This is a genomic window from Marinobacter sp. JSM 1782161 (assembly GCF_011421605.1).
Classification (GTDB): domain Bacteria; phylum Pseudomonadota; class Gammaproteobacteria; order Pseudomonadales; family Oleiphilaceae; genus Marinobacter_A; species Marinobacter_A bohaiensis.
Window position 1 is genome coordinate 1 of sequence record NZ_WSSA01000003.1, and the last position, 114,865, is coordinate 114,865.

Genomic DNA, 114,865 nt, shown 5'->3' on the forward strand with positions numbered 1-114,865 from the left:
ATGCTTCCGAAACCGCCGAATCGTTGCCGGCTGACCCGTTCAAGGTGGCGCGCATTTTACGCTGTTTCGCCACCCTGTCAACCGTTGATTTCGAGAAAATTTAAATCAAATTCTTCAAGCAAATCAGTCGGTTGCCTTTCGATTTCTGGCCCGCCTCAGTGGCGTGCCCCTCGAAAGAGATGCGCATTCTACAGACTTCTCCGAACCCGTCAACGCCTTTTTCAAAAAAATCTGAAGAAACTTAAAACTCGACCTTAACCGCCCCGGCCGACACCCGCGCCTGTGCACGAGCGCTCTCCACATCCTCTCCCCGAGCCAGGGCAACACCCATGCGCCGACGCCCCGCAATTTCAGGCTTACCGAACAGACGAATTTGGGTATCCGGGTTTACCAGCGCTTCTTCTATATGAGTAAAGGTCGGTGACCGCGACTCACCGGTAGGCAATATAACCGCAGACGCACAGGCACCCTGCTGACGAATCGCCGGCACCGGCAGCCCCAAGATTGCTCTCGCATGCAGGGCGAACTCGGACAGGTCCTGGGACACCAGTGTAACCAGGCCCGTGTCATGGGGACGCGGAGACACTTCGGAGAAATAGACGTCGTCTCCTTTTATGAACAGCTCTACGCCGAACACTCCGTAGCCACCAAGATCAGCCGTTACTTTATCGGCGATCTCCCGGGAGCGCGCAAGCGCGAGCTCGCTCATTGGGTGCGGCTGCCAGGACTCACGGTAGTCGCCATCTTCCTGGATATGGCCGATGGGATCACAGAAAGACACACCCGCCGCGTGACGAACAGTCAGTAGCGTAATCTCGTAATCGAAATCCACGAAGCCCTCGACGATCACCCGCCCCTGTCCGGCGCGACCACCCTGTTGCGCATAGTCCCAGGCGGCGTCGATGTCCGCTTCGGTTTTTACCGTGCTCTGACCTTTGCCGCTCGAACTCATAACCGGCTTAACGACCAGCGGTAAACCAACCTCAGCGACGGCGGCACGGTAATCTTCCAATGTTTCGGCAAAGCGATAGGGCGATGTCGGCAAACCAAGCGTCTCGGCCGCCAGGCGACGAATGCCTTCCCGGTCCATGGTCAGATTCACCGCACGAGCGGTCGGCACCACACGGACACCTTCCTGCTCCAACCGGACCAGCTCTGGCGTGGCGATCGCCTCGATTTCAGGCACCACCAGATGAGGCTTCTCCAGTTCGACCACCCGACGCAACTCATCCGCATCCAGCATATTGATCACATGGCTGCGGTGGGCCACCTGCATGGCCGGCGCATTTTCGTAGCGATCAACGGCAATCACCTCAACGCCCAGACGCTGAAGCTCAATCACTACCTCCTTACCCAATTCACCCGCGCCACAAAAGAGCACCCTGAATGCCGTTTCCGTCAACGGTGTCCCGATACTGACCATTCGTCTTTCCTCATTTCATCCATTCAAGTAAACCCGCCGACTGGGGACCACCAGAAACTAGAGAGCCACCCGCTCCTCGCGCACGGCCACTTTCTTCATCACCTCGCGGCGCTCGTCATTGGTCATATCAAACCAGCGCGTGATCTCGTCACCAGTACGCTGGCAACCAACGCACATATCGTCTGCATCCAGGGCACACACCCCAACACAAGGGGAGCGCACCAGCGCCGCATGCCTATCCGCCATCAATCAGTCCACCACTTTAAAGTCATTCCGGTAGCGCCGGGCATTGTCGACATAATGCGCGGCGCTCAGCTCCAGCATCTTGCGCTGACTGTCATTCAATTCCCGCTTCACCTTTCCCGGCGAGCCAACAACCAGAGAGCCGTCCGGCACGATCATCCCTTCAGGGATCAGGGTATTGGCACCAATCAGGCAATGCTTGCCGATCTTCGCTCCATTAAGGACGACCGCGTTAATGCCGATCAGGGAATAATCGCCAACTTCACAGCCGTGCAACATGGCTTTGTGCCCAACGGTCACCCCCCGCCCCAACGTCAAGGGTATACCGGCATCGGTATGCATCACCGTGCCATCCTGGACGTTGGACTCCGGGCCCACGGTAATCAGGTCGTTGTCACCGCGAATCACCACGTTGAACCAGACACTGGCCTTATCCTGCAGGCAGACCCGGCCAATCACCGTGGCATTGTGCGCGATAAAATGATCACCGCCCTCCAGTGTTGGTTGCTGATCTCCCAATGCGTATCTCATGACCACCTCAGCTCGGCGCTTCCAGTAAATCGATCCCGGCATCGTACACCGCGTTCAGGAAGTCAACCAGCACGACCGCGGACAACCCCCAGATGTGATACCCCTCCCATTCATAGCAGGGGACGTAAAGGGTATGCCCCTGAAATCCCAGCGCATCGGTTCGCAGGCGCCTGTCCTCCATAAAGAAAGACACCGGCACCTTGAAGATCGCATCGATTTCTTCCGGGCTGGCCGTCAATGTCGCGTCATGAGGCACGATGCCAACAAAGGGCGTCACCAGGATACGGTGACGGGAGACCACCTGACCCAACGGGCCCGCGACCATCACTTCCGATGGCGGCAAGCCGATTTCCTCATGGGTTTCTCGCAGCGCGGTCTCTTCCAGCGACCGATCCGACAGGTCCCGCTTGCCTCCGGGAAAGGCAACCTGCCCTCGATGCGTCTTGAGATGGGCGGCACGCTGGGTCAGGATCAGCTCGGGGTTATCCGGCACATTGGTCACGGGCACCAGAACCCCTGCTTCGGGATAGTCCAGCGCAATCAATTTTGGCGTATGACGATCAAGACGCTCTTTGAAATGCTTAAACAAGCCGGGCGTTCCTTTTGTTCGATAACATCGATTGCTCGCTATCCGTCGATCACATCCGGAAAATCGGTCGCACACCACCGAACCGACAATTGATTGGTCAATCGGGTCGACGAGCGGGCAAGCCTCGGTATACTGGGATGATACAGAATTGAGGTGGCTAATGAATTATTGCAGTCATTGCGGCAAACCGGTAACCCATCGCATCCCGGAAGGCGACAATCGACATCGCTATGTTTGCGATCATTGCGACCGAATCCATTACGAAAACCCGCGCATCGTGGCCGGCACGGTTCCCATCTGGAATGGACAGGTCCTGCTGTGTCGCCGGGCCATCGAACCCCGCAAGGGGTACTGGACGCTGCCAGCCGGTTTTATGGAAAACTCGGAAACCACCGTCGAAGCAGCCGTTCGCGAGACCCAGGAAGAAGCGCTGGCCGCGGTGAATGTCGATGGCCTCTACACCATTCTCCACGTCCCCCACATCGACCAGGTGCACATGTTCTTCCGGGCGAGCCTCACAGACGGTTCCTTCGGCGCCGGCGAGGAATCCCTGGATGCCCAGCTTTTCCCGCTGGCAGACATCCCCTGGGAGGAGCTTGCGTTTCCCACAATCCGGGAAACGCTGGAGTATTTCGTCGAGGATATCGAGCGCGACGACTTCCCGCTGCACATCGGCGATATCCGCCGTCGGCTGGGGCAATAGCGGCTCAGTCGAAAACCTCGACGCGCAACACCTCGTATGCGGGCTCCTCATAAGGGTGGGCCTGCTTGAGCGCTTGGATGGCATTTCGGATCAAATCCGCTTCGCAGACCAGCTCCACCTTGTATTCATCAACCCGTTCCACCTCTCCCTGCTGCCCCAGGTATGGCTGACTCCCGTCCAGCGGCCGAAACTGGCCCCGCCCCAAACACTGCCAGGCGCAGCTGTCGTAGTCGCCGATACGCCCTGCCCCAGCCTCAAACAGCGCTGACTTGGTTTGTTCCAGGTGACTCTCAGGCACGAAATAGCAAAGCTTGAACATCACATCCTCCCACGAGCTTCGGCGCAAAACATGGATTGAATCGCGCTCAAGAATTATCCACAACAGTCCCAATGCCTTCAAAAAAGCCCGCCCTCAAACGCTTGTACGACTTACCCACAGATTCTGTGGATAACCTTGGGGATATATTCGGGGAACAGGCGCTGAAGCCCCATGGTTAAGCATCTGACCTCAAATTGGCGACAATTTCACCGCCTTCATTTTTTACTTTATTATCAATACTTTAAAGATATCGGTCAGTTTCTGCCCCGAGTGTTCGCGTTTTAGGCAGATGAAAAACACAAGCTCGGAACAAGTGTGCATAAATGAGCAAAGTCAAGCGAGGAAATCCCCGATTTCATCGCTTGACCGCCAAACCAGTGACGAAATACTGACCAGGATACGCCAACAAACCGGCAATCATGACCAGTACGTCACGTTTGTGGGCAAGACTGTCACCGATAGTAACCATTCTCGTTACCATTGGAACCAGCTCCCCGCTTCTCCGGCGTTTTTGGCTGACAAAATTTGGCAGACACAAAAAAGCCGGCCCGGAAATATCCGGGCCGGCTTCTCTAGTAACCGACGTGGTCGATGCCGGATCAGCCGAGGGTCTTTCTCGCGTTCCGGAACATCCGCAACCACGGGCCATCTTCCTGCCAATCCGACGGATGCCAGGAGTGCTGCACCGTGCGGAATACCCGCTCCGGATGCGGCATCATGATGGTCACGCGACCATCCGCGGACGTCAGCCCCGTAATGCCGCCCTGGGAGCCGTTCGGGTTAAACGGGTAACGCTCCGTTGGATGCCCCTCGTTGGTGATGTAACGTAGAGACACCAGACCCTCTTCATGCAGACGAGACGCCGCGTCGATCCGGGAGAACTCAACCCGGCCTTCGCCATGGGCCACGGCGATCGGCATCCGCGATCCTTCCATACCCTGCAGGAACAGCGATGGTGACTGCTGCACCTCAACCATGACCAGACGCGCCTCGAACTGTTCCGACTCGTTGCGCACGAAGCGCGGCCAGTGCTCGGTGCCGGGTATCAGCTCATGCAGGCTCGACAGCATCTGACAGCCGTTGCACACCCCCAGCGCCAGAGTGTCGTTGCGAGCGAAGAAGCCCTCGAACTGGTCGCGAACCCGCTCGTTGAACAGGATGGACTTGGCCCACCCCTCACCGGCACCCAGCACATCGCCGTAAGAGAAGCCGCCGCAGGCGACCATCGCCCGGAAGCTTTCCAGGGTGACGCGACCGGACACCAGGTCGCTCATGTGTACGTCGACCGCATCGAAACCGGCCCGATCAAACGCCGCCGCCATTTCCACCTGGCCATTGACGCCCTGCTCCCGGAGAACAGCAATCTTCGGGCGCGCGCCGCTGTTGATGTAGGGCGCCGCGATGTCATCGTTCAGGTCAAAGGTCAGATCGGCACGCAACCCCGGATCCGCCGGCGCCAGCAGGTTGTCGAACTCCTGCTTGGCGCAGTCCGCGTTGTCGCGCAGGGACTGGATTCGGTAGCTGGTCTCGGACCAGAGGCGCTGGTACGCCTCCCGGCTGCTTTCGATGACAGCCTCATCACCAAAGGTGAAGCGAATCCGGTCTTCGTCGTTCAGGGTGCCAATGACGGCCGTGTGGTCGCCGAGTCCGGCCCCGGTGAACTGCTGCAGCACGAACGGGGTATCCTCGCGACGTACCTGGATGATGGCGCCGAGCTCCTCGTTGAACAGCTCGCGGGCCAACTGACTCGACTCTTCCGCCAGACCATCGAGCTTGACGTCGATCCCGGTGTGCCCGGCAAACGCCATTTCCACCAGTGTCGTGAACACACCGCCATCGGAACGGTCGTGGTAGGCCAGCAGTTTGTCGTCGCCATTGAGTCCCTGGATAACAGCAAAGAAAGCCTTGATATCCTCCGGGTCGTCCAGATCCGGAGCCACAGCGCCCACCTGGCTGTAAACCTGCGCGAGGGCGGAACCGCCCAGACGATTCTGGCCCGCCGCCAGGTCGATCAAAATCAGATCCGTCTCACCGGCATCGCGACGCAACTCCGGCGTCAAGGTGCGGCGGACGTTGGTCACCGGCGCGAAACCGCTGACAATCAGGGACAGGGGCGAGGTCACACTCTTCTGCTCGCCGTTGTCCTCTTCCCACACGGTCTTCATGGACATGGAGTCTTTACCGACCGGGATGGTGATGCCCAGTGCCGGGCAAAGCTCCATACCCACGGCACGCACCGTCTCGTAGAGATTCTCGTCCTCGCCCGGATGGCCAGCCGCCGCCATCCAGTTGGCCGACAGGCGGATGTCGGAAAGCTGGTCGATGGACGCCGCGGCCATATTGGTAATCACCTCGCCCACCGCCATGCGGCCGGAGGCCGGGGCGTCAATGGCCGCCACCGGCGTGCGCTCGCCCATCGCCATGGCCTCGCCCGACAGGGTATCGAAGGAGGCCGCAGTGACCGCCACGTCGGCCACCGGCACCTGCCAGGGCCCGACCATCTGGTCGCGGGCCACCAGACCGGTGATGGTGCGGTCGCCGATCGTGATCAGGAAGCTTTTGCTGCCAACCGAAGGCAGTCGCAGAATCCGCTGGGCCGCTTCGTTGACGTCAATCTTGCGGGAATCGAAGATCGCCTTGGTGAAGGACGCCCGCTCGATGCTGCGGTGCATGCGCGGCGGCTTGCCGAACAGCACGTCCATCGGCAGATCCACCGGGCTATCGTCGAAGTAGGCGTCGGACAGATTCAGGTGACGCTCTTCGGTGGCCTCGCCGATCACCGCGTACGGGCAGCGCTCGCGACGACAGATCGCATCAAAGCGTTCCAGCTCATCGGGGCCGACCGCCAGCACGTATCGCTCCTGGGACTCGTTGCACCAGATTTCCAGCGGCGACATGCCCGGCTCGTCGCTGGGAATATCGCGCAGCTCGAAGCGACCACCCCGGCCACCGTCCTTGACCAGCTCGGGCATGGCGTTGGAGAGACCGCCGGCACCGACGTCGTGGATGAAGCTGATCGGGTTCTCATCCGCCATCTGCCAGCAGCGATCGATCACTTCCTGACAGCGACGTTCCATCTCGGGGTTGCCGCGTTGCACCGAGGCAAAATCCAGATCTTCGTGGCTGCTGCCGGAATCCATGGAGGACGCCGCCCCGCCGCCGAGGCCAATCAACATCGCCGGGCCGCCCAGTACGATCAGCTTGGCGCCCACCGGAATCTCGCCCTTCTCGACGTGATCCTCACGGATATTGCCCATGCCACCGGCGATCATGATCGGCTTGTGGTAACCACGCACCTCGTCACCGGCCGGGCTCGGCACCGCCTGCTCGAATGTGCGGAAGTAGCCCGCCAGATTGGGGCGACCGAACTCGTTATTAAAGGAAGCCCCACCGATGGGGCCTTCGATCATGATGTCCAGCGGCGAAGCGATGCGGTCCGGCTTGCCATACTCGCTTTCCCACGGCTGCAGGTCGCCCGGCAGGTTCAGGTTGGAAACGGTAAAACCGCTCAGCCCCGCCTTGGGCTTGGAACCGCGACCGGTAGCACCCTCGTCACGGATCTCTCCGCCGGCGCCGGTGGCCGATCCCGGATCGGGCGAAATGGCGGTCGGGTGGTTGTGGGTCTCCACCTTCATAAGGATGTGGATGTCTTCCTCATGGTAGCCGTACTGACCGTTTTCCGGATCCGGATAGAAGCGGCCGGCACGGGCACCGCGGATCACCGACGCATTGTCCTTATAGGCCGACAGCACGCCTTCGCTGTTCATTTCGAAGGTGTTGCGGATCATGGCGAACAGGGACTTTTCCTGGCCTTCGCCATCGATGTCCCAGGACGCGTTGAAAATCTTGTGGCGGCAGTGCTCGGAGTTGGCCTGGGCGAACATCATCAGCTCAACGTCCACCGGATCACGCTCCAGCCGGGTAAAAGCGTCCACCAGGTAATCGATCTCGTCGTCCGCCAGGGCGAGCCCCAAGATCCGGTTCGCGTCCACCAGCGCCGGGCGACCGCCACTGAGCACGGGAATACGATCGGCCGTGCGCGGCTCTTCGCGATGGAACAACAGCTCAGCGCCGCCCATCTCGTGGAACACCCGCTGGGTCATGCGATCGTGCAGCAACGCGGCAATCGCCTCACGCTGCTCCAACTTGAGTTTACAGTCGGCATGAACATAGAACGCCGTGCCGCGCTCGATGCGGCGAATCATGCGCAGGCCGCAAATACGGGCAATGTCCGTAGCCTTGGTCGACCACGGAGAAATCGTGCCCGGGCGCGGAACCACCAGGAAAAGCACGCCCTCGGCGGCCTGGGATTCAGTCGCCGGTCCATAGCTCAGCAGGCGATCCAGAACCTGCTGATCATCGTCCGAGAGCGCTTCGGGGACGTCCACAAAGTGCATGAACTCCGCATAGATCCGTGAGACTTCCGGAACCACGGCCTGGACCTGGGACAGAAGCTTCTGGGAGCGGAAGGATGAAAGTGCGGGGGCACCGCGGAGTTCCAGCATGGCAAAAACCTGTATCGCGCTGATCTGGGAGACAATGGGGCAATCGCCGCAAAAGCGGGCCACCCCCGTTCAAGACGGCCGCAATGATACTGGAATCCGGTCGCCGGATACAGGTTTGCCGGCCCCGGATGAATGTCGATTCTGCAAGTGACTGAATTCGCGTTCGAGCACGCTCCGACGCCCCTGAAGCCCGGATCCTGGCCGTCCGATCATCCGCCCGGGCCAACCGAAGCAACTGTATAAAAAGTTACCACATCATTAAAATTTACACCCTTTTGCAGACTTCGACCGGCATCCGATTGACCCTCCCGAAGCTTTTGGCCATGATCCAGCTATATCGAACGACACCGGTACGTCCTTTGCGCGTCGCACCGGAGCGCCAACCGCCCGTAGAATGCGGAAAGCACAGCCTCAGTGCATCAGGGTGCCGGTCACAGAGCCCGGCCCAACGCCGCTAAACAGAGTCTTCTGCAAAGCAAGAAGGAACCCATCCCAGCGTGGATACGGTGAGGGAGAGCAGATACTTGCCCGTTATTTCCATCCTGAAATCAGCACGCCGCGGCCCGATGGGCCTGGCTCTCGTGCTGGGCATCGCCGGTGCCCTGACGGCCTGTTCGCGCCCGTCGACACTGGAAGAGCTGCGTCAGGAAGGCGTACTGCACGTCATCGCCCGCCCCTCGCCATCCGTTTATTACGACGGCCGAGACGGTCCAACGGGGTATGAATACGAACTGGCCAAACGCTTCGCCGACGAGCTGGGCGTGGAACTGAGAGTCCGCGAAGCCGAAGGCAACGGCCAGATCCTGTCGGTGCTCAAACAGGGCTATGCACATATCGGCCTGGCCGGTCTGACCAACACCCTGCCCAGCACGCAAGCCTTCAAGAGCGTGCCCATCAACCTGAGCGTGCAGTCCACCCTGATCTACAACCGCGATGCCGATACGGCCGGTAACGCCAAAGACATCGGCGATCGCGTCATCCACGCCGTCGCCAACAGCAATCACATCGCGCCGCTACGCAAGCTGGCCCAGCAACAGCCGGGCCTGCACTGGCAGGCTCATGACGATCTGGATACCGCCGGCATCCTTGAGCGGGTCGAGTCCGGGGAGTTCGAAGTAGCGGTGGTGGACTCCACCGAGCTGGCCCTGAACCAGGTGTTCTTCCCCCACGTCAAGAAAGGTTTCGACCTGAACGAGCCGCAGCCCATCGCCTGGCTTTTCCCCAGCGAACAGGACGACACCCTCGCCAACGCGGCCCGGCAGTTCCTGCAAAAAATGCAGGCCAACGGCCGTCTCAAGCAGCTGCGAGAGCGTTTCTACGGCCACCTGGACCGGCTCAACTATGTGGGCGCGCGTACGTTCGTCTACCACGTCCGCAACCGGCTGCCCAACTACGAGCTGGTGTTCCAGGCCACCGCCGAGAAATACAAAATGGACTGGCGTCTGTTGGCGGCGATCGGCTACCAGGAATCCCACTGGCGCCCCAACGCGGTGTCGCCCACCGGCGTGCGCGGCATGATGATGCTGACCCAGAACACCGCCGAATACGTGGGCATCGACAACCGCCTGGATCCGGAGAAAAGCATTGAAGGCGGCGCCCGCTATTTCCAGATGGTGCACGACCAGATTCCCGACGACATTCCCGAACCGGACCGTTCCTGGTTCGCACTGGCCTCCTACAACGTGGGCTTCGGCCACCTGGAAGACGCCCGCCGCCTGACCGAGGCCGACGGCCGCGATCCGGACCGCTGGGTCGACGTCAAGGAATACCTGCCGCTGCTGGCACAGAAAGAGTGGTACTCGAAAACCCGCTACGGCTACGCCCGGGGCCACGAACCGGTGGTCTATGTGCAGAACATCCGCCGCTACTACGACGTGCTGGTGTGGATGAAGGAGCCTATCAACCCCACCGAGCAGTTGGCCCAGTCTCCGGACTTCCCTGAGCTCGACGCCGCCCAACCGAGCGACGACACCCTGGCGCCGGTTCAGCCGGTGCGGGTTCCCCAGGAACTGAGCGTCGCACCGCCGACCCTGTGACGGGCCGGCCCGGTCCGTCGGACCAGTTTACTCCGCCGGCGGATCCAGTGACTCTTCCCGCACCTCCAGGGCCCGTTCCGCCTGTTCGCCGGTGAAGCCGCGCTGGGCCAGGAAGCGCGCCTGGCGCACTCGGTCGTCCCACCCCAGACGCTCCTCGCCGATTCCGAAACGCCGCCGCCGTGTCCGGGTCGCCCATTGCGCCCACTGCTCATCGCTCACCTCAACCAGACAGGACGGCCGCGTGAAGACGCCACGCTGCTGCAGCTCGCTCTCGATGCGCAGGGGCCCGTAACCCAGCTCCATGCGCTGGCGCGCGTAGACGTCGGCGAAGCGATCGTCGTCCAGCCAGCCCTCCGCCTCGTAATCGTCGAGCACCGGGTCGATCACCTCCGGCGCCAGCTTTCGCTGCATCAATTTCAGCCTCAGTTCCTGCCGGCTGTGCTCACGCCGGGCCAGGAGTTTGAGCGCGACCGAACGCGCCCGGTACTCAGGCTCTTCGTTTTCGGATTTTCCCTTGCGGAACGCCATGAAAGCCTTTCCAGAACCTGTCGCAATCCACCGCCCCACACCTGTGCAGGCGGTCGCCAAAAAGATTAGACTAACCCACCGAACGAGCGGGCGTCGATTGGCCCCGCCCCGTCTGCCGGCAGTCGCAACCGCGACTGCCCGATTCTGGTCCGCGGTCTGACCAGCAATTTGCCATCCAGTGTGGGGAGCCCAGTTATGGCGGCATTCATCAAGAAACTCTTCAAAAATCGCAAATCCGACAGCGGCCCGGCCTCCGTTGACCTCAACCAGCTCAACCCGGACGACGCCAAGGACCTCGACACCCTGATCGAGTTCGCCCAGTCGGCGGAAACCAACAGCCAGAAGGCTGCCGCGGTCGAGAAAATCCCCCACATCAAACACCTGATCCCGCTTTATCCCGATGCCTCCGCGGCGCTGCGCAACATCCTCGCCCAGCGCATCAGCCAGCTGGCCCAGGGCTCACCCGGCCAGATCCAGGACGCGAAAAACGCCCTCGCCGGCGCCGACCTCCAGACCCTGATCCAGCAACTGTGCGAGCCGTCACCGACGGGCCACGAACAGGTCTCGGCGGACACGGATCCGGCGCAGCTGCTAAAGCTGGCCATTGAGGGCAAGACTGCCGCCGTGCGCCTCGCCGCAGCGGAGAAAATCGAGGCGGAAGACGACCTGCTCAGCCTGCAGAAAGCGGCCAAAGGGCGTGACAAGGGCGTCTACCAGCTGACCCGCAAGAAACTGCAGGCCCTGCGCCAGGACCAGGCCGAAGCCCGCAAGACCCAGGACGCCATCGACGAGCTGGTCCGCCAGACCCAGGAGCATGCCCGGACCGACAACATGCAGCTCTACAGCGCCCGCGTGGATAGCCTGCAGTCCCAGTGGCGCAACCTGTCGGCCCAGGCCTCCACTGAACAGCAGACAGCCTTCCTGAGCGCCATGAAGGAATGTCAGGACCGCATCCGCGAAGCGGAAGCGGCCTCCGAGCGGGAAGCGGAGTCCGACCGCAAACAGACCGAACGCCAGGCGACCCTGGAGCTGTTGCAGCAGACCCTGGACGACCTCAAGGCCAGCGTCGATCCGCGCGGCCCTTCCCTGTCGTCACTGGACGCCCTGCAGAAAACCCAGGAAAACCGCTGGATGGAAGCCACCCGGGAAACCGAGGTGGGCAAAGCCGAGCAAAAGGACTACCAGGCACTGATGCACGACCTGCGTCAGTACATCAGCGCGGTGCAGCGCCTGCACAACCAGCAGGAGCAACTCGACAACCTGCTCGCCAGCGAACAACCGGACAGCGGACAACTCCGACACCTGCTGGACGACGTGGACTGGCCCGATGACTTTGCCCGCCCGGAGGCCATCGCGGCCGCGGCGCGCACCCTCGGCCATGTGCAGAAAGAAAAGAAAGCGCACGCCAGCGACCAGAAAGAGCAGCAGAAGACCCTCGACCAACTGCTCGACCGCCTGGAAACAGCGCTGGAGCAGGACCATTTCGCCGAGTCCCGCCAGCTCCACAAGCAGGCCCAGCACGCCTTCAACGCCCTGGACCACAAGCACGCCGGCTCACGCCACGCGCGCCTCACCCTGCTGGGGCGGCAACTGAAGGATCTGCAGGACTGGCGCGGCTTTGCCACCCGCCCCAAGCAGGAAGAACTGTGCGAAGCCATGGAATACCTGGCCACCCAGCACATGGAGCCGGAGGTCAAGGCGACCCACATCAAGGAGCTGCAACAGGAATGGCGCGATCTGGGCGGTTCCTCGGACCAGTCCCTGTGGCAACGCTTCAAACAGGCGTCCGACAAAGCCTATGAACCCTGCCAGGCATACTTTGCCGCCAAGTCGGAGCTCAAGCACGTCAATATCGAGAAGCGGGAAGCGATTTGCCAGCAGTTGGAGGCGTTCGCCGAAAACGCCGACTGGCACAACGTCGACTGGAAAGCGGTCGAGCGCATTCATCGGGTGGCCCGGGAGGAATGGCGCGAAGCCTGGCCCATCGACTTCAAGGCCAACCGGCCGTTGCAGAAGCGGTTCGACCGCCTGCTCAAGCAGATTGAAGCGCCGCTTAACGAAGAGCGTCGTCGCAACGAGGCCCGCAAGCAGGAGATTGTCGACCAGGCGGAAGCCCTGATCAGCCATGAACCGCTGCAGGAAGCCATGGAACAGGCCAAGACCCTGCAGAAAGACTGGCAGGCCGTGGGCATCACCCGCCACCGGGAAGACCGCAAGCTATGGCAGGCGTTCCGCGCCGCCTGCGATGCCATCTTTGCCCGCCGGGATGCGCAGCGGGCGGAACAGGCCGCCGCCGACACCGCCGCCGTGGAGACCGTGCGTCAACGGATCAGCGAAAGCCAGGCCCAGCGTGAACAGGCCGGTAACGATCCGGCGCTGCTGCGCAATGCGCTGGATACCCTGAAAAAGACAGCAACGCCCCGTAAACTCCCGGCCGACGTCAACGAAGCACTGAGCGCCGAGCGCCGAGCCTTGGAGTCCGCGATCGGCGCGCTTGAGCGTTCACAACAAACAGCGGACTGGGAAGCGCGTCTGCAGCGCTTTGCCACCGAGCAGGAAGCTGTCGACAGCACCCGACTGCCGGAGTCACTGCCGGCTCCACGGGAAATCGCCGTGCGCCTGGAAATCGCCACCGGCCAGCCGTCACCCGAGGCGGACCAGGAGCTGCGCATGAAGCAGCAGGTAGAACGTCTGGCCGCCGGCATGGGCAGCAGCAACCCGGACACCAGCCGTCCCGAGACGGAAATCGAACGCCTGGTGGATTGCTGGTGCGCCCAGGCCATCAGCGCCGACGATGCCGAGCAGCTGTTGCCGCGCCTGCTTCAGGTGCTGGCCCAGTGGAAAGCCGGCTAACGGACGAAGACGGCAACGCCTCGAAACCGGCGTCCCGACAGATGGGACGCCGGCACCCTTCCTTCAGACAGACGTCGGGCTCCGGCCTTGCCTATTCCCGCGAGTGGGAGTGCACGAAGTCTCTCGCCTGGGCTACCGCCAAACGCACCCGGTCCCGCATCTCCTGCATTTCCGGGTCGGCCAGATAGAAGCGCATATCGATCGAATGGCGGTAATAACGCGTTGGCAGCCGGTTAAGAGCCACGCACATCACGTCCGCCAGATAGTCCTCGTCGTCCTCCGGTGCCCGCGTGTCTTCGATGGCATCCGCCACCAGGCGCTCGTAGAAATTATCGATTGTATCGAGCAACGACATCCAGCACTCCTTCCTCAGCCGTCCGTTCCAACAAGCCTAGTTGGCCGTCTCGCCGCTGTCAGGTACCCGCAACCTGAGCAGTTTCGCCAATCCGGTTGGCAGCCCGCGTCATTACAGGAGCCGGAACGCGCCGTTATCTTGGCAGTCTACTTTTAGAGTGGTCGGGGCCGTAGCAGGCTGAAGACACCGCCGGGAATAAGCGGACCCGATCCCCCAACCCGATCCCGCTTTGACGGCAGAGGAACAACAATGACCACAGACGCCTTTATCTACGACGCGGTGCGCACACCGCGGGGACGCGGCAAGAAGGACGGCGCTTTGCACAGCGTCAAGCCCATCACCCTGATGACCACGGTGCTGGACGCCCTGCAACAGCGCAGCCAACTGGACACCGCCCAGGTGGACGACATCGTCATGGGCTGCGTCACCGCCGTGGGCGACCAGGGTGCCGACATCGCCAAGACCGCCGCCCTCGCCGCCGGCTGGGACGAAGTCGTGGCCGGCGTCACCCTCAACCGCTTCTGCGCGTCCGGACTGGAGGCGGTCAACCTGGCGGCGATGAAAGTCCGCTCGGGCTGGGAGGACCTGATCGTCGCCGGCGGTGTGGAATCCATGTCGCGGGTGCCCATGGGTTCCGACGGCGGCGCCTGGGCCAGCGACCCGGCCACCAACCTGACCACCGGCTTCATGCCCCAGGGGATCGGCGCCGACCTGATCGCCACCCTGGAAGGCTTCACCCGAGAGGACGTGGACCGCTTCGCCGTGAACTCCCAGCAGAAAGCCGCTGCCGCCTGGGAACAGGGCCACTTCAGGCACTCGATCGTGCCGGTCACCGACCAGAGCGGCGTGATGATCCTGGATCGCGACGAACATGTTCGCGCCGGCACTACCCTCGAGTCCCTGGCCCAGCTCAAACCCTCGTTCCAGATGATGGGCGAAATGGGCTTCGACGGCGTGGCCCGGGAGAAGTACCACGATGTGGAAACCATCCATCACGTCCACCACGCCGGCAATTCCTCCGGCATCGTCGACGGCGCCACCGCGCTGCTGATCGGCAGCGAGGCCAAGGGCCGCGAACTGGGGCTCAAGCCCCGCGCCCGCATCCTGGCCACGGCGGTGACGGGGACCGATCCCACCATCATGCTCACCGGGCCCGCGCCGGCCACCCGCAAGGCCCTCGCCAAGGCGGGCATGAGTGCCGACCAGATCGACCTGTTCGAGGTGAACGAGGCCTTTGCCTCAGTGGTCATGCGCTTCCAGCGCGAACTGGAGGTGCCGGACGAGAAGCTCAACGTCAACGGCGGCGCCATTGCCATGGGCCACCCGCTGGGCGCCACCGGCGCGATGATCCTGGGCACCCTGCTGGATGAACTGGAGCGCCGTGAGCAGCACTACGGGCTCGCCACCCTGTGCGTGGGCGGCGGCATGGGTATCGCCACCATCATCGAACGTTGCTGAGCCGGGACAGGAGAAGGATCCAATCATGAGTGCCATTCATTACGACATCGACGACCAGAACATCCTCACCCTGACCATCGACATGCCCGGCCAGTCAGCCAACACCATGAACGCGGCCTTCCGGGAGGCGCTGACCGACACCGTCAGCCGCGTCGAGCAGGATCTGGAGCGCCTCTGCGGGATTATCCTGACCTCCGCCAAGAGCACTTTTTTTGCCGGCGGAGACCTGAACGAGCTGTACCAGGTCACCGAGGACCAGGCGGGTGACTTCGAAGCCATGGTCAACAACCTCAAGCGTCAGATGCGCACACTGGAACTCGCCGGCAAACCGGTGGTGGCGGCGATCAACGGCAGCGCCCTGGGCGGTGGTCTGGAACTATGCCTGGCCTGCCACCACCGCGTGGTGCTGGACGACGACCGGATCCAGCTGGGGCTGCCGGAAGTGACGCTGGGCCTGCTGCCCGGCGGAGGCGGCACCCAGCGCCTGCCGCGCATGCTAGGGCTGGAAGCGTCCTTCCCCTATCTGATGGAAGGCAAGAAGGCGACGCCGAAAGCCGCCCTCAAGGCCGGTATCGTCGATGCGCTCGCCTCCGATACCGACGAACTGATCCAGCAGGCCCGCGCCTTTATCGACGCCAACCCTAGCTGCCAGCAGCCTTGGGACAGGAAAGGCTTCAAGATGCCGGGTGGCGGTCCCCAGCATCCCGCCATGGCCCAGAAACTGGCCATCGCCCCGGCCATGCTGCGCCAGAAAACCAAAGGCTGTTATCCGGCACCGGAAGCCATCCTGTCAGCCGCCGTTGAGGGCGCCCAGGTGGATTTCGACAGCGCCCAGCTGATTGAGACCCGCTACTTCGCACAACTGGTCTGCGGCCAGGTGGCCAAGAACATGACCGGCACCTTCTGGTTTCAGCTCAACGCTATCAAGGCCGGTGAGAGCCGCCCGCAGGGAGTCGACCGGGCACGTTTCCACAAAGTCGGCGTCCTCGGCGCGGGCATGATGGGCGCCGGCATCGCCTACTCAACGGCCGCGCGCGGCCTGGACGTGGTGCTCAAGGACGTGTCCCTGGAGAACGCCGAGAAAGGCAGGGGTTACTCGCAGAAACTGCTGGACAAGAAAGTCAGCCGGGGCCGACTGTCCGACGCCGAAAGAGACGCCGTGCTGGCGCGCATCCAGCCTACGGCATCCGCCGACGACCTGGACGGCTGCGACCTGATCATCGAAGCCGTGTTCGAGGACAGCGACCTCAAGGCCAAAGTCACACAGGAGGCCGAACAGCGGCTCGCCGAAGGCGGGATATTCGCCTCCAACACATCGACCATCCCGATTACCCAACTGGCCAAAGCGTCCGCTCGCCCGGACAAGTTCATCGGCCTGCACTTCTTCTCTCCAGTCGACAAGATGCAGCTGGTGGAAATCATCGTCGGCGAGCAGACCTCCGACGACACCCTGGCCCGAGCCTTCGACTACGTGCAGCAGATCGGCAAGATCCCCATCGTCGTGAACGACAGCCGCGGCTTCTTCACCTCGCGGGTCTTTGGCACCTTCGTCAATGAGGGCGTGGCCATGGTGCAGGAAGGCATCGCGCCAGCCAGCATCGAGAACGCCGGTGTCCTGGCGGGTATGCCGGTCGGGCCGCTGGCGGTCTGCGACGAGGTCAGCCTGACGCTGGTCCAGCACATCCGCAACCAGAGCCGGAAAGACACCGAAGCCGCCGGCGGCAGCTGGCAGCCCCATCCGGCCGAGGCGGTGATCGACCGTCTGGTGGACGAGTTCGGCCGCAAAGGCAAAGCCGCGGGCGCCGGGTTCTACGACTATCCGGAGTCCGGCCGCAAACATCTGTGGCCGGGCCTGGCGGATGCCTTTCCGACAGCTGGAAAAGCCGATCTGCAAACCCTCAAGGACCGACTGCTGTTCATCCAGGCGATCGAAACCGTACGCTGCCTGGAGGAGAACGTCCTGCGCACGGTGGCGGACGCCAACGTCGGCAGCATCTTCGGGATCGGCTTTGCCGCCTGGGCCGGCGGCGCCGTCCAGTTCATCAACCAGTACGGCCCGCGTGATTTCGTGGAACGGGCCCGGGAGCTGGCCGCAGGCTATGGTGAGCGCTTCAGTCCACCGAAGCTGTTGCTGGACAAAGCGGAGCGCGATGAAAAATTTCAATGACCTGAAATGGGCCCGCGCTCGCGGGCTCCGCCTGAGGGCGTTTCTGCGCCCTCCCCTCCCGTTTTGTCAATCCGCTGTCCGGATTCATGGACAGATTGTCATGACCTCGCCGTCGTCGTGCGGTAGCAACCGTCTTTCCGCTTGCCTACAATGAGTTGAGGAACCTACAAAACGCGTGGGTGTCAATGGCCCCAGCCGGCATGGGTTCCGCCAACCCTGGTGCGACACCGCTCCGTTGGATATACGATGCCTGGGTCCCGGACAGCGCGTCCGGTGGACAATCAACCTCTGCAAAGACTGTAATAACATGCCAATATCGATCCGCAAGCTGAGTCTCCCCCGCCTCCGGTCTCCCGTTGCCGCCCTGGCCCTTGGCCTCATGGTCACCTCGACGGCCGGCTTTGCCGCACTGGACAAGGACGCGGAAAAGACATTCACGCCGGTAGCTCCCACGATCGATCAGGCCCGTGCCAACATCCTGATTGCCCGCCAGCTCCAGTTCACCCACTTCCTTGACCAGCGCATCGATTCCTCGCTGTCGGGTCGGGTGTTCGACGCCTATCTGGATCACCTGGACGGGCAGCACATCTATTTCATGCAAAGCGACATCGATCGCTTCGCGCCCTGGCGCTCCAAACTCGATTCCGCCCTGAAAACCGGGCAGCTGGAACCCGCCTTCCAGATCTACAACCTGTTTGAACAACGGGTCATCGAGCGGCTCGATTACGCCCTGGAGCTGCTGGACGACGGCGTCGACGAGTTCGACTTCGAAGCCGACGAACAGCTCAAGCTGGACCGCTCCGACGATCCCTGGGCCGCCGACCGCGACGCTCTGGACGACCTCTGGAAGCGCCGCATCAAGAACGCGGTTCTGGCCCAACGCCTGAACGGCAAGAGCGACAAGGAAATCGTCGACTCCCTGCGCAGGCGCTATGAGAGCCAGCGCTCACGCGCCATCCAGGTGCGCAGCGAAGACGCCTTCCAGATGTACATGAACGCCTTCACCAGCCTGTGGGACCCGCACACCTCCTACTTCTCACCGCGCACGTCCGAGAACTTCAACATCAACATGAGCCTGTCGCTGGAAGGCATTGGCGCGGTGCTGCAGTCCGACAATGAATACACCAAGGTCGTGCGCCTGGTACCGGGCGGCCCCGCCTCCAAACAGGGCCAGCTCAAGCCGGCGGACCGCATCGTCGGCGTCGCCCAGGGCAAGGACAGCGAAATGACCAACGTCATCGGCTGGCGCCTGGACGAGGTCGTGGACCTGATCCGCGGCCCCCGGGAGTCCGTAGTCCGGCTGGAAGTGATTCCGTCCAACGCCTCCGACGAGACCATCACCCGCACGATCGACATCACCCGCGACCAGGTGAAGCTTGAGGAGCAGTCCGCCCAGAGCGATATGATCAACCTCGAGCGCAATGGCAAGGACTACAAGGTCGGCGTGATCGACATCCCCACCTTCTACGCCGATTTCCAGGCCATGCAGGCGGGCGACCCGAACTACAAGAGCACCACTCGAGACGTACGCAAGCTGATCAACCAGCTCAAGGACGACGGCATGCAGGGTCTGGTCATCGACCTGCGCAACAATGGCGGTGGCGCGCTTCAGGAAGCCAACGATCTGGTGGGCCTGTTCATCGACGAGGGCCCCACCGTGCAGATCCGCAGCGCCGATAACGACGTCAGTGTGCTGACCGATGACGACCCGTCGGTGGCCTATAACGGGCCGCTGGTCGTCCTGGTCAACCGCATGAGCGCCTCGGCATCGGAGATCTTCGCCGGCGCCATCCAGGACTACGGCCGCGGCCTGATCGTCGGTTCCCAGACCTTCGGCAAGGGCACTGTGCAGGCTGTACGCCCGCTGAATCACGGCCAGCTCAAGATCACCCAGTCCAAGTTCTATCGCGTGTCCGGCGGCTCCACCCAGCACAAGGGCGTGATTCCGGACATCAACATACCGACGCGCATCAACAAAGACGAGATCGGTGAAGACGCCCTCGACAACGCCCTGCCCTGGGACCAGATCGAGGCAGTGCCCCACGGTCGCTACTTCGATTTCAGCAGCGTCATCGACGATCTGCGCGAACGCCACGAGGCGCGCTTCGACAAGAGCCCCGAGTTCCAGTTGCTGCAACAGGAAATCGACCTGCTCAAGGGCCAGCGCAACCGCGAGTACGTCAGCCTGAACTACGACAAGCGCTCGGCTTACCAGACCGACCTGGAGTCGCGCCAGCTCAACATTGCCAACGCCCGTCGCGAACTCAAGGGCAAGGAACCGTTCGCCGACTGGCAAGCGCTGGAAGACCATGAGGAAGCCGAGGCCGCCAACCCCGACCAGGACGGCGACCACGACTTCATCGTCAAGGAAGGCGGGAACATCATGGCGGACCTGATCGAGCTGGATTCGCGCATGGCCTCGATCAAGAACCCGCCGGAGCGCATCACCGCCCAGGCGGACGAAAGCCTGAAATAATCAGGACAGCCTCTTACCCCAGGGACCCGGGACGCGACCGATATGACCGACAATGGTGATCGTAAACGCGCCCGGGCCCTGGAAAGCCTGCTCATGGACACGCTGCACGCGATCCAGTCCATGGAACAGGCGGAAAAGCTCGGCATTCCGCCGCTATCCCCCTCCAAAGACCGCAAAGCCGGCGACGACGACACCGATGACTCGCTCGTCGACCGCCTCACCGACCTGACCGGCTCCGCTTTCCGTTTTGCCCTGCGCACCACCGACAGCTCCCTGAAAGCCGGGCGCGCCCTGCTCCGTTCCCAGGACAAGCTGCGCATGATGCTGGCCGCCGGCGATTCCCTGCGAGACGTCCGCGAAGTGGCGGGTCTGACCCTCAGCGAAATGAGCGAGGCCCTGGACCTGCGCGACAAGAGTCTGCTGGAAGCCGTCGAGAACGGCACGGCAACCCTGTCGTTCGAGCTGATCCTGCGCCTGGCCGCCCTGGTAGCCCGCAACGACCCGATCCCATTCGTCCTGCGCTTTACCCGCAACTACAACCCGGAAGCCTGGCAGTTGCTCAACGACTGGGGCGTCGGCCGCCTGCCACTGCAATTCGAGCGGGAACGGGAGTTCATCAACATCTTCCGCGGCCACGACCAGGCCCGCGAACTGTCCGACGAAGGCTTCCGAAAAGTCCTCGAGTTCACCCGCCAGAGTTTCGAGATGTCCCTGCACTTCGTCGCCGAACAGGAGGCCGAAGTGGCGCGCATCCGGGACGCCACGGAAACGCCGGCCGACGCCCCCGCCGCGACATCCGGCCAACGCAAGGCCCGTTCAAAGCCCCGCAAGACCTCCTGACCGCGCGCCCCGTTTTTCCTCATCCCCAAGCATCTCAGCCCAGATTCCCTGAGCCCGACAAGCGGCTCTTGATGATATCCATCATAAAACATGTCGTTGTTAGACTGGACAAATATAAATGATAACGATTATCGTTGCGTTTATGATGAACGAGATCATTCACTCGGTGACGGAGGTCGACAGCTTGCAACAGTGGCAGTCCCTGATCGTTGCCGGTAACACCGCCTTCGAGCGCGCCGACTACGAAACCGCCGCCACCCGTTACCGGGCCGCCTGCGAGCGGGCCCTTGAGCTACTTGCGGAATGGCACGATGCCGACGCGGTCACTGCGGCCCTGTGCGTCAGCTACCAGAACCTGGCGGATACCTATCTGGATCAGTGCCGGGTGCGCGACGCCCTGGAAACGTACCGGCGACTGCACGAGGTGCTGGAGCTGGCTTACCGCAACGGCAACGCCAACCGGCGCAAGGCCGCCCTGAGCGCCAGCCGCCGCACCGTAACCGACCTGATGTGCATTATTCAGTCCCACACGCTCAATTCCGACTACGCTAAAGAAATACTGAAAGACGTCACCGCCTTCCCCCGGAGCCTCGTCAATTGAGATGGCGTTCCGGCGCGATGGCGCGTTCGGCTTTCGGTGTGCCGATTCAGATACGGCCCCATGCAGTGCCGTTCTGAATCGAAGCAATGCACAAGCAAAGATGTATTGAGCCGGAAAAGGGACGCGTTCTAAACCAGCGAAAGAGGAGTCAAAGCAATGCTGAGCAAACTCACAGCGTGGTATGACCGGGCCTTTGGTGTCGATACCGTCGCTGCCCACTGCGACATTCCGTGCAAGATCTACGACCCCATCAGTGCCCAGATCGCCGCCCTGAGCGTGCTGCGTTTCATGGACCTGATCGGGGAAATGGAAGGCAAGGATTCATTGACCGTCGCCGACCACGCGCAACTGGCCCGCCTGGTCCGCGAAAAGGAAGACCACGCCGAAAAGGCCAAGCACGAAGTCCGCGTGATCTGGGGGGACTACTTCAAGCAGCCCCAGTTCGACCAGTATCCCGACGCCAGCAGCCTGGTACACAGCATCATGCTGGCTGGTTCGGCCTGCAAACAGGGTATCGAGCGGGAAAAGGGCGAGAAGTTACTGGAACTGATCAATGAATTCGCCGACGCCTTCTGGACCACCAAGGGTGTCAGCACCTTCAAGGCGACCTGCCCGTACCCGCCCAACGAAACCGTGGTCTACCCGAAACTGAACTGATGCGCATCCGGCTCTTCAAAGTCACCGGCGAAAGCATGTTGCCGGACCTCGGTCCCGGCAGTTTCGTGATCGTCTTCGGGCGCCGCTCCCTGGCGCTCAGGGTGGGTGACGTGATTGTGGCCGAGCATCCCGCTTACGGCCGGATCGTCAAGCGGATTACCGCGATCCAGCCTGATGCAGCGCTGATGCTGGCCGGCGACAATCCCGCGAAGAGCACCTCGACGCAGGCTATGGGCGCGGTTCCCCGGAGTCGTGTACTGGGAAAAGTGTTCTGGCGGATTCCCTCTGCGGGTCACGCCAAGGACGCATCCGCCCGGCCTGTCGCGCGCCAAGGAAACCTTACCGACGGATAAATGGAGACAGACAATGAACCGCAGTAGCAAAATCCTGTTCACGGTCGGCCTCATGCTGACCGCCACTACCGCCGCCGCCCACCCGGGGCACGCCGAAGGCGGCTTTGCCAGCGGCCTGATGCACCCGCTGCTCGGGCTTGACCACCTTCTGGCGATGGCCGCAATCGGCCTGTGGAGTATCCGCCAGGGCAACGTCATGAAGTACGGCACACCGCTGTTCGTGATCGGCGGCATGTTTCTGGGCGCGGGCGTCGCCTGGGCCGGCCTGAGCGTACCCGGTGTTGAAACCGGCATCGCCCTGTCCGTGCTGCTTGCGGGCGTACTGCTGGCCACCCTGGTCAGGTTGCCGACCGCCGTCGGCGGCACGCTCGTGGTCGCCTTCATGATGTGCCACGGCTACGCCCACGCCGCCGAAATGCCGGCGGGCGCGCACATCGCCGCCTACATGGCCGGTTTCGCCCTGGCCACCCTGGGCATCACCCTGGCCGGTCGCGGTCTGGGCGCCCTGCTGATGAAGACCGACAGCCGCATCACCCGCGGCATTGGCGCCATTCTGGCTGCCACGGGAGCCGTCCTGGCATCCTGATGCCCGCCGTCCGGAGCCGCCTCTGCGAGGCGGCTCCATCCTTCCTGTGCAACGTTCACCGTCTTTTAGCAACCCACGCGTGCGCTACGCGCACCGACGCCGGAGTTTCGTCAGTAACACGGGCATCAGCAGGATCAGCACCGTCAGGCGCAGCAAATGGTGGGAAGTCACGAACGCCGGTTCAATACCCAGGGACAGCGCCACCAGGCTCAACTCGGGCGCCCCGCCCGGCATGTAGGCCAGTAACGCGGCGGCGGGGGAATAGCCGGTTACCGCATGGGCCAGCCAGGCGGCACCGACCGCGAGCAGGATCAACAGGAAGGCCTGCAGCAGCGCCAAAACCAGAGTAAATCCGACGCTGGCCAGGGAAGTCCCGGCAAAGCGCACGCCGATCGACACGCCGATCACCACCTGGGCCAGCGCCACAATGAACGGCGGGATGGTCGCTTCGCACACCCCCGTAATATGCAGCGCCCCCGACACCAGCACCGGGCCGAACAGCAGCGGATTGGGCAGACGCACGAGGCGCCCCAGCCAGGCACCGAACACACCGGCGCCCACCAGCATCGCGGCATCCACCGGCGCCGGCATGGCGAACCAGCGGGCCACCGTGGCCGTCGGAGTCTGCAGGCTGACGTGACCGATCAACTGCAACAGCGGCGGAATCGCCAGCAGCAGAACCAGGATACGCACCGCGTGAGTCAGCCCGACCACCCGTAGGTCGGCGTTGGAGTCGGCCGCCATCAGCGTCACCGTGGACACGCCGCCGGGCATGCCCGCGTAGATGGCGGTGTCCATGGAATGACCGCCCACCCGGCGCAGCAGCCACACCGACACCGCCATCATCACCGCGGTGCCCAGCAACATGATCGTCATGCTCGCGGCCCAGCGACCGACGTCGGTCGCCATCTCCGGCGTGAACGCGCCGCCCAGCAAAACACCAATCACCACCAGTACAAGCCGGCGTGAAGCCTTCGGGGCCGGCAGCGCCCGGCCGGCCAGACTGAGGAGCGTGGTAACGATCAACGCCCCCAGCAGCCAGGGCAGAGGCAGACCGGCGGCGTACGCCAGCCCTCCGCCGCAGACACCGACCGCCAGAGTGGGCAGCAGCCGCCCACCATCCGCGATCCGGCCCTTGAGCGCCGCGCTCAAGGGGTCACCGGCACGTCAGGCATGGACCGGCGTCTTGCGACTGAGCAGCTTGGGCACCAGCCATGGCAGCACCAGCAACAGCACCGCCGCGATCCACAGGCCAATGGAGATGCCGGACTGCCAGAGAATGCCCGCGTCGCCGCCACTGATCGACAGGGCCCGGCGCAGGTTGTCTTCCATCAGACCGCCCAGGACGTAGCCCAGGATCACCGGCGCCAGGGAGAATCCCAGCTTGCGCAGCGCGTAGCCAAAAATACCGATGATCAGCATCAGGTAGATGGCCATCAGGTCCGAGTGCAACTGGTAAACCCCGACGAAGGCCAGGATGGCGATAGCCGGTACCAGTACCCAGCGCGGGATGGTCAGCACCTTGGCGAAGACCCCCGCCAGCGGCAGGTTCAGGGCCAGCAGCACGATGTTGCCGATGTACAGCGAGGCGATCAGGCCGCCCGCCACTTCGGGCCGCTCGGAGAACAGCATCGGACCCGGCGTGATGTTGTAGAGCATCAAAGCGCCCAGCAGCACCGCGGTGGTGCCGGAGCCCGGAATCCCCAGGGTCAGCATGGGCACGAAGGAGCCGGCCGCTGACGCGTTGTTGCCTGCTTCCGGCGCCGCCAGACCGCGCATGTCGCCGGTGCCGAAGGTGTTGTCCTTGTCGGACAGCCGCTTCTCGGTGGTGTAGGTCACCGCGCCGGCCACCGAGGCGCCGGTCCCCGGCAGCACGCCGACGATAAAGCCGATCACGCCGCTGCGCAGCATGGTCCACTTGCAGTGCAGCAGCTCCTTGAGACTGACCATCACCCGGCCCAGTGGCGGCATGGTATCGCCCGCATCCTGACGGTTGGCGTGTTCCAGCATCAGCAGGATCTCGCTGATGGCAAACAGGCCGATGATCATCACCACGAAATCAATGCCGTCGTACAGCTCGGCCATGCCGAAGGTGTAACGCATCACGCCGGTGCCGGAGTCGACACCGACCATGGCGATCAACACGCCCAGCACGGCCCCGATACCGGTCTTGATCGGGTCCTTGCCCATCATCACCGCCATCGAGGAGAACGCGAACACCATCAGCGCGAAGAATTCAGCGGGGCCGAACATCACCGCGACTTGCGCCAGCAGCGGCGCAAACAGGGTCAGGCCGATGATAGCGATGGTGGCGCCCACGAAGGAGCTCACCGCGGACAGCCCCAGCGCCGGCCCGGCCAGTCCTTTCTTGGCCAGCGGATGCCCGTCCAGCGTGGTCATGACCGCGCCGGCATCGCCGGGCACGTTGAGCAGGATGCTCGACATGCGTCCGCCGTACTCGGCGCCGGTGTAGACCCCGGCGAGCAGGATCAGGGCGGATTCCGCCGGCAGCCCCAGCGTATAGGCCAGCGGCATCAGGATAGCGATGCCGTTGATCGGACCGATGCCCGGCAAGGCGCCGAACAGGGTCCCAAGCAGCGCGCCCAGAAAGGCGAGCCCGAGGTTCATCGGACTCAGGGCGACTTCAAAACCATGGATCAGGAAATCGAACATGCCGGACACCTCAGTTGAAATCGGGCAGCCAGTGGCCGCCTGGCAAGGCAATGCCCAGGCCGAGGGTGAACAGGTAGTAGCTGCCCACGGCCATCAGGATTCCGCCCAGCAACGCCTTCGCCCAACTCGCCTCGAACAGGCGCGCCAGGGAGAGCACCGTCAGGAACGTGGTGATCAGGAAGCCAAGACGGGTAAACAGCAGCGCATAGGCCAGCAGGACCAGCAACACCGCCACCAGCTTCAGGGTGGTGCGCTTGTCCGGCCATTCCCCGTTCTCGCCGGGTCGGAACACCAGCACCAGCGACAGGCCGGCCAATAGCGCGGAAAGCAGCATAGGAAAGGCCTTGGGCCCGACCGGCTCGTAGCTGAAGGTGACCTGGAACTGGCTGGCGTTGAAGGCGGCAAAAGCCGCCAGACCGATCAAGGCGATTCCCAGAATACGGTCGGCGGCGAGTCTCATTGCGTCAGTCCTACTTCTTTGGCGAGTTGCTTGAACTGGACCACCTGGGCCTTCACGTAGGCGTCGAAGTCATCCCCGAAACGGTTCATCGGGAACAGGCCCCGGGCTTTGCGCATCTCGGCGAACGCGTCCTTGCCGGACAGGGTTTCCAGACGCTCGACCCAGGCGTTGTAGTCCGCGTCGGTGACTTCCGGCCCCATGTAGTAACCGCGCCAGATGGGCCATTCAACGTCGTAGCCCTGCTCGGTGGCGGTGGGAATATCGGCGTAGGGCCCGCCCATGCGCACGTCGGACAGCGCCGCCAGCACGCGGATCTTGCCGCTTTCCAGGTGCGGACGCAGCTCGGACAGGTCACCGGTGAACACTTCGATGTGATCGCCCAGCAACGCGGCCAGGGACTCTCCACCGCCCTCGAACGCTACGTAGCGCAGTTGGCGCGGGGACACGCCGGCCGCCTTGGCGGTCAGGGCGGCTTTCATCCAGTCCTGGCTGCCCACGGTTCCACCGGCGCCAAAGACAACGCCGTTCGGGTTCTTCTTCAGGTCGCTCATCAGATCGCCCAGGTTCTGCCAGGGCGCATCCGCCTTGACCACGATGGCACCGTAATCCACGCCCAACGCGCCCAGCCAGCGCACTTCGTCGGCGTCGTACTGGCCGAACTTGCCCAGAGCCAGGTTGACGGCGGCACCGGTGCTCGCGGCCACGATCAGGTTGGGGTCGTCGTCACGCACGCCGTTGACGTGGTTGTAGGCCACGGCGCCGATGCCGCCGGGCATGTAGCTGACCATCATCGGCTGGTCGATCAGCCCGGTCTCCTGCAGGCCGTTGGCGGCCAGGCGACAGGTCAGGTCATAGCCCCCGCCCGGCTTGGCGGGCGCGATGCATTCGGTGGTTTCGGATTGGGCGTGAGCGTTACCGGTCATCAGTGCGGCACCCATGACAAGCGGCGCAGACCAGCGCAGGAATGCGGAGTTGAATTTCATGTTGGACTCCTGTTGTATTTGTTTTCCGCAAGGTCGTCCGGAAACGTCCCTGCTGTTCATCGTGTCGATGACCCGAGCCATTCTAGGGACGCAACCTGTCATCAACCTGTCAGCCGTCCGTCGTCGTCATGTCCCTCTTTGCGAGACCTGAGCCATGCGCCTGCTAATCGTCGAAGACGATCCGCTGATTGCGGATTCACTCACCCAGGGCCTGGGCCCGCTGGGCAACACCGTCGAGGTGTTTACCCGCCTGAGCGAGGCGCGGGCCGCGCTGGCCCACAGCCATTTCGACCTGGTGGTACTGGACCTGGGGCTGCCCGACGGCAACGGCCTGTCGCTGCTGGCGGACATCCGCAAACGCGGCGACGCCACGCCGGTGCTGATCCTGACCGCCCGTGACGGGGTGGCCGAGCGCGTGGAAGGCCTGGATCTGGGCGCCGACGATTACCTCACCAAACCCTTCTCGCTGCCCGAGTTGCAGGCCCGGGTCCGCGCCCTGCTCCGTCGCAGCCAGCAGCGCACCGATAACCGCCTGCGCTTCGGCCCGCTGTGTTTCGACCCAGCGTCGGGCGAAGCCACCCTCCATGGCCAGCATCTGGAACTGCCGCCACGGGAACTCGGTCTGATCGAGGGGCTGCTGCTTCACGCCGGGCGCATCGCGCCGCGGGAACAGCTGATCGACCGTCTGTTCGGTTTTGGCGAGGCTGGCCCCAACGCACTCGACCTCTACATCAGCCGACTGCGCAAGCGCCTGCAGGGCAGCGGCGTACGCATCCGCACCCTGCGAGGCCTGGGCTATCGACTGGAGGACGATCCCGCGTGATCGCCATCGACGGCACCCTCAAACGGCGCCTGGCCGCCTGGCTGCTGGCCGCCGTCGCGGTGCTGGGGTCGTTCCTGCTGGTGGAGGCCTACACCAGCGCCGAACGCGCCGCGGACCGGGCTTACGACAGCCAGTTGGAAGCCGCCAGCCTGACCATCGCTGAAGCCATCCAGTGGCAGGACGGCCGCCCGGTCGTGGAGATCCCCGCCGCCGCCTTCCAGATCCTGGCCACCGACCAACAGGAACGGGTGTTCTACACCCTGCTCGACACCGGCGGCCGGGAGGTAACCGGCAACCTGGACGGCGTGGTGACCGATGCCCTGCGCGAGAGCGCCCAAAGCGAGCCGGTGTGGCGCTTCGTCGAGGTTCACGGCACCCCCATTCGGCTGTACGGGCGCGAACTGAAATCCGCCGGCTGGGAGTCGGTGGAGCCGGTGCAGATCTGGGTGGGGCATACGCTCTCCGGCCGGGACGCCCTGGCCCGCGATCTGTTCATCCGCGCCCTCACCCGGTTCGTGGTGATGGTGATCCTGACCGGCTTGCTGATGCTGCTGGCTATCCGCACGGCACTGCGGCCGGTGCGTCGCCTGCGCCAGTTGATCCGCCAGCGCGAAGCCGACGACGTCAGCCCGCTCAATGCCCGGGTGCCGGGCGAACTCTACGACATGGCGGAAACCCTGAACGCGCTGTTCGAGCGCCAACGGGAAGGCCGGGACGCCCTGCTGCGTTTTACCGCCGACGCCAGCCACCAGCTCAAGACCCCGCTGGCCGGCCTGCAAAGCGCCAGCGAGCTGGCCCTACAGAGCGACCAGCCCGACGACTGGCGCCGCGCCCTGCAAACCGTCCACGACAGCAGCGCCCGCACCAGCCGGCTGGCCAGTCAACTGCTGAGCCTGGCGCGGCTGCGCCACGCCGAAGACAGCGCCCGCCATCGCATCGATCTGGCCGCCCTGCTGCGGGACACCACCCTGGAATGGGCGGAACGGGACCATGCCCAGCACCACGACCTGGGGTTGGCCGCGCTGCCGGCGTCGGCGGTGTGGATTCAGGGCGAGGCCTGGTCCCTGCGCGAACTGACCGGCAACCTGATCGACAACGCCTTGCGCTACACGCCGCCGGGCAGCGAAATCACCCTGGGCCTGCAACCGGAGACGGAGGCGGTCGTGCTGTTCATCGAGGACAACGGCCCCGGCGTCAGCCAGGACGCGCTCGATCGACTGCATCAACCATTCGAGCGCGGCGGACGGCAGGACACCGAAGGCTCCGGCCTGGGCCTGGCCATCGTCGACTCCATCGCCCGCCGCCATGCGGCATCCCTGACAATCCGCAGCAAACCTGGGCGCGGTCTGTGGGTCGGCATCCGCTTTTCCCGGACGTCTGGAGAGGTTTCGGCATGATGCCATTCCACCGATTATTCTTGCGCACCGCCCTCCAGGTCGGCCTGCTGATACTGTGCCTCATGCCCGCGATCCTGATCGCCCAGTCGCGGATGACGGTCACCGTTTCGGCGGCGCTGGATCGCCAGGTGGTCGCGCCGCTACTGGAGGCCTTCCGCAACGCGCACCCCGAGGTCGAGCTGGTCTATCACGACGACTCCACCCTTGAGGTCGACCGCCGGGCCCGCGCCGCACAACCGGCGCCGGACGTGGTGATCAGCTCCGCCATGCCCTGGCAGATGGCGCGGGTCAACGACGGGCTGGCACAGCCGCTGGACAGCCCCAGTGCCCGGCAGTGGCCGGACTGGGCCAAATGGCGCAACGAAGTGTTCGGCTTTACCTTCGAGCCCATCGTCACCGCCTACCGTCTGGATCTGCCGCGCCACATGAAGCCGCCGGAGACCCACGCCGACCTGCACACCCTCCTCACGACCCACAGTGACCTGTTGCGCGGCCGCGTAACCACCTACTCGCCGTCGGGCAGCGGCATCGGTTACACCCTGGCCCAGCAGGACGCCCGCTACTCTCCCCGGTTCTGGGATCTGGTCGCGGCCATGGGCGCCACCGGTGTAAAGCTGGAGAAAAACACCCGCGATATGCTCAGGGGCCTGTCCGACGGCACTTACTGGGTGGGCTACAACCTGCTGGGTTCCTACGCCATGCACTGGGCGCGCAGCCATCCCGAAATCATCGTGCAGATTCCCCAGGACTACGCCCTGGTGATGATGCGGATGGCCTTCATCCACCGGGACGCGCCGCATCCCGCCGCCGCCCGGGTGTTCATGGATTTCCTGCTGAGCGAGGCCGGCCAGAAAACCCTGGCCGGGCGCACGCCGCTATTCAGCGTGCTGCCCGACGTTATCGGCCCCTACACCGCCCAGCGCCTGCGCGACCAGGTGGGCGAGCGGCTCTATCCGATTCCCATCAACGCGTCCCTGCTGGCGTTCGTCGACCCGCTGCGCCGCGAGCTGTTCATGCGCCGCTGGAACCGGGAGATCCAGATCCTCAACCCCTGATCCGCTTCGCAGACTCACGCAGCGATCTGGCGGCGCCTGACGCCACCAACTACACTTAATAGACAAGCCTTCGAAAAACAGGAGGGCGATATGAGCCATGCCATGAACGGCCATTACGGCTCGAAAGAGCAGGCCAAGAACGTGTGGGACGACCTGATTGCCTCGGGCATCCCGCGGGACAACATCTACATCGACGAAGACGAACACGTCATCCGGGTGATGATTCCCGACGAGGAGCGCCGGGAAATCCAGGAGATTTTCGACCGGCACCGGGTAGCCTGAACCCTGGCCAATCGCTTCGGCCGGTGGGGCATCGGCCGAAGCCCCTAACCCCTGACCGCCACTCCGCTGACCGCATGACGTTCAGAGCATCGGCACCACGGGCGCTGTCGCGTTCATCAACAGCACCACACCCAGCACCAGAATCAGCAGACCGCCGCACAGGGCCAACCCCTGCCCCAGCAGTGCCTGCCAGCGCGGGGGCGTGCGCGATGCAAGCCGGCCGGCCTGGTTGCGGGCCAGCACGGTGAACGCCGCCAGCGCCGAGGTGGTCAGGGCGGTGCCAACGGACATGGCCAGCGTCGCCGCCACGCCTACCCACCAGTGCCCCAGCATCACGGCAACGCCGAGGATCATGATGGCGCCGCTGCACGGGCGCAGGCCGATGGAGACAATCACCCCCAGACTTTCGCGCCAGTCGTGTCCCACATGGGCCGGATCCACGTGATGGTCCCGGCCGCAGGCGCAGATCGATTCCATCGCCGCCGCGTTGCTCGCAACAGGTCGCATGGTGACCGGCGACGGTTGGACAGCCGCCGAGCCCGCCGGCCCAAGCGGCTGGAACACCGGCGCCGCTGCGGATTCTTCCCGGGACGGACGCAGTAACGCGGGCAGGCGCCGTAACGCCCGCAGGCTAAGCCAGCCGCCCAGCGCCGCCACCAGTCCGTAACTGATGCGCTCGACCACCACCGTGTCGGCCATGGCGTGGCGTGTCAGCATCCCCAGCCCGATCACCAGAATGCCCACCAGCGCAATCGCCACCACCCCCTGCAGAAACGCGGCAGCCACCGTCAGGCGAATTCCTCGCGCCAGTTCCGCCCGGTGCACCAGCAGGTAGGTCGAGATCACGGCCTTGCCGTGCCCCGGCCCGACCGCGTGGAACACGCCGTACCCCAGGCTCAGGCCCACCAGCGTCAACAGGGTGCCTATGTCCATCTCGTGGGAGAACTGCATCATGTTCAGGGACAGCCCGCGCTGCAGGGAGCGCTGCCATTCCAGCATCTGGGCCAGCAGCCATTGCGCGGCAACTTCGCCGGACGGCGTCATCAGTACAGCGGCCAGCGCCAGCAGCGGCAGGAACGCGATCAGCAAGCCTAGGGAGCGGGACATGTCAGCTTTCCGGTGTCGGCGAACATTTTCCCGAAGCCGTCCGGCGCCTGGCCGGTAACATCAATGGCCGCCGCCTCGGCCACCAGCTTCGGATCGGGATTGAAATGCACGATGTCAGCGGTGCAACCTGCCGGCGCATTGCCCAGGGTCAGGGGCTGGTCGATCTCGTTGTCGTACAGGAATTCAATGAAATAGGTGGGATCGTAGACCTTCCAGCTCAGCGCATCGCCGTCCGGGTCCTGCGGTTCGGCCAGCGGCAGGACAAACCGGAACTCGATGCGCTGCCCGTCCAGGAAGGTGGTGTACTGGGTCACCGTGCCCAGATCCAGCGCCTGATCGCCCCGATACACGTGGGTCAGGTAATGCTGTTTGGCGATGTTGCCGATGATCTCACCGCCCAGCCCGTCCAGTTTTTGCTGCTGACTCCTGGCATCGCCCTCACGGGACAGCTCTTCCATCAGGGTCAGACTGTACATCGGGTCCAGCGTCCAACGCTGCTGGAGCGCGGTCACTCGCCCCGCGTCGTCGAACAGCACGCGGACGGTGTAGTCGACCCAGCCGTGGGGGTGAGCCTGGGCGCTGGGCGCCAGCAGCCAGAGCGGGAGCAGGCAGGTTAGCAAGAGACGGCGCAGCAAACGGCCAGCGCCCGGGCGAACAAACGGCATAGAAGGTCTACCGGTCAATCAGTGATCGATGCCGGTGCAGCGGCGAGAGATCAGGAATCACCGCCGGTCGGCATCCGGCGGCGGCCATTATGCAACACTATAACATTGCTGATCCAGGCGGGAGAGTGAGGTGGGACCATGATGAAGAGATTCGCGCACTCAAAAGCACGGACTCACGACACCCTGTAAACCAACACCTCACAAGTAGAGTGCTCTTCCTCAATGTAATCAATGGTCTGCCGATCCAGCAGCGCCCACTTGCCCTGCGCTTCCAGATCCTCGGTGAATCCCTTGTAGCCGTGTTCGTTCCAGGCTTCGCTGCGCACGGTGAAGCAGATGATGCCGCCCGGCGTGGTGATGCGGATCAGTTCGTGCAGCGCCTCGGGGCCGACGTGGGCGAAGGTGAAGGTGCCCACGCTGATCAGGGCGCTGTAGCGGTCGTTCGCGACGGTCAGGGTCTTGTTCAGGTCCGCCTGGAACAGTTCCCGGTAGACGCCCTTCTTCTTCGCCTCGTCGAGCATCGCGTCCGAATAATCCAGTCCTTCAATCGCCGGGTAGCCACTGTCCGACAGGAGTGCACCAACAATGCCCGTTCCACAGCCCACATCCAGGATTGTGCCCGCTTTGTCGGTGTGGAATTGCTGGAAAATGGATGCGGTGGTCGCGGGGGCCTTGTAGCCCATTTCGTTGAGCAGGTCGTTGTCGTAGCTGCCCGCCCACTGGCTGTAGAGATCCCCGAGCGCCTCGGGGCTTTTGGCGGTGATGGCGCTTTCAAGAATTTGTCGTCTTCCCATTACAGACTCCTTCTTTTTGACGAATCACATGGTTAGGGTACAGCACGAATTGGGCCACTCTCGATGCCACCCACACCAAGTGCTGACTGCTGCTCACCCGTCGAAGATCAGTAGCCCCGCACGCCGTTGATACGGTGACATTATCAGCGCCCCTCTCTAACGGTTATTGACCAGCCTCAAACCAGAACTCAATCTCATCCGTCGCCTGCTCGAACGACGCCGCATGCTCAACGCCCGCCGGGACGTGGTACCAGTCGCCAACCCCATAGCGCTCGTTCCGGCCTTCGATAGAGAGCAGCAACTCGCCACGAATGATCACCCCGTGGTTGTCAGTGTCATGGGTATGGGGCGGGATTTCGGTGCCGGCGGGATAGGACGCAAACAACACGTCGGCCCCATCGGCCGCCAGTCGGTAGGCATCAAAGCGTCCGTCAAACAGCGGTAGCGTTCGAATTTTATCGGGGTACTTCCCTGGCACCTGTCACCTCCCTGGTTTCCTGGGTGTGCCGATCAACAATAGTGCGGTCGGTCGCAAAGCGGCGGCGTCCATTGACGGCCTCGTGCCGGAACCCGCCGACTCTCTCAATGTAGCAGGAAAACAAAACACCCCGGGCCGACCAATCGCGCCGCAATTCCGGAGTTGGGCATGGGATTCGATGCTGTTCTTGGCGATCGTGGCGGTCGGGGGAGCGCATTGATCAGCCCCAGGTAGTCTACGCGGAGCCGGTTGAGGACTGGGAGTAAACGAAGCGATCAGGGAGACGCGCAAGCAACGACGTTCGGTTTAGCTTTCACCCCAGGCAGGAGATTAAGCTGGCCCCTTCCCCCGGAATTTAACGCCCTGGCTTTGAGGCGTGGCGGAGCGCCAGAACAGGCACGCCTGACAATTGCCATTGGTTAAACGCTTGCATGCGCACACCCATGCGCATAGGATCAAGCTGTGTATTCTTAATCTCCCGGAGGCTCTCATGGCCGAACTCTATAATTCAGCCGCCCCCAAAAAAGCTGCGAACCTCTCAATCAATAGCGATCTGCTGCGTAAAACCCGGGAGCTGAATATTAATTTGTCTGCCACCCTGGAACGAGCGCTGAAAGAAGAGCTTTCGAAACGCGAAGCCGCACAATGGGTTGAAAAAAATCGCGCTGCGATAAAAGGTTACAACGATTTCGTCGAACAACATGGATGCTTCGGCGACGAATTCAGGGAGTTCTGATGGCACAGTTCGATGTGTACCCCAACCCGAGCAAAATCAGCAAGGCTCACTACCCTTACCTAGTAGATATTCAGAACAGCCTCCTGAGCGATTTGGCCACTCGCATTGTTATCCCTTTGGGAAAACGCTCTGCCTTCGGCGGCGAAGCCATGCAAGGGCTCACTCCGGAAATCAGCTTTGCCGATCAGGAGCTGTTGCTGTTAACTCCGCAAATTTCCTCAGTGCCCGAAAAACACCTCAAGAGCCCTATTGGCTCCCTCTCACATTTCAGAGATCAAATTGTTGGCGCTCTGGATCTGGCTGTCACCGGCATATAGCGCTTGCAGTAACCGGCGCCGGAGCGCAGCGGAGGGAGCCAAAAGCGCCCCGCTTTTGGCGTCCGGTTGACTGCCTGGTTATACGGCATTTCTTTCCTGTTCAAGCACCCGCGTGAGCCGATCAAGATTTTGCTCATTTGCTGGTCCAGCCCTTTCTTTGACTACCTGGGCAGTTCGAGCATCTTCAAACATTTGATTCCAGGTTATTTGCGTTCCATCAGCCTCGACAGTGAGCTCAACTGTGAGCCAGAAATTTGGCGGGCAGTCATGGTGAATGACTATCTTCGAATTGGGTTCAAGCACTTCGAACTTGCTCTCGTTCTGGTGCTCGGTTCCGTCTGGAGCGTGCATTATGAACTTCCAGCGCCCCCCTTCCCTGAAATCATGAATTTCGAAGGTATTTGAAAAGCCCTCAGGCCCCCACCATGCCGCCAACAATTCAGGCGAAGCAAACGCCCCGTAAATTTCTTCTGGGGAGAAAGGTAAAATTCTGGAAGTATGTAGCGTTCTATCGTCAGTCATGCTTGGAACTCCGATTTTGTGGGGTTCGTGCCGTATAACGACTTTGCTTTGCGGCGCACCGGAGCGAAAGCGCAGGTGCGTCCGACAACAGCCGCTTGTTATAAATCATAGCCACCATTGAAAATAACCCGAAAGCTTTCTAGCTGGTGCTTTTTAATTTTCTGTTCCATTGCGTCTTTACCGACTATCCCCTTTATTCTCCGGAAAATCGGGGAATACTTTTCTATCCAATAGTGATGCTCAAGATTTTTAAGCCAATTGGTGTCTGTCTCATCCGTCGGAAATTTTTCAAGTAGATTTAGATATACGAAAATTGAGTACGAAAGAATCGAGATATTGTGAAGAAGCGAGAGTAGCGCCTCATTACATGCCTCATTGGACTCTAGTTCTTTGTTCGAAACTGCATAAATTATCGTTCTTAAAGGCAACCCGCGATACTCCTCACCGAAGCATCCATTGTTGAACGGCAAATCCAAGTTTCTTTCAAGCTGCTGGTCCAGTCGGCCTAAAGCTTCTCGGATAACCAACAACTTTTGTTGATAGGTATTGGATTTAAAACTCTTATAGACAAGATAGCCTGCAAGCAAGGCAGCTGCAGGCGCAAGTACACCGCCGAAGTACGTTCCGAAGCTAGCCCAATCTTGATTGTTGGAGCTGATGGTTAGCTGGCCATTGCTCAGCATGGCCAGAATATAAACGCCCCCAACGACAAGAAGCAGGATGATGAAGCCAGCCAAGCTAAGACGGAAATCGCGCAAAAGTTCCCCTTGATTTATAACAGTGATTAGACCGCGTTCCGCAATATCGAATATACGAGAACGCTAGATAACAACACAGCGCCCGCATTCTGACTTTCTAAAATTTACCGAAAAATCAGGATGCTAAAACGATGAGCACAAAGGAGACACCCAATAACGAAGCACGCCACATAACAGCCTCCCTGCCGCTCGTTTCAACCACTGTAGCCAAACCTCACACACCCCAGCAAGGTCACTTGTTGCCCAAAGAACTATGCTGTCAGAGAGGCAACCCAGCCTCTTAAGCGCATATAACGTCCGCCCCATCCGCATAGGAGACCTATCCCATGCGCGCCATGGTCCTTCACCAGCAACACCAGCCCCTGACACTGGAAGACGTTCCCGCTCCGGCACCCGCCGACGACCAGATCCTGATCCGGGTCACCGCTTGCGGGATCTGCCGGACGGACCTGCACGTGGTGGATGCGGATCTGAAGGAGCCGGTATTGCCGCTGATTCCGGGACATCAGATCATCGGTGAGGTGGCGCAACTGGGGGCCGCGGTGACCGGTTTCGAGGTGGGCCAGACGGTGGGCGTGCCCTGGCTGGGCAGCAGTTGTGGGCAGTGCTGGTTCTGCACCCACGAGAAAGAGAACCTGTGCGACGCCGCCCGCTACACCGGCTACCAGATTCCGGGCGGGTTTGCGGAGTATACGGTAGCCCATGCGCGCTACTGTTTCCCGGTGCCGGAGGGCTTTTCGGACCTGCAGGCAGCACCCCTGCTCTGCGCCGGTCTGATCGGCTACCGCGCCTATCGGCTGGTGCAGGACCGCCAGCGGATCGGGCTCTACGGCTTCGGGTCAGCGGCCCATATCCTGATTCAGGTGGCGCGGCACTTTGGCCAGTCGATCTACGCCTTCACCCGCCCCGGGGACCGCGAGGCGCAGGACTTCGCCCGTTCCCTGGGGGCGGCCTGGGCCGGGGATTCATCCCAGTCGGCGCCAGAGGCACTGGACGGCGCCATCCTTTTCGCCCCCGCCGGCGAGCTGGTGCCGACCGCACTCCGGGCCGTGCGCAAGGGCGGACGCGTGGTCTGTGCCGGCATCCACATGTCGGACATTCCCGGTTTCCCGTACAGCATTCTCTGGGGCGAGCGGGAGATCTGTTCGGTGGCCAACCTGACCCGGCGCGACGGTGAAGAGTTCCTGCCCCTGGCGGCGCGCATCCCGGTCGACACCACTGTGCACACCTACCCGCTGGAACAGGCCAACCAGGCGCTGGACGATCTCCGGACCGGTCGCTTCACCGGCTCCGGCGTGCTGGTGATCTGAGGCTCAGCGGCCCGGCCTGGCCACGCTGGCGGCGGTGACCGCGTTCCGGCAGCGCCCGGTGGTCTCAAATTCTTCCATGTTCGCCAGGGTGGTGGCGACGATGCCGTCCAGCGCATCGCGGGTGAAAAACGCCTGGTGAGCGGTGATCAGCACGTTGGGGAAGGTCAGCAGGCGGGTGAACACGTCGTCCTGGATCACCCGGTCGGACAGGTCCTCGAAGAACAGATCGCCCTCCTCCTCGTAGACATCCAGCCCCAGGTGACCGATCCGGCCGGATTTGAGGCCCTTGATCACCGCCCGGCTGTCCACCAGGGCACCCCGGCTGGTGTTGATGAGCATGACGCCGTGTTTCATGGTGTCGATCAGGTGGTGGCTGTCCGGTGTGAGCGGGCAATGCAGGGACACCACGTCTGAGGTGCGCAGCAGCTCGTCCAGGGCCACGTAGCGCACGCCCAGCGCCGTGCACGCGGGATTCTCGTAAGGATCGGACGCGATCACCGTCATGCCGAAGCCGGTGAGGATGCGGGCCAGCACCTCGCCGATTTTGCCGGTGCCGACGATGCCGGCGGTCAGGCCGTGGAAATCAAAACCCATCAGCCCGTTCAGGGCAAAGTTGCCGTCCCGCACCCGGGCGTAGGCGCGGTGGGTCTTGCGGTTGAGTGACAGCATCAGCGCCACTGTGTGCTCGGCGACGGCGTAGGGCGAATAGGCCGGCACCCGCACCACCGCCAGCCCCAACGCGTCGGCGGCGCCCAGGTCAACGTGGTTGAAACCGGCGGAGCGCAGCGCAATCAGCTGCGTGCCACCGGCTTTCAGGCGACGCAGCACCGGTTCCGACAGATCGTCGTTCACAAAGGCGCAGACGGCGGGATAGCCGTCGGCCAGGGACACAGTGGTGGGATTCAGGTGAGGCTCGAGAAACGTCAGCGCGTGACGGCCTTCGGTGTTGTTGGCTTCGAAGACCTCACGCTCGTAGGGCTTGGTGTTGAAGATCGCAACCTTCATGACAGGCGTCCTGCGTTGTCGATTAGGCTTGGATCTTAACTTTAGGCTGTTTATCAAGGGTAAGGAAGCAGGCAGGCACCCACACAGGCGCCTACCCAGTCGAAAAGCGTTCTAACGGTACTTGCGGTCCCGATCGATCAACGGCACTTGGGTTCCGAAGTAATAGCTCAGCGAAAGGTTGAACGTGTCGTCGTGCGGTGATGACGTATAGCCCAACGATACTTCCGTCGATTCGCCCAAGGCATCCGGTTGATGTGACAGAGCAACCGAGTAGTTATCCCGTGAATCCATACCGCTACCGGAAAGCAGCAGCTTGGTGTTGTCTTCCGGGTACCATGCCACTGAGCCGGTCCAACTGTTCGCGTCATCGACCGGGTCTTCAACGTCTACCAGCGTTCGCTGGAATCCAAGGGTGAATCGATCAATGTAGTACTCACCAAACGCCGAGTACTGGTAAGACTTCAGATCGTCCGGAACCGCCGGACTGGAGCTGTCAAAGAAGGTCTTGGTGTACGCCGCCGACACACCCACCTTGCCCAGATCAAAATCTCGCAAATAGATGCTGCCACCAAATCCCAGATTGTCAGCGTCCAACTGATTACTGCCGGAGTCAGCCTGACTGGTTTGGCCCCCCACAAACGCGGACGATCCGACATATCCGAAGAGCGGAAGGTTGATGGTACCGGAAAGATCGACCGAGTCACTGTCGCGGTCTTTGGTATAACCTGCACCAACCTCGTAGTTGGTATCGAGTACGCCACCTTGCTCCCCAGCCAGTGCCAGCGTGGGCACCAGGAGCAAGCAGCCGACAAACGTTCGAGTCACAGCGAGTCCTTATTTTACGTCGTCCATAAAGTCACAGAAGATACCTCTCAGGGCTCAATCTGTGCGCTGTGGCGACAGTATCATTCTACCACGATCCTGCCAATTCCGTCGTTTTGGAGCCCTGATTCGAAACCTTCGACGCAGGAGGCGATTCAAACGTACGGAATGATCGACTCCCCATACAGCGCCAACTCTTCCAGCAAGTGCCGGTCGCGGTCTGAGATGTCCGGCGACTGCACCCGCTGCTGGATGTCGGCGAAGAAGCCTTCCAGGGAGCGCCAGCCGGCCTTGGGCTGCATCAGGCGTTGCTGACGGAACTGTTCCCAGCGTTCCTGCTCTTCCGGATCGAGCGTATGCGGGAAATTGCGGGCACGATAGCGGAAGACCATTTCCGGCAGGCGCGGGTCGTCGAAAGTAGGCACTTCCTCGCCCATCACCTCAACCGGCTGCTTGAGCAGCTGCTCCAGGCGCTTGCGGTCGGCCGGGGGCAGGAACCCGCCGGCGTAGAGCTGTTCGTCCGGATCGGTAAGGTCGCCGGGGCCATCGTCCTGTGGAGCGAAGGCGTTGGCGATGGTCTCGGCGATGCCCGGGGCGTTGCGCAGTTTCTGCAGGTTGGTGCGCAGCACGTCGCCGTCCAGCTGCAGCTCGCCCAGGCGCTCGGGCGTGAGGGATTTGAGCATGGCGCCCGGCGCCAGGATCGGGCACTTGTTCAGGTGCACGGCCTTGAGGGCGAAGCGCTCCTCGCCTTCGCCCAGATCCGCCTGGGACGAGAACACCCGGCGGCGGATCTCGTCGGCGTCGGCCCCCACCAGTTCGGCGGGATCGTGGCGCAGGTCGTAGACGATCACCGCGTTCTTGTTGACCGGATGCTGGGCCACCGGCGCGACCATGGCGCAACAGCCGATGGACGCCGGATACTTGCTGGAAACGTGGAACACCGGTTTCATGGTGGCCAGGTCAAGCATGGAGCGGGCGGAGTGCTTGTCCTTGTGCTCCAGCACGTACTCGAACAGCTTGGGCTGCTTCTCCTTGATCAGCCGGGCCATGGCGATGGTGGCTTCCACGTCCGACATGGCGTCGTGGGCGGCCTCGTGGGCGATGCCGTTGGCGGCGGTCAGTTCCTCCAGGCGGAAGCTGGGCGAGCCGTCTTCCTTCTTGGGCCAGTTGATGCCTTCCGGGCGCAGGGCGTAGGTCAGCCGCACCATGTCGATGATGTCCCAGCGGGAATTGCCGTTCTGCCACTCCCGGGCGTAGGGATCACGCAGGTTGCGGTACAGCGTGTGGCGGGTGACCTCGTCGTCGAAGCGCAGGCTGTTATAGCCCACGGCGCAGGTGCCCGGCTGGCTGAAGGCCTCGTGGATCATGTCGATGAACTCGGCTTCCGGATAGCCTTCGGCCTGCGCCTGCTGGGGCGTGATGCCGGTGATCAGGCAGGCCACCGGATCGGGCACGTAGTCCTCGGTGGGCTTGCAGTAGATGACCAGCGGGTCCTCGATGATGTTGAGGTCGGCATCGGTCCGGACTCCGGCAAACTGGGAGGGCCGATCGTGGATCGGGTCGGCGCCGAAGGTTTCGTAGTCGTGCCAGTAAAAGCTCTTGATCACAGTGTCCGGACCTCTGCGGGGTTCTGCCAGTTTGGTCGCCGAGTGTAGCAGAGCCGCCGGGGGGGATCAGTAGGCAGGCTTCTTTTAGAAAAGTCCTAAACCACGGTCGATGTACTCGGTCCTCGCCCGGGGAATCCCGTTCTGCAACGCCTGCAGATCCAGCTGCATGGCGGTGGGCACGTTGAGGAAGACGCCCGCTGCCGCATCGATCGCACCGCCGGTGCCATCCTGCCACTGCACCGCCTGTTTCTGGAAGGCGATGAACAGGTCGTCGGTGAAGCCGGTGGTGCCGTCGCCGTTGTCCTGGCCCACATCGAGGGTCTGCAGGTTGGTCAGGGGCGCGCACTGGGTGTTCGTGGCGCAGTCGGTGGCGGCGTCTGCCAGGCCGACATAGGTCGCGCGGGTCTGGGTGGCGTTGCCGTTGGCGTCGAACAGTTGCGCGGCGGAGACGTTGCCGTCCGCGTCTTCGAGCTGGATGCCGAGGTGGCCGGAGAAACTCTCGATATCGCCCGACAACGTCCCGCGCGCTTGATTAAAGCCGACCCGGAAGCCGATGACCTCGCCGTTCTCCTCCGCCAGCTCGATGTACGGATCACGGCCGACGAAGGGCACGATCTCGTCGACGGCGTAGGTCTGGCCGTCGATCTGGACCCGATTGGCGTCGGTGGCGATGTGGCCGAGGGAGAGCTGGTCGATCAGCACGTCGGTGCCGTCGCCGGTGTCACCGAAGGCCAGCGATGCGATGTTGGTCTGCACCTCCGCATCCAGCCCCAGCGTGATTCGGGTGGTGCGGTTGGCCGCGCTCCCGCCCAGATCCACGGCGATCATGCCCTGCCCCCGAACCTGCTCCATTTCCTGTTCGGAAATGGGCCGCAGCTCCGCATCCACCGTCCCGGCCAGCATCAGGCCGAGCAGTGCCGGGGCCACGCGTGCACGCGTTTCCCTGTTCATGTTGATGGTCTCTGTGTCGTTGAGCATCCGCCCCTTATCGGCTACCGCCACGCCCGTCGGTTCTTGTTGTTGGATTGGACGCGTTACCCGGGGCTTTTTCTTGCTTGCGATCGGGACTATAGGCGGGCAAACCCGGCGGGACAGTGAGAGATGTCACATCGGGCCAATGGCCCGACAAGGCAATCCTGAATCTGTGATGAATCTCTTACAATAAATTACATTTGAGACAACAAAAGAAACAGTGATTAGGGCATCATCACTTCCTTTCGCCTGTGCCGGTTATCCGATCGGCACGCTCAAGTCCGGTGCCAATTCGGTCGTTGATTACAGATAACAATTCAGCACTGGCGACACTCCTTTCCCGACGGGTTAGATCGCATGAGCTATCGAGTCCTCATCTGTGACGACTCCGCCATGGCGCGCAAGCAGATGGCCGACGCCCTGCCTTCGGCGGCGGTCACGGATCTGGCGTTTGCCGAAGATGGCGAACAGGCCCTCGGGCTGATTCGCCAGGATCGATGCGATCTGCTGTTCCTGGATCTCACCATGCCGGTGCTGGACGGCTACGCCGTGCTGGAGGCCATCGCCCGGGAAGACCGGCCGGTGATGACCATCGTGGTGTCCGGCGATATCCAGCCGGAGGCCCGGCGCCGGGTGCTCAACCTGGGCGCCATGGATTTCATCCGCAAGCCCACCGACGCCGCCGAGATCCGCGACATCCTCGCCGACTACGGCCTGATCTCCCCCGCCGAAGCCGCCACGGAAACCACCGCTGTCGAACGGGCCACGGCGGACGATACCGGCGAGGAAAACCTGTTCGGGCACCTGCAGGAGCTGGCCAACATCGCCATGGGCCAGGCCGCCGATCTGCTGGCCCGGCTGCTCAACGTGTTCGTCAAACTGCCGGTACCGCGGGTGGACATGCTGGCGCAGAGCGAACTGGCCATGGCGCTGGGCGCGGTGGACGAGCGTGACGCCTATTCGGCGGTGTGCCAGGGATTCAATGGCGGCGGTATTGCCGGCGAAGCGCTGCTGCTGTTCTCCGACGCCAGCTTCAATGACATGACCCGCCTGCTGGGTTACGAGGAAGACGACCGCAACGCGCTGGAAGTCGAAGTCCTGATGGACCTCTCCAGCATCCTGTTCGGCGCCTTCCTGCGGGGGCTGGGCGAGCAGCTGGATCTGAACCTGGGCCTCAGCCACCCGGTCGTGCTGGGCCAGCACCGCCAGATCGGCGATCTTCTGGAATATCACCAGGCCCGGGACCAGCAACTGCTGTGCGTCGAAATCAATTACGCGATTGAGGATTACAACGTGGTCTGCGACCTGCTGATCCTGCTGACCGGGGATTCCCTGCCCCGACTCGAGACCGCCATCCACGGAGCGAAGGCGTCCCGATGATGGCCAAACCCGAAGACCTGCAGGAATTCCACTGGCTGATGGACATGCTGGAAACCGTGGAAGTGGGCCTGGTGGTCCTCGACCACGACTACGGCGTGCACGTGTGGAACGGGTTCATGGAGAACCACAGCGAGATCACCGCCAGCCGCATCAAGGGCCGCAACCTGTTCGAGACCTTCCCCGATCTGCCCGAGCCCTGGCTGCGACGCAAGCTGGAGTCGGTGCGCCTGTTGCGCACCCGCGCCTTCACCACCTGGGAGCAGCGCCCCTACCTGTTCCACTTCCGCAACACCCGCCCGATTACGGGCACGGCGCCGTACATGTACCAGAACCTGACCATCAGTCCCCTGTGCGGCAGCGACGGATCGGTGCAGATGTACTGCCTGATGATTTACGACGTGACCGACATGGCCGCCGGCAAGCTGGCTCTGGAACGGGCCAACGACCAGCTCAGCCGCCTCAGTGAAACCGACGGCCTGACCGGGCTGCTCAACCGCAATACGTGGGAAAACCTGCTGGAAGCGGAATACGGGCGCTGCTGCCGCTACGGCAACGAATCGGTGCTGGTGATGTTCGACATTGACCGCTTCAAGTCGGTGAACGACACCTACGGCCACGTCACCGGGGACGAGGTGATCCGGCGCACGGCCCAGATCCTCAAGGCCAACCTGCGCCATGCCGACCTGGCCGGCCGCTACGGCGGCGAGGAATACGCCATCGTGCTGCCGGAAACGCCAATCGACGGCGCGGTGGTGTTGTGCGAGCGCATCCGCCGCACCATCGAGACCACCACCGTGGACGTCGGCTCGGCGCGAATCCAGTGCACCATCAGCATGGGGCTGGCATCGATGACCGAGGATATCGACAGCGCCCGGGAGTGGATCGAGCGCGCCGATACGGCGCTCTACGCGGCAAAAACCGGCGGCCGGAACCAGATCCGGGTCGCCGGGCAGTGAGCGGGCGCCGCCTTATTTGGCGCTGAGCGAACGCACCGGGCGGGAGACCAGCCCCTGGATGCTCTGCTCGTAGATTTCCTCGCGCTCTTCATTGTTGGTGATGCACAGCCCCAGATCACGCAGCAGGCCGTCGGCCACGTCGTATACCCAGCCGTGCACGGAGAGTTCCTGGCCGCGTTCCCAGGCGTCCTGGACGATGCTGGTCTGGCACACGTGACGCACCTGGGCCATGGCGTTCAGCTCGCACAGGCGGTCCACCTGCTCGCTCTCGTCGGACAGTTTCTCCAGGATCGGGCTGTACTCGTCGCGCACGTCCTGCACGTGGCGCAACCAGTTGGCGATCAGGCCCTTGCCTTCGTTCTTCAGCGCCGCCTTTACACCGCCGCAGCCGTAGTGGCCCACCACCATGATGTGCTTGACCTTCAGCACTTCCACGGCGAACTGCAGCACCGACAGACAGTTGAAGTCGGTGTGCACCACCACGTTGGCGACGTTGCGATGCACGAACAGGTCACCGGGCATCAGATCGACGATCTGGTTGGCAGGCACACGGCTGTCGGCGCAGCCGATCCAGAGGTATTCGGGAGCCTGCTGGTTGGACAGTCGCTCGAAGAACTGTGGGTCTTCCTGCTTGATCTTATCCGCCCAGTCGCGGTTGCTTTCAAAGAGGTGGTTCAGCCGTCGCATGGTTCCCTTCTCGATGTGGATAGGTTCTCGAAGCGGGTGCTTATAACACGCGGGCGGCCGATTTCCTGAACCGCCCGAAAAACACCCGGGCACAAAAAAGGCGCTACCGCGAGAACGATAGCGCCTTAAATTGAACGGCAAATCCCGTTCCGGTTCAACTGGACTTACGGGTTAGCCGTCTCCAGCGGCGTGTGCAGGGACGACTGCGCCAGGTCCAGCAGCTCGCGCAGGGCGACGGAGAACATGGCGTACTCCGGCTCCCGGGCGCTGCGCAGTTCCGACAGCATCGCGTGCCAGCGCTGGACCATCGGCTTGTGCCGATCGGCCCATTCCTCGATGGCCTGCTCGATGTCCCCTTCCTTGCCGCTGATGCGCAGCACGCCGGTGGTCAGCGCGCGCTGCTGCCAGTCCAGGTCCTCGCGGAAGCTCTCCCGTGCCAGGGCCTCCCAGTGGGAGGACGGCGACAGTTTGGCCACCGCGCCGGCAAACCAGTTGAGGTCCAGCTGTTCGCCCAGCGTGTAGTACAGGTTGGCCACCTGCTTGAGCGGCACCTGGGTGGTCTCGTGGGCCTCGATGATGCCCAACGCCGAGTACAGGTACGACGCCCCGGCCACGACACCGGCCACATCCTCGGGAATATCCTTGGCCACCAGCGCGTCGAACTGCTTGCGCCAGGCCGTACCGGACTCCGTGCCCAGGTATTCCGGCATCTGGCCGATGATGTCGGACAGCGCCGCGGCGAAGCGGTCCATGTGGGTCTGGATGTTCAGCTCGCTGCGACGGTTGCGCAACAGCCAGCGCACGGAACGGCGGATCAGGCGGATCAGCTCGTTCATCAGTTCCAGCTGCAGTTCCGCCGGCACCTTGAAGTCCAGCGATTCGATCTTGTTCCACCACTCGTCGAAGCGGAACACATCACGGGCGATGATCCAGGCCATGGCGATGGCCGACACCGACGCGCCGGTGGACTGGGCCATCCGGTCCACAAAGGTGATGCCCATGTGGTTGACCATGTCGTTGGCGATCTGGGTGGCGATGATTTCACGCCGCAGTTGGTGCTCGCCCAATTCCTTGCCGAACTTCTTGATCAGTTGCTCCGGGAAGACCTTGTTCATCTCCTTGGCCAGCAACGGCTCGTCCGGCAGCTCGCTGTCGATCAGCAACTGCTTGAGGTCGCCCTTGACGTAGGAGATCAGCACCGACAGCTCGGGCCGGGTCAGGCCGCGCTTGTTCAGCTTGCGCTCCGCCAGGGTCTCCTCGTCAGGCAGGAACTCCAGCTCGCGGTTGAGTTTGCCCGCGGTCTCGAAGTTGATCATCAGCCGGCGGTATTCCTCCAGGCGGGTGATCGCCTCGGTGTTGGCGATACTGATCGCCTGGGTCTGGCGGTAGTTGTTCAGCAGCACGAGATCGGACACGTCGTCGGTCATCTTCTCAAGCATGTTGTTGCGCTGCTTCTCGGTCAAATCGCCGGCCGCCACCACACGGTTGAGCAGGATCTTCATGTTGACCTCGTGGTCGGAGCAATCCACCCCACCCGCGTTGTCGATGAAGTCCGTGTTCAGGCGGCCGCCGTTGAGACCGAACTCGATGCGACCGAGCTGGGTCATGCCCAGGTTGCCGCCCTCGCCGACCACCTTGGCGCGCACTTCGCGGCCGTCCACGCGCAGGCCGTCGTTGGCCTTGTCCCCCACATCGGCATGGGTCTCCTTCGAGCCCTTGACGTAGGTGCCGATACCGCCGAACCACAGCAGATCCGCCTGGGCCTTGAGGATATGGCTGATCAGCATGTTGGGCGGCACGCGGTCCGACTTGATGTTGAACAGCTTCTTCATTTCCGCGCTGACCGGGATCGATTTGGCGCTGCGGTTGAACACCCCGCCGCCCTTGGAGATCAGGTCGGCGTTGTAGTCGGTCCAGCTGGAGCGCGGCATCTCGAACAGGCGCTGGCGCTCCTCGAAGCTGGCCTTGGGATCCGGCGTCGGGTCAACGAAGATGTGCAGGTGGTTGAACGCCGCAATCAGCTTGGCGTGCTCGGAACGCAGCAGGCCGTTGCCGAAGACGTCACCGCCCATGTCGCCGATACCGATCACCGAGAAGTCATCCCTGGCCGGGTTGATGCCCAGCTCGCGGAAATGCCGCTCCACGGATACCCAGGCGCCCTTGGCGGTGATGCCCATCTTCTTGTGGTCGTAACCCTGGCTGCCGCCCGAAGCAAAGGCATCACCGAGCCAGAAGTCGTATTCCGCCGACAGGCCGTTGGCGATGTCGGAGAAGGTGGCGGTGCCCTTGTCCGCCGCGACCACCAGGTAATGATCGTCCTCGTCGTGGCGGATGACGCTGGTTGGCGGCTTGATGGCGCCGTCCACCAGGTTGTCGGTCACATCCAGCAGGCCGCGCACGAAGGTCTTGTACGCTTCGATGCCTTCGCGCTGGAAGGCGTCGCGATCACCGCCATTGGGCAGCTGCTTGGCCACGAAACCACCCTTGGCGCCCACCGGCACGATGACCGCGTTCTTGACCTGCTGCGCCTTGACCAGGCCCAGTATTTCGGTGCGGTAGTCCTCGAAACGGTCCGACCAGCGCAGACCGCCCCGCGCCACCTTGCCACCGCGCAGGTGCACACCTTCCACCCGCGGCGAGTAGACGAAGATCTCGAACATCGGCCGCGGCAGCGGCATGTCGGGAATCTCGGACGGACGGAACTTGTAACTGACGTAAGGCTTGTAGCCGCCATTCTCGTCCAACTGGAAGTAGTTGGTGCGCTGGGTCGCCTTGATCAGGTCCAGGTACAGGCGCAGCACCCGGTCCTCGCTCAGGTTCTCCACGTCGTCCAGACCGGCGTTGAATTCCAGCTCCAGCTTCTGCTGGGCGGCCGCGCTCTTGCCGCTGCTCTGGAAACGTTCCGGATCGAAACGCACCGCGAAGAAATCCAGCAGCAGCTGCGCCAGGGACACGTGATTGACCAGCGTGTTGGCGATGAAGGTCTGACTGTTGGAGATGCGTATCTGGCGCATGTAGCGGGCGTAGGCCCGGAGCATGGCGATCTGGCGCCAGTCCAGGTAGCAGGCCAGGACCAGCCGGTTGAAGGTGTCGTTCTCCGCCTGGCCATACCAGACGCGGCGGAACAGGTCTTCAAAGATCGGCCGGATGCGGTGGATGTCCACCGTCTTGCCGGACCGGGCCTGCAGGGTGAAGTCATGGATCCATACCGCCTTGCCGCTGCGATCCACCACCTCGAAGGGGTGCTCGCCCAGCACCCGGAAACCGAGGTTGTGGAAGATCGGCAGCACATCCGACAGCGGCAGCTGCCTGTCCGGCGCGAACAGTTTGAAGTGGACCGTGCTTTCCTCTTCCTCCAGCGCCCGGTAGAAACTCATCTCTACGCGGTCGTTGTCGGCCGATTCAGTGATGTGGTCCAGGTCGATGGCGGCCCGGCGCGGCGAGAACATGTCCCGGTAGCTGCCGGGGAAAGCGTTGCGGTAGAGGCGGATCAGCTCGTTGCCGCGTTCCTCGCCGTGAGTCTCGTAGAGCGCTTCGGACAACCCGTCGCGCCAGGACTGGGCCAGCGCCAGCACACTTTCCTGGATCTCGGCCACCGGCAGCTGGCGGTTCTCCACCTGCGGCACACGGATGGTAAACTGCACCCGCGCCAGTACCGACTCGGAGAAATGGGTGACGAACTCGATGTCCTCGGCACCCAGCCGCTCCATCAGCACCTGCTCCACGCTCAGGCGCAGCTCGGTGTTGTAGATATCCCGCGGGAAGAACGCCAGGCAGGTGACGAACTGGCCGTACACATCCTCACGCATGAACACCTTGATCATGCGGCGTTCCTGAATGTAGAGGATATCCAGCGCCACGTTGTAGAGCTCGCCTGGCTCGATCTGGAACAGCTCGTCGCGGGGGTAAACCGTCAGGATCTGGTCCAGCTCCTTGCCCGCGTAGTCGTCGCGCAGGAAGCCGGAGCGCTCGATGACCTCAGCGATCTTGCGGCGCAGCAGCGGGATCTGATCCGGACGCTCCTGGTAGACCCGCGAGGTGTAAAGGCCAAGGAAACGGCGCTCGCCGATCACCTCGCCCTTGGCGTTGAATTTCTTCACCGCGATGTAGTCGGGATAGGCCGGCCGGTGCACTCGCGACCGCTGCGCCGACTTGGCGAAGATGAAGATGTCGTCGGTGCGGGTCATCTCCGTGCGCGTGCGCTGGGGCAGCTCGTCGAGACGCACCTTGGCCGGACGTTCGTTGTGGACCCGCAGGATCCCCATCTCGGAATCCGGCACCTGAGTCACCAGGATGCTGCCGTCCTTCTCCTTGACGAAGTCGTACTCGTCATACCCCAGGAAGGTGAAGTGGTCGTCGCCCAGCCATTCCAGGAAACGGTGCGCTTCCTTGACGTTCTCGGCGCTGACCTTGGCCTTGCAGTTGTCCAGCTCCTTGAGGATCTGGGCCGACTTGTCCTTCATCTTCGGGAAATCGTCCACCGCGATGCGCACTTCCTCAAGCACACTCTGCAGCTCCTGCTCCAGGACACGCAGGTCTTCCGGGTCACTGTGGCGGTCGATCTCCAGCACGATCATCGCTTCGTAGCTGGTCTTGGCCTTTCCCGGTTGGCTGTCGCGGTCGTGGATTTTCTTGAGCTTGCCGGTGCGGTCGCGTTCGACCTGGAGGATGGAGTGGTAGAGGGTGTGGGTACCGATTTCGCGCTGGTTGATCGCGATGCGGATGGAGTCGATCAGGAAAGGGATGTTCGGATGCAGTATGAATATGACCGAGTGGGTCGATTGCCAGCCGTCGCTTTCCAGATCCGGATTGAAGACCGACACAGGCGTTTCGCTGGCGCCGCGTTTCTTGATGAACTGCCAGGCGGCGAGAACCGACCCGTAGACATCCGCAAACCGCCTCGACACCAGTTCGTTCAGCGGTAAGTGGGATAAATGTTGAACTGCAAATTCACTGATCTTCTTCGCTTCAGTCTTGTTGATTTTCTCGGCAAAGGCTTCGGCCAGCAGGTCATGGAACTGATCCTTGCTGGTTACCGTCAGCGCGTTCATGTGCTACCCCAACTTTCTGAATTAATGTTAATAAACAAATGAGGCGGAGTCCTGTCAGAGACAGGGTTCCCCGACAAGGCCATGACAGCTAGCGGGATATGTCCGCACGCGGCTACCGCCACAAGCGGATCTTTTCACAAGCATAGTCAAACCCTTGATTTTTGCTGGTAGGTTACAAACACTGGGCCCCTACGGCGATTGTGGTGAATACGGACCCGGCCCATGCCGGTACCCCAGCGCGACTGCACGAGTCGACGACATCACGTTGATTGGCTCTCCTGCCCCGCAGGGCGCGGATCGCCCTCACGTCCCGGATCGGTCGCCCATAGGTCCCGGATCGAAAGTCAAAACGGAAGGTTCGAAAGTGCAATGAGTGTGCAGCGTATATTCGGGGATCTGCGATCCCAATTAGCGAAAAGGATCATTGGGCAGGAAAAACTGGTGGATCGCCTGCTGATCGCGCTCCTCGCCGACGGCCACCTGCTGGTGGAAGGGGCCCCGGGCCTGGCCAAGACCACGGCCATCAAGACGCTCTCGGACCACATCGAAGGCGACTTTCATCGCATCCAGTTCACGCCTGACCTGCTGCCCTCGGACGTCACCGGCAGCGAGATCTACCGGGCCGAGACCGGCATGTTCGAATTCCAGAAAGGCCCCATCTTCCACAACCTGGTGCTGGCCGATGAGATCAACCGCGCGCCGGCGAAAGTCCAGTCCGCCCTGCTCGAAGCCATGGGCGAGCGCCAGGTCAGTGTCGGCATGAAGACGTTTCCCCTGGATCGCCTGTTCCTGGTGATGGCGACCCAGAACCCGATCGAGCAGGAAGGCACCTACCCGCTGCCCGAAGCCCAGCTCGACCGGTTCCTGATGCACGTCATCATCGACTATCCGGACGCCGGCGCCGAGCGCGACATCCTTCACCTCGCCCGCCGCGACTACCAGCAGGGCCCGGCGCCGACCGACCTGCGCCTGCGTGCCGAAGACATCTTCCAGGCCCGTCTCGATGCCAACGAACTGTTCATGGCCGAGGCCGTCGAGGATTACCTCGTGGCACTGGTGCTGGCCACACGCCAGCCGGCGACGCTGGACGAGGAGCTGGCCCGCTGGATCGCCTTCGGTGCCAGCCCGCGCGGCACCATCGCCCTGGATCGCTGCGCCCGCGCCAAGGCCTGGCTGGAAGGCCGGGACTTCGTCAGTCCCGACGACGTGCGTGCGGTCGCCTTCGACGTGTTGCGTCACCGCGTGCTGCTGACGTTCGAGGCGGAAGCCGACGGCATCACGCCGGACGACGTCATCCAGCGCCTGATCGACCGGGTACCGGTGGCCGCCTGACACCATGGCCGACGCGTCTCCACTGATCCGCATTGATCTGCCCGAGCTGATCCGGCTGCAGGCCGACGCCCGTGCCCTGCGTATGCCCGGCACCCGCCCGGTGGCGGTGCGCAAGGCGGGCGTGAACCGCTCGCGCCAGAAAGGCCGCGGTATGGTGTTTTCGGAGGTACGGCTGTACCAGCCCGGCGACGATATCCGCAGCATCGACTGGCGCGTCACCGCGCGCCGGCAGTCACCCCACACCAAGCTTTACGAAGAAGAACGGGAGCGCCCGCTGCTGATCATCTGCGACCTGGGCGACTCCCTCTATTTCGGCAGCGAAGGCGCCTTTAAACGCGTGCGTGCGGCCCAGGCGGCCGGACTGGTCGCCTGGCTGGGTTTACAGGCCGGCGATCAGGTGGGCGGCATCGTCTTTTCCGATCACCAGTGTGACGTACTGCGACCGGCCCGGCGCCGACGCTCCGTGCTCAAGCTGCTCGACAGCCTGGTCAAGCGCCAGGACGACCACGCCCCGTCGTCGGACGGCTCCAGCCATCTGGGCAAACCGGGTAAACTGGACGAGGCCCTGCGCGAGGCGCGGCGTATCGCCCATACCGGCAGCCGGGTATTCCTGATCAGCGACTTCATCAACCTGAGTGCCGACACCCCGGGGCTGATTGCCCAACTGGCGCGCCACAACACGGTGACCGCACTGCGGGTGATCGACCCGCTGGAACAGGCGCTGCCGGAACGCGGTCGTTTCGCGGTGGCCGGGCCGGACGGTCCGCTCTGGTTCGACGCCGGTGACACCGCTTTCCGGCGCGCGTTCGAGGCCAAGGTGGCCGAACACGAATACCAGGTGGAGCGCTGTTTCAGCCTCGCCGGCGTCAGCGCAACGCCCATCTACACCGGACAACCACCGGCCCAGGCCCTCAAGCAGGTGCTGGGTCCGCGGGGACGAATAGGCTGACAGCAGTTCTCGATGAAACCCATGACACAGGCAACATCCAATCCCATGAATTCGGGCGATCCCCTGGCCCAGTTGCGCGATATCCACCTGCCGGAGCCCGGCGGTTTCTGGCCCCCGGCACCGGGCTGGTGGATCGTCGCCGCGCTCATCCTGGTGCTGGTGGGCGCGCTGGTGTTCTGGCTCTGGCGTCGCCATCAGCGCAACCGCTGGCTGCGCGCCGCCCGGGCCGAACTGGATCAACTGGGCGCCCGGGCCGAAGCCAGCCCCGCCTGGTTCACCGAACTCAATGCCCTGCTCAAACGCTGCGCCCGCCAGCGCTATCCGGAACAGCGCCCCCACGCCCTGAGCGGCGCCCAGTGGCGTGACTTCCTGACCCACACGCAGAAGAAGCTGGACCCTCAGGCTGTGAACGCCCTGGTGGAGGCCGCCTGGTCACCGTCACCGGCGATTGATCCGCAAGCCGCGCACAGCCTGGCCGCCCGCTGGCTGGGAGGTCAGAAATGCTGACCCTGGCCTACCCCTGGCTCCTGCTGCTGGCCCTGATTCCGCTGCTGTGGTGGCGACGCCGCCAACGCCACGTCGACGATGTGTCCGCGCCGACACTGCCAGTGGGCCACTGGATCACCGGCCTGCCCGGCGTCAGTCGCAGCGGCGATGCCCGGCCGCGCTGGCAGAAGCTGCTGCTGTTGCTGAGCTGGGTGCTTCTGGTGATCGCGGTCGCTCGTCCACAACACGTCGCCGAGGGGGTGCAACTGCCGGTCACCGGTCGTGACCTGCTGCTGGCGGTGGACATTTCCCCCAGCATGGAAGAGGAGGACATGGTGCTTGGCCAGCGTCAGGTGAACCGGCTGACGGCGGTCAAATCCGTGCTGGACGAATTCATCAAACGCCGCGAGGGCGACCGTCTCGGCCTGCTGTTGTTCGGCACCCAGCCTTACATCCAGGCGCCGCTGTCGTTCGACCACGAGACCATCCGCACCCTGTTGCAGGAAGCCCGGTTGGGCATGGCCGGCCGGGCTACCGCCATTGGCGACGCCATCGGCCTGGCGGTCAAACGCCTGCGCGACCGGCCCCAGGACCAGCGCGTCCTGATACTGCTCACCGACGGCGCCAACACCGCCGGCGAGGTCAGCCCGGATAAGGCCGCCGAGATCGCCGCAGCGGCCGGTGTGCGCATCTACACCATCGGCATGGGCGCCGAAGCCATGATCCAGCGAGGCTTCCTCGGCACCCGCAAGATCAACCCCTCGCGGGACCTGGACGAAGACCTGCTCAAACGCATCGCCAGCCAGACCGGCGGCGAGTATTTCCGCGCCCGCAGTACCACGGAGCTGGAGACCATCTACGACACCATCGACCGGCTCGAGCCCATCGAGCTGGAGGGCAAGCAGTACCGGCCCACCACCGACCTGTTCCAGTGGCCCGCCGGCCTGGCCGTCACCCTGTTGCTTCTGGGCACCGCCGGAAGCCACCTGCGCCGCCGCACGCCGGAGGTGAGCCATGGCTGACTTCCATTTCCTGCGGCCGCTGTGGCTGCTGCTGTTGATCCTGCTGCCGCTGATCCCCTTCCTGTTGCGCCACCGTAACCAGGGCCAGAGCGGCTGGGCGCGGATCATTCCCGATGCCCTGCTGCGTCCGCTTCTGGGCGAAGCCGTCGAACAACAGAGCCGTCAGCGTCGGCCGGGGCTGACCCTGGGCGCGCTGGTCATCGTCTGCGCTATCGCCCTCGCCGGCCCCAGCTGGCGCCAGGCGCCCACGCCACTGATGCAGCAGAACGACAGTCTGGTGATCGTGCTCGACCTGTCCCTGTCGATGCTGGCGCAGGACGTGGACCCGGACCGTCTGACCCAGGCCAAACGCAAGATCCGCGACATCCTGGAACAACGCAAGGGCAGCTTTACCGCCCTGGTGGTCTACGCCGGCGACGCTCACGTGGTCACCCCACTGACCGATGACGGCCGCACCATCGAAAGCCTGCTGGGCGTGCTCGATCCGTTCATGATGCCCGCCAGCGGCAACCGCGCCGATCTCGGTGTGGAGCGGGCGGAAACCCTGCTCGACCAGGGCGCTCCGGGCGAAGGCCGCGTGCTGCTGGTGGCGGACTCGGTGCGCCCCGGCGACGTGCAGTCGATCCGCGAGAGCCTGCAGGGCACGAACTACACACTCAGCACCCTGGTCGTGGGCACCCGCGAAGGCAGTCCGATCCCGCTGCCCAAGCGCGGCTTTATCCGCGACGGCGATCAGGTGGTGATCGCCAAGGCCAACCCGGAACGCCTGGCCAGCCTGGCCGATGCCACCGGCGGCCGGAGTTCCGCCATCACCCTGGACGATGGTGACATCCGCTCACTGGAACTGCGCACCGAAGACAGCGACGACTGGCACGACAGCCAGCGCCAGCTACTGGTCGACCGCTGGCAGGACGACGGCTACTGGTTGCTCTGGCTCGCCGCACCGCTGGCCTTGCTGGCGTGGCGGCGAGGTGCCCTGCTGCTGATCCCGCTGGTGCTGTTGCCGATGCTGCCCCAGCCGGCCCAGGCGATGGACTGGAACGATCTCTGGACCCGCCCGGACCAGCGCGGCGAAGCCCTGATCGCCGAGGATCCATCGGTGGCGGCCGGTAAGTTCAAGGACCCGCAGTGGAAAGGTTCCGCACTCTACCGCTCGGGGTATTACGGCCGTGCCGCCGAACAGTTCGAACAGGGCGACGGCGCCGATGCCCATTACAACCGTGGCAACGCCCTGGCCCGCAAGGGCGAGCTGCAAGCGGCCCTCGACGCGTACGACACGGCCCTGATGCAGAATCCGGACAACGCGGATGCCCAATACAACCGCGACTTGGTGAAGAAACTGCTCGAGCAGCAGCAACGCCAGCAGGAACAGCGGAAACAGCAAAACCAACAGCAGCAGAACCAGGAAGGCCAGGGCCGGCAATCCCAATCCGGCCAGGGCCAACAGCAACAGGATTCATCCCAGGGCAACCGCTCCCAGTCACCCGGTCAACAGCCGGACCAGGCCGGGCAGCAGGGACAGCCCCAGGGAGAGAACGGCCAGCAGCCGTCGTCCGAAAGCGGCGACGCCGCATCGTCCGATGAACAGCAGGCTCAGGACGCCCGGCAACCCTCATCGCCGGGGCAACGCCCGCCCGGTGACGGCGAACAGGCGTCCGCCAGTGCGCGGGAAGCGGAACCGGAAGACCGCTCACAGCTGAGCCAGAGCCAGGAACAATGGCTGCGCCGCATCCCGGACGACCCGTCCGGCCTGATGCGGCGCAAATTCCTCTACCAGTACCGTAAGCGCGGCAACCAGCAACAAATGGAAGGCGATACACCATGGTAAGAAGCGTCCCATCGCTCCTGCTTCTGATCCTCCTGACCGGCTTCGTGTCCGGCGCATGGGCGGCACCCGGCACCCTGGACATCCACGTGGACCGCGACACCCTGCACGAGAACCAGACACTGACCATGCGGGTCCAGGGCGAGATGCCCTTCTCCATGGACCTGGACATGCTCTTCAACATCGGCGATGCGGATCTGCCCTCGCCGGACGAAGACGCCCTCAAGCAGAACTTCGAGATTCTCAGCCGGCACCAGAAATACAGCCTGCGCTCGGTCAACGGCGACGCCACGGCGGTGATCACCTGGATCTATGAACTGGCTCCGAAGACAACCGGACAGCTCACGATTCCGTCCCTCACCTTTCGCGACGCCCACTCCAGTCCGGTGACGATCACCGTCAAACCCGGCGATGCCCCCTCCGCCGACGGTGATGCCCCGCCCGCCTTCGTGGAAGTGGAAACCGACAAGGACAGCGTCTACGTGCAGGAGCAACTGGTACTGACCGTGCGCCTGTTCTATCGCGGTAACCTGATCCGTGGCGACCTGAGCCAGCCCGACCACGGCGACGCCATCATCGAAACCATGGGCGAGCAGCAGGAATACGCCCGTATCCGCAATAACGTGCGCTACCGCGTGGTGGAGCGGCGCTACGTGATCTATCCGCAGACACCCGGCAACCTGACGATCGACGGCATCACCTTCAACGGCCAGGCCCGGGACGACCGCGGCCAGCTCAACTTCCTGCGCGACCGGGCGAATCCGGTAGACATCCCCGTCAAGGACATTCCCGCCCAGTTCACCGGCGACACCTGGCTGCCCGCCACCAGCCTCGAACTGGAAGACCAGTGGAGCGGTCCCAGCCAGCAGCTGGAAGCCGGCAAGAGCGTGACCCGGACCATACGCATGAAAGCCCTGGGCCTTCTGGGGTCGGCGCTGCCACCGATGGACGTGAACTACCCGGACAGCCTGCGCAGCTATCCGGACAAGGCGGAAATGACCTCAGACGTCAACGATCGCACCGTCACCTCGTCGCGTACCGAGAATACGGCGCTGGTGGCCATCAAACCCGGCGAGATCACCCTGCCGGAGATCCGCGTGCCCTGGTGGGACACGGTGAACGACCGCCAGCGGGTGGCGGTGATTCCCGCCCGCACGCTGAGCATCGCCAACGCGTCCGGCCAGGTGCCGAGCCAACCGCCGGCGCCGGAAACCGCGGCGCAGACCTCAGCACCGGCCAGCGCGCCCGCCGACGAGGCCAGCGACAACGCCCCCTCGCCACCGGTAACCGCCGGCGTTGACCGCACCTGGTTCTGGCTGGCCCTGGCGCTGGGCACCGGCTGGGTGCTGACCCTGTTGTTCTGGTGGCTGAATCGGCGCCGGGACACAGGCACCGTGCCCGTCGACACCCAGCCGGATGCGGCCGAGGCGGCGCTGTTCGCCGACCTGCAAAGCGCCGCCGGTGCAGGCAGCGCGCAAACCCTGAGCCTGCTGCCGCGCTGGGCTCGCCGGCGCTTCGCCAGCCAGCATCTGCGCAGTGCCGCGGATGTGGTTCGTTTCAGTCAGGACGAGGTATTGGGGGAAGAGCTGGAGAAATTGCAGGAACGCCTTTACAGCGATCACCAGAGCACCGGGGAATGGCACTCGAAAGCGCTGCAGCAACGCCTGGAAGTCCTGCGGGAAAGTCACGCCGCCCGACCGGAGAAGGACGCCCTGGCACCGCTCTACCCCGCTGGTCTGAAAGCGTCCCGGGCCGGCAGCTAGTATCCCGTCTGGTTAATTCGCTGATCTACTGAGCGCCTGCGCTTTGAGAGCAGGCGCGGTAGCGACGGTTTGGTGTTTCCAAATCGAGCTGCCGCAACACCGCTATCAAAGCGTCCAGGCGCTCCCGAAGGGCGCACCGCGCTTTGGACATGCCATTCCGGCCGATTACGGAATCCGCTGGTCGATGACCACCGGCACCGTCTGCCCGTCGTAGCTGTCCAGCACGATCGCCTGTTCGCTGGCGCCTTGCCAGTCACCGCTTTGGGGAACCGCCTCGCCGGACGGCGACAGACGGGCGGAAACGGTCACTTCGGCGGCCGAAGACAGTGTATTGCCCGGCATCATCGCCATGCTGTCGTCGAGGGTCAGGGTCACCGGCAACCGGGCGGCGGATAAACGCGCCACCGCCAGCGGCACCTTGGGACCGTCCGCGTTCTGGGCGAACACAAACAGCGCCGTATCCGGCGTCACCTGATCACGCAGGGACTCGGCCAGCGACACCTGAACTTTCAATTGCACGGGCATCACCCCGGCCGGCACCGGCTCACCCAGCCGTCGGTAGGCTTCCGCCACACCCTGGCGGATCGACGGCAGCTGCGGGTGATCCGGAGCCACGTCCATGATGCGCTCCCAATACTCGATCGCCTGGCGATAGTTCTGGGCCTCGAACGCATTGATGCCCAGCAGCCCCAGGGCGTTGACTTCATCCGGGTTACGCTCGCGGGCCTTGTCGATGGCAGCCGTCACCGATTCATTCATCGCCCCCTGGCTTTGGAAATAACGCGCCTGGGCCACCAGGCCCCAGGCGGTGGCCGCCTGCCGGGTGGCGCTCTCCACCTGCCCGGCCAGCTGCTGATAGGCCCAGGCGGCGTTGTCATACTGCTCCAGATTCATGTAGGTGCGCCCGAGCATGGCCCAGCCTTCCAGGTTGTCCGGCTGTTCCAGCAGGCGGGCCCGCAACTGCTCGGCCAGGGCGGCCATTTCCTGGCTGCCAGCCTGGTCCACCTGCTCCATGGCGCGCATGGTCCGGTACTGCTCCAGCTGTTCAATGCCGCCCCAGTCGTCGTACAGCCACAGGGACACCGCCGGCACCGCTATCACGGCCACCAGCGTCACCGCCAGCGCCGACTTGCGGCCGTCCAGGCGGCCCACTCGCTGACTACCGGAACGGCCCACATCGTCCACGACACTGCCGGACAGTTCGTCCTTCATCTGGCGATAGGTCTCATCGTCCAGCACGCCGGCGTCCCTTTCGGCTTCAAGCTCCGCCAGGCGGGAGCGGTAGGCCATCAGGTTCTGGTGGCGGATATCGTTGACGTCGTCACGATCCGGTCGGTGAAAAAACAGAGGGTAGAGCACGAACACCAGGGCCAGCCCGATCAGGGCCGCCAGGGTCAGCCAGAAAGGCATTGTCATAGGGTTGGAACCATGTCGTAAAGAGTATCCATCAGGCCGGAATCGCTAACGCGGCTGACGCGGCGAGTCGGTGTCACTGTCTTCGTCCAGCCAGGCGTCCAGACGCGCCCGCTCCTGCTCGCTGATCGGCGAGTCGCGTCCCGGGCCTGCCGAACGTGACCGGCGCACCACCAGGAACACCGCCAGCAGACCGATCAACACCACGATCAACGGCGTCAGCCAGAGCAGCACCGTGCGCGGTTCGAATTCGGGCCGATAGCGGACAAATTCGCCGAAGCGGCCGGTCATGGCCTCCATGATGGCCTCGTTGCTCTCGCCGGCCTGCACCAGCCGGTGCACCTCGGCGCGCATGTCCGAAGCGATCGGCGCGTTGGAATCGGCGATGCTCTGGTTCTGGCACTTGGGGCAGCGCAGTTCGCGGGTCAGGTTTTCGAAACGCTGGCGATCCTGGGCGGAGTCCAGCGGATAGGTGTCATCGGCTGCCTGGGCGGCGGCCGAGAAGCCCACCAGGCAGCCGATAAGACTCAGGAGCAACAGCGCGCGCACTCAACCCTCCTTCCGATACTGGTCGACCAACGGCTTCAACTCTTCGCGCCAGACCTTGTCGTCCACCACGCCCACATGGCGGTAACGCACGATACCGTCGCCGTCGATGACGTAGGTTTCCGGCGCGCCATAGACGCCCAGGTCGAAGCCGAACTTGCCCTGGGGATCGAACAGGATCCGCTCGTAAGGGTTGCCGAGTTTCTGCAGCCAGTCGATGGCCGCGTCCCGGTTGTCCTTGTAGTTCAGACCGAGGATGGTCACGCCCTCCTCCCGTGCCAGCCGGACCAGCTCCGGATGCTCCACCCGGCAGGACGGGCACCAGGTGCCCCACACATTGAGCAGGACCACCCCCTCACGGAACACATCACCCTGGTAGCGGGTACCCGGATCCTGCAGGGACGCCAGGTCAAACGCTGGCACCGGCTTGCCGATCAGAGCGGACGCCAGGGTGCTGTTGTCCTTGCCAATGCCGGAGAACAGCACCACCCCGAGGGCTACCGCCAGGAGTAACGGGATGAACAGCAACAGACGCTTCACGATGCACTCTCCGCGGGATTCTCGGTAACGGGCTTGTGGGCGTCCGGCGCCGCCGCTTTCGATGGCCGCTTGACCGGAATCCGGTAACGCCGGTCGGCTATGGCCAGGGCACCGCCGAGGGCCATGAAAATCGCCCCCAGCCAGACCCAGCGCACCAGCGGCTTGTACTGGACGCGCACGGCCCAGGCCCGCTCGCCCACCGGCTCGCCCAGGGCCACGAACAAGTCACGGAACAGGCCGGCGTCGATGCCGGCCTCGGTCATGACGTTGCGCTGGACCTTGTACATCCGCTTCTCCGGGTACAGCGTCGCGACCGGGTCACCGTCGCGGGTAATCTCGAAGCGCCCGCGCTCGGCGCTGTAGTTGGGACCTTCGTGATGGGACAGGCTGTCGAAGCGGTACACCAGGTTCCCCATGGTCAGGGTGTCGCCGGGCTCCATGCGCACGTCCCGCTCGACGCCGTAGTTGGTCACCACCGTTGCGCCGGCCAGGATAATGGCCATGCCCAGATGCCCGAGCACCATGCCGTAGTAGCTGCGGGTCAGTCGCCTCAGGCCGTGCACGCGCCCCTTGCGGGATGCCGCGCGGCTCCACAGGTCGCGCAGGGTCGCCACCGCCACCCAGGCGGCGGCAAAGCAGCCGGCGAAGGCCCAGGGCTCCAGCCCACCCAGCCAGAGCGGCACGATCACCGCCAGCAGCAGACTCACCGCCGCCGGCCACAGCAACTGACGCCCCAGCCACCCGCCGTCGGTTTTCTTCCAGCGAGAGAAGATTCCCGCGCCCAGCAACAAGGCCACGGCAATGGCCACCGGACTGAAGGTCAGGTCGAAGAAGGGTTTACCCACCGACAGGGTCCCGGCGCCCAGGTAGTCTAGCACCAGCGGATACAGGGTACCGACCAGCACCAGCAGCATCGCCGCCATCAGCAGAACGTTGTTGAGCAGCAGGAAGATCTCCCGCGACAGGGAACCGTAGCGTACCCGGCTGTGGACCACCGGCGCCCGGAACGCGTAGAGGGTCAGCGAGCCGATGACGGTGACCGCCAGCAGTCCGATCAGGAACTGGCCGCGGGCCGGGTCCGACGCAAAGGCGTGGACCGATGTGAGCACACCGGAGCGCACCAGGAAGGCCCCCAGCAGACTCAGCGCAAACGTAATAATGGCCAGCAACACGGTCCAGCTCTTGAACACACCGCGTTTTTCCGTCACTGCCAGCGAGTGCATCAGCGCGGTGCCGGCCAGCCATGGCAGCAGCGAGGCGTTTTCCACCGGATCCCAGAACCACCAGCCGCCCCAGCCCAGTTCGTAATAGGCCCACCAGCTGCCCAGGGCGATGCCGATGGACAGGAAGCACCAGGCGACGGTGGTCCAGGGCCTCGACCAGCGCGCCCAGGCGGCGTCCATCCGGCCGTTGATCAGCGCGGCGATGGAGAAGGCGAAAGCCACCGAGAAGCCCACGTAGCCCATGTACAGCATGGGCGGGTGCACCACCAGGCCAAAGTCCTGCAGCAGCGGATTGAGGTCGGCGCCGTCCGCCGGCACGTTCGGCAACAGGCGCTCGAACGGATTCGACGTCAGCAGGATAAACAGCAGGAAGGCAACGCTGACGATGCCCATGATCGACAGCACCTGGGCCACCAGGTCACTGGGCAAGCGACGGCTGAAGGCCGCGACGGCGACCGTCCAGCCGGTAAGGATCAGGATCCACAGCAGCAGCGAGCCCTCGTGACTGCCCCACACGGCACTGAACTTGAAGTACCAGGGCAGCAGGCTGTTGCTGTTGTTGGCCACATAAGCCACGGAGAAATCGTCGGTGACAAAGGCGTAGGTCAGTGCCGCAAAGGCGATGGCCACAAAGACGAACTGACCGCTGGCCAACGGACGCGCAAACGTCTGCAGGGACGCGCGCCCGGTGAGCGAACCCACCATCGGCACCACCGCCAGCAACAGCGAGAGCATCAACGCCAGAATCAGGGCGAAATGTCCAAACTCGGGAACCATTAACCTCTCCAATCGCGATCAGTTAACGCCATCGGCGGTGTCCGGGGACTCCACCGTGACCCGGTCACCCCCCTTCTCTTTCATGGAGCGGGCGACTTCCGGGGGCATGTAATTCTCGTCGTGCTTGGCCAGCACCTCGTCGGCGACAAACACGCCATCGTCGCGCATGCGGCCGGTAGCCACCACGCCCTGCTCCTCGCCGAACAGATCCGGCAGGATACCGGTGTACTCCATGGGCACGGAGGACTGGAAATCCGTGACCCGGAAACGGACCCGCAGACTGTCCGGGTCCCGCTGCACACTGCCCTTCTCCACCATACCGCCGGCCCGGATACTGACATCGACCGGCGCCTCGCCGGCGGCAATCTGGCTGGGGTCGTAGAACAGGTTGATGTTCTGGCGGAACGCGTAGGTGGTCAGCCCCACCGCCACGCCCAGGCCAACCAGCAGGAACACCACAATGGTCAGGCGTCGTTTACGGACAGGATGCATCAGGCAGTACTCTTCTCGGATCCACGATTTACACCGTTCTCTCTATCGGCAGGGCTCAGATCTTTGCCAGGCCCCTGACGCCGGGCCAAACGCTGTTGCCAGAGCAGGCGCTGAATGGCCCGCCGCCGCTGGCCCACTGAGGCCGACACCAGCACCACCAGAGCCAGCAGGAACACGCCATAGCATGTCCACACGTAAGGGCCGTGCCCGCCCATGCTCCAGAATGCCTGCCAGGAATCAAACGCCATCGTCTCCTACCTCACACGTCGTTCTGCACCAGAGCCTGTACCCAGCGCGACCGGCGCTCGCGGAACAGAATCTCGGTTTTCATCCGGTAGCAGGCCAGCCAGCCGAACAGCAGGTACAGGCCCAGGATGGACAACACCAGCGGCACCCACATTTCCGGCGGCATGCTGGGTTTCTCGGTCAGTTTCAGGGTGGCCGGCTGGTGCAGCGTGTTCCACCATTCCACCGAATACTTGATGATGGGAATGTTCACCACGCCCACCAGCACCAGCACCGCGACCGCCCGCGCAGACGATTTCTCATCGGCGATGGCGTTGCCCAGGGCGATCACACCGAAATACAGGAACAGCAGGATCAGCATGGACGTCAGGCGGGCGTCCCAGATCCACCAGGTGCCCCAGGTGGGCTTGCCCCAGACAGCGCCGGTAAACAGCGCCAGGAAGGTGATAACGGCCCCCACCGGCGCCACCGCCCTGACGAACACGTCCGCCAGTTTCATACGCCACACCAGCGTGACCAGCGCGGCCACCGCCATCATGACGTAGGCGGCCTGGGCCAGGAAGGCGGTCGGCACGTGAATAAAAATGATGCGGTAGCTGTTGCCCTGCAGGTAATCCGCCGGTGCAAACCCCAGCCCCCACACGATACCGGTCACCATCAACGCCAGCCCGCTCACCAGGAACCACGGCATCAGACGCCCGGCGATGCAGTAAAACCATTTGGGCGACCCGAGCTTATGAAACCACTGCCACATCGATGACGCCTCCGCTCAACCGTTAGAAACACTGATTCGCAGCGCCGCCGCCGTGGCGAAAGGCGCGCAGGTCAGGGCCAGCACCAGCATCGCGCCCAGCAAGGCCAGGTGCGGGGCCACCGGCATCCCGTCGCGTGCCGCCATCACGGCACCGGTTCCGAAGATCAGCACGGGAATGTAAAGGGGGATGATCAACAGCGACAGGAGTATTCCGGCCGATCGCAGGCCCAGGGTCAGTGCCGCGCCGATGGCCCCGACGAAGCTGAGCACGGGTGTGCCGACCAGCAGGGTTAGACAAAGCACGCCGATCGAGTTCCCGTCCAGTTGCAGCATCAGGCCCAGCAGCGGCGCCATCAGGAGCAACGGCAGCCCGGTGACCAGCCAGTGAGCGAACACCTTGGCCAGCACCAGCAGGTAGAGGGGCTGGGGCTGCAACAGCATCTGTTCCAGCACGCCCTCCTCGAAGTCATGCCGGAACAGGTGATCCAGCGACAGCAGCGTCGCCAGCAACGCCGCCACCCAGAGGATGCCGCCGCCGGCCTCCTGCAGGAAGCTGCGCTCGGGACTCACGCCCAGGGGAAACAGCGACACCACCATCAGGAAGAAAAGCAGCGGGTTGAACAGGTCCTGCCGCTGGCGCAGGCTGGCCAGCAGGTCACGGCGGATCAACGCCAGGCAGGCCGGCAGCACCGGAACGCCGGCCTGGGACGGCGCCAGCCTGGGCAGTCGTTGCATGGCCGTCACGACAGCACCTCTTCGCCGGCATAGTCCCGCAGGTCCAGGGTGAGCATGTCGGCCAGGTCCGGCTCGTGATGGGTGGTCAATACGATAGCGCCACCGGCGGCGGCGCGCCTGGCAAGCAGTTTTTCCAGGCCGGCGACGCCGTCACGGTCGATCGCGGTAAAGGCCTCGTCCAGAATCCACAGGGGAGCGTTGGACAGGTACAGTCGCGCCAGCGCCACCCGACGCTGCTGCCCGGCGGAAAGATGGTGACAGGGCACGTGACTGAAAGCGAACAGACCCACCGCGTCCAGTGCCTGCTCACGTTGCTCGGCGCCGATGTCCGGTTCGGCGGCGGTCTGGGCTCGCAGGTTCTCCAGCGGTGTGAGCAGCGGTTTGATGCCGGGGCGGTGTCCGATGTAGAGCAGGTTGCGCAGGAAGTGCTCGCGAACCCGGTGCCGCGGCTCGCCGCACCAGTGGATCTCGCCGTCGAAACCGGCGTGCAACCCCGCCAGGATTCGCAACAGGGTGGTTTTGCCGGCGCCGTTGGGCCCGGCAATGCGCACCATCTGGCCCGGTGCGATCGCCAGGTCGAGGCCGCTGAACAGGAGGCGTTCATCGCGCTCGCAGGCGAGGCCGGTTGCTGTCAGGAAAGGTAAAGCCATCAGGAGCCCAGGTCGGCGTGAGGAATCGATGCCAGCCCGCGTGCGGTGTCCTCATGCGTCAACGGATGCACGTTCGAACACTGCCCTGGCGGAAAAAGGCCGACCGTCCGCGCGACCACCGTTCTTTTTTCGTGCTTTGAGGTCGATCAGCCGCCGCCGGTCGCCTCGCACTGTTCAATGTATGGGTGCTTCAAAATCAATCAGAAACAGCCGATAAGTACACACAAGGTACTGAAATGGCGTAATCTGGACAGCATAGAGTGATGCCGTTCGGGAGGCAATGCTTCCAAGGACGAAATTGAATGCGACCTACGGGCCAACCATGAAGATCCCCGTCCCCGGCCAGACGCCCCCACAAGCCGACAACAGCGGTCGCTCGCAACCGGCCGGCCAGACCACTGGCACGACACCGGGCGCATCGACCGGGGCCACGCCGAATCCCGCCCAGAGCGCCCGGCAACTCCTGGACCAGCTAGAGCTGCGCCAGCACCAACAGGTCATGGCCCGGGTTTCGCGAGTGCTCGAGAAAACCGCTACGGCCCCCGAGCAACTGTTGCTCGACGTACGCGGCAAATCCCTGGTGGTCAACAGCGACACCCGAATGCAGCCCGGCGACTGGGTCCGGATCATGCGGGCCGGCAATGAGCTGCGCCTGATGGCGCAGATGTCGTCGGAAGGCACGCCCCAGTCAAGGGTCGCCCAGCAGCTGGCCCAACACCTGCCGTGGCAGCACCGGCTCGATCAGGGACTGGCGCAGTTGGCCCGTCTGGCGCAGCCGGCGGCCGGCACGCCATCGACGCAGGGCCAGGGCATCCCCGAACCCGTTCGCGAGGCGGTCCGCACCCTGGCCGCCCAGATTCCCCAGGCCGGCCGACTGGCCGGCGCGGCGCAAGGCGACAACCCGGGGCGAGCCATCCAGGAGTGGATCAGCAGCAGTGGCCTGTTCGCCGAGCGCCAGCTTGCCCAGTCGCCGGCCAGTGTGCCGGCGGATCTCAAACTGGCACTCAACCGCATCGTGAGCGCGCTGCTCGGCCAGCAGGGAGACAACCCGCAGGCCCTGAACCGCTATACCCCGCTCACCAGCCCGGATCTGGTGCAGGCGCCGCTGCAGTTTCCCCAGGCCCAACAGGCGCCGCTGACACCTCCGCCGGCCCAGGACAACCTGTCCACCGGCCAGATGCTGCGACTGCTGGCGGGCATGCTCAACCGGATCACGGTCAACCAACTGCATAGCCAGACGCTGACCACACGGACGACGGTGGACGCGCCGGTGGCCACGCCCACCTGGCTGCTGGAGCTGCCCTGGCTCGATACCAACAATCAGCCACGCACCGCGCAGCTCCGGCTGGAACGCCATGGTGACGAGGAAGACGGCAGCGACCGGCCGCGACGCCGCGTGGCCCAGTGGCGATTGACCCTGGCCATGGACCTGGACGAGGCCGGACAGGTGACGTTTGAGCTGGGGTTACAGAATCAGCAGGTGTCGGCCCTGATCTGGGCGGAGAAAGCCGCTACGCTGAAGCAGGCCAACGAAGACCTGCCCTGGTTCCGCCAGCGGCTGGGAGACCTGGGGCTGGACGTGGTGGAAATGGAGTGCCGCCGGGGTCAGCCGCGCGGCGCACGCACGCAACTGGATCATCGACTGGTGGACGTGAAGGCATGACGCAGGAACGGGACGCAGGCATCAACCGGGACGCCGCCGTCGCCCTGAAATACGACGGCGAGCGGGCCCCGACCGTGGCCGCCACCGGCACCGACGAGCTGGCCCGGGAAATCATCCGCATTGCTCGGGAGAATGGCGTACCACTGTACGAGAACGCGGAACTGGCGGGCATCCTCGCGCGCCTGGACCTGGATGAGGAAATCCCCGAGACCCTTTACCGGGTGATCGCCGAAATCCTGTCGTTCGCCTTCCACCTGCGCGGCAAGACGCCGGACGACGCCAGGCCGGCCGACTGATAGACCCGCGTCGGTCAGGCGACCTGACGGCGCCGCAGCGCGGAAACCAGCTCCGCTTCCGGACGGGAAATGCCGCAGGTGTTCATCAGGTCGTCGATGTCGGCCCCGAGGTCCACCAGGCGAGACGCTTCATCGTAGGAAATGCGCAGCGGATCGTTCTGGCGCATCTCATCGACCGCCATACGCAGCTCGTGCAGGTTGCGCTCGCAGGCAATCACCCGCTGCCCCACCCCCATGCTGCCGCTGCTGGTGGCGTGCAGTTCGCGCCCCATGGTCTCCAGCCGATCCCGGAAACGGTTCTCCAGGTGCTGGATGCGACGCCGGTTAAGAATGGCCTGGACACAGAGCAGCACGAACGTGCCGGCGGTGAGTGCCCAGGGTGCGATAGCTTGCCAGTCTGCCATTACCTTGCTCCCAGCTGACAGCCCGCGCCCTGTTCAGGCCGGTATCCCCTCAGGAGGGGATCAGAGCGCGGCGATCTCCGCCCACTCGTGCTCTGCCAGCATCTTGTCGAACTCAACCAGGATGATGAGCTCGCCGTTCTTGTTACACACCCCCTGGATGAACTTGGCGCTTTCCTCGTTCCCCACGTTGGGTGCGGTCTCGATCTCGCTGGACTTCAGATAGACGACTTCGGCCACCGAATCCACCAGGATGCCCATCACCTGCTGCGAGGATTCCATCACCACAATGCGCGTGGCGTCGGTCACCTCGGCATCCATCAGGCCAAAACGGCGGCGGGTGTCGATCACCGTAACCACGTTGCCGCGCAGGTTGATGATGCCCAGCACGTAGTCCGGCGCACCCGGTACCGGCGCGATTTCGGTGTAACGCAGCACTTCCTGGATCTGCATTACATCGATGCCGTAAGTCTCGTCGTCGAGCCTGAAGGTCACGTACTGCAGGACCTGATCTTCGGAGCCCTGAATCTGCTGTCCGCTTGGGGATGCCATAATGTCCTCTCTTCGATCCGATGGCGCCCCCGTTCAGGGGCACCGCACTAACGCTGTCAAAATTCCAGCACGGTGGCCCCTTACTATAGAACAGGGCACAAACCGTGCCAGCCGGCACCATCTGCCTTTTTTCAATCTTTTGCAGGCTGGGTTAACTCAGGTCCAGCCGTTGCTGCTGTTCCGCCCGGGACAGCAATTGGGTCATCGCCTGCACGTCCAGCAGTGCGCACATGTGATCCACTACCGTGCCGGCCAACCAGGGGCGACGGCTGCGCTCGGAGCGCCAGCGCACGTCGTCCGGCCTAAGGGTGAACGACTGGGCCACCTCGTCGCAGGCCAGGCCCCATTCGCTCTGGTCCAGGCGTATCACAAACTTGTAGCCTTCGCGGGCGCCTTCTGGCACGCGACCGCTCATAACCCACTCCGCCGTATCCACCACCCGCAGGTTGTGGTCGCCGGACGGCAGCATCCCCATGAACCAGCGTGGACGCCCCGGAATCTGGTGCAGGTCAGACTCGATTCGGTGGATGGCACCGAGCAGCACCAGCGGCACCGCCAGTTGCAACCCGGCCACCTTGAAGATCAGACATTCAAAAGCGCTGTCCGCCCAGTCCGGGCGACCCGCCGGTGCCGGTTCGGCCTGCACTTCCGGCTGCGCCTGCTCAGCCTCGAGCCGAGCCTGCTCCCGGGCCTCGTAGGCAACCTGCTCGGCGACACGTTCCGCTTCCGCCTGCTTGAGTTGCTCCGCCTCGGCCCGACGCGCCTTGATACGCTCGGCCTGGGCGCGGACACGAGCCCGGCGGGCTTCCCGTTCAGCCTGCTTTTCGGCTGTTTTGTCCGCGCTTTCCTCGGCCACCTGAACCGCCGTCGATTCCACCGGAGACGGGGTCACCTCACGCACCGCGGTGTCCACCCGGGTCAGGGTGTCGACGGCCGTCTCAACCTGGGTGTCAACCGAGGTTTCAGCCGGGGCTTCAACGTCCTCGGCGGTGCTGGTGGCGACATGCAGCAGATCGTCCAGATAATGGGACAGAGCCGCGGTGGGGTCCGCGTAGGCTTCTTCCTGTCTCTTTTTCAACATGCACCCACTCCGGCGTCAACAAACTGACGGCGTGTCAAAAAACCCATTCAGGACTCCTGGCCGGCACTCAGCAGGTCGTCCAGCAAACGGCGATACGCCCGCACCCCGTGGGTGTCCGTCGAGTAGGCCGACGGCACCTGGCCGGACTCACTGGCGTCCCGGAACTTGGTGTCGACCGGGATGGCAAAGCGCCAGATCTCCTCCGGGTATTGCTTGCGCAGCGCGTTGAGGCTATGCACCGATGCCTGGGTCCGACGATCGAACAGCGTTGGCACAATGGTATAAGGCAACGGCGAATTGCGCGAACGCATGATCATCATCAGCGTGTTGATCATCCGCTCCAGGCCCTTCATGGCCAGGAATTCAGTCTGCACCGGAACGATCAGGCGCTGGGACGCCGCCAGGGCGTTGACCATGAGCACGCCCAGTGACGGCGTGTTGTCGAGCAGCACGTAATCGAAATCGTCCCAGAGCTGCGCCAGGGCGCGGGAGATGATCAGCCCCATGCCCTCAACGCCCACCATCTTGCGCTCAAGCGTCGCCAATGCCGAGCTGGCCGGCATCAACGACAGCCCCGGGCAGCCGGTTTCCTGCAGCAACTGGGCCGGCAGCCCCTCGGGCACCTTGCCCTGGTGCTGGAAAAGATCGAAGGCGCTGTGAGCCAGACGGTCCGGATCGTAGCCGAACCAGCTGGTCAGGGATCCGTGGGGATCAAGGTCGGCCACCAGAACGCGTTTGCCGGATTGCGCCAGCAAACCACCCAATGTCACGACGGTCGTGGTCTTGCCCACGCCCCCTTTCTGGTTGGCGACTGCCCAGATTCGCACGCGGTAACTCTCCCCTTGTTGTGCCATACCACGTTTTGCCATATCACGACGCTCACGCCGCACTACGACAGTGGTGCCATACCCCGGCCGGCGGGTTCCGATTAGAGCGCACTCGCCCGAGCCATGACATTTATTTTTGTATCGACAGGTGACTGGAAAACTTGAGCCGGAATTGCAGAGACTGGCAAGGATTTGCCTGCCCCGGCGCGGCTCATGGAGACAATTCAGGAAACGTGCCAGAAGTCCGTGAAAGGCGGGAATCCAGGTGCCGGCCGGCCGATCGGCTAGCGCACAGCGCCACGGATGCTGGCATCCCGCGAGATCAGCAGCACCACCCGCCGGTTGCGGCTGCGTCCCTCACGGGTGTCGTTGCGTGCGACAGGCTGAAACTGACCGTAACCAATGGCGGCCATGCGCCGGGGATCCACCTGGTTTGCCGCCAGCAGGCGGACAACCGCTGCCGCCCGGGCGGCGGAAAGCTCCCAGTTCGAGGGGTAGGCGTCGGTACTGATCGGACGGTTGTCGGTAAATCCCTCAACCCGGATGGCATTGTCATGCCCGTGCAGGATGCCGGCGATGGATTCCACCACCGGGAAGGCGTCGTAATGGGGTTCGGCGGCGCCGGAGCTGAACAGCAGGCTGTTCTGCAGGCTCAGCTCGATCCACTCGTCGCTGGTCTCGACGGTGATCAGCCCCTGGTTGATGAGCGTCTGGAACTGATCCTGCAACTGGTTGGCGATGCTTTTCAGTTCGCGGCTGCGCCCCTCTTCCTCGTCGGCGTCGTTGGCCGGGGCCGTGGCCACGGGCGGCGCAATCACCTGGTCCTGGGCCGGCGGTTCGGGACGGGAAATACGGTCGCCGACGGTGATCGGCTCCACCGAGCGCTGCGGGGCGTTGAAAACGCCGGTCAGGGTTTCCGAGAGGACCTTGTACTTGCCTTCGTTGACCGACGAAACCGAATACATCACCACGAAGAAGCCGAACAGCAGCGTGATGAAATCCGCGTAGGAGATCAGCCAGCGTTCGCGGTTGTGTTGGTCGTCCTCTGTCGCTCGCCGACGCCGCATCGCTCCGTCCGTTCTATTGCCTGTCGGGCCTGCTGGCCGTCTATTGAATGAAGCCCTTGAGGCGCAGCTCGATGGATCTCGGGTTCTCGCCTTCGGCAATCGCAATGATGCCGTCAATCATCATGTCTTCGTAGCGCGAACGCTGGCGCGCGATACCACGAAGCTTGTTGGCCACCGGGAAGAACAGCAGGTTGGCTAGGGCCACACCGTAGATCGTCGCGACGAACGCCGTCGCGATGCCGGCGCCCAGGGTGCTGGGATCCTCAAGGTTGGTCATCACCTGGATCAGGCCCATCACGGCGCCGATGATCCCGATGGTCGGTGCATAGCCGCCCATGGCCTCGAACACCCGCGCCGCCTCCATGTCACTCTGTTCCCGGGCATCCAGTTCCACTTCCATGATGCTGCGGATGGTTTCGGTTTCAGCGCCGTCGACCAGCAGTTGCAGCCCCTTGCGGGCAAAGCGTTCCGGCTCTTTCTCCGCCATGTTCTCAAGGCCCAGCAGGCCCTGCTTGCGGGCGCGTACGCTCCAGTTGATGACCTTGTCGATGCCGTCTTCCAGACCGATATAGGGCGGGATAAACACCCAGCGGACCTGCACCAGCGCGCGTTTGATGACCGGCCAGGAGGTCTGCAGGATGGTGGCCGCCAGGGTGCCGCCGATGACGATCAGCCCGGCCGGTGCGTTGAACAGCGAGCCTAGGGCGCCGCCTTCAAGGAGATTTCCGCCGAGGATGGCTGCAAAGGCCAGGACAATGCCCAGCAGACTCAGCAGATCCATCAGCGAACCCCTTCGACCAGGCGAGCTCCCACATCTTCCAGCGCCAGGACCTCGTCACTCAGGCCGGCCTTGGCCACCGCCATGGGCATGCCATAGATCACCGACGATTTTTCATCCTGCGACCAGATCACACTGCCGGACTGCTTCATCATGCGGCAGCCCTCGCGACCGTCCGCCCCCATGCCGGTAAGGATGATGCCCAGGGTCTTGCCCGGAAAGCTACGCGCCAGCGAGCCGAAGGTCACGTCGACACAGGGCTTGTAGGTCAGGCGCGCATCGCTCTCGAGGATACGTACCCGCCCATGCGGCCCCTTGTTCTCGATCATCATCTGCTTGCCACCCGGCGCCAGCAGCGCGAGCCCCGGGCGCAGCATGTCGCCGTCCTCCGCCTGGCGCACCTCGATCTGACACAGCTTGTTGAGGCGATCGGCGAAAGCGGGCGTGAAACTGGCGGGCATGTGCTGGATCAGGACGATCGGCGACGGGAACCGGGCCGGCAGGCCGGTCAGCACCCGCTGCAGCGCAATCGGGCCGCCCGTGGAGGTGCCGATGCCCACCACGCTGAAACTGGGTGGCGAGGCCTTGCGCGACGGGCGCGGAGCTTCCGTTTCCGACTCGGTATCGCGGCGCGGCGCCGAGGGTCGGGCCTGGGGCCGAACCGGCGTGGAGCGGGATTCGGGTACCGACGGCGCCACCGGCGCCGGCCGGGAGCCGGGTCGACTGCGAGCCACGTCGAGGATGCGTTCGCGCAGGATGCGCTGCAGCTCGCTGTTATCCCGCGCGATCTCCTCGAAATTCTTGGGCAGGAAGTCGACCGCGCCGGCCTCCAGCGCGTCCAGGGTGACCCGGGCGCCCTCGTAGGTCAGGGACGAGAACATCAGCACCGGCACCGGCCGGCGCTTCATGATTTCGCGGACCGCGGTGATGCCGTCCATGATCGGCATCTCGTAGTCCATGGTGATGACGTCAGGACGCAGCTTCTCCGCCTGTTCCACGGCCTCGCGACCGTTGGTGGCGGTGCCCACCACGCGAATGTTGCCGGAGGCGTTGAGGATCTCGGTCAGCCGTTTCCGGAAGAATCCGGAATCGTCGACCACCAGGACGGATACCGACATGCGCGCCTCCCTGTTATCCGTAATGCTGCAGCAAGCTGGGCACATCGATAATCAGGGCGATCCGACCGTCCCCGGTGATGGTGGCTCCGGCCATGCCGGGTGTGCCGTGCAGCATGCGACCGAGCGGCTTGATCACCACCTCTTCCTGGCCGATCAACTGGTCGACCACAAAGCCCACCTGCCGGGTGCCCATGGCCACGATCACCACGTGTGCGTTCTCCGGCTCGGGTTCGCCGGCAGCGCCGTGAACCAGCCAGTTCTTGATCTTATAGAGCGGGAACACCTTGTCCCGCACCACGATGCATTCGCGGCCATCGACGATGTTTTTCTTGGTCAGATCCAGGTGGAAGATCTCCACCACGTTGACCAGTGGCAAGGCGAACGACTGATCTCCCAGCATGATCATCAGCGTGGGCATGATGGCCAGGGTCAGCGGCACCTTGATAATGATCCGCGACCCCTTACCCAGCTCCGACTCGATACCGATGGTGCCGTTGAGCTGGCTGATCTTGGTCTTGACCACGTCCATCCCGACGCCGCGGCCGGACACGTCGGAAATCTGGTCCTTGGTGGAAAAGCCCGGTGCGAAGATCAGGTTGTAGCATTCGCTGTTGGTCAGACGGTCGGCGGCTTCCTGTTCGTAGATGCCCTTCTCCACCGCTTTCTGGCGCAGCTTGTCGGGATCCATGCCGGCGCCGTCGTCCTCGATCACCAGCAGGATGTGGTCGCCTTCCTGCTCGGCGGACAGGGTCACCTTGCCCTTGCGCGGTTTGCCGGCATTCTCACGCACATCCGGCGCTTCAATGCCGTGGTCGACGGAGTTGCGCACCAGGTGCACCAACGGGTCCGCCAGCGCCTCGACCAGGTTCTTGTCCAGGTCGGTGTCCTCGCCGTGCATTACGAGGTCGATTTCCTTCTTGAGGCTTCGGGCCAGGTCGCGCACCACCCGCGGGAAGCGACCGAAGACTTTCTTGATCGGCTGCATGCGGGTGGCCATCACCGCCGACTGCAGATCCGCCGTGACCACATCCAGGTTGGACACGGCCTTGTGCATCTCGGTGTTCTCGCTCTGGTCGCCCAGGCGTTGCAGGCGGTTCCGCACCAGCACCAGCTCGCCCACCATGTTCATGATGTCGTCCAGGCGCTTGGTATCAACCCGCACCGAGGCCTCGGCCGTCGGCTGGGCGTCGCGCTGGGGTACCGCCGGCGAGGCCGGTGCTTTCTTGTCGTCAGCCGCTGGCTTGTTGTCGCCTGCACCCTGAGTGCTGGCAGCGGCGGGCTTCTGCGCCGGGCCGGTGGCCGGGCCCTTGCCCTTGCCGTGGAGCTCGTCCAGCAGGCTCTCAAACTCGTCGTCGGTGATCTTGTCGTCACCGCCGGCAGCGGCCTCCGGCGCCTTGCCGGCCGGCACGTCGGGGCTGGCACCGGCGGCGCCCTTGAACTGGCCCTTACCGTGCAGCTCGTCGAGCAGATTTTCGAATTCGTCGTCGGAGATCTCGTCGTCGGCGGCCGCGGCGCTTTCGTTGCTCTTGGCGGCATCCGCCGGCGTGCCGCCGTGCTTGCCCTTGCCGTGCAGCTCGTCCAGCAGATTCTCGAATTCGTCGTCGGAGATCTCGTCGTCCTGGTCGGCGTCGCCGGACTCGCTCTTCTCACCCTCCAGGGCGTCGAGCAACTGTTCGAACTCGTCGTCGGTGATGTCGCCCTGGTCGGCGCCACCGGCGGGATCGCTTTCAGTTGGGGCTGGCTGACGGTCCTCCACCGCCGGCTCGGCGGTTTTGGGCGCCGCACCTTCCGGCTCGGCCAGCGCGTCGAGGGCTGCGATCAACGCAGGGTCGGCCGGCGTTGGCTCTTCCCGGTTGCGCACCTGGTCGAACATGGCGTTGACGTTATCCAGCGCTTCGAGCACCACGTCCATCAGATCGGACGTCACCTGGCGCTTGTGGTTGCGCAGGGTGTCGAAGACATTCTCGGCGGAATGGCAGCAGTTGACGAGCGCCTCCAACTGGAGGAAGCCGGCGCCGCCCTTGACGGTATGGAAACCGCGGAAAATGGCATTCAGCAGGTCGCTGTTATCCGGCTGCTGCTCCAGGTCGACCAACTGCTCCGACAGTTTTTCGAGAATTTCTCCAGCCTCGATCAGGAAATCCTGGAGAATCTCTTCGTCAGCATCTAACGCCATGCAATGTCCTCACTTAAAAACCAAGGCTGGACAGGAGGTCATCGACATCATCCTGGCCGGATACGACATCCTCACGCTCGTCGGCGTGCATCTGCGGACCTTCCCCTTTCTCGATCGCCCGGGCCGGTTCTTCGCCCAGTTCATGGACGGTGCCGGTAATCTGGTCAACATGGCTGGCCATGACCACCAGGCTCAGGAGGTGCTCCTCCACTTCCTTGACCAGGGCGGTGACCTTCTGGATGACCTGCCCGGTCAGATCCTGGAAGTCCTGCGCCAGAAGTATTTCCGACAGGTGTGAGTACAGGATTTCCGTGTCGTTCGCGGTCTGGTCGAAGAAACGATCGATGCGGTGGTACAGTTCGCGGAATTCACCGGCACCGATTTCGCGACGACGCAGTTTTTTCCAGTCGTCGCGCAGTGCCAGGGCTTCCTCGCGCATGGCGCTGGCCTTGGGCATGGCCTCCTCGACCAGGTCCATGGTGCGGTTGGCGGCGCTGCCGGTCATTTCCACAACGTAGGCCAGCCGGTCCGAGGCATCGGTCATCTTGGACAGCGCTTCGCGCTGTTCGGCGTTCTGCGGATCGATCTGGAAATTGCGAATCGCTTCGTGGAGGCTGCGCGTCAAACGGCCAACCTCGTGGTACAGGCTCTGGTCCCGCACGTCGTTGAGCTCGTTGATCAGACGCATCGCCGCCGCGTAATCCCCGGCATCCACCTGCGCCTTGAGGTCAGTCGCCTGCTGCTTCAGCTTTTCGGTGACTTCAGGGTCGAGCTTCCCCGCATTGTCGTCTTTTGGATTGCCCATGATTGGCGCTCTGATATTCAGGACTGGATGCGTTCGAAGATCTTCTCAATCTTTTCCTTGAGGACCGCTGCCGTGAACGGTTTCACCACGTAGCCATTGACGCCGGCCTGGGCGGCGGCCACGATCTGGTCGCGCTTGGCTTCGGCTGTGACCATCAGGATGGGCAGGTCCTTAAGCATGTCGTCGGCACGACAGGCCTGCAACAGCTCGAAGCCGGACATGCCCGGCATGTTCCAGTCGGTGACGAGGAAGTCGTACTTGCCGCTCTTGAGCATGGGCAGCGCTGTGTTGCCGTCGTCGGCCTCGTCGGTATTGGTGAAACCGAGGTCGCGCAGCAGGTTCTTGATGATGCGCCGCATCGTGGAGAAATCATCCACGATCAGAATTTTCATGTTCTTGTCCAATGGGACCTCCAATCGTTACAACCCGGGATACCAATCGTGCCGGCCCGCCTCCTTCTGACCGGCCACACCGTGCCGGCGGGATCAAAAGGCACCGCCTATTCTGTCCAGTCCACGGACGCTGTAAAGCACCCGTTACCAAAAACTACAGTTTGTACCGTTCTCTAGTGTCGAATCAGCTCGATTGCCAGTCGCTCAGGCGCGCTTTCAGACGCAGTGCCGCCTGACTGTGGATCTGGCTGACGCGACTCTCGCTGACGCCGATGACCGCGCCGATTTCCTTGAGGTTAAGCTCTTCCTGGTAATACAGACTCAGGACCAGCTTTTCGCGCTCCGGCAGCCCATCGATGGCCTGGGCCAGACTGTGCCGGAAACCGGCTTCGGACAACTCCGCATAGGGGGCGTCAGATACCGCATCTTCATTGTCTATCGGCACCTCGCCGGATTCATTTAGCTCATCGAGACTAAAAAGTCGTCCTCCGCTCGAATCGGCGAGGCAGGCGTGGTATTCGTTGAGCGTCATTTCCAGCTCGGCGGCGACGTCCGCATCCCTGGCTTCCTCGCCGGTACGGGCCTCGACGGCCTTGATGGCCTGCGCGATGCGACGGGTGTTGCGATGGACGGAGCGCGGCACCCAGTCACCCCGGCGGATCTCGTCAACGATCGCGCCACGGATACGGATACCGGCGTAGGTTTCGAAGGAAGCGCCTTTATTGGCTTCGTATTTTTGCGCGGCCTCCAGCAGGCCGATCATGCCGGCCTGCATCAGGTCTTCCAACTGCACAGAGGCGGGCAGCCGCGCCATCATGTGCAGCGCGATCTTCTTCACCAGCGGCGCGTGATCCTCGACCAGTTGCCGGGCCGCACTCCGCTCACTGCTTTGTTGGTAGATTCCAAGGCCTTTTGCCAACGTCATCAATCCGGATTACCCAAACAGCCCGTTTGACCGCCATACCACCTGCCCTGTCGGCCGGCGTACTGCATCAGGCGTCAACCAGACGCTCTACGAAAAATTCCAGGTGCCCCCGCGGCGACGACGGCAATGGCCAGTTGTCGACTTTCTGGGCCAGGGCCTTGATGGCCAGCGACGCCTTGGCGCGGGGATAGGCTTCGAGCACTGCACGCTGACGTTGTACCGCTTTCTTGACCGCTTCGTCGAACGGGACGATGCCCTCATATTGTAGTGCAACATCCAGGAATCTCTCGGTCACCCGGGTCAACTTGCCGAACAGGTGCTTGCCTTCCTGGTCGTTGCGTACCTGGTTGGCCAGGATGCGGAAACGGTTAGTGCCGTAATCACGGTTCATCAGCTTGATCAGGGCGTAGGCGTCAGTGATGGAGGTGGGCTCGTCGCAGACCACCAGCAGCAGCTCCTGGGACGCTCGCAGGAAGCTGACCACGGATTCGGAGATGCCAGCCGCGGTGTCCACGATGAGCACGTCGATCTGGTCCCCCAGTTCACTGAACGCGTTGATCAGTCCGGCGTGTTCCATCGGCGTCAGTTGAGTCATGCGCTGGGTGCCGGAGGACGCCGGAACGATCTTGATGCCGCCCGGCCCGTCCACCAGGACGTCGCGCAGGTCGCACTGACCGTTCAGCACGTCGGACAGGTTGTGCTGGGCGGTGATGCCCAGCAGCACGTCGATGTTGGCCAGTCCCAGATCAGCGTCCAGGACCACCACACGACGCCCCATCTGAGCCAGGGCAATGGCCAGATTGACCGAAACGTTGCTCTTGCCAACGCCACCTTTGCCGCCGGATACGGCGATCACCTGAACCGGGTTTGGTCTACTCATGCCGGGTACAGTCTCTCACGACAGGTTGTGATTCTCTCGGCCGGTTCCGACCGGCTCTGTGTATGGACGGCTCCAGAACGATCGGCGGCTCCGGCAACCTTCCCGTATTCAGGCACCCGCTGCGACCATGGACGTCTCCCGCATCTGGCGCAGGCGTTCCACACCCAGGCGGACCAGCGGTGCGGACTGCGCGGGATGGATGTCTTCGGGAATGCGCTGGCCATCGGTGTAGTAGGCCACCCGAAGTCCGGTTTCCATGGCGAACCCGAGTACCTCGCCGAGCGTCAGGGCTTCATCCAGCTTGGTCATGATACACCCGGCAGGATTCGCCATCTTATAGCAATGCCACGTGGATTTCATGATCCGCGGCTGACTGGTGGCCGACAGCACGAGGTAGGGCTTGACCGGGTGATCGCTCGACGCCAGCTCTTCCAGCTGCTCCTGGTGGCCGCGATCGGCGTGGGTCAGGCCCGCGGTGTCGATCAGTACCAGACGCTTGTCGGACAGGTCGTCCAGAATCCGGTCGAGGGAATGGCTCTCGTCGACCACGCGTACCGGCACATTGAGGATGCGGCCGAAGACGAACAGCTGCTCATGGGCCGCCACCCGGTAGCGGTCGGTGGTGACCAGCGCCAGGGAATCCGGACCATGCTCAAGCACATAGCGCGCCGCCATCTTGCCGATGGTTGTGGTCTTGCCGGAGCCGGTGGGGCCGACCAACGCGACGATACCGCCCTGCTCGACAATCTCCTTATCCTGGGTCCGAACCCCCGCGGCGAGGGTCCGCAGCGCCTTCTTCCAGCCTTCTTCAAGGCGGCAGTGGCCCTGGTTACGGGCCAGTGACCCGGCCAGCTGGCTGGACAGACCAAACTCCTCCAGGCGCTCCGCCAGACGCTGCTGGCTGGCGACGGCCGGTTCCGCGGGCTGGGCTTTGCCTGGAGTCCGCTCACGACGCTCGTTGACCATGTCCCGCAGCGAATGAATTTCGGCACGCATGGCTTCCAGAGCCGCCTGCGTGGTATCCGGCGCCTCGCTCTGGGGCTCGGCATTTTCCGCTACCTCGGCGAATACGTCCGGCTCGCGCGGCTGGCGCTTTTCGCGGATTTCACGAATGCGGTCGCGGGAACGGCCGAGTTCTTCCTCCAGGCGGCGATGCTGTTCCGCCTGCATTTCGGCCAGGCGCGCGCCGTTGGTGGCATCCACCGCGGCATTGCCCAAACGCTGGCGCGCCAGATTCTCGTCATAATCAAGGGCCGTCACGATTTCGACACCGCCATCCACCCGTCGGTTGGACAGGATGACCGCGTCCTCGCCCATTTCCAGGCGAACCATCTTCAGCGCTTCGGCCATGGTTGGCGCAAAAAACCGTTTTACCTTCATGATGACTTTCCTCCGTCGGCGCCGCCGTCAGCGACGCCCTGCTCTGCGGGCCGGCCTTGCCTTACTGCTGGCCCACCGATGCCACAATCGTGATCTGTTTGTTATCCGGCACTTCCTGATAGGACAGGACGTGCAAGCGCTCTACGCCATAGCTGACAAAACGGGCCATGACCGGCCTCAACGGCCCGGACACCAGCAGGATCGCCGGTTTGCCCATCATCTCCTGACGCTGGGCGGCGTCGCGCAGGGAACGCTGCAGTCGCTCGACCATGTTGGGTTCGAGCACCAGGCCGATATCGTCCTGACCGCCGGATTGTTGACTCTGCTGCATGGACTTTAGCAACATCTGTTCCAACTCCGGATCCAGGGTGATCACCGGGATTTCGTGATCGCCGCCGCAGATGCTCTGGACGATCATTCGCCGCAGCGATTGCCGGGCCGCCGTGGTCAGCACGCGAGCGTCCTGGGTCTTGGGCTGGACGTTGACGATGGCCTCGGCGATCGAGCGCATGTCGCGGATCGGCACCTCTTCCTGGAGCAGGCTCTGCAGGACTTTCAGCAGCAGACTGATGGAGACGGTGTTGGGCACCAACTCCTCGGCCAGCTTGGGCGAGACCTTCTCCAGCTGTTCCAGCCACTTCTGGACCTCCTCGTGCCCCAGCAGCTCGTGGGCGTGCTTCTGCAGGATCTGGTTGAGGTGGGTGGCCACCACGGTACTGGCATCGACGACGGTGTAGCCGAGTGTCTGGGCCTGATCTTTCTTGTCGGGCTCGATCCAGCTGGCATCCAGGCCGAACGCCGGGTCCTTGCCCTCAATGCCCTCGATCTTGCCGAACACCTGCCCCGGGTCGATGGCCAGCTCCCGGTCCGGATGAATCTCCGCCTCGGCGATGGTCACGCCCATCAGGGTGATGCGGTACACATTGGGCATCAGGTCCAGGTTGTCGCGGATATGGACCGACGGCATCAGGAAACCGAGATCCTGGGACAGCTTCTTGCGCACGCCCTTGATCCGGGTCAGCAGTTGCCCGCCCTGGGACTTGTCCACCAGCGGAATCAGGCGGTAGCCCACTTCCAGGCCGACGATGTCGACGGTGGAGACGTCGTCCCAACCCAACTCTTTGGATTCCGCCGGCCCCGGCAGCGCCTGCCCCTGACCGCCGCCTTCACCACCCTGCGGACCGGCCGGCTGCGCGGTGCGAGGAACGCCACCACCCCGCGCCGGGAAGACGCTGTCGTCTTCCTCAACCGCCTGCTGCTGGCGCTTCCAGATGTAGTAGGCACCCGCACCGGCAATCAGGCCCAGCCCGATAAACGCCACGTGCGGCATGCCGGGGATGATGCCCAGGATGATCAGGATCGCGGCGGCAATCGCCAGCACCCGCGGCGCGGTGAACATCTGCGACAGGATCTGCTGGCCCATGTCCTGGCTGGAGGTCACCCGCGTCACCATAATGGCGGCGGAGGTGGACAGCAGCAGCGACGGGATCTGGGCGACCAGACCGTCACCGATGGTCAGCAACGCGTAGCTGCGCATGGCATCGCCGAAGGACAGGGCGTGCTGCAGCATGCCGATGACCACGCCGCCGGCGATGTTGATGAACAGGATCAGCAGACCGGCGATGGCATCGCCCTTCACGAATTTGCTGGCACCGTCCATGGAGCCGTAGAAGTCGGCTTCCTGGGCAATCTCGGAGCGGCGGGCCTTGGCTTCGTCCTGGTTGATCAGGCCGGCGTTGAGGTCCGCGTCGATCGCCATCTGCTTGCCGGGCATGGCATCCAGGGTGAAGCGGGCGCTGACTTCCGAAACCCGGCCGGCACCTTTGGTCACGACCATGAAGTTGATGATCACCAGGATGGCGAAGACCACCAGACCGACGGCGTAGTTACCACCGATCAGCACCGCGCCGAACGATTCGATCACCTTACCGGCGGCGTCGCCGCCTTCGTGACCGTTGAGCAGGACGATCCGGGTCGAGGCCACGTTCAGCGCCAGGCGCAGCAGCGTGGCCACCAGCAGCACCGTCGGGAAAGCGGCGAACTCCATCGGCCGCAGCGCGTAGACACACACCAGCAGGATGACGATGGACAGGGTGATGTTGAACGTAAACAGCACGTCCAGCAGGAACACCGGCATGGGCAGGATCATCATGCCCAGCAGCGCCATCAGCAGGATCGGGATCCCGAGATTGCCGTTTGTCAGGGATTTGACGTTATTCAGGACCAGCGCTCTGTCCACAGCCCGAAACTCTCCAGCTCGATCAACGTTTGTCTGTGCCGCGATGTCGTTTTTTTGACGGCACGACCGCATCTGGAGGGGTTTTCGCAATATCCATACCAATCGCCGCAAGAAGCTTTATCCGGGGCACCCCTGACTGACTGGACCGGGCAAGTGAGGTATCCTTGGTGAGATTTTATGTTCCTATTCTGAAAAGAAGGTGAGCCATGCCCGTCCTTGAGGTAAAGCACCCCCTGATCCGCCATAAACTCGGCCTCATGCGCCGGGCGGACATCAGCACCAAGAACTTCCGTGAGCTGGCACAGGAGGTCACCGCCCTGCTGACCTACGAAGCCACCCAGGATTTCCATCTGGAAAAACAGACCATCGAAGGCTGGGCCGGCCCGGTCGAAGTGGATCGCCTCAGCGGCAAGAAAGTGACGATCGTCCCCATCCTGCGTGCCGGAATGGGCATGCTCGAAGGCGTCCTCACCCTGATCCCCGGCGCCCGCGTGAGCGTGGTCGGCCAGGTCCGCGACGAGGAAACCCTGGAAGCGAGCACCTACCTGGAGAAGCTGGTGGGCGAACTGGACCAGCGTCTGGCGATGATCGTCGACCCCATGCTGGCGACCGGCGGCTCGCTGATCTCCACCATCGAACTGCTCAAGAAAGCGGGCAGCACCGAGATTCGAGCCCTGGTTCTGGTGGCCGCGCCGGAAGGCATCGAGAAAGTGCTGGAGGCCCATCCGGACGTGTCCATCTACACCGCCTCGATCGACGATCGCCTCAACGAGAAAGGCTACATCCTGCCTGGCCTGGGCGATGCCGGCGACAAGATCTTCGGCACCAAGCAAAAGGATAACTGAGCATGCCAGCTACCCCGAACGAACCGGTATGGCGCCAGGCCGTCGCCGGCGCACAGATGTTGCTGGTCGCCTTCGGCGCACTGGTACTGATGCCCCTGATCACGGGCATGGATCCGAACGTCGCGCTCTTCACGGCGGGCGTGGGCACGCTGATGTTCCAGATCATCACCGGCGGCCAGATCCCGATCTTCCTGGCCTCTTCCTTTGCCTTCATTGCCCCGATCCTGTCCGCCAAGGCCAAGTTCGGCATGGAGGAAACCCTGGGCGGCCTGGTCGCCGCCGGCCTCCTTTACATGCTCCTCAGTGGCGTGGTGAAACTGCGCGGCACCGGTTTCCTCAACCGCCTGCTGCCGCCCGTGGTGATCGGCCCGGTGATCATGGTGATTGGTCTGGGCCTGGCGCCGACCGCGGTCAACATGGCCATGGGCAAGGCCGGCGACGGCAGCGCCCAGCTGGTGCCCTACGACACCGCCATCTGGATCGCCATGATTTCGCTGGTCACCACCATCCTGTTCTCGGTCTTTGGCCGCGGCATGTTCCGGCTGATCCCGATCCTGTTCGGCGTACTGGTCGGCTACGTGCTGTCGGCGATCGTCGGCATCGTCGACCTGACGCCGATACGTGAAGCGGCCTGGTTTGGGCTGCCGAACTTCGTCACACCGGAATTCAGCTGGGGCGCCATCCTGTTCATGATCCCGGTGGCCATCGCCCCGGCCATCGAGCACATCGGCGACATCCTGGCCATCGGCACGGTGACCCGCAAGGACTACCTGAACAAGCCGGGCCTGCACCGCACTCTGCTGGGTGACGGTGTCGCCACCAGCACCGCGGCTTTCCTCGGCGGCCCGCCCAACACCACCTATTCCGAGGTGACCGGCGCGGTCATGCTGACCCGCAACTTCAACCCGCGGGTGATGATCTGGGCGGCCATCGTCGCTGTGGTCCTGGCCTTCATCGGCAAGTTCGGCGCCGCCCTGCAGACCATCCCGGTGCCAGTGATGGGCGGCATCCTGTGCCTGCTGTTCGGCTCCATCGCCGTGGTGGGGCTGAACACCCTGATCCGTCACCAGGTGGATCTGGCCGAAGCCCGCAATCTGGTCATCGTCGGCGTGACGCTGGTGTTCGGCATTGGCGGCATGGCCCTGGGCCACATCGAGGGCATCGCCCTGTGCGGTCTGGTCGCCATCGGCCTGAACCTGGCATTGCCCGGCAGCCAGGCGGCCTGGGGCGCCTCGGCCGCATCCAAGGGCGATACTCCGGCGGCAGAATAAGCGGGCCCTTGAGCAGCGCGCCGCCAGCCGGCGGCGCGCGGTTTTCAGGGGATCAGCCCTGATAACCAAGGAGCGACCATGACACGCCCGCTCGACAGTTCCGGCATCAGTTTCACCGCCCTCTACACCGGCGCCGTCTGGCAGCACAACGGCCTCTCGGAAGACGGGCTCACCCCGCCCGCCGGCCATACCCTGTACAACCTCATGACGCCCTTCGAGGGCCTGAGCCGCCTGGTCACCGGCGGCAACATCCGCACGTTCCTGCTGCAACGCCACCTGATCATTGACCAGTTGATTCACGACGCCATCGAGCACCGTGGCATCGGCCAGGTGCTGGAGATCGCCTGCGGCCTGTCACCTCGTGGTATCCGGCTGCGCCGGCGCTATCCTCACTTGCAGGTGCTGGAAGCCGACCTGCCCGCCATGGCCACCCGCAAGGCGGCCTATCTCGCCACCCACGGTTTTCTGGGCGAGCATCACCAGGTCCGCCCCATCGATATCTTCGCCGACGGCGGCCCCCTGGCCCTGGAACGGGTGATCGAGGACCAGTTTGACGCGGGACGGCCGCTGCTGGTGGTCACCGAGGGTCTCACCAGCTATTTCTCTCTCGACGACATCAGCCGGTTCTGGCGTCGCCTGGCGCGCTGCCTGGCACAACGGCCGGGCTCGGCCTACCTGACGGAAACCTACCTGCAGCCGGATGGCAAACTACTCGGTCGCGGGCTGGATCTGCTGCGCGGTGCATTGGGTCGAATGACCCGGGCCGACGTGAGCTTTCACTTTCACGACGGTGCCTCGGCCGCCCGGCACCTGGGCGGGCTCGGCTTTGATGATGTGCAGGCGATTGATCCGGAGGCTTACTACAGGCGGCTGCCGATTCCGGAAAGTCGGGGGACGCCACTGGTGCGGGTGCTGGATGCGAGGAGTTGAGTCGGTCGATGCAAAGGAGGAGCCGGCCCGGGCACCAACAGTGCCTCAGAAGCTCAAGCGTCTGCTGCATGCCCGAGCAGTTGCTACCAATGTAGCCGGAGCTTCAGCTTCGGAGCAGCCGGCAGGCTGCCGATAAAAACGCCAAGCCCCCGGAATGTTGCCAGCCCAGCCTTGTGTAAGGGACACTAGCTGTCCCGCCGCAGATCGCCGGGAATCGGGAAGTCCGGCATGCCCGGGCGCTCGCCCTGACCGCGACGATAGCGCCGCAGCTGGAACAGGTAGGCCAGCACCTGGGCGATGGCCACGTAGAGCCCGTGGGGGATTTCGCCGCCCACATCGGTGTTGTGATAGACCGCCCGGGTCAGCGGCGGGGTGCGCAGCACGTCGACCTTGTGCTCGCGGGCGATTTCCATGATCTTGAAGGCCACTTGGTCCGCGCCCTTGGCGACCACAATCGGCGCCGCCATTTTTTTCTGGTCGTACTTCAGCGCCACCGCGTAATGGGTCGGGTTGGTGATGACCACGTCCGCGGTCGGCACATCCTGCATCATGCGGCGCTGGGCCATTTCCCGCTGCAGCTGGCGAATCTTGCTTTTGACTTCCGGCTTGCCTTCGGTGTCCTTGAACTCGTCCTTGACCTCCTGCTTGGTCATGCGCAGCTTTTTCTGGTGGTCGTAGATCTGGAAGGGCACGTCGATGGCGGCGATGATGATGGTGGCGCAGGACAGCAGGAAAAAGCTCCAGCCCAGCGTCCAGACCACATGTTCCATGGCCGGCACTGGCGCTTCCTCGGCGATGGACAGCAAATCCTCGGTGCGCAAATCCAGGATCACCACCGCGATCACCATCACCAGCGCCACCTTGGCGACGGCCTTGACCAGCTCGATCAGTGAACGCATGGAAAACATGCGCTTGAGGCCCTTGAGCGGGTCCATGCGACTGAGTTTGGGGGCAATGGCCTTGCCGCTGAACAGCAGACCGCCGATGCCGATGGGCCCGGCGATCGCCGCCACCAGCAGCATCAGCAGGATCGGCGACAGCGCAATGGCGGCATCCTCGGCCGCCGCACCCAGCATGATCGCCATCTGGTTGGTGTCGAAGGCGCTCATGCGGTCGAACGAAAAACTGTGACGCATGATGCCTTCCAGCGAGGCGCCGAGGCTGGAGCCGAACATCAGCAGGCCGCTGGCGCCGGCCAACAACACCGCCATGGTCGCCAGTTCACGGGAGCGCGCGGTCTGGCCCTCCTCCCGGGCCTTCTCAAGCCTTCGGGGGGTGGCCTCTTCGGTCTTTTCCTGACTGTTTTCGTTTTCTTCAGCCATGATGGCAACCCAATTCCCGCCGTTGCGTCAGGGAAGACGCTCCAGCGAGCGCATGAATTCAAAGGTCTCCCGGGTGTACTGGTCAAAGTGCGGCAGAAAATCGCCGTGCAGCACCCAGATCGCAAACAATCCAAAAATCAGGCCAATCGGGAAACCGAGGGAGAAGATGTTCATCTGCGGCGCCGCTCGGGTCATCACGCCGAATGAAATGTTGACGATCAGCACCGCCGTCACGGCCGGAAGCGCCAACATCATGGCGGAAACGAACATCCAGCTGATGCGGTGGGCCAGCTCCCAGTAGGCATCAGGGCCCAGCCCCCCCTGCCCGATGGGCAGCGTGCGGAAACTCTCGAGGAAGATCTCGAAGGCCACCAGGTGGCCGTTCATGGCCAGGAACAACAGGGTCACGGTAATGGTGTAGATCTGCGACAGCACCGGCACGTTAACGCCGTTGGACGGGTCCACCATGGAGGCGAAACCCAGCCCCATCTGCATGGCGATCATCTGCCCGGCGATCACGAACAGCTGGAACAGCGCGGTGAGCACGAACCCCAGACCGGCGCCGATCATCACCTGATGGATGGTGATCACCACCGCATCGCCCGACAGCGCGTCCACCCGCGGCACGTCGCCAATCAGGGGCACCACCAGGATGGTCATCAGTAGCGCCAGCCCCAGGCGGATGCGCGCCGGCACCAGGCCCGCGCCGACGAACGGGATGGTCATCATGAAGCTGGCGATGCGGAACAGCGGCCAGAGATGCTGCCCAACCCATTGACCGATGCCGTCGGCCGCGATCTCCAGCGCCATGCTCAACCGATCAGGTAGGGAATGTTGGAAATCAGCCGTTCCGCGTGATCGGTCAGTTGCGTCAGCATCCAGGGGCCGAAGGCGATGATCGTGATCAGCGTGACCAGCAGTCGCGGCAGGAAGCTCAACGTCTGCTCGTTGATCTGGGTCGCCGCCTGGAAGGTACTGACGATGAGCCCCACCACCAGGCCGGGCCCGATGATCATGGCGGACAACAGCACGATCATCCAGAGGGCTTCACGCATGATGTCGATGACGGTTTCCGGCGTCATGAACGACCTCCCCTATATCCCGAAACTCGATGCCAGGGTTCCCATGATCAGGGCCCAGCCGTCCACCAGCACGAACAGCATGATCTTGAACGGCAACGAAATGATGATCGGCGACAGCATCATCATACCCATGGCCATCAGCACGCTGGCCACCACCATGTCGATAATCAGGAACGGGATGAACAGGATGAAGCCGATCTGGAACGCGGTTTTCAGTTCGCTGGTCACGAACGCCGGCATCAGCACCCAGAAGGACACGTCCTGGGGCGTCGCGGCCTGCTCGTCGGCGATGCGCATGAACAGACCCAGATCGTCTTCCCGGGTCTGCGCCAGCATGAACTCACGAAACGGCTCGGATGCCCGCTGAACCGCCTCCAGCGGCGCAATCTCCTCCGCCATGTAAGGCTGCAGCGCGTCTTCGTTCACCTGCTCAAGCACCGGGCGCATGATGAAGATGGTCAGGAACAGGGTCAGGCCGATCAGGATCTGGTTGGACGGCGTCGATTGCAGGCCCAGAGCCTGCCGCAGGATGGCGAAAACGATGATGATGCGGGTGAAGGACGTCATCATCATCAGCATGGCGGGCAGGAACGTCAGCGCCGTCATCAGCGCCAGGACCTGCAGCGTGACCGAGTACTCCTCGCCGCCGCCGTCCTCGGACGGCGTCACGGTGACGGCCGGGATGCCCGGCAGGTCGGCATGCGCCGGCCACGCCAGCAACAGCAGCGGCAGGGCCCGGATCAGTACCGCCAGCCAGCCGGACAGGCGCGTCACGCGTCACCTCCGCCGTCGCGACGGGAGGTGGACGACGGCCCGCCCCAGTTGCGACCGATCATGGCCTGCAGGCGCTTGGCAAACTCGCTGTCGTTGCCCGCCTTGCCGTCCACCACCGGCTCATCGAAAACATGCAGGGTGCGAATGGTATTGGCCGTGATGCCGACGAGAATCTGGGTGCCGCCCACTTCAATCAGGACGATGCGCTCACGCGCGCCGACGGACATGACGCTGACGATCTTGATGGCCTGGCTGTTCATGCCGGACAGGCCGTTCATGCGCTTGACCAGCCAGGCGCAGCCGAAGATCAGTGCAATCACCGCCAGCAGGCCGAGCGCCAGCGTCAGCAGCGAGCCAAGGCTGTCCGGGCCGTTGCTGGTGGCGGCCTCAGCGGCGGGCTGGCTCTGGGCCCAGAGGACCGGGCTGGCCAGCAGGCACCATCCGCTGAACAGGATACGTTGCAAGGTCTTTCCTCCACCTCGACGGAACCCCGACGGCGGCCGGGTTCCGGAAATACAGGCTACTTGGAGAGCCGCTTGATGCGTTCGCCCGGGCTGATCACATCGGTCAGCCGAATGCCGAACTTCTCGTTCACCATAACCACCTCGCCATGGGCGATCAGGGTGCCATTGACCAGTACGTCCAGCGGCTCGCCGGCCAGACGGTCCAGCTCAATGACCGAGCCCTGGTTGAGTTGCAGCAGGTTGCGAATGGGAATCTGGGTGTTGCCGACTTCCATGGAGATGGTCACCGGGATGTCGAGGATCACGTCGAGGTCCGGCGCCAGGCCGTCGCCCTGCTGGACGCCACCGTCCATGCCGAACTCCTCCATGGGCGCCGCCTTCACATCGCCGGCGGTCTCGGATTCGCCCTCGCCCGCCTCGGCCATGGCCGCTGCCCACTCATCGTCACGGCCACCGTCCTGGTCCTCGCCAGCATCGTCACCGGACTCGGACATGGCAGCCTCCCATTCGGCGGCGAGCTTCTCGTCTTCGCTCATCTCCTGCGGGTCTTTTTTCTGATCGTCGTCAGCCATGCCTGTTCACCTTCAATTGTTTCTTCACTTTGGGTCGTGCCGTGCGATCGGTCACGCGCAGTGCCAGGTTGCCGTCCCGGGTCCCGAGCTGGGCCTTATAGATGGGAATGCCGTTGGCCGTCACCGTCAGATCGTTTTCCAGCTCCACCGGAATCACGTCCCCGGCCTTGAGTTTGGCGATATCACGCAGGCTCAGCCGGCGCCGGCAAACGGTGGCGTTGACCGGCACGTTGACCGCCTTGATGTCTTCCTGCAGGGCATTTACCCAGCGTTCGTCGACTTCGTCGATGTCACTCTGGACGCCGGCATCCAGCACGTCGCGGATGGGCTCGATCATCGAGTACGGCAGCGCCATGTGCAGCTCGCCACCGCCGCCGTCCAGTTCGATGTGGAAGGTGCTGACCACCACCACTTCGCTGGGGCTGACAATGTTGGCCATGGCCGGATTGACCTCGGAACTGAGGTACTCGTAGTCGATCTTGAGCACGGCGTTCCAGGCTTCGCGCATGTCCTTGAACACCATGTCCAGCATCATCTGTACGATGCGGGTCTCGGTGGGGGTGAATTCACGCCCCTCGATCTTGGCGTGGCGCCCCTCCCCGCCGAAGAAATTATCCACCAGCTTGAACACCAGCTTTGCATCGAGGATGAACAGCCCGGTGCCACGCAGCGGCCGCATCTTGACCAGGTTGAGACTGGTGGGGACGTACAGCGTGTGTATGTACTCACCAAACTTCATGATCTGGACACCACCGGTGGAAACGTCGGCGTTGCGGCGCAGCAGGTTGAAGAGACTGATCCGGGTGTAGCGGGCAAAACGCTCGTTGATCATCTCCAGGGTGGGCATGCGCCCACGGACGATACGGTCCTGACTGGAGAGGTCGTAGGACTTGACCCCGGTGTCGTCCGTCTCGTCGTAGGTGTCGATGTCACCATCGTCAACGCCGTGCAGGAGCGCGTCGATTTCGTCTTGTGACAGTAAGTCCTGCATACCTTTAATCCGACCTCACGGGTTCGATCTGTCTGTTGTGATCAAACGGGCTGACGACTATTGCAGCACAAAATTCTCGAACAGGATCTGGTCAACCGGTTCGGCACCTTCCTGTTTCAGGACCTGATTGACGGTCTCCACCCCTTTCTGCAGCAACGCCTCCTTGCCCTCGGGCGTTTGCATCGCCTGGAAATCCTGGGCCCCGAACAGGGTCAGCAAACGGCTGCGAATCAGCGGCATGTGCGTTTGCGCGGCATCGAGTGCGGCCTGGTCGCGGCTCTGCAGGGCCACGAAAATCTGCATGTAGCGCTGTCGGCCCTCGCTGGCAAGCGTGACGATAAAGGGTTTGCTCATGGAATAGTAGTGGCTGGGCTCGAACACTTCGGCGGTTTCCGCCTCGCTATCGGCGTCCGCCTCGGCGCCGTCGTCACCCGATTTCAGGAACCAGAGGGTGCCGGCGACGGACAGGCCCACCGCCAGCAGGATCACCACAACCAGCAGGATGATCAGTTTCAGTTTGCCCTTGCCGCCCGGCTTTTCCGCATTTTCCGCCATAGATGTCCAACAGTCAGTTTATTGTCGTTTCGACCCGCTACCCGGAGGTTTGAGCAATAAGTGAGCCAACCTTTCCCGGAATGCCGCCAGATCATAAACAAAACAGAAGTTTAGCGTCTGGGTCGAAAGACATAAACCGTAGCCTGGTGGAACCACCGGCTAGGCGTACAGATCCACCTCGCCACGCCAACTCAGATCGAGGCTGCCGCCGGCCAGGGTCTGCTCGCCATCTTCCCCCTCAACACTGGACGCAAGCCCGGATCCACCGGATTCGCTTCCGCTGCCATCACCGGCCAGTTGCTGCTGTCCGCCCTGCTGGTCCGGTGTCTCCGCCGAGACCTCGAACCGGTCCAGGTTCAGCCCGTTCTCCTGCAGCATATCACGCAGGCGATGGCCGTTGAGTTCGAGCTGGTCACGAACCGCCGAATGGGTGGCGTGCACGGTGACATGGGCCTGGTCTTGCTGGACCTGGACGCGAACCTCCAGCGGGCCCAGGTCGGGCGGCGTGATGTGAATCTCGGCGGCGGACATGCGCTGGCTGGTCAACCACGCCAGTTTGCCGGCGACCTTCTCACCCCACTCGGCATGCTGCACCGGCAGCTCCACGCTGGTGGAATAGCTCTTCAGTCCGGCCATGGCGTCTCGCCCTTCCAGACCGCGCTGCAGGCTGGTGGCATTATTCTGCAGGTTGCCGGACTGGCTGTCCCCCTGCAGACCAGCCAGTTGACTGGAAAAATCAATCGCCTTGCCGTCGGCGGTCGCGGCCTTGCCCAGCAGGATGCCGGCCTGATCGCCCTTCGCCGTTGTGGTCAGGCCTTCCTTGAGCGCTCCCGCGTCAGAAGCTCCCTGGCCCGCCGCCAGCGCCTTGTCCAGAAGCTGGCTCAGCTTGGGGGTGCCCGGCTGGCCGCCGATGGCAGCCGAGCCCTGGACCGCCGTGGCGGCACTCGGCGCGCCCTTCAGGGCCGTGGCATCGGTGGGCGTACTGAACAGGAAGGGCAGACTGGCCTTGTCGGTGATTTCGGTATCGTCGCCGCTCTCCTGCCGGCTTCCGTCACTCACCTGTTCGGCCGTCCGGGTCTTGTCGGAATCGGCATCACGCCCACGGTCGGAACGATCCGCGGTCTGCGCCTCATCGTCGCGGGCTTTATCGGCCCTGTCGCTGCGTTCGGCGCTGCGGCGGTCTTCAGCTCGAGCGTCTTCAGCGCGTGACTTCTCGGTTTGGCGTTCCGCCTGCTGGTCAGCGCGCTGGCGATCCTCCGCACGCTGGTCCGACAGCCGCCGTTCCTCCGCCTGTTTTTCCTCCAGGCGCTGATCGGCGCGGCGCTGGTCCTCAGCCCGCTGTTCGGCACGTTGCTGCCGCTGCTCGCGGGCCTCTAGACGCGACTGCTCGCGCGCCGATACCTCGTCGAAGGCTTCGGAGGAGGACTCCGAAGCCGCATTATTCTTCACGCTTTCAGTCGAATTTCCGGACGTGGACGAAACGGGTGTCAACACCAATCCAGACATGGCAACCCCTTGCCGCTTTGGCACAAATCAAACGGTTTGGAGGAAGCTCAGCAACAAGGATGCCAATCGCCCAGGCGCCACCCCGGAAAGGACCTTCCTGGAAAGGGCGCCCCTGTAAAGCCCCCTCCTGGAAAGGACGGCCGGGCCCCGCTTGCGCCCGGGGCTCCCTGAATCAGCGGGCCAGCGTATTTTCCAGCAGACCGCGGACCACCGAGAATTCGTCCTCGATGTCGGTCAACACATCGGCCGCGGCATCCAGTCGTCCTTCCTTGCCGGCCATCTCCGCATCGCCACACAGGGCTCCCAGCCGGGGAGCGCCAATGTTGATGCAACTGCCCTTGAAGCTGTGCGCGGACTTGGTAAAGGCATCGGTATTGCGACTGCCCAGGGCCGAGCGCAGCGTGTCGAGGCGCTCGCGGGAGTCGTTCAGGTAGGTCGTTATCAGCACGTCGAACTCGCTTTCCATGACTTCGCGTAGCTCTGCAAGCGCTTCATCGTCCAGATGCGGCTTGTCGTTCATGATCGTCTCCTTGACTGCGACCGCCCGCCGCCAGGCTGGTTTCGCCTCCTGCCTGCGGCAGGGCCGGTGGACGTGCCGTCGCGCGGGCTCCAATTCGGGCATACCGTGCCCGGAAGCCTTGTGGATATCAACCTGTGATGTCAGTCATGGTCGTCCGGGTCAAAGGTCCAGCTGTAAATCGCTTCCACCTCGTTACCGCTGCCCCGGTGCGTCAGTGAGTCGCAGAGTTCCCGCAGCAGGGCCAACCCCCGGCCCGCATAGCCTTTCTGGTCGAGTGTCGACAGTTTTCCCTTATTATAGTTGAAGCCGTCGCCGCTATCCTGGCACACCACCGTCAACTGGCCGCCGTTACGGCCGATCCGATGGGATAACCGGAAACTGATGGCATCGTCCACCACGGTCTTCAGCCGACGGGCCCGCTCAGCGTAATAGCGGCCAAAACCTTCCGGCGAGCTCTTCCAGCTCGACGGCAACTGCAGCACGCCATGCTCCAACGCATTGGTGTAGAGCTCTGCCAGTATCGTGTACACCTCGCCACCGCGCCGCCTCAGGCCCGGCACTTCCATGCAGATGTGCAGCAACAGGGGCAACGGGTTGAACTGGGCCATGGTGTCCCCGCAGACCCGGTATTCGCAGGACCAGTTGGACGGGCCACTCAGGGCCGACTGGGTCACCCGCAGCGGCAATTCCTCCAGCAGGCTGGCCTCGATGACGTCCACCGATACCAGGGTCAGATCGTCCGGCGCGGCCTCGCTGCCGGTGAACTCGCCGATGGCGGATAACACCGTCTGCAACACCGGCGTCTCCAGAGGCGTCTGTTCCACCACCTGGCGCAGGCGATCCTCGCCGAACATCTCGCCGGCGCCGTTGGTCGACTCGGGCACGCCGTCGGTGGTGAAGAAGATGGTGTCGTCGACTTCCACCTTGAGCCGGCTGACCTCGGTGCTGAAGCGCTCGGCGGCCACCACCCCCAACGGCAGATGACTGGACGGCAGACGCTCCACCGTGCGCCCGCCCCGCAACAGGAAGCCGCAAGGCAGACCGCCGTTCCAGATGGTCAGGTTACCCAGGTGGGCATCCAGCTCGATGAACGCGGCGCAGCAGAACATGTCCGTGGGCAGGATGCGCCAGAGCTTCTGGTTGATTTCCCGCAGGATGTCACCGCAGGCAAAGCCCTTGCTGGTCATGCCGTAGAAGATCTCGGCCACGGGCATGGCGCCGATGGCCGCCGGCAGCCCATGCCCGGTGAAGTCGCCGATCAACACGTTCATGCCACCGGACGGCCGCGGACAGGCGAACAGGATGTCGCCGTTGAACACGGACATGGGCGACGCGTGGTAACGGATGTTGGGTGCGTCCAGGCAGCCGGTGTGGGCGACGTTGTCAAAAACCCGCCGGGCGATGTTCTGTTCCTTGATCAACTGCTCGTTGCGGGCGCGGATCAGGTCGCGTTGCTGGGTCAGAGTGTTGTGCATCACCCGCATACGGTTGAAGGCGTTGATCTTGGCTTCGATGATGATGCGGTTGTAGGGCTTGGACAGGAAATCGTCGCCGCCGGCTTCCAGGCAGCGCGCCAGGGCGTCGGCGTCGGACAGGGAGGTCAGGAAGATAATCGGCACCAGGGCCTCGCCGGCCAGGCTCTTGATGTGGCGGGTTGCCTCCATGCCATCCATGCGCGGCATCATGACGTCCAGCAGGACGATCTGAGGCTCGAAGGTGCGAAACGCCTCGACCGCTTCCATCCCGTCGGCGACCGTCATCACCTCATGCCCCAGGCGTCGCACCATGGTGCTGAGGATCATTCGGTCGGTTTCGCTGTCGTCCGCAATCAGGATCCGGAGCGACTGGCCTTCCATCGCCTTTTCAGCAACCGCCTTTTCCAATGGGGTCTGCCTCTGTTGCTGCATCCCGTGGACAGGCGCCCGGCCGGCGTTGCGCGGAGCGGGACGGTGTATGCATCGCCCGCGGACCGGCTTCGACCCGGCGCGGCCCCGGCACTAGTTGATGGAAAACAGCTGCTCGAAATTCGAGATGCTGAGAATGCGCCGCACGTCGCTGTTGCAGTTTTCGATTCGAACGCGACCGGCGTCGCCACCGGCGTAATCGCGCAAGAGGAGCAGCATGCCCAGGGCGGAACTGTCCAGGTAGGTGGTGTCGGACATGTCGATGACGTAGTCGCTGACGTCCTGGTCGCTGCGCTCGTAGGCGTCGCGAAAGCTCTGATGGGAGCTGAAGTCAAAGCGACCATCAATGCTGATCACCAGGGTGCGGCCATCATCGCTGCGCCGCGTATGTATTGCCATGCGGTGTCCTCCGTCCATTTTCAGCCAGCAGGTCTGTTTTCCCGGGTCGTTCCGTCACGCCGAGGGACAATGCCGCCGATCCGTTTTCCGGCCAGCGTTACATTCGTCCATTGTATTTTTTTGATGTTTCCACGGGATTGAGGATAGCCAAAACTCAGCGAATTGCATTCAGAATTTTTGACTGCCGCCGCGCCCAAGGCTGCTCAGAAGCGCCTGTGCGCGTGAATCCGGTTGGCCGCTTCGTCCGCCTGTTTCTGCTCGCGCAGGTCCCGGGCGCGCTGCTCCTCGGCCCGGCAGGCATCGATGTGCTTGGCCATGCCCTTCTTGCGCTCGTAGGCCTGGCGCCACTGTTCACGCGCCTGTTCGAAAACCTCCGCCGAACGGCGTGCCTGCTGCTCCTGCCCCTGGATGGCCTGGTCAAGCTGGCCAATGAACGCCTGCCAACCCTGTAACCGGGCCACCGAGACCGTGCCCTGCTGACCCTGGCGCATCTGCTCCCGGTAGTCGGCCTGGTAGCGTTTCAGCTCACCCAACTGGTGCTCCTGCTGCCGCCATTGCTCCCGCGCCCGGTTCATGGCCTCGAGGGCTTCGTCCTCGCGCCGTTGCTCGAGCGCCAGAACCACTTCCAGTCGCTGCGACTTCGGCTTCATGCGTCACCTTTTGCGGCGTCCGGCCTGGCCGGCCGGTCCGGCAGCACGTCCATCAGCCGTTCAACGCTGGCGTCGTAGGGCGCGCTCTCCTTCAGGCTCTGCTGCAGGAAACCGCGCATGGCGTCGATGCGTTCAATGGCGTAGTCGGTTTCCGGGTCGGAGCCCTTGACGTAGGCACCGACGCTGATCAGGTCCCGCGCCTGCTGGTATCGCGCGAAAACCTGCTTGAATTCCTGGGCCTTGCGGAAGTGCTCAGTGCTCGCCACCTGCGGCATCACCCGGCTGACGGAGGCTTCCACGTCGATAGCGGGGTAGTGCCCTTCTTCCGCCAGGCTGCGGGACAGGACGATGTGACCGTCGAGGATGGCCCGCGCCGAATCGGCGATGGGGTCCTGTTGATCATCGCCCTCGGTCAGGACGGTGTAGAACGCGGTGATGGAGCCGCCGCCGGGCTTACCGTTGCCCGTGCGCTCCACCAGCTGCGGCAGCTTGGCGAACACCGACGGCGGGTACCCCTTGGTCGCGGGCGGTTCCCCGACGGCCAGGGCGATTTCCCGCTGGGCCTGGGCGTAGCGGGTCAGGGAATCCATCAACAGCAACACGCGCTTGCCCTTGTCGCGGAAATACTCGGCGATGCGGGTGGTCAGCATGGCGGCGCGCAGGCGCATCAGCGGGGAATCGTCCGCGGGCGACGCGACGACCACCGAGCGGGCCAGGCCTTCCTCGCCAAGGATGTCCTCGATGAACTCCTTGACCTCGCGGCCCCGCTCGCCGATCAGGCCGACGATGGTGATGTCGGCGTCGGTAAAGCGGGTCATCATCCCCAACAGCATACTCTTGCCCACGCCACTGCCGGCAAACAGGCCCAGACGCTGGCCCTGGCCGACGGTGAGCAGGGAATTGATGGCGCGGATGCCCACGTCCATGCTCTGGCGCACGGGCGCCCGGTGCAGCGGGTTGATGATGTCGCCCGCCAGCCCCACCTGGGCCTCGGCCCGCAGCGGACCGTGACCGTCCAGCGGCGTGCCGGAGCCGTTGATCACGCGCCCCAGCAGCTCCGGTCCCACCGCCACGCGGCTGGCGGATGACAGGGGCACCACCCGGGCGCCCGGGCGCAGGCCGTCGATGGCGGTGAGCGGCATCAGGTAGACCTTGTCGTCCTCGAACCCCACCACTTCAGCCTCGACGCTGGCCCCCTGCCCTTCGATCAGGCAACGGTCGCCCACGACCATGGGGCATCCAACACATTCCAGAGTCAGGCCCACCATGCGCGTCAGGCGGCCGGAGAGCTCCGGTTCGATGCGCGGCGGCAGATAATCTTGCAGGCGGTTGAGTCGGTCAGCCAGCTGGCTCATCCGGATCTCCGTCTTCACGGGGGACATCGGGGTCGCGTGGGTGATCGGGCGCGGGCCCGGATGATGGCCCGGGGTCGGCGGCACCGGATTCACCGGAATCCTCGTCGGGCGAACGGGTTTCCAGCACATCGCGGTGGAAATCGGTGAGATCGCCCATCATGGCGTCCAGTTCGACGCTGTCGCCAGGCTCGTCGCTGTCCAGCTGCTGATCCAGCATGCGCTGCACGGCTTTCTGGAATCGCTTCTCAACGGTGAAGTCCACCAGGCTGTGACGGGTCTCCACCTTGCAACCGCCGGGCAGGATGGCGGCGTCCTCGATCAGGCTCGCTTCCGCCTCCAGACGATTCGCCACTTCGCGCACCCACTCCAGATCCGCTGGATTGACGCGGATGCGCACGTTGTCGGTGGTTGATGGCAGGCTGGCCATGGCTTCCTGCACCACGTTACGGATCTGCGAGGAATCGGTTTTCAGCTCGCGATAGACCACGGCCCGGGCCAACACCGTGCTGAGGTTGAACAGCGCCGTTTCCAGCTCGTCTTCGTGGCGCCGGATGGGATCGGTCAGCTCGGCCATGATCGATTCCAGCTGCGACAGCTTCTGGCTGACCTCCTCGCGGGTCTGTTCCAGCGCCTCCTGCCGGCCCTGCTCGCGACCTTCTTCCAGCCCCTGCTGAAGCCCTTCCTTGTGCCCGGCTTCGCGGCCGCTTTCCAGCCCTTCCGCATGGCCGTTTTCGGCGCCTTCCCGGCGACCGTCTTCCCAGGCTTCGTTGCGGATCGCCTCGAGGTCGGAGGCCGTCAAGGGTTTGACGTCCTGCTCTTCTTCCCGGGAATGGGCGACGGTGTTGCCGTTCTTGTCGAGCAGCGGCAACTCCCAGCGTTCGTAGGCGGTGAGTTCCTCGGAGGGAATGCGGTCGCGGTGGCCCTTGTCTTTCATCACATCATTTCTTCGCCGGAACCGCCAAGGGTGATCTCACCGGCCTCGGCCATACGCCGGGCTATGGTGATGATGTCCTTCTGCGCCGTCTCGACTTCGCTGACACGAACCGGCCCCTTGGCTTCCAGGTCGTCCGCCAGCAGCTCGGAGGCGCGCTTGGACATGTTCTTGAAGATCTTGTCCTTGACCTCGTCGTCGGCGCCCTTGAGCGCGACCACCAGGACTTCGGACGACACTTCGCGCAGCAGCGCCTGGATGCCCCGGTCGTCGATGTCCTTGAGGTTGTCGAACACGAACATCAGGTCCTCGATGGTGGAGGCCAGATCCGGATCCATGTCCTTGATGGAGTCCATCAGGCCGCCTTCCACGCTGCGATCCATGAAGTTCATGATATCGGCCGCCCGCTTGACCCCGCCGATACGACTGGTCTGGGCCGCCGAGCCGCCCGAGAACTGTTTCTCAAGGATGTCGTTGAGCTCCTGCAGGGCCTGGGGCTGGATGCTTTCCAGCGAGGCCACCCGCATCATCACGTCCAGGCGGACCTTGTTGTCGAGGGTCGCCAGAATCTCGGCGGCCTGGTCCGGGTCGAGGTAGGACACGACGATCGCCTGGATCTGGGGGTGTTCGTAGCGGATGATATCCGCCACCGCACGGGGCTCCATCCACTTGAGGGTGTCCAGGCCCGTGGTGTTACCACCGATCAGGATACGATCGATCAGGCTGGAGGCCTTGTCGTCCCCCAGCGCCTGGGTGAGCATGGCGCGGATGTAGTCGTCGTTGCCGACACCGAGCCCGGTCTGGGCGCCAACGGCGTCGACAAACTGATCGAGCACGAACTTGACGTCTTCGCGGCTCACGTCCTTCATCTGAGCCATGGCCACGCCCACACGCTGGACCTCTTTGGGGCCCATGTGCTTGAGGATCTGGGCGGCGTCCGCCTCGCCCAGGGACATCAGCAGAATCGCAGCCTGCTCGACCCGCGGGATCTTGCGCTGCGGCTTTCTCTGTTCCGCCTGGTTCGGCTGTGCGTTTTCGTCAGTCATCCACGTTTACCCACTGCCGCATGACCTGGGCCACACGGGCTGGATCTTCGGCGATCACGCCCTTGAGCGCATTGAGCTGCTTATCATAGCTGTCTGTGGCACCCGGCAAAAGCAGGTCGTCACTGTGTTCCATGGCACCGCGCAGGGCGTCTCCACCCTCGATGCCTTGCAGGCCATCGTAATCGTCACCGCCGGACAGCTCCCGGTCACGCTCCTGGCGACCGCCGCCAGACAGACTCTTGAGCGTCGGGCGCAACAGGCCCAGTACCAGGATCAGCACCACCAGGCCGGCCAGAACCTGCTTCATCAGGTCCCAGAACCAGGGCTGTTCCCAGAAACCCGGTTCCTCGAACACCACCTGCTGTTCCGGCGCGAAGGCTGTATTCATTACCGTAACACTGTCGCCACGGGCGGCTGAATAGCCCACGGCGTCGCGGATCAGCAAGGTCAGGCGCTGCAGTTCCTGCTCGGTCCAGGGCTGGAAGCTGACTTCGCCGGTCTGCGGATCCACGATGCGCTGGTCGTCCACCGCCACGGCCACCGTGAGACGCTGGATCTTGCCCTGCTCCTGACGAATGTAGCTGACCGAGCGATCCATTTCGTAGTTGCGGGTGGACTCGCTGCGCACGTTGAAAGGCGTCGCGGGCTGCTGGTTTTCGTCACCTTCGCCGTCGGCGTTTCCCTGTTCCTGGACGTTGGCGGCGACTTCCGGCGCCGTGGCCTCGCCCGGCGGCTGGTTACTCAGCGCGCCCGGAATGCCGCCTTCGCTGCCCGCCACGCGGCGTTCGCTCATTTCGCGCTCGGAGCGGATCGCCCGCTGTTCGGGATTGTACAGCTCCTGCGCCTTCTCGACCGCGGAGAAATCCAGGTCGGCCGACACCTCCGCGCGGAAGCGACCGTCACCCACGATCGGCGAAACAATACTCGCCACACGCTTGTTCAGCTTGTCTTCGATGCGCTCGCCGTACTCGTACTGGTCCTGCATCTGCTGGGCGCCGCTTTTCTCATCGCCGTTGGTCAGCAGGTTGCCGTTCTGGTCCACCACGGTGACCTGCTCGCGGGTCATTTCCGGCACGCTGCCGGCCACCAGGTTCACAATCGCGGAAATCTGCTCTTCGGACGGACGGCGACCGCCGAAGACATCGAGGAACACCGAGGCGGACGGCTCGCGGGCGTCGCGCACGAATACCGAGCGCTTGGGAATGGCCAGATGCACGCGCGCGGCGTGAATGCTTTTCATGCTGGAGATGGTGCGCGCCAGTTCGCCTTCCAGCCCACGCCGGTAGCTGATGTTTTCCATGAACTGGGACGTACCCAGGCCACGCTCCTGGTCGAGCAGCTCGTAGCCCACGGTCTGCTCATCGGTAACGCCAGCAGCCGCCAGTTTCAGGCGAGCGTTGTAGACGTCGTCCGCCGCCACCAGCAGCGCGCCCGAACGCGGTTCCATGTGGTACTCGATACCCGCCTGATCGAGGATGCCGGTGACTTCCTGGGTGTTGTAGCTGGACAGGTCGCCCAGTACCGGCTGGTAGTTGGGCTCCTGGGCCCAGAGCACCACCGCCACGCCCAGCGCGACGCTGGCCGCGAGCCCGACCATCAGGCCGATCTGGCGCAGCAGGGTCAGCCGGTTGAAACCGAACAGCAGATCGCTGCGACCTTCGTCACCGCCCTCGGTGGTGGCTGGGGCGTTACTGGATGTTGCTTCAGCGGGTACGCTGGCCATTCTTATGCTCCGCTATCAGACCGGCATGTTCTTGATGTCTTCATAGGCCTGCACGACGCGGTTACGCACCTGCGTCAGCGCCTCGAACGACACCGAAGCTTTCTGGGAGGCAATCATCACCCGGGCGATGTCGACATTGGGGTCACCCTGCTCGTAGGCCGTTCTCAGCGCCCCGGATTCCGACTGCAGGTCGTTCACCTGATCCACCGCCTGTTTCAGCATGTCGCCGAAGCCCGGTGTTTCCTGGGTCTCGCGAACGCCGTTGGGCTTGCCGATGCTGTCCAGGGAACCCTTGAGACGGTTCTCCTGTTCCACCTGCTGGTTCTGCATCATCTGAGAACGCATGTTGCGAATTTCAGAGAGTACGTTGTTGATGTCGGCGCGCTGTACCATGTCTCCCCCTCAGGACGGGCTCCCGGTCATGCCGTTGAGCACCTACCGAGTATGATTCAATTACCCACCCACTTAAGCAAACACTAAGCCACTTCCTTAATTCCCTTTCATTACAAGCCATTAAGCAAACTTTAAGAATACCACCCAGCCTTGACGACAAACTTTTGGCACCCTTCGGTCCACCATCACTCCAGCCAACACGGACACGGCCCGGAGCGATAAGCGCGCGGCAAGACCGTCAGGCTGAACCCCGGAGAGATCCGGGCTCATCGCCAGGGACTGGTGCTCCGAACCTCAATGAGGCAATAGACCAAAAAAAAAGCGGCGCCAGAACAGGCGCCGCATGAAGGAGTTAACGAAGGAATACAACGTACTGCGGGTCAGGCGGTAGCCAGCTCCGCGTCCAGGTCGATGCCGTAGTCGCGCATCTGGGCCAGTTTGTAGCGCAGGGTGCGCGGGCTGATGCCCAGTTGCTCGGCCGCCCGGTTACGACGCCCTCGCTCCCGGCGCAGGGTATCGATAATGATGCGGAACTCGCGCTGCTTCAGATCGCGGCCCAGGGAGGCGCTGTCTTCGGCCTCTTCCGGTCCGGTCGCGGCTTCCGCTTCAGTCTCGCTGGCCGTGACCGGTTCCGGCGCCGGCTGAACAGCCGGCTGCTGGGGCGCCAGGCCGGTGATCCCCATGTCCAGGCACAGGTCGTCGGCGACGATTTCCTGCCCCTGCAGCAACACCAGGGCACGCTGGATGGCGTTGTCCAGCTCACGGACGTTGCCCGGCCAGCTGTGGTTGCGCAGAGCCTGCTCGGCGTCAGCACTGAAACCGATACCGTTGAGCTTCATCTTGCGACTGTGGCTCTTCAGGAGGTATCGGGCCAGCGGCATGATGTCCCGCGGGCGCTCGCGCAGAGGCTGCCACTGCATGGGAAAAACGCTCAGCCGGTAATACAGGTCCTCACGGAAATTGCCTTCGCGCACGTATTCCGCCAGGTTGCGGTTGGTGGTGGCCAGCACGCGAACATCCAGCCGGACCGGCTTGCGCCCGCCGACCCGCTCGACTTCGCGCTCCTGAAGGACCCGCAGCAGCTTGGACTGCAGCCCCAGGTCCATTTCCGAAATCTCGTCCAGCAGGATGGTGCCGCCGTTGGCCTGCTCGAACTTGCCCGGCGCGGCCGCGTGGGCACCGGTAAAGGCGCCCTTCTCGTGGCCGAACAGGATCGCCTCCAGCATGTTCTCGGGGATAGCGGCGCAGTTGATCGCCACGAACGGCTGATCGGCGCGGGCGGAGTGCTGATGGATGTAGCGCGCCAGCACTTCCTTGCCGGTGCCGCTTTCGCCGGAAATCATCACCGTGGAGTCGGACGCCGCCACCTTGCGCGCCAGCTGGAACATGCGCTGGCTGACCGGATCCTCGGCCACAGGCTCGTCCTTGCGACTGCGGCCGTCACCGCCAACCACGCGGCCAACCGCCTCCACCAACACCTGCGGCTCGAACGGCTTGACCAGGTAATCGGTCGCACCGGCCTGCATCGCGGCCACGGCGTCGTTGATCTGGCCGTAGGCCGTAATCAGCATCATCGGCAGACCGGGATACAACCGCTGCACATCCGCCAGCAACTCGTGACCGGATTTACCGGGCATGTTGACGTCGCTGACAACAATGTCCACCGGACCGTCCGCCAGTCGCTGCATGGCCTGCTCAGCGGAGTCCGCCTCACGCACCTTGAACTTCGCCAATTCCAGGGTGGTGACCAGCGCCTCGCGCAGGTCCAGGTCGTCCTCGACGATCAGAACGGTTGATTTGGCCATGAGTGCCTCCGCCTTCCTTCTGAATTCTTCTCAATCGTGCTGGTTAAACGCGGGTTAAAACGTCACGCGTTGCTGTTCGCCGCCAACGGCAGGGTCAGTGTTGCCCGGGCGCCGCCGACTGCCGGCGCGGCCAGATCAAAACGGCCGCCATGGGCCTTCACGACCGCCTGCACCACGGCCAAGCCCAGACCGGTGCCCTGGGACTTGGTGGTGTAGAAGGCCTCCAGCAACTGGTCGCGCTGCTCCGGCGCAAAGCCGGGACCGTTGTCCTGTACGGCGATTTCCACCTCACCGCTCACCACCTGCAGGCCCACGGTCACCTGGGTGGCGCCGGCTTCCAGGCTGTTGTTGACCAGGTTCATGCAGGCTCCGACCAGCGCATCGCGGTTGCAATGCACCGCGCCGCTGGTCGCATCCAGATCCCATTCGAGGCTAATACCCGGCTTAAGCGCGATGCCTTCAGCGGCCGACTGCAGGTTGTCGGACAGCGCCGCCAGTGTCAGGTGCTCGGCGAGACGGGTCTCGCCGCGGGCGAAAATCAGCATGTCCCGAACCTGCTGTTCCAGGTGGGTCAGGCGCGAGTTCAGGCGGTCGGCGCAGCGTTGGCGCAGTTCCGGCTCCAGGTCCGGCTGGGCCAGGTGCCCCCCGTAGAGGATCGCGGCCGACAGCGGCGTACGAATCTGATGCGCCAGGGAGGCCACCATCTTGCCCATGGCCGAGAGGCGCTGTGCGTGGGACAGCTGGGCCTGGAGGCGACGGGTTTCGGTGAGGTCGTTGAGCAGGATCAGCTGGCCGGGCTCGTTCTCCATGGAACGGATCTCGATGCTGACCCGGCGACCGTCGCGCAGGGACACCTCGTGACCGTCGTCCCGACGCGGCGCGAAGCAGCGGCGAATGACGTCGAGCCAGGCTTCGCCCTCAAGAGGTTCGCCCAACAGTTCCACCGCCGCCGGATTGCACTGGCTGACAACCCCCTTGCTGTCGAGGACGACCACACCGGCAGGCATGACCGAGAGCAGCGTGGACAAACGGTCCGCCAGACGCTCCTTCTCTTCCAGTTCCTGCTGCCGCTGCCGGGTTTCCGCCGACAGTTCGCCGGACAGCTGATTCACCCGGGACTCCAGGGTGCGATAGGAGTCGGTAATCTGGCGCGACATCTGGTTGAACAGGTCCAGTGCCGAGTCCACGGCCGCCTCTTCGGCGGAGGGCGGGAACAGGGCCGTCACCTTCTCGTTGGCATCGGCGGCGGCATTCGCCCCACGGGCCGATGCCGCTGACTGACTGGAAAACTGCACTTGGCTCATGCCAGACCTCCCGGACGCGGGCTCAGGTTTCCCTTTCGGCCCGTCTGGATTTTTACGTTGGGAGCATCCAAGCGATTTCTGTGCCAAGTTTTATTTTTTATTAATTTTCAGAAAGTTAAGATTTTCCGGCGAGCGCCGTTGACGGATATTTGTCGTCAATCAGAAAGGCACGAAAGGTGGGCTACGGGATTTTGACGGGAGGCTGAAGCGTATGGATGGAACCTGACAGCATGCCCGGACGCCTGATCTCGGCGCCCGAGCCAGTATCTCGTCAGGCGTTCTCGGACGCCTCTTCGCGCAAGCCGTACTTGCGCACTTTCTCCACCAGCGTGGTGCGGCGGATGCGGAGCTTTTCGGCGGCTCGGGCGACCACTCCGCCAGCTTCGTCCAGCGCCTGCTGGATCAGCTGCTTCTCCAGGTTACCCAGGTAATCCTTCAGATCGATACCGTTGACCGGCAGCAAGGCCGGCGCATCCAGTCCCACGAGCCCCGGCACACCGCTGGGCATACCCGGATCGTCGACGGGGCGGTTCTCGTCCAGGTCATCAATGTAGCGGAACTTCTTGGGCAGCTCCTGGACACCGATCACGCCGTAGGGATGCATGATCGCCAGGCGCTCCACCAGGTTGGCCAACTCGCGCACGTTGCCCGGCCAGTCGTGCCGGCACAGGCTCATGATGGCGGCGGAATTCAGGCGCAGGGAACCGCGTTTTTCCTTCTCCATGCGCGCGATCAGCTCGTTCACCAGCAACGGGATGTCTTCCACCCGCTCCCGCAGGGCCGGCATCTCGATGGGGAAAACGTTCAGACGGTAGTAGAGGTCCTCGCGGAAATCGCCACCCTCGATCATGTCTTCCAGGTTCTTATGTGTGGCGGCGATGACGCGCACGTCCGCCGATTGGGTGCGGTTACTGCCCACCCGCTCGAAGGTCTTTTCCTGCAGCACGCGCAGGATCTTGACCTGCATGTTCAGGGGCATGTCGCCGATTTCGTCCAGGAACAGGGTGCCGCCTTCGGCCATTTCGAAACGACCCACGCGGGCGGTGATCGCACCGGTAAACGCGCCTTTTTCATGGCCGAACAGCTCGCTTTCCAGCAACTCGGCGGGAATGGCGCCGCAGTTGACCGGTACGAACGGCTTGTCGCGGCGCGGGGAATGGTAGTGCAGGTTGCGGGCCACCACTTCCTTGCCGGTGCCGGACTCGCCAGTGATCAGCACACTCACCTCTTTATCCGCCACCTGGGCCATCAACTGGCGCACATGTTGGACCGTTCGGCTGGTACCAACCAGGCTGCGGAACAACTGGATGCCGCGCTGCTGGCCGCGTTCCCGGGAACGGGCGTACTGGTCCCGGAAAACCTGGGCACGGTAGAGGGAGTCAACGAACTTGGTGTAGTTGAGCGGCCATTCCATACGCGCTATGACGCGGGCAGCTATTTCCTCAGGCAGGCCGGACAGGTCCGGTTCCCCCACCATCAGCACGGGCAAGCCCTTGTCCAGCGAATCGAGCTGCTCCATCAAAGCCGCCAGGTCCGCCTCACCGGCGTCGAGAATCGCGGCGTTGGCGGTGGCCAGTTGTTCCGGCTTCAGACTGCCCGCAGACGCTGGCGACACCTCATCCGATTCCTCACCGATGAACTCCAGAATGGTCGACAGATCGTGTCGAATCGCCTCATCGCTGATCAGGACCAGAATGCGGTTGGTATCCGTGGACATGCGGGTCGTTCTCCGGCTCGTCAGGTAAATACCGGGCCGAACGCATACTGCCGAGCCGCCCTGCGCCTGCACGGAGGGACGGGAACACCTGCGACTACTTCAGCCCTATACGAAAGCAATTTTTCTTTGCCTGTTTTCTGACGCGTATTTAAGACTTCGGAAAGGTTAGAGTCAATTTAATGACGCAATTTTTTGCCAATATTTGTATCCAGATCAGGAACGACGACCGCCCGTCCTGACGTTGGCATAGGCCTGGACAGCCTGCCGGTTCTGGCTCATCCCGCGCAGCTCCCTGGCCGCCTGATCCCTTGATTCTCCGGCGTTTTTCGAGGCATCGGCCATCAATTTCTGCAGGTCCGCCAGGCGCTCCCGCAACACCTCCGGATCGTCGCCGCGGCTATGGATCTCGGCCACCGCCGACTCGATGGCCGGCTGCACCGTTTCATTAACTCGGTTCAATGTGTCCCAGTCTTCCTGGGCCAGGGCGTGACGAAATTCGTCGATGAGGGTGTCGAGGGATTCGAGGGCCGAACTCATGAGGGTGCACTCCAGGCTGATGTCGGTGTCTGCCACGCAGTATACGCCGACACACGCGGTCTACCGAACCCCGGGCAAGGCTGCCCTGCCCGGAGTTCAGTGATCAGTGTTCCGTCCGGTTCATTCGCTAATCGACTGCGCGTCGCTGAAGGTTCTGAACCAGACGCCCGCTCGCCGGCATGGTGGTTCCATGTCAAGAACGGGTAACGCCGCTCCAGGGCCTTCAGCGGCGCGCAGAACGGCGGACAGCGGAGGCGGAAAACTCGTTGCCGCGAAAGCCCGGTTCGAAATCATAGGGCTTCTGGCCGTCGTCCAGACCATCGACGTAGTACCGCTCCGATTTAAGATCGTAGGTCAGCTCCAGCGTGGTCCAGAACACCGGCACCGTGTAGTAACTGATGTTGTGGGCCTCGGACACCCGCCAGAGGTTTCCGTCGCTGTCGTACTCCTCAGTCGTCAGAATCTGCCAGCTGTCCTCGTCGATGTAGAACACCCGGCGGTGGTAGACGTGATCAAGCCCGGTACGCAGCGTCGCTTCCACGACCCAGACCCGGTGCAACTCGTAGCGGGTCAGTTGCTGATTGATGTGGCGCGGCTGGATGATGTCATCCGCCGATGCCGACGGCTGGTGCAGCCTGTAGGCGTTGTAAGGCACATAGATCTCGCGCTTGCCCTTGAGCCTCCAGTCGTACTGGTTGGGCGCGCCGTTGTACATGTCCTTCTGGTCCACCGTGCGCAGGGACGAGCTATTCGGCAGGTCGGTGGTATAGGCCAGGTTCGGCGAACGTCGCAGACGTCGCTCACCCGACTGGTACCGCCACGCCAGACGCGGCGAGCGGACCTGGTCCAGGGTTTCGTGCACCAGATTGAGCGTGCCGGCCAGACTGGAGGGCGACATGATCCGGGTCTTCAGGTAGAAGATCTTGTTGTCGATGTCGGACAGCGAGACACCTGGCTCACTGTAGGCAAAGTAGTAATCGTATTCCGTCAGCACCGGGTTGAAGGACCCGTCCACCGTCGGCGTGGCGAACGCCGAGCGGAAGGACACTTCTTCACCGCGAAAACGCAGGATGTGGTTCCAGATGACCTCAAGCCCGCTCTGGGGAATCGGGAACGGGCTGGTGGCGATGGTGGAGCGAACGCCATTGCCGTTATCGAGTAGCTCGGCGTGCCTCGCGTTATCCCTGAGCCGCTCATAGATACGCTCCGGATAGGCGGCCGTGCGGCGCGTCTGATAGACCGGCATGACGTAGTCGGGACCATACTGCGCCAGCAGCTTCCGGTGTCCGGCCGTTAGCTTGTCACCATAGAGAGCAGCGTTCTCGGCCGTGATCACGAACAACGGCTTGTCGTCCGGAAACGGATCGGCTTCGATCTCGCCTTCCCGGTAAGTCGCCGGTGGTTCGGCGAGCCCGCCATCCCACGCGGGGATCGTACCCGAGCCATTGCCGGCCCGCTCTGCCCCCACCGGGGTCAAATCCTGGTCCAGGCGCGCGGCCTCGTCCTCGGAGACACTGGCCAGGGACGGGGCAGCCAGCCCAAGGAGGGAAACCAGCCCCAAAGTCGCGACCGAGCGCTTCGCCTTGTGATTACATTCCAACAAATCGTCCTCCCGCATCAGGAGCCGATACCCGGGGATATCGCCCCTCCAAACAGATGTGTATGTTCAGCGCAGGCGACTTTTTGCCTGATCGTTGCAAATTAAACAAGTGTTTAATTGTAGGAAGTTGTTAATCCTCACCAAATGGCCGCCCCGCCCTGGAGCCCATCCGCCACTTCTCCCTGTGCTTCCCGGCGGAGACCGTCGCAACGCCGCCCGCACATCCACGGACACGGCAAGCGAAACCGGAATCTGTTAGACTGGCCCATCAGCTCAACCACCGGATCCGCGGAGTCGTTCATGGCGTCACAGTGGCCCACATTCACCAGGCAGAAGCTATTCCTGGCCAATACACTGTTTCGTCTGGCCGAGGAGCAGGATCAGGCAACCAGTCGCGAAGCGAGCTTGCAGGGTGGAGTTGCGCTACTCTCCGAAACCCGGAGCGCCCTGCTCTCCCTGATTGCCGACCTGTATCAGGTGAATCCTGCATCCAGGAACAGCATCGACGCCCTGGCAGAGGCCATTGACTACACCTGTCGCGAGGTGGAGGAATTGCGCGCGCTGGCCACTGAGCCAGGATCCTGGTGGCAACATCTTGATGGGCTACTGGCCGAGCAGGCCCGCCCTGTCGACCGCAAGAAAGCGGAAGCCCAGGACAACCTGATCGCGGTATCCGCCCAGTCCGGACCGGACCGTACACCGGCAGAACTGCTCAAGACGACCGAAGCCATACGCCGCTATATCGACGGCGTGCTGGAAAGGCACGAAGAGTGGTAGGCTTTCGATCCTGACGAGGACCGACGGCATCAAACGCCAAAATGAATCGAATTGAGAAGGCCGAAAGCCTTCCGATAAAGGCTGTATTTATGTCCACATCCATTCTGGAAATCGTAGAACTCCCCGATGGCGATTTTGCCCTGCAGCGGGTCGATGACGATTCGGCGCCTCTGGTCCGCATCTCCTTCTCCCAGGAAGCGCGTGACATGATGGAAGATCGCGACCTGTCCGTGGCAAAGGCCATGATGACAGCCGGTATCGAAGCGGTGGGCGACATTGCCCACGCCATCGATTGGGAAGACGAGGATGCGGAGCTACCCGCTCCCTCCCAGTCCCGCACGCTGCACTAGTCGACCACACCGTATACCCACGCCAGGGGCCGGACGCTACAGGACGGTCTATGGCGGCGGAAGCCGGCCATCCGCAGAATGCCTTAACTTGAAGGGTTCCGAGCAACGTCGGATGGCTTGGCGAAGAATGATGATCATGGAAGGGGAATTTCGAGCGCCGAGTACGCTTCTGCGGGAGAGCCGTCGGGCGCGGTCGTCCATTCCCATCGTCGGCACACCGAACCACCACGGCCAGGCCAGCTATCTGCCGGCGTTATCCATTTACCAGCCAATCTCTACAGGCCGGCCACGACGGCCTGTGAATACGAACCAACCCGCGCAGTAGGTCTTGCCGGGCCGGGAACCACACCGCCGTTTACGTCATCCAGACGCCCACCATCCAACGACGACGTGCCCTGCGTTACAACTCGTCCGAGCATGAACCATCAGGGCGCAGCCTGCCCTGACACGACCTCACCGAATGCCTTACCCGGACATGATGCCCGGAAAGTCGCCCGGCCTAACGCTGCCTCAGAACCACGCCGTGGCTCTCCCCTTTGGCAGAGGCCTGCTGCAAGCGATCCATGGCGGCCGTTCCCGGCGTGCCTGCGGTCCACATCACCACCGCGTGGCAGGTACCGGCCCGCAGCGCGCGCTCCGCCAATTCCTGGGCGTCAAACTGATCGTTTGAGCGCAGGACCAGAATCTCGCCGGCAACAATGCCATGGGTCTGCTGCCACTTCTGCATCAACGCCTGGGGAGGATCGATCCAGGCCAGCCAGCGACGCTCCTGGTTCAGCTGGGTCAGCATGGGGAGCAGCAGCTGCATGTTCTCGACCTGACCTTCCGGCAATATGATTTCGGTCACATTGCCCTGGGGCTCGCGAGCCGGAGCGTCAGGCGTTTCCGGAGCCCGAAGCGGGCGCTCCTGCGAGTGGATCGCCACCGGCCTGGCCAGACGGCTCCGACGCTTCAGCGATCGGTCCGCCAGCGCCACGGGCACCGGATTCTGGGAAAGAGTCTGGTTAAAACTGAGCTGCTCCACGGGACACCTCCGAATGTCGCACGGGCCAGGCTGTCAGTGCATATCCGACCGACGGATCACACCGACACCCAAGCCTTCGATAAACAGTTCCTGCTCGGTCAAATCAACGTCAATGGGCTGGAATTCCTCGTTTTCCGGCAGCAGGTAAACGTGGGTCCCTTCACGCTTGAAGCGCTTGACGGTCACCTCCTCACCTACACGGGCCACGACGACCTGGCCGTTCTGGACGTCCTGGGTCCGGTGGACGGCCAGCAGGTCGCCGTCAAGAATGCCAATGTCCTTCATGCTCATGCCGCGCACACGCAGCAGGTAGTCGGCAGACGGGGAAAAGAAGGTGGGTTGCAGGGCACAGTAATCGTCAATGTGTTCCTGCGCGAGGATCGGGCTACCGGCCGCCACCTGCCCCACGATGGGCAAACCGGGATCCTCTTCCGCTTCAGGCAGGCGGATGCCGCGGCTGGCGCCGGGCACCATCTCGATTGCGCCTTTACGGGCCAGCGCCCGCAAGTGTTCCTCAGCCGCGTTGGCCGACTTGAACCCCAGTTCCCTGGCGATTTCGGCCCGGGTGGGGGGATAACCCGTGTCGTCCACGTAGCGGCGGATTACGTCCAGAACCTGGGATTGTCTCGGTGTCAGCTTCATGCCGTTTACCTGTCTTTATATACAGTACGAGTGACTATATACAGTATTTTATCCAGTGTAAAGACTGGAGACAGGACGGCGTCGCATCGCGCGACTACTTGACCGTGAAAGACTTCCTGGGCCGGTAGGCCATACCCTCGACGTCCACCTTGTCCACCCGGGCGCGGTCGGGGCCCTTGTGCAGCCACTCAACCAGGGACTCTACGGCCGCTTCATCGCCACAGGCGAAGACTTCGACCGAGCCGTCTTCCAGATTCTTCACGTACCCGGTCAGCCCCAGCGCCCTGGCCTTTTCCTGGGTACTGGCCCGAAACAAAACGCCCTGAACCTGTCCATAAACACGGGCTTTCACACATTGCTCTTCCATTGCAACCTCCCGGAAAGACTCTGATCTGTGACCTCGTGGGTGATACCCTAACCCGGCGCGACGTCGCTGAAAATATCGCGCCGGCAAGCGTACCGCTACCAGCGGTATTTCCCCCAATTCTCGGGGTTGGCCCAATACCGGGGGTTGTTCCACTCCCGAGGGCGATTATAGGTTTCGATGTCGTAGGTGAACAGTTCGGTACCGTCGTCAAAACGGTCATGACGATGGAAGGCAAGCGCGACCATGTCGCTGAAGGTCCAGCCGTCGTCCGGTGTCAGACTGACCGCGACACGACGCGCCCCGGCATTGCGCAGCCAGCCCAGGAACTGCCGGGCTTCTTCGTGGGACAGACGGCCCATCAGTTCAGTAACCAATGCCAGATCCGCCACGGCCTCCTGGTGCTCAACAACCGCCAGGGGCGCTTCGGAGACATCCGTCAGTTCGATACCGGCGTATTCAGCCCAGACATCGCCAATATGTCGGGCGGTTTCCCCCGCGACCAGCAGCGATTCGGGCCGGTACTGCCCCAGCAGCTGTTTCAGGCTTTGTTCCAGCATGATGTTCCCATCCCGGTGCATGGAGCCGATCAGTGTAACAGTACGCGCGTGGAATGGCGCATCCGGCCGTCGCCTCGGCAGGCGGGCCGGATCGTCCCGGCACGGGTCCTGCTTGAACCACATCACCACCGGGATTGACGCGGCCACAACGAACTGCGACAAAGCCTACAGGAACCTCACAGCGGCCAACCCAACCAAGGAGCCGAAATGACAATGGAACAGGCGTGCCGGATGCCCAGCATCCTCAACAACCAGGACGGCGAGGAACGACGCGTCGGCGTGGAGATCGAGATATCCGGGCTCTCCTACGACAGCCTCGTCCGCCTCTGCGGCAAGCTGCTCAAAGGGGAGCCGCACCTGACATCCCGCTACGTCACCCGCCTGGATACGCCCCAGGGCGAATACACCATCGAGCTGGATTCCGACCCGATCAAGGACCTGGACCTGCAGGACGACCGGCTGCCCGACTCCATACGCGAACTCGGCGGCCACGCCATGGAAGTGATCGACGCAGCGGCCGAACGCATCGTGCCGCTGGAGATCGTCAGCCCGCCGCTGCCGCTGTCGGAGCTGGAAACCATGGAGGAACTCTGTAACAAGCTGCGCGACGCCGGTGCCGTAGGCAGTCGCGAGGCGCTGATCTACGCCTTCGGCCTGCAGCTCAACCCGGAGCTGCCCAACCTGGAAAGCGGCACCCTGCTGGCCTACCTGCGGGCTTTCGCCGCGCTCTACGAGTGGCTGAAATCGCGTCACCAGTTGGATATCAGCCGTAAGTTCACTACCTACATTGAACCCTGGGACACGGACTACGTGGACCTGATCATGCAGCCGGACTATCAGCCCGACCGCGCCACTCTGATGAAGGATTACCTGCACTACAATCCGACCCGCAACCGTGCGCTCGACCTGCTGCCGCTGTTCTCCCACCTCGACGACGACCTGCTGCGACAGTACGTCGACGACGAACGCATCAAGGCCCGCCCGACCCTGCACTACCGCCTGCCTGACTGCGACATCGACAACCCGCGCTGGCACTTCTCCGACGTGTGGAACGACTGGGTGGTGGTCGAGGAACTGGCAGCGGACGCAAAACGGCTGCAGGACCTGATGGCCGCCTACCGCGAAAGCCGCAAGTTCAGCTTCCGCAACCTGACCACCAGCTGGAAGGACCGCTGCGAGGAATGGCTGGCTCAGAACCTGGCTTGACCATCGGCATCAGCGGCCCGTCGCGACAGCGCCTGCCCCATCGCCTGATGCGCCTGGGGCTGAGACTGTTCGGTGCGCGTCCGCTGTTCATTCGCCCGGGCTCGCGGGTGGACGTGTCCATGCTGGACGGGCTGATCCTGTCCGGCGGCACCCACGTCCATCCCGACCGGTTCGGCCAGACGCCCGAAGTACGAGCCCGATACGACCGACTGCGGGACGAGACCGACTGGCGCCTGCTGGCGGAAACCGAGCGCCTGCACCTGCCGGTGTTGGGTATCTGCCGGGGGGCGCAGCTGATCAACGTGTTCCGCGGCGGCTCCCTGTGCCAGAACGTCACGCCGCTGCGGGTCAATACCCGGCACCGACCGCTGCTGCTGCCGCTGCAGACCGTTCGCCTGGTCCAGGGCAGCCTGCTGGGCCAGATCATGCTGGGGCCCACCATTGGAGCCAACCGCATTCACAGCCAGGCGATCAAGCGGCTGGGACGCGGTCTGCGGGTGGTCGCCCTCGACAACGACTATTTTGTGCAGGCGGTGGAGAGCGAGGAAGGGCAATGGCTGTTGGGTGTCCAGTGGCATCCGGAATACTTGCTGTATCACCCGTTGCACCGGCGGATTTTCGAGTGCTTCGTGCACGCGGCCCGGCAACAGAAGCTGCGGCGCCTGGGACAGAGTGAGGGCAGCGCCCTGTGACGCGGCCCGGTGAGCAAGTGCTCCGTTCGCCGTCCGGTCTGAACGTCGCCGGCACCCGCAGCACCGTGTCGATCAGCGCCTGGTCAGATCGCCGCCAGGTATTTGGCCAGGACCGCCTTGAGCTGGCGCAGGCGTTCCGGCTCCTGTTCATTGCCGTCAAGGTGGCGCTCCACGAACTGGCGCAGATCCTCGCGCGTGCGGATCGTCGACGGATCGGCGCCGGTCAATTCCCACAGCACGCGCTGTTCGCGAGGCGTCAACCTGACCTGTTGTTCATGGACCAGCATGAAACTTACTCCCGATATCCGTGTCCGTTAGCACCATGATTCCCGAAGGGAAAACCAACCGACAACCACAAGGAAGACCCGCATGCCAATAACCCCGCTCCGTTCATCCCGTACGGGCCTCAAGTCCCTGGCATTCGCCGCCGTGCTGCTGCCCTCACTGGCCGCCGCAGGAGAAGTCAGCGTTACCGGCGAGGGCAAGGTGCAGTATACGCCCGACAGCGTTCGTCTGCAGTTCACCGCCCGCGGCGAGAGCGCCGATTCCCAGGCCGCCATCCACACCGTGGAGGACAAGATCGACGCCTGGGAGAACAACATCAGCGCCTACCGCAACCAGTTGGACAAATACGACACCGCCACACTGAACCTCTACAGCCGCCAGCTTCCGGTGGAACGGGACAGCGACGAACCACCCAAGCGTCACAGCGTCGCCACCCAGTCAGTCAGCTTCACCCTGCCTGCACTGGATTCCCTGAACCCGGTGCTCCAGGCGGCCCAGGACAGTGGCCTGGAGTACAACGTCAACGACAACAGTTTCTTCCATTCCAACCAGGCCAGACTGGAGCGCGAAGCCCTGGGCAAGGCCATCGACGATGCCCGCGACCAGTGCCAGTTCATTGCCCAGCGGCTGGGCCAGAGCTGTGGCGAAGTGAAAACCCTGTCCACCCACGGCAGCCCTCGTCCGCAGGTCATGATGATGGAAGCCCGCGCCAAGGGTGACGGCCCGGTCACCGAGGTCGGCGAGCGCGAGATCGCCGTGTCGGTCAGCGCGACCTTCGAGATCGACTGATGATCGGCTCGCACGGCGATCAGAAGTCCCGCGTATAGAACAGGTCCAGCGAGGCGGCCAGACCACTGGCCGCCTCCAGGTAGAAATAGCGTCCCAGGTCGTAGCGCAACGCAATCGTGGTAATGGGCTGGAACACGCCCACGCCGTAGCGCAGCGACAGGTCGTCAGTGATGTAGCCGCTGGCCACAACGGCAGCTTCGTCGCCCGATCCCTCGGCCTCCAGCGTCAGGTCGCGAATGCCCAGTTCCTCACCGATGCCCCGGGTCAGCTCGTTGGTTTGCGCCAGACCGAGGCTGAGCGCGGCACGTCCCACCTGGCTCTGGTCACCGCTGGAATTGAGCGGACGCCCCAGGATCACATACGAGAGGGCTTCGGACTGAGGCATGGAGGGCTCCGAGAAGACTTCCGCCTCCGGCTCGTCGGCGGGTCCGCTCAGGCGAATCCCCGCCACCACGGTATCCACCGTGCGAACCGCCTCGATATCGATATAGGGTTGGCTGATGGGGCCAACGAACAGCAGCCGGGCCCGGCGGATTTCCAGCTCCTGGCCATAGGCCTTGTACTGCCCGTCCACCATTTGCAGG

The 114,865-nt window shown here is 63.4% G+C and carries 112 protein-coding genes (1 of these 112 cut by a window edge); 36 read left to right on the forward strand and 76 right to left on the reverse strand.

Features of this window, described 5'->3' with window-relative positions:
* Positions 1-241 precede the first annotated feature (241 nt).
* Genes purT through GQB00_RS12720 form a run of 4 tightly spaced genes read right to left on the reverse strand, consistent with a single transcriptional unit; the run spans position 242 to position 2,786 of the window.
* Positions 242-1,423 (reverse strand): formate-dependent phosphoribosylglycinamide formyltransferase, encoded by a 1,182-nt coding sequence (gene purT, locus GQB00_RS12705; protein WP_111497647.1) that lies wholly within the window; start codon positions 1,421-1,423, stop codon positions 242-244.
* Positions 1,424-1,480: 57 nt separating this feature from the next.
* Complete coding sequence (locus GQB00_RS12710) at positions 1,481-1,669, reverse strand: DUF1289 domain-containing protein (RefSeq protein WP_165856621.1); 189 nt, start codon at positions 1,667-1,669, stop codon at positions 1,481-1,483.
* A gap of 3 nt (positions 1,670-1,672) precedes the next feature.
* Positions 1,673-2,197, reverse strand: coding sequence for a gamma carbonic anhydrase family protein (locus GQB00_RS12715; RefSeq protein WP_165856622.1), 525 nt, complete (start codon positions 2,195-2,197; stop codon positions 1,673-1,675).
* A gap of 7 nt (positions 2,198-2,204) precedes the next feature.
* Positions 2,205-2,786, reverse strand: coding sequence for an NUDIX hydrolase (locus GQB00_RS12720; protein WP_111497649.1), 582 nt, complete (start codon positions 2,784-2,786; stop codon positions 2,205-2,207).
* Positions 2,787-2,946: 160 nt separating this feature from the next.
* Between GQB00_RS12720 and GQB00_RS12725 the strand changes: the two genes are divergently transcribed.
* On the forward strand, positions 2,947-3,489 hold the full coding sequence (locus GQB00_RS12725) for an NUDIX hydrolase (protein WP_111497650.1): 543 nt from the start codon (positions 2,947-2,949) through the stop codon (positions 3,487-3,489).
* A gap of 4 nt (positions 3,490-3,493) precedes the next feature.
* Here the strand turns inward: GQB00_RS12725 and GQB00_RS12730 are convergent, their stop codons facing one another.
* The gene (locus GQB00_RS12730; protein ID WP_111497926.1) at positions 3,494-3,808 is read right to left on the reverse strand and encodes a YqfO family protein; all 315 of its coding nucleotides are present in this window, start codon (positions 3,806-3,808) and stop codon (positions 3,494-3,496) included.
* Between the two features lie 599 nt (positions 3,809-4,407).
* Positions 4,408-8,313, reverse strand: a complete 3,906-nt coding sequence (gene purL, locus GQB00_RS12735; protein WP_165856623.1) for a phosphoribosylformylglycinamidine synthase — start codon at positions 8,311-8,313, stop codon at positions 4,408-4,410.
* 566 nt (positions 8,314-8,879) lie between these two features.
* Here purL and mltF point away from each other — a divergent pair.
* Positions 8,880-10,349: a membrane-bound lytic murein transglycosylase MltF gene (gene mltF, locus GQB00_RS12740; RefSeq protein ID WP_165857080.1), complete on the forward strand. Its 1,470-nt coding sequence runs from the start codon at positions 8,880-8,882 to the stop codon at positions 10,347-10,349.
* A 27-nt stretch (positions 10,350-10,376) separates the two neighbouring features.
* Here the strand turns inward: mltF and GQB00_RS12745 are convergent, their stop codons facing one another.
* Positions 10,377-10,877, reverse strand: a complete 501-nt coding sequence (locus GQB00_RS12745; protein ID WP_165856624.1) for a regulatory protein RecX — start codon at positions 10,875-10,877, stop codon at positions 10,377-10,379.
* A 195-nt stretch (positions 10,878-11,072) separates the two neighbouring features.
* Between GQB00_RS12745 and GQB00_RS12750 the strand changes: the two genes are divergently transcribed.
* Entirely contained in the window at positions 11,073-13,730 is a 2,658-nt protein-coding gene (locus GQB00_RS12750) for a DUF349 domain-containing protein (protein ID WP_165856625.1), read from the forward strand.
* Positions 13,731-13,821: 91 nt separating this feature from the next.
* On the opposite strand, the gene GQB00_RS12755 is transcribed toward GQB00_RS12750, so the two are convergent.
* On the reverse strand, positions 13,822-14,085 hold the full coding sequence (locus GQB00_RS12755) for a late competence development ComFB family protein (protein ID WP_111497655.1): 264 nt from the start codon (positions 14,083-14,085) through the stop codon (positions 13,822-13,824).
* A 249-nt stretch (positions 14,086-14,334) separates the two neighbouring features.
* Between GQB00_RS12755 and GQB00_RS12760 the strand changes: the two genes are divergently transcribed.
* The 8 genes from GQB00_RS12760 (at position 14,335) to GQB00_RS12795 (ending at position 23,223) form a co-directional block, all read left to right on the forward strand.
* Positions 14,335-15,543, forward strand: coding sequence for an acetyl-CoA C-acetyltransferase (locus GQB00_RS12760; RefSeq protein WP_165856626.1), 1,209 nt, complete (start codon positions 14,335-14,337; stop codon positions 15,541-15,543).
* A 25-nt stretch (positions 15,544-15,568) separates the two neighbouring features.
* Positions 15,569-17,710: a 3-hydroxyacyl-CoA dehydrogenase NAD-binding domain-containing protein gene (locus GQB00_RS12765; RefSeq protein WP_165856627.1), complete on the forward strand. Its 2,142-nt coding sequence runs from the start codon at positions 15,569-15,571 to the stop codon at positions 17,708-17,710.
* 307 nt (positions 17,711-18,017) lie between these two features.
* Complete coding sequence (locus tag GQB00_RS12770) at positions 18,018-20,186, forward strand: carboxy terminal-processing peptidase (RefSeq protein WP_165856628.1); 2,169 nt, start codon at positions 18,018-18,020, stop codon at positions 20,184-20,186.
* 42 nt (positions 20,187-20,228) lie between these two features.
* Complete coding sequence (locus tag GQB00_RS12775; RefSeq protein WP_165856629.1) at positions 20,229-21,026, forward strand: helix-turn-helix domain-containing protein; 798 nt, start codon at positions 20,229-20,231, stop codon at positions 21,024-21,026.
* A 118-nt stretch (positions 21,027-21,144) separates the two neighbouring features.
* On the forward strand, positions 21,145-21,627 hold the full coding sequence (locus tag GQB00_RS12780; protein ID WP_165856630.1) for a hypothetical protein: 483 nt from the start codon (positions 21,145-21,147) through the stop codon (positions 21,625-21,627).
* A gap of 156 nt (positions 21,628-21,783) precedes the next feature.
* Positions 21,784-22,284 (forward strand): superoxide dismutase, Ni, encoded by a 501-nt coding sequence (gene sodN / locus GQB00_RS12785; protein WP_111497660.1) that lies wholly within the window; start codon positions 21,784-21,786, stop codon positions 22,282-22,284.
* Positions 22,284-22,637 carry a nickel-type superoxide dismutase maturation protease gene (sodX, locus tag GQB00_RS12790; RefSeq protein ID WP_165856631.1) on the forward strand — a complete coding sequence of 118 codons (354 nt, stop codon included), beginning with the start codon at positions 22,284-22,286 and terminating at the stop codon, positions 22,635-22,637. Before sodN ends, sodX begins: the two co-directional genes overlap by 1 nt.
* A gap of 13 nt (positions 22,638-22,650) precedes the next feature.
* Positions 22,651-23,223 carry a HupE/UreJ family protein gene (locus GQB00_RS12795; RefSeq protein WP_111497662.1) on the forward strand — a complete coding sequence of 191 codons (573 nt, stop codon included), beginning with the start codon at positions 22,651-22,653 and terminating at the stop codon, positions 23,221-23,223.
* Positions 23,224-23,307: 84 nt separating this feature from the next.
* On the opposite strand, the gene GQB00_RS12800 is transcribed toward GQB00_RS12795, so the two are convergent.
* Genes GQB00_RS12800 through GQB00_RS12815 form a run of 4 tightly spaced genes read right to left on the reverse strand, consistent with a single transcriptional unit; the run spans position 23,308 to position 27,339 of the window.
* On the reverse strand, positions 23,308-24,375 hold the full coding sequence (locus tag GQB00_RS12800) for an AbrB family transcriptional regulator (protein ID WP_165856632.1): 1,068 nt from the start codon (positions 24,373-24,375) through the stop codon (positions 23,308-23,310).
* 15 nt (positions 24,376-24,390) lie between these two features.
* The gene (locus GQB00_RS12805) at positions 24,391-25,896 is read right to left on the reverse strand and encodes a tripartite tricarboxylate transporter permease (RefSeq protein WP_111497664.1); all 1,506 of its coding nucleotides are present in this window, start codon (positions 25,894-25,896) and stop codon (positions 24,391-24,393) included.
* Positions 25,897-25,906: 10 nt separating this feature from the next.
* Positions 25,907-26,356: a tripartite tricarboxylate transporter TctB family protein gene (locus tag GQB00_RS12810; RefSeq protein ID WP_165856633.1), complete on the reverse strand. Its 450-nt coding sequence runs from the start codon at positions 26,354-26,356 to the stop codon at positions 25,907-25,909.
* Entirely contained in the window at positions 26,353-27,339 is a 987-nt protein-coding gene (locus GQB00_RS12815; RefSeq protein WP_165856634.1) for a Bug family tripartite tricarboxylate transporter substrate binding protein, read from the reverse strand. Before GQB00_RS12815 ends, GQB00_RS12810 begins: the two co-directional genes overlap by 4 nt.
* A gap of 154 nt (positions 27,340-27,493) precedes the next feature.
* On the opposite strand from GQB00_RS12815, the gene GQB00_RS12820 reads away from it, so the two are divergent.
* The 4 genes from GQB00_RS12820 to GQB00_RS12835 all read left to right on the forward strand — a co-directional run bounded on the left by GQB00_RS12820 (position 27,494) and on the right by GQB00_RS12835 (position 30,896).
* Positions 27,494-28,162, forward strand: coding sequence for a response regulator transcription factor (locus GQB00_RS12820; RefSeq protein WP_111497667.1), 669 nt, complete (start codon positions 27,494-27,496; stop codon positions 28,160-28,162).
* The gene (locus GQB00_RS12825) at positions 28,159-29,559 is read left to right on the forward strand and encodes a sensor histidine kinase (RefSeq protein ID WP_165856635.1); all 1,401 of its coding nucleotides are present in this window, start codon (positions 28,159-28,161) and stop codon (positions 29,557-29,559) included. Before GQB00_RS12820 ends, GQB00_RS12825 begins: the two co-directional genes overlap by 4 nt.
* Positions 29,560-29,579: 20 nt before the next feature.
* A complete protein-coding gene (locus tag GQB00_RS12830) occupies positions 29,580-30,614 on the forward strand; it encodes an ABC transporter substrate-binding protein (RefSeq protein ID WP_228276808.1) in 1,035 nt (344 codons plus the stop codon).
* A 90-nt stretch (positions 30,615-30,704) separates the two neighbouring features.
* Positions 30,705-30,896, forward strand: a complete 192-nt coding sequence (locus GQB00_RS12835) for a hypothetical protein (protein ID WP_111497669.1) — start codon at positions 30,705-30,707, stop codon at positions 30,894-30,896.
* Positions 30,897-30,977: 81 nt separating this feature from the next.
* Here the strand turns inward: GQB00_RS12835 and GQB00_RS12840 are convergent, their stop codons facing one another.
* The 4 genes from GQB00_RS12840 to GQB00_RS12855 form a co-directional block, all read right to left on the reverse strand.
* On the reverse strand, positions 30,978-32,003 hold the full coding sequence (locus tag GQB00_RS12840; protein WP_165856636.1) for a nickel/cobalt transporter: 1,026 nt from the start codon (positions 32,001-32,003) through the stop codon (positions 30,978-30,980).
* Positions 31,988-32,668, reverse strand: a complete 681-nt coding sequence (locus GQB00_RS12845; RefSeq protein ID WP_165856637.1) for a DUF1007 family protein — start codon at positions 32,666-32,668, stop codon at positions 31,988-31,990. Before GQB00_RS12845 ends, GQB00_RS12840 begins: the two co-directional genes overlap by 16 nt.
* 173 nt (positions 32,669-32,841) lie before the next feature.
* On the reverse strand, positions 32,842-33,462 hold the full coding sequence (locus GQB00_RS12850; RefSeq protein WP_165856638.1) for a class I SAM-dependent DNA methyltransferase: 621 nt from the start codon (positions 33,460-33,462) through the stop codon (positions 32,842-32,844).
* A 163-nt stretch (positions 33,463-33,625) separates the two neighbouring features.
* Complete coding sequence (locus GQB00_RS12855; protein ID WP_165856639.1) at positions 33,626-33,940, reverse strand: cupin domain-containing protein; 315 nt, start codon at positions 33,938-33,940, stop codon at positions 33,626-33,628.
* Positions 33,941-34,430: 490 nt separating this feature from the next.
* On the opposite strand from GQB00_RS12855, the gene GQB00_RS12860 reads away from it, so the two are divergent.
* Positions 34,431-34,676: a type II toxin-antitoxin system CcdA family antitoxin gene (locus GQB00_RS12860; protein WP_165856640.1), complete on the forward strand. Its 246-nt coding sequence runs from the start codon at positions 34,431-34,433 to the stop codon at positions 34,674-34,676.
* The gene (locus tag GQB00_RS12865) at positions 34,676-34,993 is read left to right on the forward strand and encodes a CcdB family protein (RefSeq protein WP_165856641.1); all 318 of its coding nucleotides are present in this window, start codon (positions 34,676-34,678) and stop codon (positions 34,991-34,993) included. The genes GQB00_RS12860 and GQB00_RS12865 overlap by 1 nt, the downstream gene beginning before the upstream one ends.
* 78 nt (positions 34,994-35,071) lie before the next feature.
* Here GQB00_RS12865 and GQB00_RS12870 read toward each other — a convergent pair whose 3' ends face one another.
* Together GQB00_RS12870 and GQB00_RS12875 are read right to left on the reverse strand one after the other, a co-directional pair.
* Complete coding sequence (locus tag GQB00_RS12870; protein WP_165856642.1) at positions 35,072-35,515, reverse strand: SRPBCC domain-containing protein; 444 nt, start codon at positions 35,513-35,515, stop codon at positions 35,072-35,074.
* Positions 35,516-35,613: 98 nt separating this feature from the next.
* Positions 35,614-36,273, reverse strand: a complete 660-nt coding sequence (locus GQB00_RS12875; RefSeq protein WP_165856643.1) for a hypothetical protein — start codon at positions 36,271-36,273, stop codon at positions 35,614-35,616.
* 326 nt (positions 36,274-36,599) lie between these two features.
* Between GQB00_RS12875 and GQB00_RS12880 the strand changes: the two genes are divergently transcribed.
* Entirely contained in the window at positions 36,600-37,583 is a 984-nt protein-coding gene (locus GQB00_RS12880; protein WP_165856644.1) for a zinc-dependent alcohol dehydrogenase family protein, read from the forward strand.
* 3 nt (positions 37,584-37,586) lie between these two features.
* Here GQB00_RS12880 and GQB00_RS12885 read toward each other — a convergent pair whose 3' ends face one another.
* From GQB00_RS12885 to GQB00_RS12900, 4 genes are all read right to left on the reverse strand, one after another.
* A complete protein-coding gene (locus GQB00_RS12885) occupies positions 37,587-38,588 on the reverse strand; it encodes a 2-hydroxyacid dehydrogenase (protein WP_165856645.1) in 1,002 nt (333 codons plus the stop codon).
* 111 nt (positions 38,589-38,699) lie between these two features.
* Positions 38,700-39,413, reverse strand: a complete 714-nt coding sequence (locus tag GQB00_RS12890) for a hypothetical protein (RefSeq protein WP_165856646.1) — start codon at positions 39,411-39,413, stop codon at positions 38,700-38,702.
* Positions 39,414-39,565: 152 nt separating this feature from the next.
* Entirely contained in the window at positions 39,566-41,017 is a 1,452-nt protein-coding gene (sbcB, locus tag GQB00_RS12895) for an exodeoxyribonuclease I (RefSeq protein WP_111497678.1), read from the reverse strand.
* Between the two features lie 84 nt (positions 41,018-41,101).
* The gene (locus tag GQB00_RS12900; RefSeq protein ID WP_165856647.1) at positions 41,102-41,968 is read right to left on the reverse strand and encodes a hypothetical protein; all 867 of its coding nucleotides are present in this window, start codon (positions 41,966-41,968) and stop codon (positions 41,102-41,104) included.
* Positions 41,969-42,346: 378 nt separating this feature from the next.
* Here GQB00_RS12900 and GQB00_RS12905 point away from each other — a divergent pair, with 378 nt between their 5' ends.
* Positions 42,347-43,369 (forward strand): response regulator, encoded by a 1,023-nt coding sequence (locus GQB00_RS12905; RefSeq protein WP_111497679.1) that lies wholly within the window; start codon positions 42,347-42,349, stop codon positions 43,367-43,369.
* Entirely contained in the window at positions 43,366-44,325 is a 960-nt protein-coding gene (locus GQB00_RS12910) for a GGDEF domain-containing protein (RefSeq protein ID WP_416234159.1), read from the forward strand. Before GQB00_RS12905 ends, GQB00_RS12910 begins: the two co-directional genes overlap by 4 nt.
* A 12-nt stretch (positions 44,326-44,337) precedes the next feature.
* Here the strand turns inward: GQB00_RS12910 and can are convergent, their stop codons facing one another.
* Positions 44,338-45,012: a carbonate dehydratase gene (gene can, locus GQB00_RS12915; protein ID WP_111497680.1), complete on the reverse strand. Its 675-nt coding sequence runs from the start codon at positions 45,010-45,012 to the stop codon at positions 44,338-44,340.
* Positions 45,013-45,176: 164 nt separating this feature from the next.
* Positions 45,177-50,063 (reverse strand): NAD-glutamate dehydrogenase, encoded by a 4,887-nt coding sequence (locus GQB00_RS12920; protein WP_165856648.1) that lies wholly within the window; start codon positions 50,061-50,063, stop codon positions 45,177-45,179.
* A 369-nt stretch (positions 50,064-50,432) separates the two neighbouring features.
* Between GQB00_RS12920 and GQB00_RS12925 the strand changes: the two genes are divergently transcribed.
* The 6 genes from GQB00_RS12925 to GQB00_RS12950 are packed head-to-tail and all read left to right on the forward strand — an operon-like array spanning position 50,433 to position 57,440.
* Positions 50,433-51,395, forward strand: a complete 963-nt coding sequence (locus GQB00_RS12925; protein ID WP_165856649.1) for an AAA family ATPase — start codon at positions 50,433-50,435, stop codon at positions 51,393-51,395.
* A gap of 4 nt (positions 51,396-51,399) precedes the next feature.
* Positions 51,400-52,344 carry a DUF58 domain-containing protein gene (locus GQB00_RS12930; protein WP_111497683.1) on the forward strand — a complete coding sequence of 315 codons (945 nt, stop codon included), beginning with the start codon at positions 51,400-51,402 and terminating at the stop codon, positions 52,342-52,344.
* 12 nt (positions 52,345-52,356) lie between these two features.
* Positions 52,357-52,851: a DUF4381 domain-containing protein gene (locus tag GQB00_RS12935; RefSeq protein WP_228276809.1), complete on the forward strand. Its 495-nt coding sequence runs from the start codon at positions 52,357-52,359 to the stop codon at positions 52,849-52,851.
* A complete protein-coding gene (locus GQB00_RS12940) occupies positions 52,845-53,852 on the forward strand; it encodes a VWA domain-containing protein (protein WP_165856650.1) in 1,008 nt (335 codons plus the stop codon). The genes GQB00_RS12935 and GQB00_RS12940 overlap by 7 nt, the downstream gene beginning before the upstream one ends.
* The gene (locus GQB00_RS12945; protein ID WP_165856651.1) at positions 53,845-55,680 is read left to right on the forward strand and encodes a vWA domain-containing protein; all 1,836 of its coding nucleotides are present in this window, start codon (positions 53,845-53,847) and stop codon (positions 55,678-55,680) included. The genes GQB00_RS12940 and GQB00_RS12945 overlap by 8 nt, the downstream gene beginning before the upstream one ends.
* Positions 55,674-57,440, forward strand: coding sequence for a BatD family protein (locus GQB00_RS12950; RefSeq protein WP_165856652.1), 1,767 nt, complete (start codon positions 55,674-55,676; stop codon positions 57,438-57,440). Before GQB00_RS12945 ends, GQB00_RS12950 begins: the two co-directional genes overlap by 7 nt.
* Positions 57,441-57,605: 165 nt before the next feature.
* Here the strand turns inward: GQB00_RS12950 and ccmI are convergent, their stop codons facing one another.
* From ccmI to ccmA, 9 genes are read right to left on the reverse strand one after another with little or no spacing between them, the layout of a single operon-like run.
* A complete protein-coding gene (gene ccmI, locus GQB00_RS12955; RefSeq protein WP_165856653.1) occupies positions 57,606-58,856 on the reverse strand; it encodes a c-type cytochrome biogenesis protein CcmI in 1,251 nt (416 codons plus the stop codon).
* Positions 58,857-58,901: 45 nt separating this feature from the next.
* Positions 58,902-59,402 carry a cytochrome c-type biogenesis protein gene (locus tag GQB00_RS12960; protein ID WP_165856654.1) on the reverse strand — a complete coding sequence of 167 codons (501 nt, stop codon included), beginning with the start codon at positions 59,400-59,402 and terminating at the stop codon, positions 58,902-58,904.
* On the reverse strand, positions 59,403-59,939 hold the full coding sequence (locus GQB00_RS12965; RefSeq protein WP_165856655.1) for a DsbE family thiol:disulfide interchange protein: 537 nt from the start codon (positions 59,937-59,939) through the stop codon (positions 59,403-59,405).
* Positions 59,936-61,939, reverse strand: a complete 2,004-nt coding sequence (locus tag GQB00_RS12970; RefSeq protein ID WP_165856656.1) for a heme lyase CcmF/NrfE family subunit — start codon at positions 61,937-61,939, stop codon at positions 59,936-59,938. Before GQB00_RS12970 ends, GQB00_RS12965 begins: the two co-directional genes overlap by 4 nt.
* Positions 61,940-61,957: 18 nt before the next feature.
* A complete protein-coding gene (gene ccmE, locus GQB00_RS12975) occupies positions 61,958-62,431 on the reverse strand; it encodes a cytochrome c maturation protein CcmE (RefSeq protein WP_165856657.1) in 474 nt (157 codons plus the stop codon).
* Entirely contained in the window at positions 62,431-62,679 is a 249-nt protein-coding gene (ccmD, locus tag GQB00_RS12980) for a heme exporter protein CcmD (protein WP_165856658.1), read from the reverse strand. Before ccmD ends, ccmE begins: the two co-directional genes overlap by 1 nt.
* A gap of 11 nt (positions 62,680-62,690) precedes the next feature.
* Positions 62,691-63,431, reverse strand: coding sequence for a heme ABC transporter permease CcmC (ccmC, locus tag GQB00_RS12985; RefSeq protein ID WP_165856659.1), 741 nt, complete (start codon positions 63,429-63,431; stop codon positions 62,691-62,693).
* A gap of 15 nt (positions 63,432-63,446) precedes the next feature.
* Complete coding sequence (gene ccmB / locus GQB00_RS12990; protein WP_165857084.1) at positions 63,447-64,166, reverse strand: heme exporter protein CcmB; 720 nt, start codon at positions 64,164-64,166, stop codon at positions 63,447-63,449.
* A gap of 5 nt (positions 64,167-64,171) precedes the next feature.
* Complete coding sequence (gene ccmA / locus GQB00_RS12995) at positions 64,172-64,816, reverse strand: cytochrome c biogenesis heme-transporting ATPase CcmA (RefSeq protein ID WP_165856660.1); 645 nt, start codon at positions 64,814-64,816, stop codon at positions 64,172-64,174.
* A gap of 322 nt (positions 64,817-65,138) precedes the next feature.
* On the opposite strand from ccmA, the gene GQB00_RS13000 reads away from it, so the two are divergent.
* Positions 65,139-66,479, forward strand: coding sequence for a flagellar hook-length control protein FliK (locus GQB00_RS13000; protein WP_165856661.1), 1,341 nt, complete (start codon positions 65,139-65,141; stop codon positions 66,477-66,479).
* Positions 66,476-66,775 (forward strand): EscU/YscU/HrcU family type III secretion system export apparatus switch protein, encoded by a 300-nt coding sequence (locus GQB00_RS13005; RefSeq protein WP_165856662.1) that lies wholly within the window; start codon positions 66,476-66,478, stop codon positions 66,773-66,775. The genes GQB00_RS13000 and GQB00_RS13005 overlap by 4 nt, the downstream gene beginning before the upstream one ends.
* 14 nt (positions 66,776-66,789) lie before the next feature.
* On the opposite strand, the gene GQB00_RS13010 is transcribed toward GQB00_RS13005, so the two are convergent.
* The 14 genes from GQB00_RS13010 to flhA form a co-directional block, all read right to left on the reverse strand.
* Positions 66,790-67,179 carry a DUF2802 domain-containing protein gene (locus tag GQB00_RS13010; RefSeq protein WP_165856663.1) on the reverse strand — a complete coding sequence of 130 codons (390 nt, stop codon included), beginning with the start codon at positions 67,177-67,179 and terminating at the stop codon, positions 66,790-66,792.
* 60 nt (positions 67,180-67,239) lie between these two features.
* Entirely contained in the window at positions 67,240-67,728 is a 489-nt protein-coding gene (locus GQB00_RS13015; RefSeq protein ID WP_111497700.1) for a chemotaxis protein CheW, read from the reverse strand.
* A gap of 151 nt (positions 67,729-67,879) precedes the next feature.
* Positions 67,880-68,809: a chemotaxis protein CheW gene (locus GQB00_RS13020; RefSeq protein ID WP_165856664.1), complete on the reverse strand. Its 930-nt coding sequence runs from the start codon at positions 68,807-68,809 to the stop codon at positions 67,880-67,882.
* Between the two features lie 47 nt (positions 68,810-68,856).
* Positions 68,857-69,636, reverse strand: coding sequence for a ParA family protein (locus GQB00_RS13025; protein WP_111497702.1), 780 nt, complete (start codon positions 69,634-69,636; stop codon positions 68,857-68,859).
* A gap of 284 nt (positions 69,637-69,920) precedes the next feature.
* The gene (motD, locus tag GQB00_RS13030) at positions 69,921-70,703 is read right to left on the reverse strand and encodes a flagellar motor protein MotD (RefSeq protein ID WP_111497703.1); all 783 of its coding nucleotides are present in this window, start codon (positions 70,701-70,703) and stop codon (positions 69,921-69,923) included.
* Between the two features lie 40 nt (positions 70,704-70,743).
* On the reverse strand, positions 70,744-71,484 hold the full coding sequence (locus GQB00_RS13035; RefSeq protein WP_165856665.1) for a flagellar motor protein: 741 nt from the start codon (positions 71,482-71,484) through the stop codon (positions 70,744-70,746).
* The gene (locus GQB00_RS13040; protein ID WP_165856666.1) at positions 71,484-72,599 is read right to left on the reverse strand and encodes a protein-glutamate methylesterase/protein-glutamine glutaminase; all 1,116 of its coding nucleotides are present in this window, start codon (positions 72,597-72,599) and stop codon (positions 71,484-71,486) included. Before GQB00_RS13040 ends, GQB00_RS13035 begins: the two co-directional genes overlap by 1 nt.
* A 13-nt stretch (positions 72,600-72,612) precedes the next feature.
* Positions 72,613-74,775, reverse strand: coding sequence for a chemotaxis protein CheA (locus tag GQB00_RS13045; RefSeq protein ID WP_165856667.1), 2,163 nt, complete (start codon positions 74,773-74,775; stop codon positions 72,613-72,615).
* Between the two features lie 13 nt (positions 74,776-74,788).
* Positions 74,789-75,580: a protein phosphatase CheZ gene (locus tag GQB00_RS13050; RefSeq protein ID WP_111497707.1), complete on the reverse strand. Its 792-nt coding sequence runs from the start codon at positions 75,578-75,580 to the stop codon at positions 74,789-74,791.
* Positions 75,581-75,597: 17 nt separating this feature from the next.
* Positions 75,598-75,984, reverse strand: coding sequence for a chemotaxis response regulator CheY (cheY, locus tag GQB00_RS13055; protein WP_165856668.1), 387 nt, complete (start codon positions 75,982-75,984; stop codon positions 75,598-75,600).
* 172 nt (positions 75,985-76,156) lie between these two features.
* A complete protein-coding gene (locus tag GQB00_RS13060; protein WP_165856669.1) occupies positions 76,157-76,897 on the reverse strand; it encodes an RNA polymerase sigma factor FliA in 741 nt (246 codons plus the stop codon).
* Positions 76,898-76,964: 67 nt separating this feature from the next.
* Positions 76,965-77,777 carry a MinD/ParA family protein gene (locus GQB00_RS13065; protein WP_165856670.1) on the reverse strand — a complete coding sequence of 271 codons (813 nt, stop codon included), beginning with the start codon at positions 77,775-77,777 and terminating at the stop codon, positions 76,965-76,967.
* A 108-nt stretch (positions 77,778-77,885) separates the two neighbouring features.
* Complete coding sequence (gene flhF / locus GQB00_RS13070) at positions 77,886-79,157, reverse strand: flagellar biosynthesis protein FlhF (protein WP_111497711.1); 1,272 nt, start codon at positions 79,155-79,157, stop codon at positions 77,886-77,888.
* 61 nt (positions 79,158-79,218) lie between these two features.
* Positions 79,219-81,396, reverse strand: a complete 2,178-nt coding sequence (flhA, locus tag GQB00_RS13075; RefSeq protein WP_111497712.1) for a flagellar biosynthesis protein FlhA — start codon at positions 81,394-81,396, stop codon at positions 79,219-79,221.
* A 206-nt stretch (positions 81,397-81,602) separates the two neighbouring features.
* Between flhA and upp the strand changes: the two genes are divergently transcribed.
* The 3 genes from upp to GQB00_RS13090 all read left to right on the forward strand — a co-directional run bounded on the left by upp (position 81,603) and on the right by GQB00_RS13090 (position 84,442).
* Positions 81,603-82,241, forward strand: coding sequence for a uracil phosphoribosyltransferase (upp, locus tag GQB00_RS13080; protein ID WP_165856671.1), 639 nt, complete (start codon positions 81,603-81,605; stop codon positions 82,239-82,241).
* 2 nt (positions 82,242-82,243) lie between these two features.
* Positions 82,244-83,512, forward strand: coding sequence for a uracil-xanthine permease family protein (locus GQB00_RS13085; protein ID WP_165856672.1), 1,269 nt, complete (start codon positions 82,244-82,246; stop codon positions 83,510-83,512).
* 78 nt (positions 83,513-83,590) lie between these two features.
* A complete protein-coding gene (locus GQB00_RS13090; RefSeq protein ID WP_165856673.1) occupies positions 83,591-84,442 on the forward strand; it encodes a class I SAM-dependent methyltransferase in 852 nt (283 codons plus the stop codon).
* A gap of 185 nt (positions 84,443-84,627) precedes the next feature.
* Here GQB00_RS13090 and flhB read toward each other — a convergent pair whose 3' ends face one another.
* From flhB to GQB00_RS13205, 23 genes are all read right to left on the reverse strand, one after another.
* Positions 84,628-85,764 carry a flagellar biosynthesis protein FlhB gene (gene flhB, locus GQB00_RS13095; RefSeq protein WP_165856674.1) on the reverse strand — a complete coding sequence of 379 codons (1,137 nt, stop codon included), beginning with the start codon at positions 85,762-85,764 and terminating at the stop codon, positions 84,628-84,630.
* Positions 85,765-85,791: 27 nt separating this feature from the next.
* On the reverse strand, positions 85,792-86,574 hold the full coding sequence (gene fliR, locus GQB00_RS13100; RefSeq protein ID WP_111497717.1) for a flagellar biosynthetic protein FliR: 783 nt from the start codon (positions 86,572-86,574) through the stop codon (positions 85,792-85,794).
* A gap of 2 nt (positions 86,575-86,576) precedes the next feature.
* Positions 86,577-86,846: a flagellar biosynthesis protein FliQ gene (fliQ, locus tag GQB00_RS13105; RefSeq protein WP_111497718.1), complete on the reverse strand. Its 270-nt coding sequence runs from the start codon at positions 86,844-86,846 to the stop codon at positions 86,577-86,579.
* 12 nt (positions 86,847-86,858) lie between these two features.
* The gene (gene fliP / locus GQB00_RS13110) at positions 86,859-87,611 is read right to left on the reverse strand and encodes a flagellar type III secretion system pore protein FliP (protein ID WP_207950822.1); all 753 of its coding nucleotides are present in this window, start codon (positions 87,609-87,611) and stop codon (positions 86,859-86,861) included.
* 5 nt (positions 87,612-87,616) lie between these two features.
* Positions 87,617-88,084, reverse strand: a complete 468-nt coding sequence (fliO, locus tag GQB00_RS13115; RefSeq protein ID WP_165856675.1) for a flagellar biosynthetic protein FliO — start codon at positions 88,082-88,084, stop codon at positions 87,617-87,619.
* Between the two features lie 56 nt (positions 88,085-88,140).
* Positions 88,141-88,656: a flagellar motor switch protein FliN gene (gene fliN / locus GQB00_RS13120; RefSeq protein ID WP_165856676.1), complete on the reverse strand. Its 516-nt coding sequence runs from the start codon at positions 88,654-88,656 to the stop codon at positions 88,141-88,143.
* Positions 88,649-89,647, reverse strand: a complete 999-nt coding sequence (gene fliM, locus GQB00_RS13125) for a flagellar motor switch protein FliM (protein ID WP_111497721.1) — start codon at positions 89,645-89,647, stop codon at positions 88,649-88,651. The genes fliN and fliM overlap by 8 nt, the downstream gene beginning before the upstream one ends.
* Before the next feature lie 57 nt (positions 89,648-89,704).
* The gene (locus GQB00_RS13130) at positions 89,705-90,202 is read right to left on the reverse strand and encodes a flagellar basal body-associated FliL family protein (RefSeq protein ID WP_165856677.1); all 498 of its coding nucleotides are present in this window, start codon (positions 90,200-90,202) and stop codon (positions 89,705-89,707) included.
* Positions 90,203-90,361: 159 nt separating this feature from the next.
* Positions 90,362-91,651, reverse strand: coding sequence for a flagellar hook-length control protein FliK (locus tag GQB00_RS22090; RefSeq protein WP_165856678.1), 1,290 nt, complete (start codon positions 91,649-91,651; stop codon positions 90,362-90,364).
* A 229-nt stretch (positions 91,652-91,880) separates the two neighbouring features.
* Entirely contained in the window at positions 91,881-92,228 is a 348-nt protein-coding gene (locus tag GQB00_RS13140; RefSeq protein ID WP_165856679.1) for an Hpt domain-containing protein, read from the reverse strand.
* Between the two features lie 140 nt (positions 92,229-92,368).
* Entirely contained in the window at positions 92,369-94,084 is a 1,716-nt protein-coding gene (locus tag GQB00_RS13145; protein WP_207950824.1) for a SpoIIE family protein phosphatase, read from the reverse strand.
* Between the two features lie 141 nt (positions 94,085-94,225).
* Positions 94,226-94,531: an STAS domain-containing protein gene (locus GQB00_RS13150; RefSeq protein ID WP_111497726.1), complete on the reverse strand. Its 306-nt coding sequence runs from the start codon at positions 94,529-94,531 to the stop codon at positions 94,226-94,228.
* 203 nt (positions 94,532-94,734) lie between these two features.
* Positions 94,735-95,181 carry a flagellar export protein FliJ gene (fliJ, locus tag GQB00_RS13155; protein ID WP_165856681.1) on the reverse strand — a complete coding sequence of 149 codons (447 nt, stop codon included), beginning with the start codon at positions 95,179-95,181 and terminating at the stop codon, positions 94,735-94,737.
* The gene (gene fliI / locus GQB00_RS13160; protein WP_111497728.1) at positions 95,178-96,536 is read right to left on the reverse strand and encodes a flagellar protein export ATPase FliI; all 1,359 of its coding nucleotides are present in this window, start codon (positions 96,534-96,536) and stop codon (positions 95,178-95,180) included. Before fliI ends, fliJ begins: the two co-directional genes overlap by 4 nt.
* Entirely contained in the window at positions 96,520-97,470 is a 951-nt protein-coding gene (locus GQB00_RS13165; RefSeq protein ID WP_165856682.1) for a flagellar assembly protein FliH, read from the reverse strand. Before GQB00_RS13165 ends, fliI begins: the two co-directional genes overlap by 17 nt.
* Positions 97,470-98,513 carry a flagellar motor switch protein FliG gene (gene fliG, locus GQB00_RS13170; RefSeq protein ID WP_111497730.1) on the reverse strand — a complete coding sequence of 348 codons (1,044 nt, stop codon included), beginning with the start codon at positions 98,511-98,513 and terminating at the stop codon, positions 97,470-97,472. The genes GQB00_RS13165 and fliG overlap by 1 nt, the downstream gene beginning before the upstream one ends.
* Positions 98,506-100,236, reverse strand: coding sequence for a flagellar basal-body MS-ring/collar protein FliF (fliF, locus tag GQB00_RS13175; RefSeq protein ID WP_165856683.1), 1,731 nt, complete (start codon positions 100,234-100,236; stop codon positions 98,506-98,508). Before fliF ends, fliG begins: the two co-directional genes overlap by 8 nt.
* Before the next feature lie 15 nt (positions 100,237-100,251).
* Complete coding sequence (gene fliE / locus GQB00_RS13180) at positions 100,252-100,629, reverse strand: flagellar hook-basal body complex protein FliE (RefSeq protein WP_111497732.1); 378 nt, start codon at positions 100,627-100,629, stop codon at positions 100,252-100,254.
* A gap of 380 nt (positions 100,630-101,009) precedes the next feature.
* Entirely contained in the window at positions 101,010-102,434 is a 1,425-nt protein-coding gene (locus GQB00_RS13185) for a sigma-54-dependent transcriptional regulator (protein ID WP_165856684.1), read from the reverse strand.
* A 62-nt stretch (positions 102,435-102,496) separates the two neighbouring features.
* Positions 102,497-103,738, reverse strand: coding sequence for a sensor histidine kinase (locus GQB00_RS13190; protein WP_165856685.1), 1,242 nt, complete (start codon positions 103,736-103,738; stop codon positions 102,497-102,499).
* Between the two features lie 271 nt (positions 103,739-104,009).
* Positions 104,010-105,455 carry a sigma-54 dependent transcriptional regulator gene (locus GQB00_RS13195; RefSeq protein WP_165856686.1) on the reverse strand — a complete coding sequence of 482 codons (1,446 nt, stop codon included), beginning with the start codon at positions 105,453-105,455 and terminating at the stop codon, positions 104,010-104,012.
* A 213-nt stretch (positions 105,456-105,668) separates the two neighbouring features.
* Positions 105,669-106,028, reverse strand: a complete 360-nt coding sequence (locus GQB00_RS13200) for an SOS cell division inhibitor (protein WP_162628862.1) — start codon at positions 106,026-106,028, stop codon at positions 105,669-105,671.
* Between the two features lie 187 nt (positions 106,029-106,215).
* Entirely contained in the window at positions 106,216-107,553 is a 1,338-nt protein-coding gene (locus GQB00_RS13205) for a DUF1329 domain-containing protein (protein ID WP_416234162.1), read from the reverse strand.
* A 339-nt stretch (positions 107,554-107,892) separates the two neighbouring features.
* Here GQB00_RS13205 and GQB00_RS13210 point away from each other — a divergent pair, with 339 nt between their 5' ends.
* Together GQB00_RS13210 and GQB00_RS13215 are read left to right on the forward strand one after the other, a co-directional pair.
* Entirely contained in the window at positions 107,893-108,369 is a 477-nt protein-coding gene (locus tag GQB00_RS13210) for a DUF6586 family protein (RefSeq protein WP_165856688.1), read from the forward strand.
* Positions 108,370-108,458: 89 nt separating this feature from the next.
* The gene (locus GQB00_RS13215) at positions 108,459-108,719 is read left to right on the forward strand and encodes a hypothetical protein (protein WP_111497739.1); all 261 of its coding nucleotides are present in this window, start codon (positions 108,459-108,461) and stop codon (positions 108,717-108,719) included.
* Between the two features lie 499 nt (positions 108,720-109,218).
* Here the strand turns inward: GQB00_RS13215 and GQB00_RS13220 are convergent, their stop codons facing one another.
* The 4 genes from GQB00_RS13220 to GQB00_RS13235 all read right to left on the reverse strand — a co-directional run bounded on the left by GQB00_RS13220 (position 109,219) and on the right by GQB00_RS13235 (position 111,456).
* Positions 109,219-109,743 (reverse strand): cell division inhibitor SulA, encoded by a 525-nt coding sequence (locus GQB00_RS13220; protein WP_111497740.1) that lies wholly within the window; start codon positions 109,741-109,743, stop codon positions 109,219-109,221.
* Between the two features lie 33 nt (positions 109,744-109,776).
* Complete coding sequence (gene lexA / locus GQB00_RS13225; protein WP_111497741.1) at positions 109,777-110,385, reverse strand: transcriptional repressor LexA; 609 nt, start codon at positions 110,383-110,385, stop codon at positions 109,777-109,779.
* Between the two features lie 94 nt (positions 110,386-110,479).
* Positions 110,480-110,752 (reverse strand): acylphosphatase, encoded by a 273-nt coding sequence (gene yccX, locus GQB00_RS13230; RefSeq protein ID WP_111497742.1) that lies wholly within the window; start codon positions 110,750-110,752, stop codon positions 110,480-110,482.
* A gap of 95 nt (positions 110,753-110,847) precedes the next feature.
* A complete protein-coding gene (locus tag GQB00_RS13235) occupies positions 110,848-111,456 on the reverse strand; it encodes a DUF6231 family protein (protein WP_165856689.1) in 609 nt (202 codons plus the stop codon).
* A gap of 60 nt (positions 111,457-111,516) precedes the next feature.
* Between GQB00_RS13235 and GQB00_RS13240 the strand changes: the two genes are divergently transcribed.
* Together GQB00_RS13240 and GQB00_RS13245 are read left to right on the forward strand one after the other, a co-directional pair.
* Positions 111,517-112,515, forward strand: a complete 999-nt coding sequence (locus tag GQB00_RS13240) for an amidoligase family protein (protein WP_165856690.1) — start codon at positions 111,517-111,519, stop codon at positions 112,513-112,515.
* Positions 112,491-113,207 (forward strand): gamma-glutamyl-gamma-aminobutyrate hydrolase family protein, encoded by a 717-nt coding sequence (locus GQB00_RS13245; RefSeq protein ID WP_165856691.1) that lies wholly within the window; start codon positions 112,491-112,493, stop codon positions 113,205-113,207. Before GQB00_RS13240 ends, GQB00_RS13245 begins: the two co-directional genes overlap by 25 nt.
* An 83-nt stretch (positions 113,208-113,290) precedes the next feature.
* Here GQB00_RS13245 and GQB00_RS13250 read toward each other — a convergent pair whose 3' ends face one another.
* On the reverse strand, positions 113,291-113,494 hold the full coding sequence (locus GQB00_RS13250) for a hypothetical protein (protein WP_165856692.1): 204 nt from the start codon (positions 113,492-113,494) through the stop codon (positions 113,291-113,293).
* Between the two features lie 82 nt (positions 113,495-113,576).
* Here GQB00_RS13250 and GQB00_RS13255 point away from each other — a divergent pair, with 82 nt between their 5' ends.
* Complete coding sequence (locus GQB00_RS13255; RefSeq protein ID WP_111497747.1) at positions 113,577-114,281, forward strand: SIMPL domain-containing protein; 705 nt, start codon at positions 113,577-113,579, stop codon at positions 114,279-114,281.
* Between the two features lie 19 nt (positions 114,282-114,300).
* On the opposite strand, the gene GQB00_RS13260 is transcribed toward GQB00_RS13255, so the two are convergent.
* Positions 114,301-114,865: the 3' portion of a translocation/assembly module TamB domain-containing protein gene (locus tag GQB00_RS13260; RefSeq protein ID WP_165856693.1), read on the reverse strand. Its footprint extends 3,128 nt past the window's final position; 565 of the gene's 3,693 nt are visible here — the last part of the coding sequence; the start codon falls outside the window, past its right edge — the gene reads right to left on this strand; the stop codon is at positions 114,301-114,303.

Coding starts and splice junctions, on each gene's coding strand:
- GQB00_RS13255 (WP_111497747.1), top strand. CDS start 113,577: ATGCCAATAACCCCGCTCCGTTCATCCCGTACGGGCCTCAAGTCCCTG.
- GQB00_RS12935 (WP_228276809.1), top strand. CDS start 52,357: ATGAAACCCATGACACAGGCAACATCCAATCCCATGAATTCGGGCGAT.
- fliQ (WP_111497718.1), bottom strand. CDS start 86,846: ATGACGCCGGAAACCGTCATCGACATCATGCGTGAAGCCCTCTGGATG.
- GQB00_RS12865 (WP_165856641.1), top strand. CDS start 34,676: ATGGCACAGTTCGATGTGTACCCCAACCCGAGCAAAATCAGCAAGGCT.
- fliI (WP_111497728.1), bottom strand. CDS start 96,536: ATGAGCCAGCTGGCTGACCGACTCAACCGCCTGCAAGATTATCTGCCG.
- purL (WP_165856623.1), bottom strand. CDS start 8,313: ATGCTGGAACTCCGCGGTGCCCCCGCACTTTCATCCTTCCGCTCCCAG.
- fliM (WP_111497721.1), bottom strand. CDS start 89,647: ATGCAGGACTTACTGTCACAAGACGAAATCGACGCGCTCCTGCACGGC.
- GQB00_RS13130 (WP_165856677.1), bottom strand. CDS start 90,202: ATGGCGGAAAATGCGGAAAAGCCGGGCGGCAAGGGCAAACTGAAACTG.
- GQB00_RS13015 (WP_111497700.1), bottom strand. CDS start 67,728: ATGGCATCCCCAAGCGGACAGCAGATTCAGGGCTCCGAAGATCAGGTC.
- GQB00_RS13245 (WP_165856691.1), top strand. CDS start 112,491: ATGGCTGGCTCAGAACCTGGCTTGACCATCGGCATCAGCGGCCCGTCG.
- GQB00_RS13215 (WP_111497739.1), top strand. CDS start 108,459: ATGTCCACATCCATTCTGGAAATCGTAGAACTCCCCGATGGCGATTTT.
- can (WP_111497680.1), bottom strand. CDS start 45,012: ATGCGACGGCTGAACCACCTCTTTGAAAGCAACCGCGACTGGGCGGAT.
- GQB00_RS12760 (WP_165856626.1), top strand. CDS start 14,335: ATGACCACAGACGCCTTTATCTACGACGCGGTGCGCACACCGCGGGGA.
- GQB00_RS12900 (WP_165856647.1), bottom strand. CDS start 41,968: ATGAACAGGGAAACGCGTGCACGCGTGGCCCCGGCACTGCTCGGCCTG.
- GQB00_RS12710 (WP_165856621.1), bottom strand. CDS start 1,669: ATGGCGGATAGGCATGCGGCGCTGGTGCGCTCCCCTTGTGTTGGGGTG.
- yccX (WP_111497742.1), bottom strand. CDS start 110,752: ATGGAAGAGCAATGTGTGAAAGCCCGTGTTTATGGACAGGTTCAGGGC.
- motD (WP_111497703.1), bottom strand. CDS start 70,703: ATGCGGCGTCGGCGAGCGACAGAGGACGACCAACACAACCGCGAACGC.
- ccmI (WP_165856653.1), bottom strand. CDS start 58,856: ATGACAATGCCTTTCTGGCTGACCCTGGCGGCCCTGATCGGGCTGGCC.
- GQB00_RS13145 (WP_207950824.1), bottom strand. CDS start 94,084: ATGGAAGGCCAGTCGCTCCGGATCCTGATTGCGGACGACAGCGAAACC.
- GQB00_RS13210 (WP_165856688.1), top strand. CDS start 107,893: ATGGCGTCACAGTGGCCCACATTCACCAGGCAGAAGCTATTCCTGGCC.
- GQB00_RS13005 (WP_165856662.1), top strand. CDS start 66,476: ATGACGCAGGAACGGGACGCAGGCATCAACCGGGACGCCGCCGTCGCC.
- GQB00_RS13190 (WP_165856685.1), bottom strand. CDS start 103,738: ATGAGCCAAGTGCAGTTTTCCAGTCAGTCAGCGGCATCGGCCCGTGGG.
- GQB00_RS13000 (WP_165856661.1), top strand. CDS start 65,139: ATGAAGATCCCCGTCCCCGGCCAGACGCCCCCACAAGCCGACAACAGC.
- GQB00_RS13010 (WP_165856663.1), bottom strand. CDS start 67,179: ATGGCAGACTGGCAAGCTATCGCACCCTGGGCACTCACCGCCGGCACG.
- GQB00_RS12715 (WP_165856622.1), bottom strand. CDS start 2,197: ATGAGATACGCATTGGGAGATCAGCAACCAACACTGGAGGGCGGTGAT.
- GQB00_RS13185 (WP_165856684.1), bottom strand. CDS start 102,434: ATGGCCAAATCAACCGTTCTGATCGTCGAGGACGACCTGGACCTGCGC.
- GQB00_RS12860 (WP_165856640.1), top strand. CDS start 34,431: ATGGCCGAACTCTATAATTCAGCCGCCCCCAAAAAAGCTGCGAACCTC.
- GQB00_RS12930 (WP_111497683.1), top strand. CDS start 51,400: ATGGCCGACGCGTCTCCACTGATCCGCATTGATCTGCCCGAGCTGATC.
- GQB00_RS12750 (WP_165856625.1), top strand. CDS start 11,073: ATGGCGGCATTCATCAAGAAACTCTTCAAAAATCGCAAATCCGACAGC.
- flhB (WP_165856674.1), bottom strand. CDS start 85,764: ATGGCTGAAGAAAACGAAAACAGTCAGGAAAAGACCGAAGAGGCCACC.
- GQB00_RS12755 (WP_111497655.1), bottom strand. CDS start 14,085: ATGTCGTTGCTCGATACAATCGATAATTTCTACGAGCGCCTGGTGGCG.
- GQB00_RS12805 (WP_111497664.1), bottom strand. CDS start 25,896: ATGTTCGATTTCCTGATCCATGGTTTTGAAGTCGCCCTGAGTCCGATG.
- fliN (WP_165856676.1), bottom strand. CDS start 88,656: ATGGCTGACGACGATCAGAAAAAAGACCCGCAGGAGATGAGCGAAGAC.
- GQB00_RS12845 (WP_165856637.1), bottom strand. CDS start 32,668: ATGCCGTTTGTTCGCCCGGGCGCTGGCCGTTTGCTGCGCCGTCTCTTG.
- GQB00_RS12835 (WP_111497669.1), top strand. CDS start 30,705: ATGAGCCATGCCATGAACGGCCATTACGGCTCGAAAGAGCAGGCCAAG.
- upp (WP_165856671.1), top strand. CDS start 81,603: ATGCCCGTCCTTGAGGTAAAGCACCCCCTGATCCGCCATAAACTCGGC.
- sodN (WP_111497660.1), top strand. CDS start 21,784: ATGCTGAGCAAACTCACAGCGTGGTATGACCGGGCCTTTGGTGTCGAT.
- lexA (WP_111497741.1), bottom strand. CDS start 110,385: ATGAAGCTGACACCGAGACAATCCCAGGTTCTGGACGTAATCCGCCGC.
- GQB00_RS13035 (WP_165856665.1), bottom strand. CDS start 71,484: ATGGATCTGCTGAGTCTGCTGGGCATTGTCCTGGCCTTTGCAGCCATC.
- ccmE (WP_165856657.1), bottom strand. CDS start 62,431: ATGCATCCTGTCCGTAAACGACGCCTGACCATTGTGGTGTTCCTGCTG.
- GQB00_RS13050 (WP_111497707.1), bottom strand. CDS start 75,580: ATGGGCAATCCAAAAGACGACAATGCGGGGAAGCTCGACCCTGAAGTC.
- fliF (WP_165856683.1), bottom strand. CDS start 100,236: ATGGCCAGCGTACCCGCTGAAGCAACATCCAGTAACGCCCCAGCCACC.
- GQB00_RS12850 (WP_165856638.1), bottom strand. CDS start 33,462: ATGGGAAGACGACAAATTCTTGAAAGCGCCATCACCGCCAAAAGCCCC.
- GQB00_RS12950 (WP_165856652.1), top strand. CDS start 55,674: ATGGTAAGAAGCGTCCCATCGCTCCTGCTTCTGATCCTCCTGACCGGC.
- GQB00_RS12725 (WP_111497650.1), top strand. CDS start 2,947: ATGAATTATTGCAGTCATTGCGGCAAACCGGTAACCCATCGCATCCCG.
- purT (WP_111497647.1), bottom strand. CDS start 1,423: ATGGTCAGTATCGGGACACCGTTGACGGAAACGGCATTCAGGGTGCTC.
- sodX (WP_165856631.1), top strand. CDS start 22,284: ATGCGCATCCGGCTCTTCAAAGTCACCGGCGAAAGCATGTTGCCGGAC.
- fliG (WP_111497730.1), bottom strand. CDS start 98,513: ATGACTGACGAAAACGCACAGCCGAACCAGGCGGAACAGAGAAAGCCG.
- GQB00_RS13250 (WP_165856692.1), bottom strand. CDS start 113,494: ATGCTGGTCCATGAACAACAGGTCAGGTTGACGCCTCGCGAACAGCGC.
- GQB00_RS13165 (WP_165856682.1), bottom strand. CDS start 97,470: ATGAAAGACAAGGGCCACCGCGACCGCATTCCCTCCGAGGAACTCACC.
- GQB00_RS12905 (WP_111497679.1), top strand. CDS start 42,347: ATGAGCTATCGAGTCCTCATCTGTGACGACTCCGCCATGGCGCGCAAG.
- mltF (WP_165857080.1), top strand. CDS start 8,880: ATGGGCCTGGCTCTCGTGCTGGGCATCGCCGGTGCCCTGACGGCCTGT.
- ccmA (WP_165856660.1), bottom strand. CDS start 64,816: ATGGCTTTACCTTTCCTGACAGCAACCGGCCTCGCCTGCGAGCGCGAT.
- ccmD (WP_165856658.1), bottom strand. CDS start 62,679: ATGGCGTTTGATTCCTGGCAGGCATTCTGGAGCATGGGCGGGCACGGC.
- GQB00_RS12815 (WP_165856634.1), bottom strand. CDS start 27,339: ATGAAATTCAACTCCGCATTCCTGCGCTGGTCTGCGCCGCTTGTCATG.
- GQB00_RS12840 (WP_165856636.1), bottom strand. CDS start 32,003: ATGTCCCGCTCCCTAGGCTTGCTGATCGCGTTCCTGCCGCTGCTGGCG.
- GQB00_RS13195 (WP_165856686.1), bottom strand. CDS start 105,455: ATGTCCACGGATACCAACCGCATTCTGGTCCTGATCAGCGATGAGGCG.
- GQB00_RS12910 (WP_416234159.1), top strand. CDS start 43,366: ATGATGGCCAAACCCGAAGACCTGCAGGAATTCCACTGGCTGATGGAC.
- GQB00_RS12780 (WP_165856630.1), top strand. CDS start 21,145: ATGATAACGATTATCGTTGCGTTTATGATGAACGAGATCATTCACTCG.
- GQB00_RS12945 (WP_165856651.1), top strand. CDS start 53,845: ATGGCTGACTTCCATTTCCTGCGGCCGCTGTGGCTGCTGCTGTTGATC.
- GQB00_RS12970 (WP_165856656.1), bottom strand. CDS start 61,939: ATGGTTCCCGAGTTTGGACATTTCGCCCTGATTCTGGCGTTGATGCTC.
- GQB00_RS12795 (WP_111497662.1), top strand. CDS start 22,651: ATGAACCGCAGTAGCAAAATCCTGTTCACGGTCGGCCTCATGCTGACC.
- ccmC (WP_165856659.1), bottom strand. CDS start 63,431: ATGTGGCAGTGGTTTCATAAGCTCGGGTCGCCCAAATGGTTTTACTGC.
- GQB00_RS12870 (WP_165856642.1), bottom strand. CDS start 35,515: ATGACTGACGATAGAACGCTACATACTTCCAGAATTTTACCTTTCTCC.
- GQB00_RS12920 (WP_165856648.1), bottom strand. CDS start 50,063: ATGAACGCGCTGACGGTAACCAGCAAGGATCAGTTCCATGACCTGCTG.
- fliE (WP_111497732.1), bottom strand. CDS start 100,629: ATGGTACAGCGCGCCGACATCAACAACGTACTCTCTGAAATTCGCAAC.
- GQB00_RS12885 (WP_165856645.1), bottom strand. CDS start 38,588: ATGAAGGTTGCGATCTTCAACACCAAGCCCTACGAGCGTGAGGTCTTC.
- GQB00_RS13045 (WP_165856667.1), bottom strand. CDS start 74,775: ATGGCGTTAGATGCTGACGAAGAGATTCTCCAGGATTTCCTGATCGAG.
- GQB00_RS13240 (WP_165856690.1), top strand. CDS start 111,517: ATGACAATGGAACAGGCGTGCCGGATGCCCAGCATCCTCAACAACCAG.
- GQB00_RS12925 (WP_165856649.1), top strand. CDS start 50,433: ATGAGTGTGCAGCGTATATTCGGGGATCTGCGATCCCAATTAGCGAAA.
- GQB00_RS13090 (WP_165856673.1), top strand. CDS start 83,591: ATGACACGCCCGCTCGACAGTTCCGGCATCAGTTTCACCGCCCTCTAC.
- GQB00_RS13140 (WP_165856679.1), bottom strand. CDS start 92,228: ATGAACGACAAGCCGCATCTGGACGATGAAGCGCTTGCAGAGCTACGC.
- GQB00_RS13065 (WP_165856670.1), bottom strand. CDS start 77,777: ATGAGTAGACCAAACCCGGTTCAGGTGATCGCCGTATCCGGCGGCAAA.
- ccmB (WP_165857084.1), bottom strand. CDS start 64,166: ATGCAACGACTGCCCAGGCTGGCGCCGTCCCAGGCCGGCGTTCCGGTG.
- GQB00_RS12810 (WP_165856633.1), bottom strand. CDS start 26,356: ATGAGACTCGCCGCCGACCGTATTCTGGGAATCGCCTTGATCGGTCTG.
- GQB00_RS12730 (WP_111497926.1), bottom strand. CDS start 3,808: ATGTTCAAGCTTTGCTATTTCGTGCCTGAGAGTCACCTGGAACAAACC.
- GQB00_RS12765 (WP_165856627.1), top strand. CDS start 15,569: ATGAGTGCCATTCATTACGACATCGACGACCAGAACATCCTCACCCTG.
- flhF (WP_111497711.1), bottom strand. CDS start 79,157: ATGAAGGTAAAACGGTTTTTTGCGCCAACCATGGCCGAAGCGCTGAAG.
- GQB00_RS12770 (WP_165856628.1), top strand. CDS start 18,018: ATGCCAATATCGATCCGCAAGCTGAGTCTCCCCCGCCTCCGGTCTCCC.
- GQB00_RS13150 (WP_111497726.1), bottom strand. CDS start 94,531: ATGGCAATACATACGCGGCGCAGCGATGATGGCCGCACCCTGGTGATC.
- GQB00_RS13085 (WP_165856672.1), top strand. CDS start 82,244: ATGCCAGCTACCCCGAACGAACCGGTATGGCGCCAGGCCGTCGCCGGC.
- GQB00_RS13020 (WP_165856664.1), bottom strand. CDS start 68,809: ATGTTGAAAAAGAGACAGGAAGAAGCCTACGCGGACCCCACCGCGGCT.
- GQB00_RS12745 (WP_165856624.1), bottom strand. CDS start 10,877: ATGGCGTTCCGCAAGGGAAAATCCGAAAACGAAGAGCCTGAGTACCGG.
- GQB00_RS13060 (WP_165856669.1), bottom strand. CDS start 76,897: ATGACGTTGGCAAAAGGCCTTGGAATCTACCAACAAAGCAGTGAGCGG.
- fliR (WP_111497717.1), bottom strand. CDS start 86,574: ATGGCGCTGGAGATCGCGGCCGACGGCATCGGTCAATGGGTTGGGCAG.
- GQB00_RS12940 (WP_165856650.1), top strand. CDS start 52,845: ATGCTGACCCTGGCCTACCCCTGGCTCCTGCTGCTGGCCCTGATTCCG.
- fliJ (WP_165856681.1), bottom strand. CDS start 95,181: ATGAAGCCGAAGTCGCAGCGACTGGAAGTGGTTCTGGCGCTCGAGCAA.
- GQB00_RS12880 (WP_165856644.1), top strand. CDS start 36,600: ATGCGCGCCATGGTCCTTCACCAGCAACACCAGCCCCTGACACTGGAA.
- GQB00_RS12775 (WP_165856629.1), top strand. CDS start 20,229: ATGACCGACAATGGTGATCGTAAACGCGCCCGGGCCCTGGAAAGCCTG.
- GQB00_RS12820 (WP_111497667.1), top strand. CDS start 27,494: ATGCGCCTGCTAATCGTCGAAGACGATCCGCTGATTGCGGATTCACTC.
- GQB00_RS13040 (WP_165856666.1), bottom strand. CDS start 72,599: ATGTCGGTATCCGTCCTGGTGGTCGACGATTCCGGATTCTTCCGGAAA.